At 54.8% G+C, this 115,343-nt stretch carries 93 protein-coding genes, 3 pseudogenes and 1 other annotated feature (1 of these 97 only partly in view); of the genes and pseudogenes, 69 read left to right on the top strand and 27 right to left on the bottom strand.

What is annotated here, in order from left to right; translation table 11 throughout:
* Positions 1 to 381, top strand: partial view of a DUF1961 family protein gene (locus EHV15_RS38005; protein WP_425464464.1) — the final stretch only. Its footprint begins 2,910 nt before the window's first position; 381 of the gene's 3,291 nt are visible here — the last part of the coding sequence; its start codon lies off the left edge, out of view; it ends in the stop codon at positions 379 to 381.
* A gap of 12 nt (positions 382 to 393) precedes the next feature.
* Here EHV15_RS38005 and EHV15_RS06150 read toward each other — a convergent pair whose 3' ends face one another.
* Positions 394 to 1,596 (bottom strand): MFS transporter, encoded by a 1,203-nt coding sequence (locus EHV15_RS06150; protein ID WP_128630465.1) that lies wholly within the window; start codon positions 1,594 to 1,596, stop codon positions 394 to 396.
* A 1,019-nt stretch (positions 1,597 to 2,615) separates the two neighbouring features.
* Here EHV15_RS06150 and EHV15_RS06145 point away from each other — a divergent pair.
* From EHV15_RS06145 to EHV15_RS06060, 17 genes are all read left to right on the top strand, one after another.
* The gene (locus tag EHV15_RS06145; RefSeq protein WP_128630464.1) at positions 2,616 to 3,773 is read left to right on the top strand and encodes an ROK family transcriptional regulator; all 1,158 of its coding nucleotides are present in this window, start codon (positions 2,616 to 2,618) and stop codon (positions 3,771 to 3,773) included.
* A gap of 33 nt (positions 3,774 to 3,806) precedes the next feature.
* Entirely contained in the window at positions 3,807 to 4,811 is a 1,005-nt protein-coding gene (locus EHV15_RS06140; protein ID WP_128630463.1) for an asparaginase, read from the top strand.
* Between the two features lie 56 nt (positions 4,812 to 4,867).
* Positions 4,868 to 6,496, top strand: coding sequence for a glutathione ABC transporter substrate-binding protein (locus tag EHV15_RS06135; RefSeq protein ID WP_128630462.1), 1,629 nt, complete (start codon positions 4,868 to 4,870; stop codon positions 6,494 to 6,496).
* 110 nt (positions 6,497 to 6,606) lie between these two features.
* Complete coding sequence (gene nikB, locus EHV15_RS06130) at positions 6,607 to 7,533, top strand: nickel ABC transporter permease (protein WP_128630461.1); 927 nt, start codon at positions 6,607 to 6,609, stop codon at positions 7,531 to 7,533.
* Between the two features lie 47 nt (positions 7,534 to 7,580).
* Positions 7,581 to 8,501, top strand: a complete 921-nt coding sequence (locus EHV15_RS06125) for an ABC transporter permease subunit (RefSeq protein ID WP_128630460.1) — start codon at positions 7,581 to 7,583, stop codon at positions 8,499 to 8,501.
* 15 nt (positions 8,502 to 8,516) lie between these two features.
* Positions 8,517 to 9,641: an ABC transporter ATP-binding protein gene (locus tag EHV15_RS06120; RefSeq protein WP_128630459.1), complete on the top strand. Its 1,125-nt coding sequence runs from the start codon at positions 8,517 to 8,519 to the stop codon at positions 9,639 to 9,641.
* A 170-nt stretch (positions 9,642 to 9,811) separates the two neighbouring features.
* Positions 9,812 to 10,798 (top strand): ABC transporter ATP-binding protein, encoded by a 987-nt coding sequence (locus EHV15_RS06115; RefSeq protein ID WP_128635208.1) that lies wholly within the window; start codon positions 9,812 to 9,814, stop codon positions 10,796 to 10,798.
* A gap of 748 nt (positions 10,799 to 11,546) precedes the next feature.
* The gene (locus EHV15_RS06105) at positions 11,547 to 13,355 is read left to right on the top strand and encodes a M17 family peptidase N-terminal domain-containing protein (protein WP_246061349.1); all 1,809 of its coding nucleotides are present in this window, start codon (positions 11,547 to 11,549) and stop codon (positions 13,353 to 13,355) included.
* 44 nt (positions 13,356 to 13,399) lie between these two features.
* Positions 13,400 to 14,086: a copper homeostasis protein CutC gene (locus EHV15_RS06100; protein ID WP_128630458.1), complete on the top strand. Its 687-nt coding sequence runs from the start codon at positions 13,400 to 13,402 to the stop codon at positions 14,084 to 14,086.
* Positions 14,087 to 14,111: 25 nt separating this feature from the next.
* Positions 14,112 to 15,089: an ROK family protein gene (locus EHV15_RS06095; protein ID WP_246061895.1), complete on the top strand. Its 978-nt coding sequence runs from the start codon at positions 14,112 to 14,114 to the stop codon at positions 15,087 to 15,089.
* Between the two features lie 600 nt (positions 15,090 to 15,689).
* On the top strand, positions 15,690 to 17,159 hold the full coding sequence (locus EHV15_RS06090; protein WP_246061348.1) for an FAD-dependent oxidoreductase: 1,470 nt from the start codon (positions 15,690 to 15,692) through the stop codon (positions 17,157 to 17,159).
* A 75-nt stretch (positions 17,160 to 17,234) separates the two neighbouring features.
* Positions 17,235 to 17,627, top strand: coding sequence for a heme-copper oxidase family protein (locus tag EHV15_RS06085; RefSeq protein ID WP_128630456.1), 393 nt, complete (start codon positions 17,235 to 17,237; stop codon positions 17,625 to 17,627).
* Positions 17,628 to 18,072: 445 nt separating this feature from the next.
* Positions 18,073 to 18,531 carry a MarR family winged helix-turn-helix transcriptional regulator gene (locus EHV15_RS06080; RefSeq protein ID WP_128630455.1) on the top strand — a complete coding sequence of 153 codons (459 nt, stop codon included), beginning with the start codon at positions 18,073 to 18,075 and terminating at the stop codon, positions 18,529 to 18,531.
* A gap of 161 nt (positions 18,532 to 18,692) precedes the next feature.
* A complete protein-coding gene (locus EHV15_RS06075; RefSeq protein ID WP_128630454.1) occupies positions 18,693 to 19,325 on the top strand; it encodes a nitroreductase family protein in 633 nt (210 codons plus the stop codon).
* 36 nt (positions 19,326 to 19,361) lie between these two features.
* Positions 19,362 to 20,309: a ring-cleaving dioxygenase gene (locus EHV15_RS06070; protein ID WP_128630453.1), complete on the top strand. Its 948-nt coding sequence runs from the start codon at positions 19,362 to 19,364 to the stop codon at positions 20,307 to 20,309.
* Positions 20,309 to 20,926 (top strand): alpha/beta hydrolase, encoded by a 618-nt coding sequence (locus tag EHV15_RS06065; protein ID WP_128630452.1) that lies wholly within the window; start codon positions 20,309 to 20,311, stop codon positions 20,924 to 20,926. The genes EHV15_RS06070 and EHV15_RS06065 overlap by 1 nt, the downstream gene beginning before the upstream one ends.
* A 353-nt stretch (positions 20,927 to 21,279) precedes the next feature.
* On the top strand, positions 21,280 to 21,654 hold the full coding sequence (locus EHV15_RS06060) for a hypothetical protein (protein ID WP_128630451.1): 375 nt from the start codon (positions 21,280 to 21,282) through the stop codon (positions 21,652 to 21,654).
* On the opposite strand, the gene EHV15_RS06055 is transcribed toward EHV15_RS06060, so the two are convergent.
* Together EHV15_RS06055 and EHV15_RS06050 are read right to left on the bottom strand one after the other, a co-directional pair.
* Positions 21,651 to 22,823 carry a DUF4179 domain-containing protein gene (locus EHV15_RS06055; protein ID WP_128630450.1) on the bottom strand — a complete coding sequence of 391 codons (1,173 nt, stop codon included), beginning with the start codon at positions 22,821 to 22,823 and terminating at the stop codon, positions 21,651 to 21,653. The genes EHV15_RS06060 and EHV15_RS06055 overlap by 4 nt on opposite strands.
* Positions 22,786 to 23,388, bottom strand: a complete 603-nt coding sequence (locus tag EHV15_RS06050; RefSeq protein WP_246061340.1) for an RNA polymerase sigma factor — start codon at positions 23,386 to 23,388, stop codon at positions 22,786 to 22,788. The genes EHV15_RS06055 and EHV15_RS06050 overlap by 38 nt, the downstream gene beginning before the upstream one ends.
* A gap of 190 nt (positions 23,389 to 23,578) precedes the next feature.
* Between EHV15_RS06050 and EHV15_RS06045 the strand changes: the two genes are divergently transcribed.
* The 7 genes and pseudogenes from EHV15_RS06045 to EHV15_RS37160 all read left to right on the top strand — a co-directional run bounded on the left by EHV15_RS06045 (position 23,579) and on the right by EHV15_RS37160 (position 33,790).
* Positions 23,579 to 25,120 carry a response regulator transcription factor gene (locus EHV15_RS06045; RefSeq protein WP_128630449.1) on the top strand — a complete coding sequence of 514 codons (1,542 nt, stop codon included), beginning with the start codon at positions 23,579 to 23,581 and terminating at the stop codon, positions 25,118 to 25,120.
* Positions 25,121 to 25,135: 15 nt separating this feature from the next.
* The gene (locus EHV15_RS06040; RefSeq protein WP_128630448.1) at positions 25,136 to 26,947 is read left to right on the top strand and encodes a sensor histidine kinase; all 1,812 of its coding nucleotides are present in this window, start codon (positions 25,136 to 25,138) and stop codon (positions 26,945 to 26,947) included.
* Between the two features lie 2 nt (positions 26,948 to 26,949).
* Positions 26,950 to 28,518 (top strand): response regulator transcription factor, encoded by a 1,569-nt coding sequence (locus tag EHV15_RS06035; RefSeq protein ID WP_128630447.1) that lies wholly within the window; start codon positions 26,950 to 26,952, stop codon positions 28,516 to 28,518.
* 127 nt (positions 28,519 to 28,645) lie between these two features.
* The gene (locus EHV15_RS06030; protein WP_128630446.1) at positions 28,646 to 30,334 is read left to right on the top strand and encodes an extracellular solute-binding protein; all 1,689 of its coding nucleotides are present in this window, start codon (positions 28,646 to 28,648) and stop codon (positions 30,332 to 30,334) included.
* 17 nt (positions 30,335 to 30,351) lie between these two features.
* The gene (locus EHV15_RS06025) at positions 30,352 to 31,314 is read left to right on the top strand and encodes an ABC transporter permease (protein WP_128630445.1); all 963 of its coding nucleotides are present in this window, start codon (positions 30,352 to 30,354) and stop codon (positions 31,312 to 31,314) included.
* A gap of 1 nt (position 31,315) precedes the next feature.
* Positions 31,316 to 32,275, top strand: coding sequence for a carbohydrate ABC transporter permease (locus EHV15_RS06020; protein WP_128630444.1), 960 nt, complete (start codon positions 31,316 to 31,318; stop codon positions 32,273 to 32,275).
* 387 nt (positions 32,276 to 32,662) lie between these two features.
* Positions 32,663 to 33,790: pseudogene (locus tag EHV15_RS37160) on the top strand (endo-1,4-beta-xylanase).
* 463 nt (positions 33,791 to 34,253) lie between these two features.
* Here the strand turns inward: EHV15_RS37160 and EHV15_RS06005 are convergent.
* The gene (locus EHV15_RS06005) at positions 34,254 to 35,471 is read right to left on the bottom strand and encodes an anthranilate phosphoribosyltransferase (RefSeq protein ID WP_246061338.1); all 1,218 of its coding nucleotides are present in this window, start codon (positions 35,469 to 35,471) and stop codon (positions 34,254 to 34,256) included.
* Between the two features lie 295 nt (positions 35,472 to 35,766).
* Positions 35,767 to 36,372 carry an ANTAR domain-containing response regulator gene (locus EHV15_RS06000; protein ID WP_128630443.1) on the bottom strand — a complete coding sequence of 202 codons (606 nt, stop codon included), beginning with the start codon at positions 36,370 to 36,372 and terminating at the stop codon, positions 35,767 to 35,769.
* 491 nt (positions 36,373 to 36,863) lie between these two features.
* Between EHV15_RS06000 and nirB the strand changes: the two genes are divergently transcribed.
* The 4 genes from nirB to EHV15_RS05980 are packed head-to-tail and all read left to right on the top strand — an operon-like array spanning position 36,864 to position 40,677.
* Positions 36,864 to 39,296 (top strand): nitrite reductase large subunit NirB, encoded by a 2,433-nt coding sequence (gene nirB / locus EHV15_RS05995; RefSeq protein WP_128630442.1) that lies wholly within the window; start codon positions 36,864 to 36,866, stop codon positions 39,294 to 39,296.
* Positions 39,297 to 39,310: 14 nt separating this feature from the next.
* A complete protein-coding gene (gene nirD, locus EHV15_RS05990; protein ID WP_128630441.1) occupies positions 39,311 to 39,625 on the top strand; it encodes a nitrite reductase small subunit NirD in 315 nt (104 codons plus the stop codon).
* 15 nt (positions 39,626 to 39,640) lie between these two features.
* Positions 39,641 to 40,543 carry a formate/nitrite transporter family protein gene (locus EHV15_RS05985; protein ID WP_128630440.1) on the top strand — a complete coding sequence of 301 codons (903 nt, stop codon included), beginning with the start codon at positions 39,641 to 39,643 and terminating at the stop codon, positions 40,541 to 40,543.
* The gene (locus tag EHV15_RS05980; protein ID WP_246061337.1) at positions 40,540 to 40,677 is read left to right on the top strand and encodes a hypothetical protein; all 138 of its coding nucleotides are present in this window, start codon (positions 40,540 to 40,542) and stop codon (positions 40,675 to 40,677) included. The genes EHV15_RS05985 and EHV15_RS05980 overlap by 4 nt, the downstream gene beginning before the upstream one ends.
* 355 nt (positions 40,678 to 41,032) lie before the next feature.
* On the opposite strand, the gene EHV15_RS05975 is transcribed toward EHV15_RS05980, so the two are convergent.
* The gene (locus EHV15_RS05975) at positions 41,033 to 42,406 is read right to left on the bottom strand and encodes a right-handed parallel beta-helix repeat-containing protein (RefSeq protein WP_246061336.1); all 1,374 of its coding nucleotides are present in this window, start codon (positions 42,404 to 42,406) and stop codon (positions 41,033 to 41,035) included.
* A 528-nt stretch (positions 42,407 to 42,934) separates the two neighbouring features.
* Between EHV15_RS05975 and EHV15_RS05970 the strand changes: the two are divergent.
* Both EHV15_RS05970 and EHV15_RS38000 read left to right on the top strand, forming a co-directional pair.
* Positions 42,935 to 43,861: pseudogene (locus tag EHV15_RS05970) on the top strand (endo-1,4-beta-xylanase); the annotation flags it as partial.
* Positions 43,838 to 44,350: a hypothetical protein gene (locus tag EHV15_RS38000; RefSeq protein WP_342774083.1), complete on the top strand. Its 513-nt coding sequence runs from the start codon at positions 43,838 to 43,840 to the stop codon at positions 44,348 to 44,350. The pseudogene EHV15_RS05970 and the gene EHV15_RS38000, both read left to right, overlap by 24 nt.
* A 300-nt stretch (positions 44,351 to 44,650) precedes the next feature.
* On the opposite strand, the gene EHV15_RS05965 is transcribed toward EHV15_RS38000, so the two are convergent.
* Positions 44,651 to 45,280, bottom strand: a complete 630-nt coding sequence (locus tag EHV15_RS05965) for a polysaccharide deacetylase family protein (protein WP_128630438.1) — start codon at positions 45,278 to 45,280, stop codon at positions 44,651 to 44,653.
* Positions 45,281 to 45,722: 442 nt separating this feature from the next.
* Here EHV15_RS05965 and EHV15_RS05960 point away from each other — a divergent pair, with 442 nt between their 5' ends.
* The gene (locus EHV15_RS05960; RefSeq protein WP_128630437.1) at positions 45,723 to 46,055 is read left to right on the top strand and encodes a DUF3139 domain-containing protein; all 333 of its coding nucleotides are present in this window, start codon (positions 45,723 to 45,725) and stop codon (positions 46,053 to 46,055) included.
* Positions 46,056 to 46,154: 99 nt separating this feature from the next.
* Here the strand turns inward: EHV15_RS05960 and EHV15_RS05955 are convergent, their stop codons facing one another.
* The 4 genes from EHV15_RS05955 to EHV15_RS05940 all read right to left on the bottom strand — a co-directional run bounded on the left by EHV15_RS05955 (position 46,155) and on the right by EHV15_RS05940 (position 49,818).
* Entirely contained in the window at positions 46,155 to 47,075 is a 921-nt protein-coding gene (locus tag EHV15_RS05955) for a copper amine oxidase N-terminal domain-containing protein (protein ID WP_218571214.1), read from the bottom strand.
* 103 nt (positions 47,076 to 47,178) lie between these two features.
* Positions 47,179 to 48,033: an SDR family oxidoreductase gene (locus EHV15_RS05950; RefSeq protein ID WP_128630435.1), complete on the bottom strand. Its 855-nt coding sequence runs from the start codon at positions 48,031 to 48,033 to the stop codon at positions 47,179 to 47,181.
* A gap of 13 nt (positions 48,034 to 48,046) precedes the next feature.
* Entirely contained in the window at positions 48,047 to 49,123 is a 1,077-nt protein-coding gene (gene uxuA, locus EHV15_RS05945; protein WP_128630434.1) for a mannonate dehydratase, read from the bottom strand.
* Positions 49,124 to 49,137: 14 nt separating this feature from the next.
* A complete protein-coding gene (locus tag EHV15_RS05940; RefSeq protein ID WP_128630433.1) occupies positions 49,138 to 49,818 on the bottom strand; it encodes a GntR family transcriptional regulator in 681 nt (226 codons plus the stop codon).
* 959 nt (positions 49,819 to 50,777) lie between these two features.
* Positions 50,778 to 51,041 (top strand) — a binding site (T-box leader).
* Positions 51,042 to 51,161: 120 nt separating this feature from the next.
* Between EHV15_RS05940 and asd the strand changes: the two genes are divergently transcribed.
* Complete coding sequence (gene asd / locus EHV15_RS05935; RefSeq protein WP_128630432.1) at positions 51,162 to 52,247, top strand: aspartate-semialdehyde dehydrogenase; 1,086 nt, start codon at positions 51,162 to 51,164, stop codon at positions 52,245 to 52,247.
* 130 nt (positions 52,248 to 52,377) lie between these two features.
* Here asd and EHV15_RS05930 read toward each other — a convergent pair whose 3' ends face one another.
* The 3 genes from EHV15_RS05930 to EHV15_RS05920 all read right to left on the bottom strand — a co-directional run bounded on the left by EHV15_RS05930 (position 52,378) and on the right by EHV15_RS05920 (position 55,487).
* Entirely contained in the window at positions 52,378 to 53,208 is an 831-nt protein-coding gene (locus EHV15_RS05930) for a carbohydrate ABC transporter permease (protein WP_128630431.1), read from the bottom strand.
* The gene (locus EHV15_RS05925) at positions 53,208 to 54,080 is read right to left on the bottom strand and encodes a carbohydrate ABC transporter permease (RefSeq protein ID WP_128630430.1); all 873 of its coding nucleotides are present in this window, start codon (positions 54,078 to 54,080) and stop codon (positions 53,208 to 53,210) included. Before EHV15_RS05925 ends, EHV15_RS05930 begins: the two co-directional genes overlap by 1 nt.
* Before the next feature lie 78 nt (positions 54,081 to 54,158).
* Entirely contained in the window at positions 54,159 to 55,487 is a 1,329-nt protein-coding gene (locus tag EHV15_RS05920) for an ABC transporter substrate-binding protein (protein WP_128630429.1), read from the bottom strand.
* 215 nt (positions 55,488 to 55,702) lie between these two features.
* On the opposite strand from EHV15_RS05920, the gene EHV15_RS05915 reads away from it, so the two are divergent.
* Positions 55,703 to 57,460, top strand: a complete 1,758-nt coding sequence (locus EHV15_RS05915; protein WP_128630428.1) for a sensor histidine kinase — start codon at positions 55,703 to 55,705, stop codon at positions 57,458 to 57,460.
* A gap of 21 nt (positions 57,461 to 57,481) precedes the next feature.
* On the top strand, positions 57,482 to 58,999 hold the full coding sequence (locus EHV15_RS05910; RefSeq protein WP_128630427.1) for a response regulator transcription factor: 1,518 nt from the start codon (positions 57,482 to 57,484) through the stop codon (positions 58,997 to 58,999).
* Here EHV15_RS05910 and EHV15_RS05905 read toward each other — a convergent pair.
* The 3 genes from EHV15_RS05905 to EHV15_RS05895 form a co-directional block, all read right to left on the bottom strand.
* Entirely contained in the window at positions 58,966 to 59,988 is a 1,023-nt protein-coding gene (locus tag EHV15_RS05905; protein WP_128630426.1) for an LLM class flavin-dependent oxidoreductase, read from the bottom strand. The genes EHV15_RS05910 and EHV15_RS05905 overlap by 34 nt on opposite strands.
* 928 nt (positions 59,989 to 60,916) lie before the next feature.
* The gene (locus tag EHV15_RS05900) at positions 60,917 to 61,747 is read right to left on the bottom strand and encodes a carbohydrate ABC transporter permease (RefSeq protein WP_128630425.1); all 831 of its coding nucleotides are present in this window, start codon (positions 61,745 to 61,747) and stop codon (positions 60,917 to 60,919) included.
* Positions 61,747 to 62,634, bottom strand: a complete 888-nt coding sequence (locus tag EHV15_RS05895; protein ID WP_128630424.1) for a carbohydrate ABC transporter permease — start codon at positions 62,632 to 62,634, stop codon at positions 61,747 to 61,749. Before EHV15_RS05895 ends, EHV15_RS05900 begins: the two co-directional genes overlap by 1 nt.
* 164 nt (positions 62,635 to 62,798) lie before the next feature.
* Here EHV15_RS05895 and EHV15_RS05890 point away from each other — a divergent pair, with 164 nt between their 5' ends.
* The 12 genes from EHV15_RS05890 (at position 62,799) to EHV15_RS05830 (ending at position 79,130) form a co-directional block, all read left to right on the top strand.
* The gene (locus tag EHV15_RS05890; RefSeq protein WP_128630423.1) at positions 62,799 to 64,628 is read left to right on the top strand and encodes a cache domain-containing sensor histidine kinase; all 1,830 of its coding nucleotides are present in this window, start codon (positions 62,799 to 62,801) and stop codon (positions 64,626 to 64,628) included.
* Positions 64,621 to 66,270, top strand: coding sequence for a response regulator transcription factor (locus EHV15_RS05885; RefSeq protein WP_128630422.1), 1,650 nt, complete (start codon positions 64,621 to 64,623; stop codon positions 66,268 to 66,270). The genes EHV15_RS05890 and EHV15_RS05885 overlap by 8 nt, the downstream gene beginning before the upstream one ends.
* Positions 66,271 to 66,418: 148 nt before the next feature.
* Positions 66,419 to 67,744 carry an ABC transporter substrate-binding protein gene (locus tag EHV15_RS05880; protein WP_128630421.1) on the top strand — a complete coding sequence of 442 codons (1,326 nt, stop codon included), beginning with the start codon at positions 66,419 to 66,421 and terminating at the stop codon, positions 67,742 to 67,744.
* 151 nt (positions 67,745 to 67,895) lie between these two features.
* On the top strand, positions 67,896 to 70,001 hold the full coding sequence (locus EHV15_RS05875; protein ID WP_128630420.1) for a glycoside hydrolase family 36 protein: 2,106 nt from the start codon (positions 67,896 to 67,898) through the stop codon (positions 69,999 to 70,001).
* Positions 70,002 to 71,126: 1,125 nt separating this feature from the next.
* Complete coding sequence (locus tag EHV15_RS05865) at positions 71,127 to 71,597, top strand: SRPBCC family protein (RefSeq protein ID WP_128630419.1); 471 nt, start codon at positions 71,127 to 71,129, stop codon at positions 71,595 to 71,597.
* Between the two features lie 2 nt (positions 71,598 to 71,599).
* Positions 71,600 to 72,040, top strand: a complete 441-nt coding sequence (locus EHV15_RS05860; protein ID WP_128630418.1) for an ArsR/SmtB family transcription factor — start codon at positions 71,600 to 71,602, stop codon at positions 72,038 to 72,040.
* Between the two features lie 393 nt (positions 72,041 to 72,433).
* On the top strand, positions 72,434 to 73,411 hold the full coding sequence (locus EHV15_RS05855; RefSeq protein ID WP_128630417.1) for an aldo/keto reductase: 978 nt from the start codon (positions 72,434 to 72,436) through the stop codon (positions 73,409 to 73,411).
* Between the two features lie 104 nt (positions 73,412 to 73,515).
* Positions 73,516 to 74,376 (top strand): GNAT family N-acetyltransferase, encoded by an 861-nt coding sequence (locus tag EHV15_RS05850; RefSeq protein ID WP_128630416.1) that lies wholly within the window; start codon positions 73,516 to 73,518, stop codon positions 74,374 to 74,376.
* A 72-nt stretch (positions 74,377 to 74,448) separates the two neighbouring features.
* Positions 74,449 to 75,018, top strand: coding sequence for a TetR/AcrR family transcriptional regulator (locus tag EHV15_RS05845; RefSeq protein ID WP_128630415.1), 570 nt, complete (start codon positions 74,449 to 74,451; stop codon positions 75,016 to 75,018).
* A 243-nt stretch (positions 75,019 to 75,261) separates the two neighbouring features.
* Positions 75,262 to 76,743 (top strand): MDR family MFS transporter, encoded by a 1,482-nt coding sequence (locus tag EHV15_RS05840; protein ID WP_128630414.1) that lies wholly within the window; start codon positions 75,262 to 75,264, stop codon positions 76,741 to 76,743.
* A gap of 244 nt (positions 76,744 to 76,987) precedes the next feature.
* A complete protein-coding gene (locus tag EHV15_RS05835) occupies positions 76,988 to 77,512 on the top strand; it encodes a hypothetical protein (protein WP_128630413.1) in 525 nt (174 codons plus the stop codon).
* Between the two features lie 208 nt (positions 77,513 to 77,720).
* Complete coding sequence (locus EHV15_RS05830) at positions 77,721 to 79,130, top strand: sensor domain-containing diguanylate cyclase (RefSeq protein ID WP_178075778.1); 1,410 nt, start codon at positions 77,721 to 77,723, stop codon at positions 79,128 to 79,130.
* 441 nt (positions 79,131 to 79,571) lie between these two features.
* Here EHV15_RS05830 and EHV15_RS05825 read toward each other — a convergent pair whose 3' ends face one another.
* Both EHV15_RS05825 and EHV15_RS05820 read right to left on the bottom strand, forming a co-directional pair.
* On the bottom strand, positions 79,572 to 80,747 hold the full coding sequence (locus tag EHV15_RS05825; protein WP_128630411.1) for an IS256 family transposase: 1,176 nt from the start codon (positions 80,745 to 80,747) through the stop codon (positions 79,572 to 79,574).
* A gap of 343 nt (positions 80,748 to 81,090) precedes the next feature.
* The gene (locus EHV15_RS05820; RefSeq protein ID WP_178075777.1) at positions 81,091 to 81,600 is read right to left on the bottom strand and encodes a hypothetical protein; all 510 of its coding nucleotides are present in this window, start codon (positions 81,598 to 81,600) and stop codon (positions 81,091 to 81,093) included.
* 183 nt (positions 81,601 to 81,783) lie between these two features.
* Between EHV15_RS05820 and EHV15_RS05815 the strand changes: the two genes are divergently transcribed.
* Positions 81,784 to 81,966, top strand: coding sequence for a hypothetical protein (locus EHV15_RS05815; protein WP_128630410.1), 183 nt, complete (start codon positions 81,784 to 81,786; stop codon positions 81,964 to 81,966).
* Positions 81,967 to 82,115: 149 nt separating this feature from the next.
* On the opposite strand, the gene EHV15_RS05810 is transcribed toward EHV15_RS05815, so the two are convergent.
* Entirely contained in the window at positions 82,116 to 82,244 is a 129-nt protein-coding gene (locus EHV15_RS05810; RefSeq protein WP_128630409.1) for a DUF4023 family protein, read from the bottom strand.
* A gap of 214 nt (positions 82,245 to 82,458) precedes the next feature.
* Between EHV15_RS05810 and EHV15_RS05805 the strand changes: the two genes are divergently transcribed.
* The 4 genes from EHV15_RS05805 to EHV15_RS05790 are packed head-to-tail and all read left to right on the top strand — an operon-like array spanning position 82,459 to position 86,181.
* Positions 82,459 to 83,418: an ABC transporter permease gene (locus tag EHV15_RS05805; protein ID WP_128630408.1), complete on the top strand. Its 960-nt coding sequence runs from the start codon at positions 82,459 to 82,461 to the stop codon at positions 83,416 to 83,418.
* Positions 83,402 to 84,355 (top strand): iron chelate uptake ABC transporter family permease subunit, encoded by a 954-nt coding sequence (locus EHV15_RS05800; RefSeq protein ID WP_128630407.1) that lies wholly within the window; start codon positions 83,402 to 83,404, stop codon positions 84,353 to 84,355. The genes EHV15_RS05805 and EHV15_RS05800 overlap by 17 nt, the downstream gene beginning before the upstream one ends.
* The gene (locus EHV15_RS05795; protein WP_128630406.1) at positions 84,352 to 85,113 is read left to right on the top strand and encodes an iron ABC transporter ATP-binding protein; all 762 of its coding nucleotides are present in this window, start codon (positions 84,352 to 84,354) and stop codon (positions 85,111 to 85,113) included. The genes EHV15_RS05800 and EHV15_RS05795 overlap by 4 nt, the downstream gene beginning before the upstream one ends.
* Positions 85,114 to 85,152: 39 nt before the next feature.
* Positions 85,153 to 86,181: a siderophore ABC transporter substrate-binding protein gene (locus EHV15_RS05790; RefSeq protein WP_128630405.1), complete on the top strand. Its 1,029-nt coding sequence runs from the start codon at positions 85,153 to 85,155 to the stop codon at positions 86,179 to 86,181.
* A gap of 45 nt (positions 86,182 to 86,226) precedes the next feature.
* Here the strand turns inward: EHV15_RS05790 and EHV15_RS05785 are convergent, their stop codons facing one another.
* Positions 86,227 to 87,330, bottom strand: a complete 1,104-nt coding sequence (locus EHV15_RS05785; RefSeq protein ID WP_128630404.1) for a serine hydrolase — start codon at positions 87,328 to 87,330, stop codon at positions 86,227 to 86,229.
* Between the two features lie 450 nt (positions 87,331 to 87,780).
* On the bottom strand, positions 87,781 to 88,605 hold the full coding sequence (locus tag EHV15_RS05780) for an aldo/keto reductase (RefSeq protein WP_128630403.1): 825 nt from the start codon (positions 88,603 to 88,605) through the stop codon (positions 87,781 to 87,783).
* Positions 88,606 to 88,869: 264 nt separating this feature from the next.
* Here EHV15_RS05780 and EHV15_RS05775 point away from each other — a divergent pair, with 264 nt between their 5' ends.
* From EHV15_RS05775 to EHV15_RS05765, 3 genes are read left to right on the top strand one after another with little or no spacing between them, the layout of a single operon-like run.
* Positions 88,870 to 89,658: an ABC transporter ATP-binding protein gene (locus EHV15_RS05775; RefSeq protein WP_128635201.1), complete on the top strand. Its 789-nt coding sequence runs from the start codon at positions 88,870 to 88,872 to the stop codon at positions 89,656 to 89,658.
* A 2-nt stretch (positions 89,659 to 89,660) separates the two neighbouring features.
* Entirely contained in the window at positions 89,661 to 91,337 is a 1,677-nt protein-coding gene (locus EHV15_RS05770) for a hypothetical protein (protein WP_128630402.1), read from the top strand.
* On the top strand, positions 91,334 to 91,708 hold the full coding sequence (locus tag EHV15_RS05765; protein WP_281281598.1) for a nitrous oxide-stimulated promoter family protein: 375 nt from the start codon (positions 91,334 to 91,336) through the stop codon (positions 91,706 to 91,708). Before EHV15_RS05770 ends, EHV15_RS05765 begins: the two co-directional genes overlap by 4 nt.
* Positions 91,709 to 91,711: 3 nt before the next feature.
* On the opposite strand, the gene EHV15_RS05760 is transcribed toward EHV15_RS05765, so the two are convergent.
* Positions 91,712 to 92,707 carry an ABC transporter substrate-binding protein gene (locus EHV15_RS05760; protein ID WP_128630401.1) on the bottom strand — a complete coding sequence of 332 codons (996 nt, stop codon included), beginning with the start codon at positions 92,705 to 92,707 and terminating at the stop codon, positions 91,712 to 91,714.
* A gap of 295 nt (positions 92,708 to 93,002) precedes the next feature.
* Between EHV15_RS05760 and EHV15_RS05755 the strand changes: the two genes are divergently transcribed.
* The 7 genes from EHV15_RS05755 (at position 93,003) to EHV15_RS05725 (ending at position 102,716) form a co-directional block, all read left to right on the top strand.
* Positions 93,003 to 94,409, top strand: coding sequence for a cytochrome ubiquinol oxidase subunit I (locus EHV15_RS05755; RefSeq protein WP_425464425.1), 1,407 nt, complete (start codon positions 93,003 to 93,005; stop codon positions 94,407 to 94,409).
* Entirely contained in the window at positions 94,396 to 95,412 is a 1,017-nt protein-coding gene (cydB, locus tag EHV15_RS05750; protein WP_128630400.1) for a cytochrome d ubiquinol oxidase subunit II, read from the top strand. The genes EHV15_RS05755 and cydB overlap by 14 nt, the downstream gene beginning before the upstream one ends.
* Positions 95,412 to 97,148 (top strand): thiol reductant ABC exporter subunit CydD, encoded by a 1,737-nt coding sequence (gene cydD / locus EHV15_RS05745; protein WP_128630399.1) that lies wholly within the window; start codon positions 95,412 to 95,414, stop codon positions 97,146 to 97,148. The genes cydB and cydD overlap by 1 nt, the downstream gene beginning before the upstream one ends.
* Positions 97,145 to 99,139: an amino acid ABC transporter ATP-binding/permease protein gene (locus tag EHV15_RS05740; protein WP_128630398.1), complete on the top strand. Its 1,995-nt coding sequence runs from the start codon at positions 97,145 to 97,147 to the stop codon at positions 99,137 to 99,139. The genes cydD and EHV15_RS05740 overlap by 4 nt, the downstream gene beginning before the upstream one ends.
* 818 nt (positions 99,140 to 99,957) lie before the next feature.
* Positions 99,958 to 100,866, top strand: a complete 909-nt coding sequence (gene gltC, locus EHV15_RS05735) for a glutamate biosynthesis transcriptional regulator GltC (protein WP_128630397.1) — start codon at positions 99,958 to 99,960, stop codon at positions 100,864 to 100,866.
* Positions 100,867 to 101,078: 212 nt separating this feature from the next.
* On the top strand, positions 101,079 to 101,522 hold the full coding sequence (locus tag EHV15_RS05730; protein ID WP_128630396.1) for a helical membrane plugin domain-containing protein: 444 nt from the start codon (positions 101,079 to 101,081) through the stop codon (positions 101,520 to 101,522).
* A 15-nt stretch (positions 101,523 to 101,537) separates the two neighbouring features.
* Positions 101,538 to 102,716, top strand: a complete 1,179-nt coding sequence (locus tag EHV15_RS05725; protein WP_128630395.1) for an NAD(P)/FAD-dependent oxidoreductase — start codon at positions 101,538 to 101,540, stop codon at positions 102,714 to 102,716.
* A 431-nt stretch (positions 102,717 to 103,147) separates the two neighbouring features.
* Here the strand turns inward: EHV15_RS05725 and gdhA are convergent, their stop codons facing one another.
* From gdhA to EHV15_RS05705, 4 genes are all read right to left on the bottom strand, one after another.
* Positions 103,148 to 104,521, bottom strand: a complete 1,374-nt coding sequence (gene gdhA, locus EHV15_RS05720) for an NADP-specific glutamate dehydrogenase (protein ID WP_128630394.1) — start codon at positions 104,519 to 104,521, stop codon at positions 103,148 to 103,150.
* A 297-nt stretch (positions 104,522 to 104,818) separates the two neighbouring features.
* On the bottom strand, positions 104,819 to 105,469 hold the full coding sequence (locus tag EHV15_RS05715) for a nitroreductase family protein (RefSeq protein WP_128630393.1): 651 nt from the start codon (positions 105,467 to 105,469) through the stop codon (positions 104,819 to 104,821).
* A gap of 199 nt (positions 105,470 to 105,668) precedes the next feature.
* Positions 105,669 to 106,349, bottom strand: a complete 681-nt coding sequence (locus tag EHV15_RS05710; protein ID WP_128630392.1) for a CidB/LrgB family autolysis modulator — start codon at positions 106,347 to 106,349, stop codon at positions 105,669 to 105,671.
* A complete protein-coding gene (locus EHV15_RS05705) occupies positions 106,346 to 106,717 on the bottom strand; it encodes a CidA/LrgA family protein (protein WP_128635198.1) in 372 nt (123 codons plus the stop codon). Before EHV15_RS05705 ends, EHV15_RS05710 begins: the two co-directional genes overlap by 4 nt.
* Positions 106,718 to 106,870: 153 nt before the next feature.
* Here EHV15_RS05705 and cidR point away from each other — a divergent pair, with 153 nt between their 5' ends.
* The 7 genes and pseudogenes from cidR to EHV15_RS37155 all read left to right on the top strand — a co-directional run.
* The gene (gene cidR / locus EHV15_RS05700; RefSeq protein WP_178075776.1) at positions 106,871 to 107,785 is read left to right on the top strand and encodes a cidABC operon transcriptional activator CidR; all 915 of its coding nucleotides are present in this window, start codon (positions 106,871 to 106,873) and stop codon (positions 107,783 to 107,785) included.
* 145 nt (positions 107,786 to 107,930) lie between these two features.
* The gene (gene bcaP / locus EHV15_RS05695; protein WP_128630391.1) at positions 107,931 to 109,343 is read left to right on the top strand and encodes a branched-chain amino acid transporter BcaP; all 1,413 of its coding nucleotides are present in this window, start codon (positions 107,931 to 107,933) and stop codon (positions 109,341 to 109,343) included.
* 107 nt (positions 109,344 to 109,450) lie between these two features.
* Positions 109,451 to 110,209 (top strand): delta-lactam-biosynthetic de-N-acetylase, encoded by a 759-nt coding sequence (pdaA, locus tag EHV15_RS05690; RefSeq protein ID WP_128635196.1) that lies wholly within the window; start codon positions 109,451 to 109,453, stop codon positions 110,207 to 110,209.
* A gap of 547 nt (positions 110,210 to 110,756) precedes the next feature.
* The gene (locus EHV15_RS05685; protein WP_128630390.1) at positions 110,757 to 111,221 is read left to right on the top strand and encodes a MarR family winged helix-turn-helix transcriptional regulator; all 465 of its coding nucleotides are present in this window, start codon (positions 110,757 to 110,759) and stop codon (positions 111,219 to 111,221) included.
* 24 nt (positions 111,222 to 111,245) lie between these two features.
* Positions 111,246 to 112,973 (top strand): ABC transporter ATP-binding protein, encoded by a 1,728-nt coding sequence (locus EHV15_RS05680; RefSeq protein ID WP_128630389.1) that lies wholly within the window; start codon positions 111,246 to 111,248, stop codon positions 112,971 to 112,973.
* On the top strand, positions 112,970 to 114,898 hold the full coding sequence (locus tag EHV15_RS05675; protein WP_128630388.1) for an ABC transporter ATP-binding protein: 1,929 nt from the start codon (positions 112,970 to 112,972) through the stop codon (positions 114,896 to 114,898). Before EHV15_RS05680 ends, EHV15_RS05675 begins: the two co-directional genes overlap by 4 nt.
* Positions 114,899 to 115,219: 321 nt before the next feature.
* Positions 115,220 to 115,343: pseudogene (locus EHV15_RS37155) on the top strand (IS256 family transposase); the annotation flags it as partial.

Below are 115,343 nucleotides of genomic sequence, written 5' to 3'. Positions count from 1 at the left end.
CCGGCGCTGCCGCTGCGCACAGGCGAATACGACCAGTACCACCATGGGGCGATGGATGCCTTCCATGTTTCCTATTTTCGCCGCATGTGGGCCGAGGAGCGCAGCTTCCATACCTGCAATTTGCGCAAAAGCTACGGCTTCCATTTGGTGGCGCAGGGCGCCGACCCGCTGCCTGGGGTTGCCGACAGCGCCGGCGCGTACCGGATGCTGATCGTCAAAAAAGGCCCGTCCATCACGTTTGCGATCAATGAAATGATCGTGTTTTCGTGGCTGGATGACGGGCTTTCTTACGGTCCGCTGTTGGCCGGCGGAAAAATCGGCTTTCGCCAGATGGCTCCGTTGATCGCGGAATATGCGGATATGGCGGTGTATGGGCCTTGACTTAGGCCGCGGTCATTCCGCTCCTTGCTTCCGCTCCTGCGCGTAGCTGACGGCGCCGATCACCAGTGCAAGGACAACGATCAGCGAGCCGACCCAAGGCAACGACGTCAGGCCGATATGGGTAATGACCAGGCCGCCGATGAAGGCGCCCATCGCATTGCCAAAGTTGCCGGCCGCGTGGCTGGAGGTGGAGGCCAGTGCCGGCGCCGCCTTGGCGAGGTTCATGATCCGTACCTGCATCCCCGGCATAACGCCAAACGAGGCCATGCCCCACAGGAAGATCGTAATGACGGACAAAGCTGGGCTGTGAACGGTGAAGGTGAAAATCCCCAAAATGACCGCCACAGCCAAAAACAGTCCGAGCAAGGACGGCATCAGCTTCCAGTCGGCGAGCTTGCCGCCGATCATGTTGCCAAGCGTGACGCCGCAGCCGAAAATGACGAGGATCCAGGTCACGTTATACTCGGCAAAGCCGGTGATGTCCTGCAGTAGGGGAGTGATATAGGTGAAAACGGCGAACAAGCTCGTATTTCCCAGCGCCGCGATCAGCAGAAACAGCAGCAGTTTGGGGCGAAGCAGCGCGCGGATCTGCCGGGCCACGCCGCTCGGCTTCTCCTGGCGAAGGCGCGGAACGAAGCGCAGGATGCCGCCGAGGGCGATCAGGCCCATTAGGGCGATGGCGCCGAAGGAAGCGCGCCAACCGAGCTGCTGGCCGACAAACGTGCCGAGCGGAACCCCGACGATGTTCGAGATGGTCAGCCCGGCCATCATGATCGATACCGCGCCGGCGCGTTTCTCGGGTCGGACGAGGCCTGCTGCGATGACGGCGCCTACGCCGAAGAAGGTGCCGTGCGTCAAAGCGGTCAGAATCCGCGCGGCCATCAGCACTTCATAGTTGGGCGCCACAACGGAGATGCCGTTGCCTAAAATGAAGAGAAGCATCAGCAGGCAGAGCAGTCCTTTTTGCGGAATCCGCTGGGTGAGCAGCGTCAAAATCGGTGCGCCGATCGCTACGCCCATGGCGTAAGCGGTAATCAACTGCCCGGCGGTTGAGATGCTGACATCGAGGTCATTCGCCACATTCGGCAGCAGCCCCATAATGACAAATTCGGTCATGCCGATGGCGAAAGAGCCGACCGTCAAGGAAAGGAGCGCGACGGGAAACGGTTCTTTCGCGGCGGCGGTTTGATTGTGTATAGCAGGTGATGTATTCATGTTTACAACCTTTCTGAAGTGCAAACCTTCGAATAGATTCGGGTTAAGTTCAGTTTCCTATTATTAGGGGTCGGCGAATGAAGATCAAGCACTTTTTTCTGTAACCGTTTCCGCGAAAAAAGCCTCCAAAACCGCTTAACGGCGGGATTTTGGAGGCTTCCTAATGCAACTTGATGCCGCTTTGCTGCTACATGTGTTGTTTGCTGCTACATCTGCTATTGAAGTTATTCGATGCTACATCTTCTATTGAAGCTATTTGAAGCTGTATGTGCTGTATGATGCTCCATATGCTGCATGATGCATAACGGCAAGTGACTCGCCTGTTCCTACTTCACAGCAACTGCAAAAGTACATTTGATTTCTCTTGAAATTCCGTTTTTGGGCGATTGAAATGCAAAAGTACATCTGAATATCAGCGATTTGATAATAAAGTGACTTTTAACCGGAAATGAACTGCACATTTGCATTTGAGCCGCCCGTTTCGGGGATTTTCGACGAAATTCGCATGCACTTTTGCATTTCGCGGGAGCCGTGGGAAGCTCTCGTATGTCCGTCCTTGACAAAACCGGGGATAAGCGCGCATATATCCCAGATGGCCCCCCCTTTTTTTTCCCTCACTCGCTGCCACCCTCGATTTGATAAGCCGCTAATAAGCCGCCATTCGCGGCCCCTTATGCAAAATCAGCCCCAAAGCTTAGACTCCTTTCTCTCTCCTGGATTTATCATTTTCACTCGCCACCTTATGTTATATATATGTGAGATATTTAAGAATTTTATTATATATTTTCAATATATAACCATATCAAGCGTTTGCATTAAAATGCGGCGGAAAAATAATGTCATTTATATTGACACATGGTAAAAAGGTCCATTATATTAATAACATCACTGGAGAATATAAGGCGAAAAAAGCAGGGAAGAAACGTCTTTAAAAGCGAAATTTTAACATCATTTTACTAATTTAAATATTTTTATATGCAAATTATTAACCCCGAGAAAATAACTCAAGGAGCTCGTTCATGAAAAAGCATGACCAGGATTTTATCAAACGGCAAAATCGGCTGACCGTATTCGAAATCATCAAAAATCAGCACCCGATCTCCCGGGCCTCGATCGCCAAGCGGACCGGGATGAGCGCAACCACGGTAAGCCGTATTGTCGGAGAACTCGCGGAGCAGGGGTATATTTCGGAATCGGAGCAGGTATCCTCCGGGCTTGGCCGGAAGTCGACGCTGCTGGACATCGCGGCTTCTTCGGTGCTGTCGATCGGAATTGAACTGGACACGCATCAAATCGGCATCGGCATTGTGGATATGAAGGGCGATGTCGTGTTCAGCGAAGCTTACCCGCGGACGGCCGACGAAAGTCCGGACCATACGATCGTACGCCTGGAAAGCATCATCGGCGATTGCTTGAAGCGGCATGAAATCGACCGTTCCAAAGTGGTCGGCATCGGGGTGGGATTGCCCGGCATCGTCAATCACAAACAGGGCATTGTCTTGTTTTCGGTCCAGCTTGGCTGGAAAAACATCCCTTTGGCGGAGCGGCTTAAAGTACTGACCGGCTTCAACGTAGCCGTGGATAACGAGCTTAAGGTCAAGGCGCTGGCCGAGCATTTGCGGGGAGCGGCGATCGGCTCCAGCCGGACGGCGCTGCTCGGTTTCGGCAACGGGGTCGGCTCATCGCTGATTTTGGAGGGCCAAATCTACCGTGGAGACTGGAACAGCGCGGGGGAAATCGGCCATACGACGATGGACCCGAACGGAGCGCTGTGCGAATGCGGAAAAGCCGGCTGCCTGCAAACCTACATCAATATCAGCTCTTTGCTTGGCGAGGCGGGCAAAATCCGACCGATCCGCACGATCGACGAGCTGTTTGAGGCCAGGCGCGCGGGCGAGGGCTGGGCGGTCCATTTGATCGGCCGGGCGCTGGAATACATGGCGATTACGGTGAACAACATCGTCTGCATGTATAACCCTGACAGCATCATTTTAAGCGGAGAGCTGATCGACAGGTTCCCCGGCATTTACGAGGAGGTCGAAGCGCTTTGTTTGACCCGGTTCGTGTGGGAGCCGGTGCGCGGTTCGTTCCATATTCTTAGATCCCGGCTGAACGAGCGGGGGGTCATCATCGGATCGGGGCTTTTGGCGCAGGATTGGTTTTTTGAACTGGATTGATTTTAACGTTTGGCAAAAAAAGGAGGGCTTTATGTGAGATTTACGCCACTGGTAGAAGAGTATCGCGGCGGGGTGCTGGAGAACGTGCATTACGGCGCGGTCAGCGTTGTGGACGAGCAAGGCCGCATCCTGTACCGGGCCGGCGATCCGGAGCATATGACATTTCTGCGTTCGGCGGCCAAACCGTTTCAGGCCATTCCGGGAATGAAGCGGCGGATCGACCGGGTGTACGGTTTATCGCCGGAGGAGGCTGCGTTATTCGCGGCATCCCACCGGGGGGAGGATTATCACATTGCGGCGCTGGAATCGATTTTGCAAAAAACGGGCGTCTGCGAGGATCAGCTTTATTGCTGTATGACGTATCCCCTGAACGAGGAGGCCAAAGCGCAGCGGCAGCGGGCGCATGAGCCGAAGCGCAGGATTTTCCACAACTGCTCGGGCAAACATGCCGGACTGTTGGCGCTGAGCAAGCATATGGGCTGGGACGAACAAACCTATTATTTGCCGGAGCATCCCGTGCAGCGGGAAATCATCGGTACGATGGCGGAGTTTGCCGAGGTTCCGGCTGCTTCGATTCCGCTGGGAGTGGACGGCTGCGGACTGCCGATTTTTGCCCTGCCTCTCCATAAAATCGGACTCTCTTACCTCAAGCTCGCTTGTCCCGATTTGATCCCGGACCCGGAAACCCGCAAGGCGGCCGCCGTGATTGCCTCGCTGATGAACGCCAACCCCGACATGATCGCCGACCGGAAATTCATTTGCTCTGCACTGCTCAAAGACCCCAACCTGGTCGCCAAAGGCGGCGCCAAGGGCGTTTACGGCATCGGGCTGCGCAAAGAACGGCTGGGCATTTCGCTGAAAGTTTCCGACGGCTCGGAACAGGTCTGGCCTTGCATCATCGCTTCGATTTTGGAGCGCATCGGCTATGGCAACCCAGCGACGATCGACCGTTTATACGCCCTGGAACCCAACATCATCGTCAATGACGGCGGTACGGAAGTGGGCTTGCGGCGCGCGGTTTTTACCCTTGAGTCTTAAGGCCGCGCGCGGCATTCTACCATAAATTTCAGATGATTCAAAAGGGAGGAAATGAAATGAAGTCCAAAGGGAAAGGGTCGATCCTCATCATGCTGCTGGCCCTCGCGATCATGATCGCGGGCTGCGGAGGCGGCGGAGGAAATCAGGCGGGAAGCGGAGGCGACACGGCCGGCAACGGCGGCGCGCAGACCGGAGAAGGAACAACCGGAACCACAACGCCGAAAAACGGCAACAATATCGTTATCGCCACCAACGCCAATTTCATTACACTGGATCCCCATAATACGAGCGATACGAATTCCATTACCGGAGAAAGAACGATGTACGAAGGCCTGATGGGCTTTAACGAGAATATGGAAGTCGTGCCGGTGCTCGCCGAAAGTTACAAGGAAAGCGAAGACGGCCTTGTTTATACGTTCATGTTGAAGGAAAACGTCAAGTTCCATGATGGCACCGATTTTAATGCCGAGGCGGTCAAAGCCAACTTCGACCGGATTCTTGACGAAAACAACAACCTGCGAATGCGCAGAAGCTTTACGAAAGTAGCCAAGGTGGAGACGCCGGACGCCAAAACAGTCGTGGTCACCCTGACAGAGCCGTACAGCGCACTTCTGAACAAAATGGCGATGCTGCTGATCGTCAGCCCGAAAGCGCTGGAACAGTACGGGGAAGGCATTTCTCAGAACCCAGTAGGCACGGGGCCGTTCAAATTCAAGGAATGGGTGCAGGGCGACCGTCTGGTCGTCGAGAAAAACGCCGATTATTGGCAGGCCGGCTTGCCGAAGGTCGACAGCGTCACCTTCAAACCCGTGCCGGAAAATGGTTCCCGCGTCGCGATGCTGAAAACGGGGGAAGCCGATTTTATCTACCCGATGCCCACCGAGCAGGTGGCCGAAATGGAAGGCTCCGCGGACAACGTCATCGAACGGATCGATTCGACGATCGTGCGTTACGTCACGCTGAACACGATGAAAAAACCGTTTGACGACATCCGGGTACGCCAGGCGGTCAACTATGCGCTGGATAAGGAGGCGTACATCAAGGTCGTCAAATCCGGGGAAGCCTCAAAGCTTGACTCGACGATGTCGTCCAAAACCCAGTATTACTCGCAGCAAACCGGTTACGATTACGACCTTGAACAAGCGAAGCAACTGCTGGCGGATGCCGGTTATCCGGACGGTTTTGCAGCTGAAATTTGGGGTGAAAACGACTCCGAAACGATCAAAGGCATGCAGTTTATCCAGCAGCAGCTGGCGCTCGCCGGCATCAAGCTTGATGTGAAATCGATGGAAGGCGGTACGCTTTCCGATCAAATCAACTCGGCGGCCACGCCGGAAGAGGCTAAAATTCAAATGTGGTACGTCAGCTGGTCGCCTTCTTCGGGCGATGCGGACGGGGCGACAAGAGGCCTGTTCAGCAGCGAAATGTTCCCGCCGGCCGGCTCCAACACGGCGTATTACAAAAACGACAATGTCGATCAGTGGATCAAAGATGCCAATAAAACAGTTGATGCCGAAAAGGCCAAAGCGATCTATGCCGACATTCAAAAGACGATCTGGGAGGACGCTCCTTGGGCCTTCCTTGGCGTGGACCAAATCGTCTCCGGCAAGAAATCTTATATCGATGGCGTGAAAATGTTCCCCGACGGTTCCATCAACGTGTTGAATGCCGAAGTGAAGCAATAATTCGATTTTGGTTCATCATCGGAGATTTGGGGATGACAAGACGAGGGCTGCTTCTCAAGGTTTATGGGAAGCAGCCTTCGCTTCATTCAAGCTAAAGGAGGGCTAGGCAGGTGGGAAGATATGCGCTGCAAAGGCTCATCGGGGTAATTCCGCTCATGTTCGTCGTTTCCGTGCTCGTCTTTTTGTTCATTCACTTGATTCCGGGCGACCCGGCCCGGCTTATTGCCGGCAAGGAAGCGACGCTTGAGGAAATTCAGGGCATCCGGGCCGAGCTCGGCCTCGACCAGCCAATCTGGAAGCAGTATATCGATTACTTAGGCGATTTGCTTCGCGGCGATCTGGGCAAATCGCTGAAAACCGGGCAGCCGGTTACGGACATGCTGAGCAGCCGGTTTATGCCGACGATTTGGCTGACGATCTTCAGCATGGTTTGGGCGCTGATCATCGGGATTTTGATCGGCATTATTTCCGCAGTGAAAAGAAATAAATGGCCCGATTACGCCGGAATGCTGACAGCCATATCGGGGATCTCCATTCCCGGCTTTTGGCTTGGCCTGGTGTTGATCCAGATCTTTTCGGTGGAGCTCGGCTGGCTTCCGACCGGAGGCGTCGATTCCTGGAAAGGTTACGTGCTGCCGTCGATCACCTTGGGCGCCGGGATCATGTCGATGCTGGCCCGCTTTTCCCGTTCGTCGATGCTGGAGACGATGCGGGAGGACTATATTCGCACCGGCCGGGCCAAAGGCCTGCGGGAATTCGTCGTCGTCGGGCGCCATGCGCTGCGCAATTCGCTGATTCAGGTCGTTACGGTGGCCGGGCTGCAGTTCGGCTTCCTGCTTGGCGGTTCGGTGATGGTGGAGACGGTGTTCAGCATCCCGGGGCTCGGGCGGCTGCTTGTCGACTCCATCCAGTTCCGCGATTACACCGTCATTCAAGCCGAACTGCTGCTGTTCGCCGCGGAGTTTATTTTGATCAATCTGATCGTGGATTTGCTGTACGGCGTGTTGAATCCGAAAATCCGCTACGCGGGGAACTAAGGCGGTTTCGTATACGGAAATGGGCAAAAGATTCAGGAGGGGATTCCATGAACGACCAATTGCAACCGGCGAACGGGGCGTCCGTTTTGGCGCCGGGGCCGGCTTCTCCGGCCGCAGAACGGCCGCCGGGAGGCCGCGCCGCCGAGTTTTGGCGCAAATTTTGCCAGCAGCGGATGGCGCTGGCGGCGGGTATTTTCATTATTTTGCTTTTTGTCGTGGCCCTTTTCGGCCCGTATTTGACACCGTACGATCCGGATGCGCCGAATTACGACGAGTTGACACTTGGTCCCTCGGCCCATCACTGGGCGGGAACGGACGAGTACGGCCGGGACATACTCAGCCGTTTGATCGCGGGAACCCGCTTGTCGCTGGCGGTCAGCTTAAGCTCGGTGTTTATCGCCGCGGTGATCGGCACGTTTCTTGGACTGCTTAGTGGCTATTACGGCGGCTGGCTGGACCGGCTCATCATGCGGGGGAGCGATGTACTGTTTTCGTTCCCGGATATTTTGCTTGCGATCGGAATCGTGGCGATTTTGGGACCCGGTCTGACGAATGTTGTCATCGCGGTCGCGGTCTTCGGTATCCCATCGTTTGCCCGGGTGATCCGCAGCGTGACGCTGTCGGCCAAAGAGTCGGTGTTCGTCGAGGCGGCCCGCTCGATGGGGGCGAAGCACCGCCGGATCATCTGGCGGCATATTTTTCCCGAAACTTTGCCCAGCGTGATCGTCAACTTGACGATGAAGATCGGGACGGCGATTTTGGCCGCGTCTTCGCTGAGCTTTCTGGGTATGGGCGCAAAGACGAGCGAGCCGGATTGGGGCGCCATGCTGAGCATGGGCCGGGATTATTTGAGCATCGCTCCGCATATCGTGTATTTTCCGGGTTTGGCTATTTTTTTGACGGTGCTTGCCTTTAATTTGGTCGGGGACGGGTTGCGCGACGCTCTGGATCCCAAAATGAAAAACTAATGGGGGTGAGAGGCTGTGACGCAGACATTGCTTGAAGTAAAGGGGCTGAAAACGGAGTTTCGGCGCGAAGGCGGGGCCGTGCTGGCGGTGGCCGGGGTTGATTTTCGCATCGGAAAAGGTGAGGTGCTGGGGCTGGTTGGCGAGTCCGGTTGCGGAAAAAGCGTAACCTCGCTGTCGGTCATGCGGCTGCTCAAGGATACGCCGGGCCGGATTGCCGCCGGGGAAGTGCGGTTTGAAGGTGCGGATCTGGTATCGCTCAAGGAGCAGGACATGCGGCGGATTCGGGGCAAGGAGCTGGCGATGATTTTTCAGGAGCCGATGACGTCGCTGAATCCGGTGCTGCGGATCGGAAAGCAGCTCGAAGAGCCGATCCGGCTGCACCTCGGGTACGACCGGAAGCGGGCGCGCGAGCACGCGGTCCATATGCTGAACCTGGTCGGGATTCCGCGTGCGGAGGAAGTGATGAGCGACTACCCCCACCAGTTGTCAGGGGGCATGCGGCAGCGGGTGATGATCGCGATGGCGATGTCGTGCCACCCGAAGCTGCTGATCGCGGACGAGCCGACAACGGCGCTCGACGTGACCATCCAGGCGCAAATTCTCGATTTGATGCGGCGGCTGAAGGAGGAGCGGGAGATGGGCATGCTGCTCATCACGCACGATCTGGGCGTCGTGGCGGAAATGTGCGACCGGGTCGTCGTCATGTATGCCGGGCGGGTGGTTGAGCAAGCCCCCGTGGAGGAGCTGTTTGAAAATCCGCAGCATCCTTACACCCAGGGACTGATCCGGTCCGTACCGAAGCTGCGGCAAAAGAAACGCCGGCTCGACTCGATTCCGGGCAACGTCCCGGACCTAGCCCATATGCCGGCCGGCTGCAAGTTTGCGCCCCGCTGTCCGCATGCGGCCGAGCGCTGCCTGGCCCAGGAGCCGGAGCTGCTTCCGGTGGGCAAGGTGTGCGAGGGCGAGGCCGGTATGGGCCGCTTAAGCCGGTGTTGGCTGACGGAAGAGGGGGGCTCATGGGATGGCGATGGCGCCGGGGCAGGTAGTGTCTCGGAAACGGCAAGGGCTGATGGTCCGTTTGGCGGTGCCGCGGATACGGCAAGGGCCATACGGCTTGAAGAGGAAGGGGCGGATCGGTGATGATGGGATCGACGGAGATGCGGAAGGAGCGGGAAGCGGCGGCGCGGCCTGTGGCCGGGAGTACGTTCGGGAGCATGTCCAGGAGCATGTCCGGGGCGCAGTCAACGTCCGGGAGCACGTTCGGGGGCATGTCCGGGGTGCGGTCCACGTCCGGGAGCAGGTTCGGGGGCATGTCCGGGGTGCAGTCAACGTCCGGGACGCCGCTCGTTGAAGTGAAGGCGTTGCGGAAATCTTTTGCCGTTCGCAAGGGCTGGCTTGGGACTAGCCGTGAATTATGGGCGGTCGACGGCATCTCGTTTGCCATCCGCAAAGGGGAGACGTTCAGCCTGGTCGGGGAAAGCGGCTGTGGCAAGTCGACGACGGGCCGGCTGGTGAACCGTTTGCTCCGGCCGAGCGCCGGCGAGGTGTGGTTTAATGGCCAAAACATCGGCGGACTTAGCGAAGACAAGATGCGCCCGCTCCGCAAGGAGATGCAGATGGTGTTCCAGGACCCTTACGCCTCGCTGAATCCGCGCATGAAGGTGAAGGATCTCGTCGCCGAACCGCTGCTGATTCACACCAAGCTGAGCGGTGCAGAGCGCGACAAGCTGGCCTGCAAGCTGCTGGAAACCGTCGGGCTGAACAGCTATCATGCCGAGCGGTTCGCCCATGAATTCAGCGGCGGGCAGCGGCAGCGGATCGGCATCGCCCGCGCGCTGTCGGTGCGGCCAAGCCTGATCATCGCCGATGAGCCGGTGTCGGCGCTCGACGTTTCCATCCAGTCGCAGGTGCTGAACCTGATGCAGGATCTGCAGGAGGAGTACGGGCTCACGTACCTATTCATTTCCCACGATCTTAGCGTCGTCGAGCATATCAGCGACCGGATCGGCGTAATGTATCTCGGGACGCTCGTGGAAACGGCGGTCAAGGACGATCTATACGACCATCCGCTGCACCCGTATACGCAGGCCCTGCTGTCCTCCGTGCCGGTGCCCGACCCGAAGCTGAAAAAGGAGCGGATTATTTTGAAAGGCGATTTGCCGAGCCCGGTCAATCCCCCGTCAGGCTGCCGCTTCCATACGCGCTGCTCGGCCTGCATGGAAATCTGCAAGCAGGCGGCGCCCGAGTTCAAGGAAGTAAAGCCGGGTCATCAGGTGGCCTGCCATTTGTACAACTAGTGGAACGACCGGGAAAGCTGGAAATGACGTATTTAGGCGGATATAGGCGGAATCGCAACATCAACAGTACAATCAACAGTAACATCAACAGCTAATAGCAACCGTAACCGCGACTGTAACCGCAACTGTAACTGTAACTGTAACTGATACCGAGACTGAACTGAGACCGCAAACGAAACTGAAACCATCAAATAAAACGGAAACCATCAAATAAAACGGAAACCATCAAACAAAACCGCACTGTGACTGCAACTGCAACTTAACTGTAACCGTAAAGCGAAAGTGGCCGACCGGACGGGTAAAGCGAAAGTGATCGACTGAACGTGCAAAGCCAATGTGATCGAATGAACACGTAAAGCCGATGTCGCCGACTGGCCGCGCAAACCGAATGTGGTCGGCCGACTGCCGACATGCAGCCCTAACGGACACCAGCGCCCTTATTGGGGTAAAATCCACGGTTTTTAAAATGTAACGGACACCACAGACCTTATTTGGCATTGATGTGCACGTATTCGGCTTTTTTCGAGCAAATAGAGACTCTCCTGTCCGTTAGAAGTTAAAACGGCGGCTTTTTAGGCAAATAAGGTCGTTTGTGTCCGTTAGGCGCCGACGCGGTGGGTTTGCCCCACGTTCGCGTTATTTTCAGGAGCTAGCTACTAATTTGTGCGGTGTAAGAGGTGTTCTTCGAGCATTATTCAGACATCTGTAAGCGTTATTCAGATTCATAGATGATGAAGGAGGGATAGCGTTGCAAATTACGATAGACGCAGGAAACCGGCGGGCGGGAGAAGCGCTCGTGTGCCCGGCTTATGAGGGCGAGCCGTTTGCTTTGCCGCTGCGGGACAAGTACAAGCACCGTGGCACCGCTACATGGCTGTATGCCCGGCAGGACGGAGATGCCGACGTACTTGCCGTCGGCCTGGGCCAGCGGGGCAGCGAAACGCTGGAGGCGGTGCGGCGAGCCGGGGGAACCGCGGCCCGGGCGCTGCTGCGCGAAGGGCGCACTGCCGCCGTGCTGGTGCGCCGGGGCGTAGGCGCGTCGGCAAGCGCGTCGGACGGCTCGACAGGTAACCCGGCGGCTGGCGAGGGCGTGGGCAGTGCGCTGGCCGGCTTGGCGGCAGGCGCATGGGCCAGTCCGGCGGCGGTGTCAGCGCAGACTGGAGCAGCCGGAAGCGATGCGGGGAGCGGGACCACGGCTAGTGCTGCGGTAAACGCGGCAGAAGGCGGCGAGATACACACAGCGATGCCGGACAGCCACGCTTCAAATACCGCGTCAATCCCGGTGGAAAGCACCGCGACAGGCGCAGCGGCCAGCCCTGCGTCAAGCACCGCGCCCCATGCTGCAGGGAGCGACATCGCTCCCGTTTCCGAGCGCGCTGCCACCACCGCCTCAGCCGCTACCTCAGCGGCCGCCTGGCTGCAGGCCTGGCTCGAAGGCTGGCTGCTCGGGCTGTACCGCTTCGACAAATACCGCGGGCACACCCGGTCCAGCGCCAGCGTGGAGATGATTGTCCGCCCCGCGGACTGGCCCGAACTGTCTTTGCGGCAGCTGGAAGAGACGCGCGAAACGGCGCGGATTCGGGCGGAAGGCGCGATGCTGGCCCGCGACCTGGTGAATGAGCCGCCCGATGCCTTGAACCCGGAGCGTTTCGCGGCCCGGGTGCAAAGCCATTTTGCGGGGACGCCGGTGCGCATCCGCGTGTACAAAGGGCAGGAGCTCGCCGAACGCGAAATGAACGGGCTGCTGGCCGTGGGCGCGGGAAGCAAGCATGCCCCCGCGCTGATCGAGCTGCTCTATGACGGCGGCTCTCCCGATTTGCCGCTGCTCGCCCTGGTTGGCAAAGGCGTCACCTTCGATATGGGCGGTATGAACGTGAAGACCGGCCGCGACATTAGCGACGCCCGCATGGACATGGGCGGAGCGGCGGCCGTCATCGGCGCGCTCGACATCCTCGTGCGACAGCGCGCCGCCGTCCGCGTCGCCGCGCTGATCGCGGTCGCGGACAACTTGCCGGATGCCCGCGCGCTGCTGCCCTCGTCGGTCATCCGTTATCCGAACGGCCTGGCCGTGCAGGTGGCCAACACCGACGGCGAGGGCCGGCTGATCCTCGCCGACGCGCTGCTCCACGCCGCCAAGCTGGGCGCGGCGGAGGCGATCGACATCGCCACGCTTACCGGCAATGTCGGGCAGGCACTGGGCCTGGGCATCGCGGCAATCCTGGGCGATGACGGCATGAGCCGGGAGCTCGTGGACATCGGCGAGCGGAACGGAGAGCGGCTGTGGCCGATGCCGCTGATGGACGAGTACGAAGCGGAACTGCGCAGCGATTACGCCGATTTGCGCAACGTCGGCACCTCTGGCATGGCGGGAGCGATCATTGCTGCGTTGTTCATCCGCAAATTCGTCGACCCGTCGATGAAATGGGTTCATATCGATATGGCCGGAACGGTCCAGTATAAGCGGGAGGTTAGCTACTCCGCGGCGGGAGCGACCGGTTACGGGGCGCGGCTGCTGGCGGATTACGCGATCTGTCGCTCCAGCCCAGGGGGGCAGTGAGCCGCAAACGGATTCCAAAGGGTGAAAGGAGGCTGCAGATTTAGATGATTTTAGAGGTAATTGCGACATGCGTGGAGGACGCCGTTGTGGCTGAGGCAAACGGGGCGGACCGGATCGAACTGATCACCGCGATGACGGAGGGCGGTCTTACGCCCGGCATCGGCATGATCCGGGAAGCGGTCCGCGCGGTTCGGATTCCCGTCCACGTCATGGTCCGGCCGCACAGCCGTACCTTCGTGTACGGCGAGGCGGATCTTAGGACGATGGAGGCGGAAATTCGGGCGATCGCCGAAACGGGAGCCGCCGGCATCGTCATCGGCGCCTTAACAGCGGACCGCACCATCGACGAAGCGGCGCTGGAACGCTTGCTGCTCCCGGCGGCGGGGCTTCAGGTGACCTTTCATCGCGCGTTCGACGAGCTTACGGACCAACAGGCCGGCCTGCGCACCCTGATGCGCTGCCCGCAGGTCACCCGCGTGCTGACTTCGGGAGGCCCGAAGCCCGCAACGGAAGCGATGCCCGCTATCCGGGAACTGGTGCGGGAAGTGCGCAGCAGCTCGTTAACCATCCTCGCGGGGCATGGGCTGAACCTGGAAACGATCGAAACGTTTGTAACGGAGACAGGCGTCACTGAGGTGCATTTCGGCTCCGCCGTCCGCAAGAACGGGAATGGATTGGCCCCGCTCGATCCGGTCAAGCTGCGAGCGCTGGCCAATCATCTGCATCATTAATAAACATATCGATATAGCGAAAAAGGTGAACTTATTGCATACATCACATCAATATGTTGTTGGCATCGATTTGGGCGGGACGAAGATCGCAGCCGCGTTGTTCGATCCTGCGGGAGCAATCATTTCACGAGAGCAGATGGAAACGTCCGGCGCCCGTACGGCCAAGGAAGTCGTACAGCGCATGGTCTCAATGATCCGGACCGTCTCAGCGGGTTACCCGTTGGCCGGGGTCGGGCTGGCTTCTCCCGGGGCGGTCGATAGCCGGGAAGGCATTGCCTTAAACGGAACCAACCTTCCGGAATGGAACCATGTTCCCCTCAAAAAGTGGATGGAAAAAGACCTTGGCGTGGAGGTCAAGGTGGTTAATGACGCGAATGCCGCCGCCTGGGGCGAATATGTCCACGGGGCCGGAAAGGGCGCGGAGAATATGGTTTACATCACCTTCAGCACCGGCGTGGGCGCCGGCATCGTGCTGGACGGAAAGCTGCTGCTTGGTTCCCGCTCGTTTGCCGGGGAACTGGGCCACACCGTGATCGACCCCGGCGGAGCGCTTTGCAGCTGCGGCAACCGCGGCTGCTGGGAGACGTTTGCTTCCGGGACGGCGATTCGCGATTCCGCCCTCTCCTTAATGAAGGAGCGTGAATCCCTGATCCGGACCCTGGCCGAGGAGCAGGGCGAAGCTGTTTCGGCCAAGCATGTTTTTGAAGCGCAAAAACAGGGCGATGCCGTAGCGATCGACGTTATCCGGCGGGCCGTTCATTACATGGGCTTGGGGCTAGCCAACGTCATCCACACCTTTAACCCGGACCGGATCGTGATCGGCGGAGGAGTGAGCCGTGCGGGCGATCAGCTTTTTCCGGCGCTAAGGGCGGAGACGGAGCGCTTTGTGATGGCGCCGTACCGCCAGAGCTACACCCTCGTTCCGGCGGGCTTAAACGATGATGTGGGATTGATCGGCGCCGCCGCGTTGTTCCATACGAATCCGCCGTCATCGGCCGATTGAAAAGAATCCCTGTTATATTTCCCCTGTGGCGAATGCTTGCTTAGGAAACGACAAGCTCTTAAGGAGCTTTTTTCGGGCAAACGCTGCGGGGAATTTTTTATTAGGTCAAAATATTGCATGGTTGATGATACAATCTGGATATCTATTTTTTTAAGAGACAAAATAGCAGTATAGGACTAAGATTGCTCCTGAAATAACGGGTGCATTGGCCGGCAGATCCGCCCGCATGAAAGCTAACGGACCTGAGTGACCTTATTTGCCTGAAAAAGCGCCGTTTTCATTTCTAAAGGACAGGGGAGCCGCTATTTGCTCGAAAAAGGCCGGATACCTGCATGGAAATGCCGAATAAGGTCTGTGGTGTCCGTTACATGTTGAAAACTGCGAATTTCACCTAAATAACGGCGCTGGTGTCCGTTAGGATTGCAAGTCGGCGGTCGGTCGATCAAATTGGCTTTACGCGGTAGGTCGGCCACACCGGCTTTAACCGTTCATTCGGCCGCATTGGCTTAACGCGTTCGGTTGACCGCATTTGCTTTGCGGCTGGGCCTATACACGTTATCTTTGAATCGTTCTACTAGGTGAGGGGAGAATTGTCGTTTGATGAAATTTAGGTTGCCAAAGTACGTACGAATCGTGATGGCCGTGTTGATCGGCGCCGTTGTCCTTCAAGGGACAGGCCCCTGGACGGGGGCTTCCATCGCCCACGCACAAACCGGGACTCCGAAATGCGGACCGGGCTGCAGCCGTTATGACGTCGTTCTGATCGGCAGTGAAATCGAAGGGGTTTTGCTGGCCAAGTCGGCCCATGATTTGGGATTAAACGTGCTCGTTCTTGATCCGCGCGGCAAACCGGGCGGCGAATTGATCCAGGGGCAGATGCTGGTGTTGGACGAGCCGAACGACAATCGGAAGCGCAGTTTGGTGCAGGGCGAGCTGAAGCCGCTGTACGATGGGTACAAAACCGGAAAAATCCGCAAGCTTCCGGCCTTTGCACGGTTTTACGATCGTTTGATCCAGGGCATCCCGCTTCGCAGCGGTATCGTTATTGAAGGGGTGGACATCGTTCCCCAAGGGATGGGGAAATCGCTCAAATCGCTGACGTACCGGGCGAGGGATGGAAAGAGGTATACGGTTCAAGCCGGTTATTTTGTGGAAAATACCGATTTCGCCGCCCTGGCCAGCAAGCTTGGAGGCAAGCGGATTCCAGGCATGGAGAGCATCTATGGCGGCAAGAAGCCGGATTACATGGCGGCTACTTACATGCTTCCCGTCAAAAAAGTCAATTGGAACAAGCTGCATCAAGCCGTGCTAGAGGATTATCCGCTTACGAACGTACAGAAGAAATACGGTCCCAACACTTATGTGGATTGGCATTTTGCCACGGGGTTCAGCAATCTGACTTTTAATTATAAACCGCGCGACTCGCATCTCGTGCTCCGGGGGCTTAATGCCACGTATCAAAAAGACAGCGAGGTGATCATCAACAGCCTGCTGATTTACGACGTGAACCCGGCGGATCCCCAATCGGTAACGTCGGCCGTCAGCCGGGCCAAAGCGGAAGCGCCTGATATCGTCAAATATTTGCGCAAGCATATTCCCGGTTTCGAGAAAGCCGAGTTAAACGGGTATCCGGAATATTTGTACATCCGCGACTTCGACCGCTATGAAACGGAATACGTGCTGGATTATCCGGATTTGCAGTCGAGCCGGATGTTTTGGGATAACGTCAGCGTAGGCGGATACCCGATTGATTTGCAGGCCACCCGCGCCATTGCGAAGGGGATCGGTTACGGCAAACCGGACCGGTACGGCATTCCGCTGCGGTCTTTTGAATTGAAGTCTTACGACAATGTGCTGGTGGCCGGCAAAAACATCGGGGCCACGATTAAAGCCTACGGCAGCGCCAGGGTCATTCCGACCACCGGTTTGGCCGGGGAAACGATCGGCATCATTCTCGGGCGTGAATGGAAACAGAAGCATAGACGATTGAATCAGCTGACACCGGCCGATTTTGAACGGATTCACGAATATTTAGCCAAAGATTACGGCATCGCCCTCACCGGAAAGTAACGGGCATCTTCACGAATATTCCTGCCGATTGGGACATATTTTTGAACATGTCAAAAAATTGACCAAGCAGGGGGCATGGCCGTGGGAATCGCGTATATTAGAGTTTCCGTCATTTATTTTGTCATTGGCGTACTGTTGGGCATGTATATGTCGATGCGGCATGAACACGAACTGGAGAGCGTGCACGCGCATGTCAATTTGCTGGGATGGGCTTCGTTTGCGCTGGCCGGGCTGATTTATGTGCTGTTTCCGGAGGCTGGTGAAAGCTTGCTCAGCAAAATCCAATTCTGGACCTATTCGGTCGGCCTGCCGATCATGATGATCAGCCTCGCTTTTTTGGAGCTGGGTTCGGAGCAATTCGAGCCGTTGGTGGCGATCGGCGGAATTCTGGTTGTGTTCAGCGTCGTTTTGTTTGCCGCCAATGTATTGCTGCATGTGCATCCCAAGGCGTCCGGCGGCAAGCGGTGATGCTGCTGCCTGCTGGACTCCTGTGGGGCAGCGGGGGCCGGCACAATTGGGCCAAATGCAAAAGTGCATGCGAATTTTGTCAAAACCTCCTGAAACTGGGCAGCGAACTGCAAAAGTGCAGGCCATTTTCGCCATATTGATCAAATTTGTCTGTAAGTCCCATTTTCAACTGCACTTTTGCATCTCATCGCTCTAATAGCCGGAATTCTGCTCATTTCAACTGCGCTTTTGCATCTCATCGCTCTAATAGCCGGAATTCTGCTCATTTCAACTGCGCTTTTGCATTTCGCGGCAGTGTCTCTGCTTCTTTTAAACAAAAGGCTTGACATCGCCAGGATAATATCTTAATATTAAGACAAATAGATTTAAGATTCTTAAAGACTCAAGGAAATTGCGTATCATCTAAGAAAAATGTATTTACATGAACAAGTGGAGGTGAACCGGCATGGATAGAGTGCAGACCGAAGCTTTGCACCTGTTGGTCGTACTATCCCGGGCAAGCCAGTGGGTGCATGCGCACAGCGACAAATCGATCCGCGAGTACGGTTTGACCCGCACCGAATTCGGCGTGTTGGAGCTGCTGTACCACAAGGGGCGCCAGCCGACCCAGCAGATCGGCAACAAAGTGCTGATGAGCAGCGGTAATATTACGTATACGGTCGACAAGCTGGAGAAGAAGGGATTTGTGGCCCGTAGGACCTGCAAGGAAGACCGGCGTCTGGTGTATGCGGAAATTACCGAGCAGGGCAAGCAATTTATAGAAGAAGTGTTCCCCCGGCATTCGAAACTGATCGGAGAGGTGATGGGCGGACTATCGCTGGAGGAAATGCAAACGGCCTCTAAACTGTTAAAAAAACTGGGCAAGCATGCCGAGGACAGCTATAAGGAAGAAAGCTTCAAGTAGGCAAGATTCGATCGTTGACGGTGAGTTGAAACGATAGGTTCGCTGCATGGATCGCTGGGGCGTCTTTTGGATGACCCCGACCTACTGCCGCTCTAATATCTTAATATAGAGATTCTTCAAATGTATACATTCCACATTTTCAAGGTGAAGGAGGAGCAAGTATGACTGATCATGATTTTACATCATTACTTAAATCCCGCCGTTCGGCGAATAAATTTATCCCGGGGGTGGAAATGGATAACAAGGAATTGGACGAGATGTTCAACCTTGTTAAATACGCCCCGTCGGCGTTTAATCTGCAGCATGCGCATTATGTGGTCGTGAAAGACCCCGATCTGAAGGAGAAAGTGTACGAAGCGGCGGAAAAACAATACAAAGTCCGGACCGCGTCGGCGGTGATCCTGGTGCTGGGCAAGCTCGACGCCCACAAGGACGCCGCGGCGATGAACGAAGGGCTGCTTAACCTGGGCGTGCTCAGCAAGCAGGAATACGATCAGCTCGTCTCGTCCACGATCGGTTTTTATGAGAGCCGGGGCGAGGAATTTATGCGGGACGAAGCGATTCGCAGCGCCAGCCTGTCGGCCATGCAGTTTATGCTGATCGCCAAAGACAAAGGCTGGGACACATGCCCGATGATCGGCTTTGACCCGGACGAAATGCGCAAGCTGCTGCAGGTCCCGGACAATTACATCCCGGCCATGCTTATCGCGATCGGCAAGGAGGATACTTCCAGCTTCCGCCCGCGCGGTTACCGCAAACCGGTTCGGGAGTTTGTCAGCTACAACAAGTTTTGAAACGAAAATTACCCACAAAACAAGGAGTGATCAGTCATGATTCAACCGACGACAGGGATTCACCATATTACGGCTTTTGCCTCCGATCCGCAGAAAAATGTCGATTTTTATTCGGGCGTGCTCGGATTGCGTTTGGTCAAAAAAACGATCAATTTCGACGCGCCGGAAGTGTACCATCTGTATTTTGGCGATGAAGCGGGCAGTCCGGGATCGATTATGACGTTTTTCCCGACGGCGGGAGCCCGGCGCGGACGGGTCGGAGCCGGCCAGGTGGGGGTTACCGTGTACGCCATTCCGGAGGGCGCGATGCCGTTCTGGCGGGAACGGCTGCGGAAATTCGGCATTTCCACGACCGACACGCACCGCTTCGGCGAAACGTATTTGCATTTCCGCGATGGGGACGGACTGCAGATCGAGTTGGTCGAACGGGCGGCCGGACCGCTCAGCACCTGGTCGTTCGGCGGCGTTCCGGCGGACAAAGCGATCAAAGGCTTTGGCGGCGCAGTGCTGTACAGCGCGGCTCCCGGCAAAACGGCCGGTCTGCTGGAGCATGTAATGGGCCTGAAAAAGCTCGGCGAAGACGATTTTTATGCCCGCTTTAAAGCGGAGGGAGACCTGGGCGACGTCATCGACGTCAACGTGAAGCCGATGGAATACGGCGCGGGCGGTGCCGGTACGGTACACCATATCGCTTGGCGGGCCCGCGATTTCGCCGAGCATGAAGAATGGAGAGAGCGGGTCGCCGAGCAAGGGTACCGGCCGACGCCGATCGTCGACCGGCAGTATTTTCACGCGCTATACTTCCGGGAGGAAGGGGGCATCTTGTTCGAAGTCGCCACGAACCCGCCGGGCTTTGCGAATGACGAAGATTCGGAGCATTTGGGCGAAAAGCTGATGCTGCCGGCATGGTACGAACCGCAACGCGAGGCGATCGAGCAAAACTTAACCCCGATCGAAGTACGGGTACTTGAGGAGGACCTGTGATGAAGCATATTTTCAAGCCGGGTATGGGGAGCGGCGAGCGGGCGGCTCCTCCGCTGCTCCTGCTTCACGGCACCGGCGGGACGGAAACCGATCTGCTGCCGCTGGCCGAGATCATTTCGCCTGCGTCGCCGGTGCTGGGCGTGAGAGGCAACGTGCTCGAGAACGGGATGCCGCGGTTTTTCCGGCGGCTGGCGGCTGGTGTCTTTGACGAGGAGGATCTCGTGCTCCGCACGCGGGAGCTCAATGACTTCCTGGACGAAGCGGCGGAGCAATATGGGTTTGACCGCCGCGCTTTGGTCGCGGTCGGTTACTCGAACGGAGCAAACATTGCGGCCAGCCTGTTGTTCCATTATCCGCAGGCGCTTCGGGGCGCGATTTTGCACCATCCGATGGTGCCGCGCCGCAGCCTGGAGCTGCCGGACATGAGCGGGCTGCCGGTCTTTATCGGGGCGGGGCGTCACGACGCCATGTCCCCGGTGCGGGAAACCGAGGAGCTGGAGCGGCTATTAAGCGGGGCTGGGGCCGACGTGCACGTTCATTGGGAACCCTACGGCCATCAGTTGACGCCAACTGAAGTGGATGCTGCCGCCGCTTGGTTCCGGCAAAACTTTTCGTAATTGATGTCAATTTAATCCTCTTCCTGTTTGGGAGAGGATTTTTTTAACCTTACTGGGGGCTAAGGGACACCAGAGCCGTTATTTGAGGAAAAACGGAGGTTTGCAAAGCGTAACGGACACAGATGCTCTTATTTATCTCAAATCGGCCTGGATGAACGGGTTTAGAGCGAAATAAGGTCATTGGTGTCCGTTAGCCTGGGAAATACCCGGGAAATGGGCGGATAAGGCCGCTGGTGTCCGTTAGAGCAGCGTCCAAAGTTTAGGAAGAGCCTCCAATCGCTCCAAAGTAGAAGTTAGAGCCATTAAAGGACGCCGTCAGGCGTTTTTCTTATTTTCGGGCAAGGAGGGGGCGCGTGGTTATGATTGCGGATGCTACCCGGAACCGCAGCAGCAATAGCGGTAAAAAAGGGCGTTATTTTCGGCGAAAAAAGGGTTCAGGGAAAATAGAGGAATTTTTTATCGCTATCTTGGGTGATGAGCTGACAAAGACGCCCTTTCCCATGCTTGGCAGAAGAATAGGGACAAAAAGTTCCGCTATTTCGCGAGTGAAGGGCGAATCTCAAGAAATAGGCACACAAATTACCGTTATTTCCGTGCGCCGGATACCCTTGCATCACCTCTATGGATTGGTTTTATTTTTGCCGAACAAGGATTCCCGCCCAAAATATGCAAAGGCCCGGCGCCGCTGTAAGGGCCGAGCATTCGCTAATATATGGATTTGCCGCTAATTTACATCCACGTGGAATTCCAACTCGCTGAGGTATTTCTTTTCTTTGTATTTGCCGGAAGATTTGTCTTGGCTCAGCACATAAGGCTTGATCGTAATCGATTTCGGCGTCTCTTTAAACGGCGTGAAACTGTAGTCGAACACATATTGCCCGCCAATAAAGTTCATAAGGTTACCCGGAAGTTCCTCCAGCAGGTTGTTGCTCTCATCGCAGATGTCGAATCCAAACCGATGTTTGCCGGCATACAGCTCTTCATCCGGAAGTTTGTATTCATCCCCGAGGCTGGCAAGCTCTCCTTGGCCGGTTATGGTCAAACGTGTCGTGATCGGCGTCAATTCCAGCTTGTCCAGAGCAAAGCGGAATCCGTCATGGGATTTAACCGCTTCCGGCTTCAAGACGAGGTTTTCGGTGTTTTTCTTCACCGGGAACGTCAAGACATAAGGTTGCTCAGCACCGGTTAAGGTCGCTTCAAGCTTTAACTCGAAGGAATCGCCCAGCGGTTCTGGCCGTCTCACATCATCTGGATCAGCATTAGGCAGGGTGATAGGGAGGGAGTCGTTGAATTCCAGAATGGCCGTATCCCGGGTATCTCCGTCCGACATGGTATAACTTCCTGTAAAATACTCCTTGCCGTTAATGTACATACGTATATCTTTAAGGACCCCTTTGCCGCTGATGTCCGTGTCACCGTTGTCCATGCGCTCGCCAAGCAGTTTGGCATCCGCTTGACCGTCTCTTTTTAGGGCAATGGAGATACGGGTTCCATCATAGATATAACCGGTGCTTTCAAAGGTCATATCATTGTGGCTGTCTTTGGCTTGGACGGGCTGATACAATCCGTTGGCTACACTTGCTTGCAGCCCCGGATCACCATACTGCTGAAAGATGTTGCCGATGAGCGGAACCTGGCTCAGCGCGTTGGCCATGACCGGGGATACGAACCCGCTGCCGATGATCCCAAAACCTAAAGCCGCGGCTACGCCCGAGGCAGCCACCACTCTTTTTATCCGGTTATTTTTGCTGCGATTACGCCGGTTCAACTCTGTATTTGCATGGTTCATTTGTTCAACAATCCTTTCTCCCAAGTTTAGTTCCGGAACTTCCGTATTTTGAATCATATATTCCAGGTTGTCAGTAACCTGCTTTGCTGGATCGGATATTTGCTTCAATTTTCGGTCCCTCCTTCTTCCGTTTGTATTGGACTAGTTTGTTGCGGATGCGCTCATATTGTTTCCGTAATGTGGCCGGCTTGCAGTCCATAATCTGCCCGATCTCCTCGAAAGTGTACTGCTCCACCGCTTTTAACAGCACAAGATTTCGTTCGCTGGGGGTCAGCGGATCCAGCAATTCCATGACGGCGGATTCCTGTTCGGAGTAGGTGAATAATTTGGCTTCGTTCTGGTATCTGTCGGCAATTCGTTGATACCGTTTTTTCTTTTTCAGCATATCCATGCTGTGATTGTAGGCGATTTTGTACAGCCATGCCGAAAATGGGGAGTCCCCGCGGTAATTGCCTATATTTCGATAGGCCCGGATAAAAATGTCCTGAAGCGCATCCTTGGTTTCCTCGCGATCTCTAATCAGGTAATAACAATAGATATACAGCTCTCTTTCGAAGTGGCGGGTGATCTCGATAAACGCTTCCTGTGAGCCCGCTTGCGCCTGGCGGGCCCATTCATCAACCATAGCTCTTCGCTCAGCCCGGTTTATCGAAGTCGCTGTTTTGCTATCCAATTCATCACCTCCCTAATGTTTTAACTTCGCTTATATGACTGCCGTTTCTTCTCGATTTGTGACATGAAAGGGGATTTTTTAGTTTCCACATTCCGGGGGATGTGCTAAATTATTTCATGAACACGCTTACAAGCTTGGCTGATCAGCATTGACATATGAAACGTCCGAAAAGAAGAAGGAGCGATGCGAGATGCTGCAGGTACTTCTTGTGGATGATGAGCCGTGGGTGCTGGAGGGGTTGCGCACGATGGTGAACTGGGAAAAACACGGTTTCCGGGTTTGCGGGGAAGCCCTGGACGGCCCCCGGGCGCTGGCGATGATCGAGGAACTCCGGCCGGAGCTGGTTTTCACGGACATCCACATGCCGGCGATCACCGGGCTCGAATTGATTGAACGGAGCCAGCAGGCGCTGAACAGGCCGCCCCAATTTGTCATTTTAAGCGGCTACGACGATTTTAATTACGCGCTTACGGCGATGCGCCAACGCGCTGTGGACTATTTGCTTAAACCGATCGACGAGGAAGAAATCGAAGCCCTTCTGGCCAAGCTCGGACAGAAAATTACGGATGAGCTGGCCGCGGAGCGCAGCATGCCCCGGAAACGATCGCTGTTCGTGAACAACTTGCTCAACCGTGTGATTCAGGGGGAAGACGATCCGGAAATGCAAACCGAGGCCGCCAAGTCGCTTGACCTACCGGGCGAGCCGGAGCTGCGCTGCGTGCTGATTGATACCGGGACCGATGCGCATAGCTTAAGCCAGCGGGTTGGCGCCTTTTTCGTGCAGGCCGCCGGCCGGTTTTTTCAGGACCGGGCTGGGCGGACGGGCGCAATCCTGCTCGCGGAGGACCTGCCGGAATCCCGCTTGGAAGAGATCGGGCTGGCCGTCAACCGCGAGCTTGAGGAGCGGAAGCAGCCGGCTCTCGTGACGGTGAGCGGCATCGCCAAAGGGATCGGTTCGCTTCGAGAGCTGTATTTGCAGGCGCTCGATCTGAACAGAGTGAAACGCAGCCAGGGGAAAACGGGGCTGTTTTTTCATGGCGGCCCAGCTTCCGCGATTCGGCAGGCTGCCGCCTACAAGGGCCAGCTGCGTCGTCTGCCCGAGCTGGTGGAAGCCGGGGTGCCGGAGATGATCGGTTCCGCCATCGAGGAAGCGTTCGCGGCGCTAACCTGCAGCCAGGCGGAAATCGCAGCGGCGTTAGCGGAAGCCGCGAATTTGGAGTTGACCCTTTGCCGGCAAATGGCCGGATTCCACGGCGATCCCGACGTTTTTATGAAGCGTATGCAGGCGGAGTGCGGGAGCCTTGGCGGCATGGCCGATTACGCAACATTGAAACGGTACGTGCATCGGCTGTGCCTGGAAGCGGCGGTTCAGATCGGCGAGCTCAAGCGCCGCAGCGAGAGCAATACGATTTTTCAGGTGATCCGGTATGTGGATGGGGCGTACAGCAGCAAGCTGAAGCTGCAGACTTTGGCGCAAAAGTTCCACATGAACCCTGCCTATTTGGGGCAATTGTTCAAAAAGGAGACGGGCAAACCGTTCAACGAATATTTGAATATGAAGCGGATTGAAGAGGCCAAACGGCTGCTGAAGCGCACCCCGATGAAAATTTCCGAGATCGCCCTGCGGGTCGGATATCCGAATACGGATTATTTTCTCAGCAAATTCAAGCAGGCGACTGGGGTGCTGCCTTCGGTTTACAAGCAGGAGCTCGAACACAAGCGGGCGGATTAATAGGGGACGGTGGGCATGGCAAGATTGAAATTTCGGGGAAAAGTAAACGATATTCCGCTCAACTACAAGTTTTTGCTGATATATCTGGTCGGCGTGCTGCTGCCGATTTTGGTAATCATTTTGCTGTTTATGACCCGGATGTCCGATTTCATCATGGAGCGGGAGGAGCAGAACCTGCAGATCTCCATGGAGCGGGCCCGAAAGGACATTCACGATTTTATCGACGGAGGCGTGGCCGTCAGCCATGCGCTGAATACGGATAAAGCGCTGTATGAAATGCTCGACCGGGAATACTCCGGCCAGCTCGATTTCTACGCGACGTTCGACGAACAGCTGCGCAACCGGGTGACCAGCTACATTCCGGTCAACAACCAGATTTTACGGATCGGGATTTATACGGCCAATCCGACCATCGTTCCCGGCGGCAATTACCATATCATCGATGAGCAGGTGAAAAACAGCGGCTGGTACCGCCTTTGGCAGGCCTCCGGCGATAAGGTCTCCGTCGCGGCGTACCGCGCGGCCCAGGCCAGCAACTGGTCGAACACCGAGCCGTATTTGAGCGTTATCGAACGTATGGATTCCTACGATTCCTATGACCGGTACGATAAGCTGCTGCGGATCGACATCGATCTCAGCAAAATTTATGACGTTATCAAGCGGGAGCAGGATTATCTGGACTTGTATCTGGTCAACGGGGAGGACGAAATCATCATGTCCGCGGCCAGCGGCTACCAAAGCGGGGGCGCGAACGGTTACACCAAGTTCGCATGGACGGAGGAGATGCAGGAAAAAGGCGTCAAAACCGTGGCCATCGGCAGCGCGCGGTATGTCAAAGGCTGGCGGCTGGTCGGCATTCCACAGGGAGTCCGGGTCACAAACGCGATGCTCGACATGCGGATTTTTGTCGGGATACTGGCCGCTGCGGCTGCCTTTTTTACGGCGGTTTTTATTTACGTTATGCTGCGGTCCTATCATTACCGGGTTAAGCGGCTGGCGCGGCATATGCAGAAGGTGAGCAACGAGAAGTTCGACCTCATCCGGATCGATGAGGGGCGGGACGAAATCGGCGGTTTGATCCGCCATTTCAACCGCATGACGGCGCGAATTAACACGCTGATCAACGACGTATACAAGCTGGAAATCCAGAAGAAAAGCCTGGAGATGGAACGGGTGCGCGCGGAGCTGAATTTTTTGCAAAGCCAAATGAACCCGCATTTTCTGTTCAACACGCTTAATGCGATCCTGGTCGTCTGTACAAAAAACAATTATTCCGATGTGACCGACATCATCAAAAGCTTGTCCAAGCTGTTGCGGCGGCTGCTTAGCTGGAAGGAAGACCTGGTGACGCTTCAGGAAGAAATGATGTTTATCGACATGTATCTGAAAATCGAGAAATTCCGCTTCCGGGACAAATTTGAATACCGGTTTGACATTGCGGAGGAGGCGCTGCACTACAAGATTCCGAAAATGAGCATTCAGCCGCTTGTCGAGAACGCCTGCAAGCATGGGATTCAAGCTGTGCAAGGGCTCGGGCTGATCCGGATCAAAGCGTACGTGGCCGATGGCAGGCTGCGCATGGTCATTTCCGACAACGGTAAGGGAATCGAGCCGGAGCAGCTGCGGGAAATGCTGGTGGCCGTACGCAGCGAAAGCGCCTCCGGGAGCAGCATCGGCATCCGCAACGTTTATCGCAGATTCGAGCTTTATTACCGCGATCAGGTTCGCTTTGACATTATCAGCAAGCCCCATCAGGGAACGAAGGTATCCTGCGAAATTCCGATCAAACTTCTGGAGTGTCAAGACGGCTTGGACAGGGAGGCGTGAACATGGCTTTTAAAGTGCTGTTGATCGACGACGAGCCGGGCGCGATCGAAGGGATGCAGCTGTGGATCGACTGGCGCGGGCTTGGCTTTGAAGTGTGTGGAACGTGCGGTAATGGCGCGGAGGGGCTCGAAATGATCGAAAAGCTGGAGCCGGACCTCGTCGTGACGGACGTGCGGATGCCGGTGCTCGACGGGCTCGGAATGATCGAGATGTGGCAGCGGAGCGGCTCCCGCCCGGTGCGGTTTGCCATCGTCAGCGGATACAGCGATTTTCAATATGCGCAAAAGGCGCTGCGGTTTGGGGTCACCCATTATTTTCTGAAACCGATTGATGAAGAAGCGGCCGCCAAGGAATTGGCGGTCATTTACGAGGAGCTTCTGCAGGAACGCGAGCTGCAGCGCATCAGCCGGATCGCGTCCTTGGAGGAGACGGTATTCCGGATCAAGAAGCTGCTGACCGAGCCGCCCGGGCTTCCGCCCGAGCTTGAGCGCGATGCCGAAGCGGTTGAAGAGCGTTCCGCCTCCGTGGGGCTTGAAGGTCTCTCCTCCCTTCGGGAGGCCTGGAATTTCTGTCTGATCCGAACCGTGCCGGGCAGGCGCGCGGAGCTGCGGGAAATCGCGGCATCGCTGGCCGCCGGGGAGGAAGCGATGGTTTTGGTGGATCTGGAGACGGGCGAGTTCGGCCTCGTATTCGGGTATGCTCCCGGCGCGGACGGGGAAGACGGGATCGCCCGGATTCGGGAGCTGGCGCGGCGGTACGCCGGGCGGCCCGCGCTTCTGGCGCTGGGAGCCGGCGAGCCGTCCCTTGGCGGGCTCCATGCCTGTTTCCGCGGTGCCCATAAGGCGATGCCGCATAACTTTTACGCCGAGGGTTACCCCGCGATCGCCCGGGATCGGCAGGTACGTCTCCGTTCGTTCGACTGCCGCTATGATCAGGCGGATTGGATCGACCGCGTGCTGGAGGCTGTCCAACTGCTCGATCAAGCCGGTTTGCGGAAAGCCGCGCAAGAGGCGGCCGTCCGTTTTCGCGAGCGGTACATCGACCCGGACATCGTGATGAAGCTGGTGGTTCACCTTTTTTACAACATTGCCGAACAACTGCGGGAAGCCTTGGGCGACAAGGCCAATCCCCTCATTGACCGCAACGCTGCACCCTGGGCTCCAGAGGCGCTGACGGTGGAGGAGTTACTCGGGGAGCTGGTATCCTTTGGCGCGGACGGCATCCATTTGCTGCTTGAGGAAACTTTCCGGAGCTCCCGGGGCATCGTTCAGGAAATCAACCGCTACATCGGCGAGCATTACCGGGAAGGGCTGACGATCAAAAAGCTGGCCGAAGTTTTTTACCTTCATCCGGTGTACCTGGGCCAGCTGCTGATGAAGAAAAACGGGATTCATTTCAACGGGATGATTCACGATCTCCGCATCGAAGAGGCGGCGCGGCTGCTCCGGGAGAACAAGCTGAAAAACAGCGAGGTGGCGGAACGGGTCGGGTATGCCAACTATGGGCAGTTTCTCAAGCAGTTTGAGAAGCGGTTGGGCATGTCCCCCAATGAATACAGAAGCAGGAACTAAAATTTTGAAGGGTAATCCTTTAATTGTGATATAGTTCGGCCGTGGCAGCGCTTTTACAATAAAGATGAGTTCTTGTAAGGGCTTCCAAACCTTGGCAAGCAACTAAAACTTTACGGAGGTGCTTTACATGGGGGGCAAGTCAAAGTCGATTCTCCGGCTCGGCATTTTGCTGCTGCTGTCGCTTAGCGTTATCCTGTCCGGGTGCGGCGGGGGCAACCGGACCGCAGGTTCCGGAAACAGCGACGCCGATAATGGGTCCGGAAATGCCGGGGACAAGGCGGGAGCGTTTGAGATCACCGCTTTTATTGGCGAAGCTGGGCAACAACCGACGCCGGACAACAAGATCTACAAGAAAATCAAAGACGAGCTGGGAGCGACGTTTAAATTCGAGTTCCTGGCGGGCGATATCAATCAGAAGCTGGGCGTGATGATCGCCGGCTCCGATTACCCGGACCTCATGACCGGGAACACCAAGCTGACCGCGGCGGGCGCCTATATTCCGCTGGAAGATCTGATCGAAGAGCATGCGCCCAATTTGAAGAAGCATTACGAGAAATACTGGAACATGATGAAGGATCCGAACGACGGCCATATTTACATTTTGCCGAACTATGGAGCTTACAACGGGGAAGTCAGCAGCACCTATTATTCGGGGCCGGCCTTCTGGATCCAAAAATCGGTGCTCAAGGAATTCGGCTACCCGCAGGTGAAAACGTTGGATGAATACTTCGATTTGATCGCCAAATACAAGGAGAAATATCCAACGATTGAGGGCAGCCCGACGATCGGCTTTGAAATATTGAACTACGACTGGAAAAACTGGGGACTGTTTAACGCGCCGCAGCATCTGATCGGGCATCCGAACGACGGCGGCGTCGTCGTGAACGACGGCAAAGCCGAGATTTTCGCCGACAAGGATTATGCGAAACGGTATTATCAAAAGCTGAACGAAGTCAACCAGCTTGGGCTGATCGACAAAGAGACGTTTACGCAAAACTTTGACCAGTATTTGGCCAAAATATCCAGCGGCACCGTGCTTGGGATGTTCGACCAACACTGGAACTTCCAGACCGCGGAGAACGCCCTGGTTACGCAAAAGAAGCATGAAAGAACCTATGTCGGGCTCCCGCTCGTTTACGATACAAGCATCAAGGACTATTACCGGGACCGTCCGGTGCTGAACCTGAACAACGGCTTCGGCATCAGCGTCAACGCCAAGGATCCGGTCAGGATCATCAAGCTGCTCGACCGGTTGATTCAGGAAGATTGGCAAAAGATTCTCTCCTGGGGCATCGAAGGCGAGGATTATATCGTCACTGAGGAAGGCCGTTTTATGAGAACGCAGGAGCAGCGCGATAAAGTGACCGACGCGACCTGGAAGCTGGGCAACAAAGCGGACACGTTGTTTAGCTTCATGCCGAAAATGGAAGGTTACTACAGCGACGGCAATGCCACCGACGCCGCCGCCCAGCCGGAAGAATACCAGGCCGGACTCGAGGATTACGATAAGGAATTCCTTGCGGCTTACGGTTACGAGAGCTACGTCGACTTCTTCAGCGATCCGCCGGAAAATCCGATTTATTACCCGGCCTGGTCGGTGGATCTGGTGGAAGGCTCGGAAGCGAAAATCGTCAACACGAAGCTGAGCGACCTGTCGACCAAGCATTTACCGCAGGCGATCCTGGCGAAACCGGGAGAGTTCGACAAGGCCTGGCAGGAATATACGTCCGAAATCCATAAGCTGAACGTGAAAGCTTACGAGGGCCGGATCAATGAAGTACTGCAGTGGAGAATCGACACCTGGACCGTGAAATAAGCAGGGAGAACAACTTTATGAATGAGACCTTAATGGAACAAAGCGCCGTCCGGAAAACGAAAAAGGGCAAGCAGCGCATCACGTGGAACCTCATCAAAAGCCAGCGGCAGTTGATTTACATGTCGGTGCCGCTGCTCGCTTACATTGTTTTGTTCGCCTACGTGCCGGTGTGGGGCTGGACGATGGCGTTTCAGGATTACAAGCCGGCGCTGGATTTCAGCGAACAGAAATGGGTTGGCTTCAAGCATTTCAAATTCCTGTTCCAGGACGACAATTTTTTGCGCGTGCTGCGCAACACGCTGGGCATGAGCATCATCAACCTGATCCTCGGATTTGTTACCGCGATCATTTTGGCGTTGCTGTTAAATGAAATTAAGAAGGTGTTCTGGAAAAGAACCGTACAAACCATTTCCTACCTTCCGCACTTTTTGTCCTGGATTATCGTTACGGGGATCGTGGCCACTTCTTTGGCTTCCGACGGGATCGTCAACGATGTGCTGATGAAGCTGCAACTGATCGATGAACCGATTCTGTGGCTCAGCGAAGGGAAGTACTTCTGGGGCATTGTCGGCGCCTCCCACGTCTGGAAGGAGGTTGGCTGGAACACGATCATTTACCTGGCGGCCATGGCCTCGATCGATCCGGCGCTGTACGAAGCTGCAGACATGGACGGGGCCAGCCGTTACCGGAAAATGCTGCACGTGACGCTGCCGGGAATCAAACCGACGATCGTTATCCTGCTGATTATGTCGATCGGGCATATTTTGGAGGCGGGATTTGAAGTCCAGTATCTGCTCGGCAACGGACTGGTCGTCGACTGGGCGGAAACGATCGACATCTTTGTGCTGAAATACGGGATTGCCCAAGGCAACTATTCGCTAGCTACAGCCGGCGGCATCTTTAAAACGGTCGTGAGCGTCATCATGCTGCTCATCGCGAATTGGACCGCGAAGCGGCTCGGGGAAGAGAGGCTGTTATAGCATGGCAAATCAAACGGTAAATCCGCAGCGGGTTCCCGCTGCGGCCGTCAACCGGCGGCTGGGGAAAGGCCGCATTGAGCCCGTTCTTTTTCATACCATCAATACGATCTTTATGATATTTCTCGTTGTCGTTACCCTGTATCCGTTCCTCAACACGATCGCCGTGTCGCTGAACGCGGGCAACGATACGATCCGGGGCGGGATCTACCTATGGCCGAGGCAATTTACGCTGCAAAACTATAAGGCCGTCTTTGTGTCGGGGACGATTTACGACGCTTTTTGGATTTCGGTGGCGCGTACGGTGCTGTCCACGCTGTTGAACATTTTCCTGACGACGATGCTGGCTTATACGTTAAGCCGCCGGGAATACGTGTTCCGCAAGCCGATTACGTTTATTTTCGTACTGACGATGTACTTTAACGCCGGTTTGATTCCGGGGTATTTCCTGATGAAGGATCTGCACTTGATCAACACGTTTTGGGTGTACGTCGTTCCTTCGATGATCAGCGCGTTTAACCTGATCGTTATCCGCACCTATATCGGGACGATCCCGGAAAGTCTAATCGAGTCGGCCAGAATCGACGGGGCCGGGGAGTTTAAGATCTTCTGGCGGATCATTTTCCCGCTGTGCAAACCCGTGCTGGCCACGATTGCCCTGTTCGTCGCCGTCGGCGCCTGGAACTCGTGGTTTGACGCGTTTCTGTACACCTCCTCGCGTCAGGAACTGAGCACCCTGCAATACGAACTGATGAAGCTGCTGTCTTCGAGCATGAACGCGAACAGCAATCCGGCCGTGGCCGCGGGGGCCGGGATGACCCAGGAGGCAGCGGCCGCGATGGTAACGCCGTTGTCGATCCGGGCCGCGGTGACGATCGTAGCCTCCGTGCCGATCCTGCTGGTATACCCGTTTATGCAAAAATATTTCGTCGTCGGGCTGAACGTGGGGAGCGTGAAAGAGTAAGGGGGCAGCATGCGTGTTTGCATGGGCTTTTACGTGTGCAGCTGTTGCGTGTGCAGGCTGTTGCATGTGCAGGCTGTTGCATGTGCAGGCTGTTGCGCGTGCAGGTCGCCGCGCCTGTTGGAAATCTAACGGTTGCAGCAGCCGCTATTTTGCGAAAAAAGCCCTTTTCTGAATTCTAACGGTTGTGAGCATCGTTATTTGCCGTAATCTGGCCCCCAATGACCGGATTTTAGCGAAATAAGCGCCATGGCATCCGTTAGAAACTGAAATCGGCGTTGCTGAAGCAAATAGCGGCTGTGGCAACCGTTAGAATGGTTTTGCGAAAAAAATGATGTACCACTACAGTCAGTCGCAAAAAAGACGTAAATAATGAGGGGGAAGGAAACGATGCGGAAACATGTGGAGCCGGCGCTTAAGGAACTGTTTGCGGACGATTTCAAGATCGGGGCTGCCGTAAATCCGCTTACGATTCGCACCCAGGAGCCGCTTTTGGCCCGACACTTTAACAGCATTACCGCAGAAAACGAGATGAAGTTTGTCAGCCTTCATCCGGAAGAAGGGACCTATACGTTTGCGGATGCCGACCGGTTGGTAGACTTCGCCCGTGAGCACGGGATGGCGATGCGCGGGCACACGCTCGTTTGGCATAACCAAACGGGCGACTGGCTGTTCCAAGACCGCGGGGGAGCCCCGGCAAGCAAAGCGGTGCTGCTGGAGCGGATGCGCGAGCATATTCATACGGTCGTGGGCCGGTACAAACACGACATTTACGCCTGGGACGTGGTCAATGAGGCGGTTGCCGACGAGGGCGGGGACTTGCTGCGCGCCTCGAAGTGGACGGAAATCGCCGGCCCGGACTTGGATTTCATCGTCAAAGCGTTTGCGTTTGCCCATGAAGCGGATCCGGACGAGTGCTGTTTTAAGATTATAGAATTTATAAGTTCTCAGCGGAGCTGAGCAATTCTATAATCGCAAGAAAAACTACCGCTAAACGCGGTCTGGCTTCCTTGAGAGTACAACGATAGACGTTTTTCTTATAACGACTACAACGAATCCCATCCGCAAAAGCGCGATAAAATTTATGCGCTGGCGAAATCGCTGCTGGAACGGGGCGCGCCGATCCACGGGATCGGGCTGCAGGCGCACTGGAACCTGTTCGATCCGTCCCTGGACGAGATCCGGGCAGCGATCGAGAAGTACGCGTCGCTCGGGCTGCAGCTCCAGCTCACGGAGCTGGACATGTCCGTCTTCCGTTTCGACGACAGACGGACGGATTTGGCCGCGCCCGAACCGGGGATGCTGGAACGCCAGGCCGAATGGTACGAAGCCGTTTTCCGGCTGCTGAAGGAATACCGCGGCGTCATCAGCGGAGTCACCTTCTGGGGCGCGGCGGACGATTATACGTGGCTGGACGATTTTCCGGTCCTGGGGCGGAAAAATTGGCCGTTCCTGTTCGATGAGCGGCACCGCCCGAAACCGGCGTTCGACCGCGTGGCCGGGGTTGCGTTAGAGTAAGCCGTATAGTTTGCACAACCGAACGTATCCGCGGGGCGTATTGAAATCGCGGCGGCTTTAGAAAGACGCTTCACGCGCAAGCAATTCATTCACAAGCATTTCATTCCCCTGGGCGGGATGGAGTGCTTTTTTGCGCTAACGGACCTGAGAAACCCTATTTGTCCCAAAATGGAGGAGTAGAAATTGTAACGGACTCAGTTGACCTTATTTCCTTCAAATCAGGTCAAATTGCCTCATCTGGGGTTAAATAGCGCCTGCTGAGTCCGTTACAGCGGGAAATACCCGGGAAATGAGCGAATAACGTCATTACGGTCCGTTACGGTTCCGCAACCGTCCCGAATCAGGCGGGTAGAGCGAAGTTTGCGGATGTCATAAGAGCATTTCCCGGGGGAAGGAGTCGCCAGCGCCTGCGCCGGGAGGCTCGATCCCGAGGGAATGGAAGAAAAGCCTTAAGCCGGGGGATTCAGGCCTTGCGGGAGATTTGCGTGCGTTCGGCGGCGGCCGTTTGCGTCAGCCGCATCGCCTCTTGCCAGCGGCGGTAAACGTCCCAGGCGGCACCGCTGTCGAGCAGCGCTTTGCAGGTGTAGACGCCTTCCTCGACGGAACCGGCCCGCCCGGTCAGCTCCAGGCGCACGGCTCCGTTCAGCAGCACTTGGTTGACGAAAGCGGGATGGGCTTCGCCGCGCAGCACAGCTTCCGTGACGCGCAGTTGCTGCTGCGCCGACCATGGCGTGTTCGTCTCCGGGAGCGGCGTATCCAGCCCATACGTTTCCGGGTCGATCACGTGCAGCTTGGCTGTGCCCTGGTCCACAACGTATGTCCGGGTCGGCCGGTCGATAAACAGGTCCTCCGATCCCTGCGTCCCCTGGACGATAAGCGCCCGGCGGTAGTCGAGCTCCTGAATGAGCTGGGCCATCCGGTCAAAAACAGTGTTGTGGTATACACCATAAACCAGATAAGGAGATTGGCTGAAATCCAGCAGCTTTTCGATCGTATTGAGGATCGACCGCAGCCCAAGCTCTTCGCGGATCGGCCGCAAGCGGGCCAGCGGCGGGCACCAGATCTCCGCCGGAACAAACCGGACCCTGGCCGCCGCGACTGCTCCACCTGGGCGGACTTCGGCCACCTCAGCCGCACTGGCTGGGCGAACTCTGGCCGCCTCGACCGCACCGCCTAGGCGGACTTCGGCCGCCTCGACCGCACCGCCTGGGCGGACTCCGGCCGCCTCAGCCGTGCCGCCTGGGCGGGCCGCGCCGGCGGGCTCCATCTTTTCGGCATGAATGCCCATTTCACCCAGCAGGTCCGGGAGCGTAACGCCCCATTTGGGGGGCAGCGGTTTTGTGCCGTGCAACGTCACCGGCAGTTCGCATGCGGCCAGCAGGAAAGACGTAGCGAAAGTGGCCATAAAGGAGTTGGTTCTCCCGTCGTAAGGGCCGGCGCAGTCAAGGCCGCCCGGAACCTCCGACCTGTGTGCGTGGCGGCGAAACACGGTCACGAACGCTTTCAGCTCATCCACGCTTTCCAGCTTGATGCGCTGCGCCATAAAAAACGCGCCGATTTGCGCCGAAGTCGCTTCACCGTTCACGATCAGCTCCGCGGCAGCCACCGCCTCCTCATAGGTTAAATCTCTGGCGCCTCTTTTTCCCCGGCCCACTTCCTTCAGAATATCCGTCATCAACATCAGCAGCCCCTCCTTTTCTAGAAAATTCAGTTCAAAGACCAGCTTTCAGCACCGAAGTGGGTGTTTCTTTAAAAATAACGGAATTTTATGGTCTTATTATCAGGAACTAAGCCTGTTCATCATCATTAGCGGAATTTTATGGTCTTATTTCACGATCAATGGTACCCAAAGCGGTCACTTTCCCACACTCCAAGAAAATAACGACATAAAATTCCTCTATTTCTCTCAAAATGGGTAATCTCGCTGAATTAGCGCCACTTTTTTCCCTTATATGACTGGCCCCAATAAGACTGGCTCAAAATTTTAATTGCTGGTGCGCTTTGACGACCGATGTCGCCACATCCACCATCCGTTTTCGTTCATTCATCGCCCGTTTGCGCAGCATATCGTAGGCTTCCGCTTCGGACACCTTGTTCACGTCGCATAAAATGCCTTTGGCCATGTCGATCCATTTGCGTTCTTCCAGGCGTGAGACCAGTTGCTCACGTTCATCCATCCATGCCTGGCGCTCAAAGAAATGCTTGGCGCCGATTTGCAGCGCCCAGTGCAGCTCCTTCGCGGACATCGAGGGAGCCAGGACGCCGTCGATCGGGACGTCGGTTTCGCAAGCCTCCAGGGAAGCGGAGGCGGCTTCCGCGCTGCACCACCACAAGAGCGGCAGGGGCTTCCACTTCAGCAATAGCTCGCCCCAGCGCCGGACCGTATCGATTGGCATATCGAGAACGGCGGCATCGACCTCTTTGATCCGCTTGCGGATTTGCGGCTCCTGGCAGGAGGCGAGGACGAGATAACCGCTCGTTTTCAGCTTTGACTCGGGATCGGGCAGAGGCGGCGTCAGGTGCGGAGCCCCCGGCCCGGCTTCGGTATAAGAAGTATCGCGTATGACCAATAAAAAGCGCATCGAGAGGCACTCCCTCCTATCCATGACGAACTTTTCAAACTTATAGAGGTATTGAACACGCACCTATTAAGAAGACACAAGAACGCCCGCGGCAAGCAGCAAGCAGCAAGCAAAGAGCTTGACGAATGGAGCCCATCAGCAACGGGAAGAAAACTGACATGGAAACGAGGTCTGAAAATGATACATGTATTTTCTCGTCTTTTCTCCAAAAAATCAATACAAATGTTAAGAAAACTGACATTAAAAAATTATTTATTAAAATTTATGTAATAATTATTGACATTGCCATAAAGCTTTTATATAGTAAATGTCAATCAATTTCATTTTTCAAGTTTGTATAATTCAATATTGAAACGTCGGGTACAATGGGGTACCCGGAAAGAAGCGGCAATGGAGCCTGTCTTCGCAATCCGTACGAAAAGTGTGTTTTTCTGCGGGCGAAGCGGGCTTTTTCTGTTTTTAGGGCGATTTCGCGAAAGGGGAGAATGGAGATGAACCACAAGAAAAAAATGGTGCTCGTCGGCAACGGGATGGCGGGGATGCGCACGATCGAGCATGTGCTGAAGCTGGCCCCGGAGGCTTATGAAATTACGGTGTTCGGCGCGGAGCCGTACCCGAACTACAATCGGATCATGCTGTCCTCGGTGCTCGCCGGTGGAGCCGATCTGAAGGAAATTATCATTAACGACCTTGAATGGTACGCGGAAAACAACATCAAGCTGCATCTCGGCGACGCGGTGACGAAGCTTGATATGGCGAACAAACGGGTCATCTCGGCGTCCGGTGTCCAGGCGGAATATGATGCGCTGATTTTGGCGACAGGCTCCGATCCGTTTATGCTTCCGCTCCCGGGCGCGCAAAAAGAAGGCGTAATCGGCTTCCGCGATATCAAGGATTGCGAGCTGATGATGGAAGCTTCCCAAAAATATAAGAAAGCGGCGGTGATCGGCGGCGGGCTGCTCGGCCTGGAAGCGGCGCGGGGGCTGCTGCATCTGGGGATGGACGTCTCCGTCGTGCACATCAATCCCTACTTGATGGAGCGGCAGCTTGACGAGCCGGCCGCGCGGATGCTGCAGCGCGAGCTGGAGGCGCAGGGGATGAAATTCCTGCTGCAGAAGCAGACGGCGAGCATTTACGGCCATCGCCGGGCCGAAGGGCTGGAATTTGCCGACGGCAGCCGGCTGGAAGCCGATCTGGTCGTGATGGCCGTCGGCATCAAGCCGAACGTGGAGCTGGCCAAATCGGCCGGGCTGGAGGTGAATCGGGGCATCATCGTGAACGATGATTTGAAAACGAGCGCCCCCGGCGTGTACGCGGTCGGCGAATGCGCCGAGCACCGCGGCATCGCCTACGGCCTGGTGGCCCCGCTGTACGAGCAGGGCAGCGTCCTGGCCAAGCGGCTGGCCGGCGTGGAGACGGCCGGCTACGAAGGGTCCGTCACCTCGACCAAGCTGAAGGTGTCGGGGGTGGACGTTTTTTCCGCCGGTTATTTTAACGATGCTCCGGGAACGCGTTCGCTGCGCATCCAGGACGAACTGGAAGGCACCTACCGCAAAATCGTCCTGCAGGACGACCGGCTCGTCGGCGCGGTGCTGTTCGGGGACACGACGGACGGCGCATCGTTGTTCGCCAAAATCAAAAGCGGGGAGTCGGTGGCCGGAAAAGAGAAGGAGCTGCTGCTCGGCTACACGCCGGGGCAATCCTCCGCGGCCTCCCCGAACGCCAGGCTGGCCGCGATGGCGGATGACGAGATCATTTGCGGCTGCAACGGCGTTTCCAAAGGAACGATCGTCGACGCGGTGAAAAGCGGCTGCACCAGCGTCGGCGAGATCAAAGCCTGCACGAAGGCGTCGGGCTCCTGCGGCGGCTGCAAGCCGCTTGTCGAAGGGCTGCTGCATTTATACGCCGAAGGCGATATCGGCGAGCCGGCCAAGGAAGGCATCTGCGGCTGCACTTCGCTTAGCCGTGACGAAATCGTCGAAAGCATCAAAACGATGGGCCTGAAAAGCGTCAAAGAGGTCATGAACGTGCTGGAATGGAAGGAGCCGGAAGGCTGCTCCAAATGCCGCCCGGCGCTGAACTACTACTTGGGCATGCTCTGGCCGGCCGAATACGCCGATGAAAAAGAATCGCGGTTCGTCAACGAACGCTACCACGCGAATATTCAAAAGGACGGAACGTTTTCCGTCGTGCCCCGGATTTACGGCGGTGTGACTTCCCCGGCCGATCTCAAGCGGATCGCGGCCGTGGCGGAGAAATACAACGTACCGATGGTGAAATTTACCGGCGGACAGCGGCTTGACCTCCTCGGCGTCAAAAAAGAAGACCTGCCGAAGATCTGGGAGGAGCTGGATATGGCGTCCGGCCATGCCTACGGAAAGGCGTTGCGCACGGTGAAAACCTGCGTTGGCTCGACCTTCTGCCGCTTCGGCACGCAGGACTCGATCGCGATGGGGATCCGCATGGAAAAAGCGTTCGAACGCCTCAATACGCCGGGCAAGGTGAAGCTGGCCGTATCCGGGTGCCCCCGCAACTGCGCGGAAGCGACGATCAAGGACCTTGGCGTTGTCGCCATCGACGGCGGCTGGGAGCTTTATATCGGCGGCAACGGCGGCGTGAAGGTGCGGGCGGCGGAACTGCTCTGCACGGTAAAAACGGAGGATGAAGTGATGGAGTGGACGGCGGCCTTCCTGCAATACTACCGCGAGCAGGCGAGCTGGAACGAACGCACCGCGCAGTGGGTGGAGCGGGTCGGGCTGGACGCGATCAAAGCGGTGCTGGAGAATGCCGAGGAACGTCAGGCGCTCGCCGCGCGCATCGAGGAGACGCTCAGCCGTACGACCGATCCGTGGAAGGAGATCATTCACAACGAAGAGCTGCGTAAAAACTTCGAACCGCTGCAAAGCGCGCAGTTGCAGAACTGATAGGGGGAACGACCATGCTGACAAAAATACAGGTTGCCCGGCTGGACGAGATCGACCGGCTGGGGGCGCGGACGGTAACGATCGGGGATAAGGAGGTGGCGATTTTCCGGCTCAGCGACGGCACGGTGCGGGCGATCGAAAATCGCTGCCCGCACAAGGCGGGACGGCTGTCGGAAGGGATGGTGTGCGGCGCGGCCGTGCATTGTCCCCTGCATGACTGGAAAATCGATTTAACCAGCGGGCAAGTGCGTGAGCCGGATCACGGCCAAGTGACCGTATACGAAACCGAAATCGATGAAAAAGACGGAGCTATCTATATTTCGCTGTAGAAGGGGAGACGCACCATGGACTACGTAAAACCCGGTGAAGTGCTGAATGCGATGATTGAAACGGGAGAGAACAAGGCCCGCCTTAGCATCCTGCAGATGCTGGCGAAAGGGTTTTTGGGCGGGGCGATTCTCGCTTTTGCCACAACGCTGGCTTTCACGGCCACGCAGCAAACGTCGCTGGGCATCGTCGGGGCGCTTATTTTTCCCGTTGGCTTCGTCATCATCGTGCTGCTTGGACTTGAGCTGGTGACCAGCAGCTTTGCTTTGATCCCTTTGGCCGTGCTGGAGCGGCGGGTCCCGCTTTCCCGGATGCTGGCCAATTTCGGCTGGGTGATCCTCGGACATCTGATCGGCTGCGCGGTGTACGCGATCCTATATGGGCTGACAATTACGAAAATGGGTACGGATTTCAGCCACCCGCTGATCCAGACGATCATTCAGACCAGCGAAGCCAAAACGGTCGCCTACAAGCATATGGGCGGCAGCGGGCTCGCCCTCGTCACCATCAAAGCAGTGCTGTGCAACTGGATGGTCACCCTGGGGGTGGTGATGGGGATGACTTCGCGTTCGACGGCGGGAAAAATCGCGGCGATGTGGCTGCCGATTTTGATCTTTTTCGCGCAGGGGTTTGAGCATGCCGTCGTGAACATGTTTGTCATTCCGGCGGGGATGATGCTGGGCGCGAACGTCAGCTTTGCCGACTGGTGGGTATGGAACCAGATTCCCGTGCTGATCGGCAACTTCCTTGGCGGCGTCGTGTTTACGGGACTGCTGCTTTACGTGTCACAGAAAGGAACAAGTTTGGCGTCGCAAGTGGAAAGGGATGCGTCCTCGGCGTCTTCTTCGTTAAATGCGTCGGACGAGCCCGGCCGCCGGGCGGTGCCGGCGGCGACGGCCGGAGCGGGAAAAAGCCTATGACCGGCCCCGTCGGGAAGGTAAGCATCGTCGGCGCCGGCCCGGGTGACCCGGAGCTGATCACGATCAAAGCCGTGAAAAGACCAAGCCAACATTGCCTGCCAGGGCAGGTGACAGGTTCCCGCGCCCCGACATAACGTTCTGATTGGAGATATCCAATAGAATTGGAAATTCAGTGGCAAATACAGCAGCCTGATTGGATATTTTCCAATAGATTGAGCTCGGTAGCGGGCAATAGGGCGATTTGAGCGAATTCTATTGGATATTTTCCAATGAGAGTTCAAAATGGCGTCTGATTTCCGTGAATCTATTGGATATTTCCAATGAGCTTCGCGAATCCGTAGCGGCCGATGTAAAAAACAGCCGGATGCAGACGCTTCTCCGCATCCGGCAAATTTTGCGTGCATAAACCAAGCCGCATTTACTTAAAGGACGCCGTGAGACGTCTTCCTTTCTTTAAAATTGAATTTTGGCGCGGCGCCTGCCCTGCCATTACGGCATTGTCGCGCCGATATTCGTACCGCTGGGCGTTCCTGATCCGATCAGGTCGCTGCCGGCGGCAAGCTTCAAAAAGTTCCCGAGACTGAAGGAACCGTCAGCGTTTCTGGTGACGGATGGGGTCAGGGAGACGAAATCCGCATCACTGGCCACCAGTCCTTTGGCGTTGGTGCTTTTTTTGTTTTTCCACCAGACGTTGCTGCTGTCGACATCGGTTCCGCTCGTTTTGTCGCTGGATCCCCCGGAGTACGACAGATTGTTCGTGAACACATGCGTGCCTTTGTCAAAGGCGAAATTGCTTTGTCCGTTGCTCCAGGAGGTATTATTGGTCATGGTGATGGAGCCCGGGTTGCTGTTGTAGGTGAAGCCGTGTTTTTTGTTCTGGAAGGCGACGCTGTTTTGCACGATGTGATTGACGGCGATTTTATCCCCGCCCAGCTTGAAGCCATTGCCATCGCTGTCCGACGTCGAATTGCCGTCCGAGGTTTGGCCGTTTTTGTAAGCGATGCTGTTCTTGATCGTAACCGTTCCGATCGCTCCCGTTTCGGACTTGGTGTACAGATCCCAACCGTCGTCGGTATTCCAAGCGGCGATGCAGCTATCGAATACATTGCCCGGGCCGATCGTCAGCTTGGCGGCAAAGCCGTCCGCGTCTTCACCGTTGTCGGGGTCGAAATTGTCATGGGAGTATACCCGGATAATTTGGTTATAGCTTGGCCAATCGGCGATATCCGACAGGGAGGAGGAATAACGGCTGATCTGCAGCCCGGAGTCGCGGTTATGGTGGGTTTCTACATTTTCGATGATGTTGTAATTTCCGCCGATGAAGATCCCGTTATCTCCCGCTCCCCGTACTTCCAGCCCCTTGACATGCCAGTAGTGCCCGAAAATTTGCAGTCCGCGTTGGTCGGAAGCGAAGGCTTGGGCATAGAAATCCAGCACCGGTTTTTCGCTCCCGTACGCGGCGATCGTTTTATATTGGCCTGCGCTGCCGCTGTTGTTCCGTTCGATGGTTACCGGAGCGGAAAAGTTGTAGGTGCCTCCGCGCAAGTATATGGTGCCGCCGGGCGAAACTTTGGTAATAGCCGCGCCCAACGTGGTCGGACTATCGATCGTCCCCGAATTGCTGCTCGAGCCGTTAGGGGAGACATATATGACTTCCGCCGCCGCTGTCACGGACTCTTCGCTCTCGCCGACAGTAGTGAATTCACTGCTTGCCGGTGCAGCGGACTCTTCGATCCCGGCAGCGCCGGATTCGTCGTTCACCGCCAGCGAGGACGGTAAACCCCAAGTCAGCGATCCGCCCAATGCAAGAGTGAATGTAAGCGCGACCATTATTCCGCGTGAAGCTAATTTTGATTTTTTCATACAAACAGCTCCTTCATGGAAATTTTGCAAATTATAAACAAACAGGTTAAAACTTACGCAAAAACCAGGATTGGAAAAATAACGGCACAAAAAGCGGCTTATTTCGGAAGTAAAATCCGTTCATGGCACACCCCCCGTCAAAAAAAATTCAGGGCGTCATACCTCAAACCTGGGAGAAAGAGAGTGGAATTGTTTCAAAGTGGCGTCCTCAAATTAACTATATAGTAAATAAATGTAATGCATCAATGAGTCTTTTCGACTATTTTCCACAAATTTCTTATTTTGTTGTGTGACAGGGAGTGGAGATCCGTAATCAAACATCTAAATTTTTCAAGGTAAAAGCTTTAATTTGGAGGATTCCAGATATTGTTAAACAATTATAATATGGAAATGTAAGCGATTGCACAAATGGGTTTGAAGGAGGTGACCGGTCCCGATCGTCAGATCAAATACCGCGCGTCGTCCAGGTGAAGATTTCTAGTAAAAATAATCAAGGAGGAAATCACGATGCTTAAATCAAGGTTCATGATGGGGCTTGCCGCTTTTGTGCTGCTGGGCTCCGTGCTATCGGCCGCGTTCAGCGGGGAAGCCCGGGCCTCATTGGCGAGCGGGAGCAAGTTTTTGGGCAATATTGTGGCCAATAGTGTCCCCTCCAACTTTTCAACCTACTGGAATCAGATTACACCGGAAAACTCGACAAAATGGGGGGCAGTTGAGGGAACAAGGAACAGCATGAACTGGGGCGCCGCCGATACGGCTTACAACTATGCCAGAAGCAACAACATGCCGTTCAAATTCCATACGTTGGTTTGGGGCAGTCAAGAGCCCGGCTGGATCGGCGGCCTGTCGGCCGCGGAACAGAGGGCGGAAGTCACGCAGTGGATTCAGGCGGCGGGGCAGCGGTATGGAGGCGCACAATTCGTCGATGTCGTTAATGAACCGCTGCACGCCAAACCTTCTTATCGGAACGCGATCGGGGGAGACGGAGCTACGGGCTGGGATTGGGTCATTTGGTCTTTTGAACAAGCCAGACAAGCTTTTCCCAACTCCAAGCTGTTGATCAACGATTATGGGATTATCAGCGATCCGAATGCGGCGGCCAATTATGTAAAGATCATCAATTTGCTGAAAGCGAGAGGCCTGGTCGACGGGATCGGCATCCAAGGCCATTATTTTAATATGGACACGGTGTCGGTCGGCACGATGAATTCGGTGTTGAACACGCTGGCCGCTACCGGATTGCCGATTTATGTATCGGAACTGGACATGACCGGCGACGACAGTACACAGTTGGCCCGATATCAACAAAAATTCCCTGTGCTTTGGGAGCATTCCGCGGTACAAGGGATCACGCTGTGGGGCTATATTGAGGGCCAAACCTGGCAAGCGGGCACGCAATTGATCACCAGTTCGGGCACCGAACGGCCGGCGCTGCAATGGCTCCGGCAGTATCTTGGCGGAGGCGGGGGCAACCCCGGCGGCGGTTCCGACGGGGCTTATGCCGACTTTGAAACGGGCACCGACGGGTGGAGCGGAGGCAATATTGTCGGCGGGCCTTGGTCTACCACGGCCTGGAGCGCCAAAGGTTCGAGATCTTTGCAGGTCGACATGGCGATGTCGAACGGAAGCCAGCACTATATGTACAAGAGCGGCAATCTCGATTTCTCGGACCATTCGCAGCTAAGGGCTACGGTAAAGGGGGCGAGCTGGGGGAACTATGGCTCCGGACTCGGGGTCAAGCTGTACGTGAAGTACGGTGACAACTATACGTGGAAAGACAGCGGCTGGCGGACGATCAGCGCCGGCGGAACTTTGGATTTGAGCCTGGATCTGTCGGGGGTCGATAAGTCCAACATTAAAGAATACGGCGTTCAATTTATCGACGCCAGCAACTCCTCGGGCCAAACCTCGGTATATGTAGATAACGTGTATTTGCAGAATTAAGCATAAAAGGCAAGAGAGCCGCAGGTATGGTGCGGTTCTCTTGCCTTTGCAACTTTTGCGCCTTTCAGCTATATGCCGATATAGTCGGGGTGGCAGGTTACTGCGGCCGTGGGGCAACCTAACGTTCTGATTGGAATTATCCAATAGAATGGAGAGTAAGCGGCAAGCGCAGCAGTATGATTGGATATTTCCAATAGATTCGGCTCGGCAGGGCGCATAACGGGAGGTCAGCGAATTCTGTTGGATATTTCCAATGAGTGCTCCAATAGCGTTCGGTTTCCGTCAATCTATTGGATTTTTCTAATCATCTTCGCCCATTTCAAGCAGCTCGCTCACCGTCACGAGCCGATATCCTTCACGCGTCAGTTCAGAGACGAGAATCCCTACAGCCTCTACCGTTTGCGAGCGGTCATCGAAGCCATCATGGAACAGCAGCACGCTGCCCGGCGCCAGCGCTTCCCGCGTTTTATCGACGATATGCCGCACTCCGGGCATCTCCCAATCGGTGGCCGCGCCGTTTACCGCTCCGATGGAGTGGTAGCCGAATTCGCCGGCCGCCATCGCGGCCACCTCGGCGTTGATGGCAGCATAAGGCGGCCGAAACACGCGTGGTTTCGAACCGGTCACCCGCACGATCAGTTCCTCCGTTTGTGCCAGTTCCCGGCGGCATTCATCGGGACCGACTTCAGGCAAAGCAGGGTGCGTGTAAGTATGGTTTCCGATCTCATGGCCCTGCTCATGCACGGCCTGCGCGGTGCCAAGGCTTTTTTCCATCTGCGTGCCGATCATAAAAAAGGTGGCCTTGCCCCCCGCTTCCCGAAAAATGTCGAGAATCTGCGGCGTGAATTCCGGGTTGGGGCCATCGTCAAACGTAAAGGCGACGGCCTTCTCACGGACGGTAATCTGAGAAATTACTTCGTGACTTGGCATGTTAGGATCTCTCCTCCAGGTTAAATTCGTTAACTATGTCAATATTTTATTCGTGGTTTGAGGGGAGAGTCCTTTTTTAAGATTAATTTAAAAGCTTTCGGCAGGGTAGAGGGCGAGGTCTGGGGGCTAAGGGACACCAGAGCCGTTATTTTCGGAAAAACGGAGGTTTACAAAATGTAACGGACACAGATGACCTTATTTACCTCAAATCGGCCTGGATGAACGGGTTTAGAGCGAAATAGGGTCGCCTGTGTCCGTTAGGCCGGGAAATACCCGGGAAATGGGCGGATAACGTCGCTGGTGTCCGTTAGAGCAGCATACCCCTCCCTCCCCTTTCACTGAGCGTATGGGTTTGCACCACACAGGACTTCGCCAGCTGCGAGATTTTTCTTAATTGTTAGTCTGCCAATATGGTAATTTTTATATTAAAAGGAGGTGTGTTATGAAAGTCAAAAAAATTGCACTATTGGTTGTTTGTCTGTTAGTTATCGGCATGTTTTCTGTACTTTCGGTCTTTAAACTTATACAGACTTCCCAAGTCAGACAATACTTATATTCACAGGGGTATAATAATGAAGATATTAAGTTCATCAGAACAAAAGTTGGGAAGGCCCCTTTATTTAAAACAATGGTTATATTCAAAGACGAACCAGAGGCGTCGTATTTTTATAGAGTTAGGGACGGGGAAGTTTTACAATTTACTCATTCGGTCGTTGAAGGGGTATCTAATAAAAGAAAACCCGAAGGGGAGTACAAACATATCGACAAGAGGTAGAACAGTTATAGATCAAGGTATTTGACTTGAAGAAAAGAACGGGCTGGTTACAAGAAAAAGTCCCTTGGAACCAACCCTCTATTCATGCCGGATGCCCCGTCATTTTACCCCGCTAGTCCCCTCTAAGCGCAGAGGTGAAACTCCCGCGTTCTCTTCTTCAATAGGAAACAGTTCATCCAAATTGTTCATCTCTTTTGTACCCAGCTGTTCCACCGTTCCATCCGTATGGATGCGGCCGTATTGCGCTTGCCCGGCGTGCGTGGAGATATCATAAAAGACTAAATTTGTTTTTATTTCCGGGCGAGTTCCTTGTTCTTTAAAAATCCCTTTAGCGTAAAAAGTCGATTCCTTGCTTTGCTTGGCGTCCAGGGCCAGGGCCGCCTCCCAGATTAACTGAGCCGCGTTATCGGTAATCCGATAATAACTGATCACTTGGTTTGAGATGCTGAAGAAGCTTTTATATTCTCCCTCAGGAAAATAAATGCTCCAGGTTCCCAGGCTATCGCCGGAAAAATCGAGGTCAGGCAAAGAAGATATTCTCGGCAAGTTCAAAGCCGCGAGCCGTGCAGCCGTCAAATCCCCGCTATGCAGGCTTTTTTTCTGCTGCTCCGTCGTTTTGGCCACGTAAACCGTCTTGCTGTCCGGATTCCAGGCAACGTCGGCATCAAATGCTTCCGCTACAAACCGCAAAGGCACCATGACTCTGTTATTTATGACCTGCGCAGGTTGAGACATGCCGATCGTTTGCGATCCCTTTTGGGCGGTTTTTTCGCCGACTTTCAGGGTAAGCGCCGCATCCGTTCCGCTCTGGGCGATCGTCAAGCTTTTGGTCGCATTATCCCAACTGCTGATCGTTAAGCCTTCGATTTCCTCAACAACACGAATGGGCACGTATACCGAACCGTCTTTGTTCACGGGTTTGGCGGACGTCTCGGCAAGCTTGCCATTGAAGTCGAGTTGGATGTTTTCCGCGGCAAGCGCAGCCGGCACCATACTTACAAACAAAAGCAAACCCAACAAAGAAACTTTGAACCTCATGAGACCATCCTTTCGTCGCCATAAATCATTACAGTTCTATACTAACCGGCCAGGGCAATCTTGGCAAAAATACCGCGTTTCCCCGCTACACCCCCGAATAAGCCATAAATCCGCCGTCAACGGGGATCACAGTTCCGGTCACGAAACTGGAGGTGTCGGCATCCGCCAGCCACAACAGTGTACCGAGCAAATCCTCGGGAACGCCAAACCGGCGCATCGGCGTGTGCGTGATGATTTTGTGCGAACGTTCGGTCAGCGATCCGTCAGGGTTCGTCAGCAAATTCTTGTTTTGTTCGGTCAGGAAAAAACCCGGGGCGATCGCGTTCACGCGGATCCCCGATTCGGCCAAATGCACGGCCAGCCATTGCGTCAGATTGTTGATCGCCGCTTTGGCCGCGCTGTAGGCCGGCACTTTGGTCATCGGGCTCACCGAGCTCATCGAGGAGATATTGATCACGACGGCGCCAGGCCGGCCGATCATCGCTTTGGCAAAAACCTGCGTCGGGATCAGCGCGCCGGTGAAGTTGAGGTCGAGAACCCCGCGGACCCCGGTCAAGCTAAGATCAAAAAAGGTCGTCACATCCGGGTTCTCCAGATCTTCGGGGCGAAAAATCTCGTTTGTCGTGTTGGCGCTGGCCTGGTTGCCGCCCGCCCCGTTGATGAGAATGTCGCAGGGGCCGTATTTTTCACGGACGGCGGCTTCGGCGGCCTTGACGCTCTCCACGTCGGTAACATCGCAGGCGATGGCTGCGGCTTCTCCGCCGTCACGGCGGATTTGTTCGGCGACGGCCTCGCCTTTAGCCGCAGTCCGGTTCAAAATGGCGACGCGGACCCCTTGGCGGGCCAACTCATGAGCCATCGCTTGGCACAGCACCCCGGCTCCGCCGGTAATGACCGCGGTTTTGCCCGCCAGCGACGGGTGTGACGGTAGTGGATTCATTGGATTCTCCCCCTTAATGATTGGACTCTGCTGCTTGCTTTGCATAGGCATCCCACAAACCCCACAAATACATAATGCCGAGCGCCCGGTCGTAAAGCCCGTACCCGGGGCGGCACTGCTCGCCCCAAATGTGGCGTCCGTGATCCGGCCGGGCATAGCCGTTAAAGCCGTTATCGAAATAAGCTTTAACGATCCCGGCAATGTCTACCGTGCCATCCGCGGTGCGATGCGATGTTTCGATGAAATCGCCGTTGTCAAATACGCGCACGTTGCGGATATGGGCAAACGGAATCCGCTCATGGAACTCGTGGATCATGGCGATAATATCGTTTTCCGGATTGGCCCCAAGCGAGCCGCTGCACAGCGTAATTCCGTTAGCCGGACTGTCCACGAGCGACAGAAAGCGGCGCAAATTTTGCCCATTCGTAATGATGCGCGGCAATCCGAAAATCGGCCACGGCGGATCGTCCGGGTGAATTGCCATTTTGATGCCGTTTTGTTCCGCAACCGGAATGATCGCTTCCAGAAAATATTGCAGATGCTTCCATAGATCCTCTTCGGTCACGTTCCGGTACGCTTCAAACAGCTTGGTCAAATGCGCCAGCCGCTCCGGTTCCCAGCCCGGCATGGTCAAAGCGCTATTCTGGTTGATCGTCCGCACCAGCTCAAACGGGTCGATGTTGTGAATTTTCGCTTTTTCATAAAACAGCGCTGTCGATCCGTCTCCGGTAGGTTTATGCAGATCGGTGCGCAGCCAGTCGAAAACTGGCATAAAGTTGTAGCAGATGACCTTGACGCCAACCTTGGCTAGTTTTTCGATGGTGCGCTTGTAATTTTCGATGTACTCGTCCCGGCTCGGCAAGCCGAGTTTAATATCTTCGTGAACGTTAACGCTTTCAACAACATCGAGATGGAGCCCGTAGCGCTCGGCCTGCCTGCGGACTTCCGCGATTTTCTCCATCGGCCATTCGTCTCCGGCCGGCACGTCGTGGAGCGCCCAAACGATCCCTTCCACGCCGGGAATCTGCTTGATCTGTTCCAGCGATACCGTGTCATTGTCTTCGCCGAACCAGCGAAATACCATACGCATGTAATCACCGCCATTTATTTTTTAAAATAATCCGGATACCTCTCCTGCAGCACAGGCAAATTGGCTATGCTCAAATTCAGATGTTCCTTCATCAATTGGTCGGCGCGTCCGGCATCTTGGACCAGAATCGCCTCGTACATCGCTTTGTGCTGTTCGTATAAATGTTCCCAATGCGGATCGGTGGTCAGCCAAAGGACGCGGGTACGGTTGAGGTGGGCGTTCATCTGCTGAATGACGTTCCAGGTGCCCAGCTTCCGGCAACCTCCGAACAGGATATGGTGGAACTCTTCGTCCAGCGCAAACATCGCGTGATTATCGTGCCGCCGGATGCTGTCCTGCTGGCGGGCCAAATTGTCCGCGAGCGCGGTTAGGCCTTCCTCCGGAAACTGCTCGCAGGCCAGCCGGATCACGGCGCGCTCCAACTGTTCCCGCATAAACCGCGCTTCAAGCACAAGCTCCGGGTCGATCAGCGACACGCGCGTTCCGCGCTGCGGCAAAACGACCACCAGCTCCTCCTGGGCCAGCCGGACGAAGCTTTCCCGGACAGGGGTGCGGCTGACGTTGAAAGACGCGGCCATCTCTTTTTCGGAAAGCGCCGTCCCCGGCGGCAGTTCAAATGTGACGATTTGCTCCTTCAATTTGGCGTACACCGCGTTCCCGGCCGACCCCGGCTGCGAAAGCCACATGTCGTTCATTTCATCACCTCCTGAAAGTTTTTCGAAGAAAAACTGCTTCGAAAGCATGGGCTTAGTTTTGCAACAATAACTGCCATACTTGTATGGTAGTATGGCAAGCGCTGGTTTGCAAGAACATTTTTTCAATTGGAAAAATGGCTCAAAACCGAGATCAGTGCTTGACAATATAAATTATGACTTTGGCTCTAAGGTGGCTGTCTATAGCGTTCGTGTCTTGGTATCCCTGCATGCTGCTTTGCACGATTATCCCTTTAGTTCAGGGGTAGAGGGTGGGGGCTAATCAAGGTCCTTTCATTTTTTCCGGTGTCTTGCCCCGTTCCTCCCGTCAGGTCTGCTTCATTTCTCCTAAACCTCCTTCTCACAAACCTGTCTAACGATCCGAGCATGTCTGCTTCTCCCAAACACATTTTCTTCCCCTGAATTTATCTTCTCTCTGCTTCCGGATCAAACGGGATAATCATGCAAAGCGTCCGGCCAGCGGATGTTGAACTGCCGACCAACCCACCGGCCTTCCCTGTCCTCAAGCTTTCAACGCCCTTCCGATATTTCTTGCCACGATCGTTTACCGGCTTGACTGTCAAGCGCTGATTATTAGGTTGAGCCGGAAAAATCCAATAGATTTCGCTCAAACCACCTGTTTGGGGCCCCGTCGAACCGCGTCTATTGAAAATATCCAATCAAGCTGCTGCACTTACCACCCGATTTTCAGTCTAATTGGATATTTCCAATCAGAACTTCGTGTAAGAATCAAATACCAGCTACCACCGGCCAACTACTGGAACGACGAGGTCCGGGATAACCCCCTGTGTGCGTCTGCTTGTTCGGATTTTAAGAATGAGGTCACGGCCTCTCTGGGAATTTGTTCAATTCTGTTTACGTTCCGGCTAATATTTGATAATATAATTTCAACATTGAAATGTGGCATATGATTTTGAATGCGTAATTGAATACGTAAATAGTGAAACGCGATGAAGAGAAGAGTAGATAAACGAGTTCTTTTCCAGAGAGCCCCGCTTGCTGAAAAGGGGTAAAGAGTTGTTTATTGAAGAAAGTCTCAGAGCATCACATTGGAACCCGAACAGTGGGGGATGGTGTGGCAGGAGCTCCTGTTACAGAGCTAGAGTATAAGCGCCGCCGGGGGCGATGCCGTACTCGAAGAGGCTGAAATGGCGACATTTCGGCGAATTTGGGGTGGTACCGCGAGCGTAAATCTCGTCCCTAAGACCGGATCGTCTTGGGGGTGGGATTTTTTTTATTGCGCATATGGCCATACACCAACGCAGCCGGGTTGAATAGTTATTTATCAATATGTGAAAAAGACATGGGGAAAGGGTTGATACCGGATGACGCAAAAGTTGAAAGTGGGTATTGTCGGAGGAACGGGCATGGTCGGCCAGCGCTTTGTGCTGCTGCTGGACCAGCATCCTTGGTTTGAGGTGACCGCCATCGCGGCCAGTGCGAGTTCGGCGGGGAAAACGTACGAAGAATCCGTGCAAGGCCGGTGGAAAATGGCAACGCCTATTCCGGATGCCGTCAAAAACATCGTCGTGCAGGACGCTTCGAAAGTGAATGAAGTGGCCGATCAGGTTGATTTCATTTTTTGTGCGGTCGATATGAAAAAGAATGAAATTCAAGCGCTCGAAGAAGTGTACGCAAAAACCGGCACGCCCGTCATTTCCAACAATTCGGCCCACCGCTGGACCCCGGACGTTCCGATGGTCATCCCGGAAATCAACCCGGGGCATATCGAGGTGATCGAAGCGCAGCGCAAGCGGCTCGGCACCAAAACCGGATTTATCGCCGTTAAGCCGAACTGCTCCATCCAGAGCTACGTTCCGGCTATCCATCCGCTGCTGGACTTCAAGCCGACCCAAGTGGTTGTCTCCACGTACCAGGCGATTTCCGGCGCCGGCAAAAACTTTACCGACTGGCCGGACATGCTGGACAACGTCATTCCTTACATCGGCGGCGAGGAGGAAAAAAGCGAGCAAGAACCGCTGCGCATCTGGGGCAGTATCGCAAACGGCAAAATCGTCAAGGCCAGCGCGCCTTTGATCACGTCGCAATGCATCCGCGTTCCGGTAACGGACGGCCATCTGGCTACGGTGTTCATCTCCTTCGAAAACAAACCGTCGAAAGAAGAAATCCTCGCCCGCTGGCAGCAATTCAAAGGCCGGCCGCAGGAGCTCGAATTGCCGAGCGCGCCGAAGCAGTTTATTACGTATTTTGAAGAAGAAAACCGGCCGCAAACGAAGCTGGACCGCAACATCGAACGCGGCATGGGCATTTCGGCGGGCCGCCTGCGCGAAGACTCCTTGTACGATTATAAATTCGTGGGGCTATCGCACAACACGCTGCGCGGCGCGGCGGGCGGCGCCGTGCTGATCGCCGAACTGCTGAAAGCGGAAGGGTACATTCAAGCGAAATAAAAGAGGCAGTTTAGCGTCTTAACAAGAACAAACAAACGGCAGGCCGGACTTCTACAGAAGTTGCTGGCCTGCCGCTTTTATATTAGAGGGGATGTTAGCACTTTACCCGGCAAAGGCAGGCAGCTTATCCTTAGCCCTTCACCGCGCCGGCCGTGAGGCCGCTGACGATGTATTTTTGGCCGAATAAATACAGGATGAACACCGGCAGCGAAGTCAGCACGAGGTTGGCGAAAATCAGGTTCCAGTCCCGGCTGTATTTGCCGTAGAAATTGTAAATCGATAAAGGCATCGTCCAGGTGGAACTGTCGGTCAGGAAATACACCGGAATCGTGATATCGTTCCACACGGACATAAACACCATGATGGCTACCGTTGCGTTCACGGGCAGGATCAAAGGCGTGACAATCCGGAAAAAGACGCCGAATACGCTTGCGCCCTCCAGAAAAGCGACTTCGTCCAGCGCTTTCGGAATCGTTTTGATGAACCCGCTGTACAGGAAGACGCTGAACGCCGTGTTGAGCGCGGCATAGATAAGAATAACGCTCGTAATGCTGCCGTAGAAGCCCATCCACTGCACCACTCGAATCGTCGTAATGACGGACATCGGCGCGATCAGCCCCATAAAGAAGTACATGTAAATCGTACCCGCGACTTTCGTTTCCCGGCGCGCGAGAATAAAGGAGGCCGCCGAGGAAGCGACGATGTTGATGATGGACGAAATCCCCGTAATCCAGACGCTGTTCAGGAACGCCCTGGACAGTCCGCCTTCCTCAAAGACCCGGACATAGTTCGCGAACTGCCATTTCTCCGGCAGCTTCAAGGAAAAGCTAAGCACTTCGGCGCTCGTCTTAAACGAGCCGAAGATCAGAATGAGCAGCGGCAAAATGATCAGCAGTGAGGCCAGGATCAGGATGCCTTCCACGATATAGTTGCGTATGGCGAGTTTGCGCGTGTATCCCATTATTCTGCGACCTCCTTACGCCGCATGAAGATCAGCAGCGGAATGGCGATAATCGTCACGACCACGAACAGCAGCGTGTTGACCGCGGTGCCAAGCCCCCAGTTGCCTTCGCCGAAAGCCCGCATAATGATCGTGCCGACGACCTGCGAGGCGTTGCCCGGGCCCCCGCCCGTCATGACGTACACTTCCGAAAACACTTTAAGTCCGCCGATCAGCGTCAGCATCAGGTTGATATTGATCGCCGGCAGCAGGAGCGGCAGCGTGATTTTAAAGAAGCTTTTCCAGGAGCTGGCCCCATCGATTCTGGCCGCCTCGTAATATTCCTGGGAAATGGACTGCAGGCCGGCCAAATAAATGGCCATCTGAAACCCGGCACTTTGCCAAATCGACACGGCGGCGATCGTCCAGATGACGAGCTGAGGATTGGTCAGCCAAGCCTGACTGAGCGAATGCAGCCCTATCGCTTCAAACATCTGATTAATCGTGCCTTCGGTGCGCAGCATCGGCGTAAACAGGATGCTGATGACAAGAATGCTGAGAATGGAAGGCGAATAAAAAAGCGCGCGCAGCAGGTTTTTCGTTTTCAAGCGCATGTTTAAAGCGACCGCCAGCAAAATGCCGATCACGTTTTTGCCGACGACGGTGACGACGGCGAAGATGACCGTATTTTTAAGCGCCAGGGTAAGCGTTTTGTCGGAGAAAATTTTGCTGAAATTTTCCCAGCCGATAAAGTGAATATCCAGCCGGTCCAGACGCCAGTCGGTAAAAGAATAGTAGAACCCTATAACCGCGGGGACTACGAAAAAGATTGAGTAAATCAGAATGGCAGGCAAAATCAGATAATACGAGTATAGGTTTTTCATTGTTTTCATGTTCTCACACCCCCATCCATAGCCTGGGGCAGCATAAAATCCCCCGGATTTTATGCTGCCTGTTTATATCGTCGTCCCTTAGAAGCCGGGAAGCTCTTTATCTTTCATCAGTTGGCTGAATTTTTCGTCCCAGGCTGTAAGCACTTCTTCCGGCGTCAAGCCGCCCGCGAATTGGTCCTGCAGCAATCTGTACAGCTCGCTGCGGTCGACCAGCATGTAAGCATCCGACGTCAGTACGGTTTTCTTCGGTGTAATGTAATTGTCGACGATCTCTTGCTTGTATTCCGGCAACTCCGGCGTCGTTACGTCGCTGAGGTTGGACACGTAACCTTTGGAATCGACGATTTTTTGCGCGACTTCCTTCGAGGCCATAAAGTCTAGGAATTTCTTCGCTTCCGCCATATGCGGAGCTTTCTTCGGAATGAACAGCTGGCCGCCGAGCGGGCTTGCGCCAAGGCTGGCGTCCTGCGAAGACGGGATCGGGAACACGCCCAGCCGCATGGAAGGATCCTGCTGGGCCACCCCTTCGATCAGCCAATCGCCCATAAACATCATCGCGACTTCCTTGTTCAGGAATTTGCCGACCGCCATGTCGTAGCTGTCGCTGAGCACGTCGGCGTTGGTGTAGCCTTTTTTGTACACTTCGTACTGCTGCTGCAGGAACGTTTGGAATTCCGGAATATCCGACCATTTCCGCTTGTTGCTGTTCAGATCTTCAAAGAAGGTCGGATCGTTTTTGGCTACGAAGTCGGCAAACGCGGCAGCCGGCCAGATGTTGGCGGCCCAATTGTCTTTGTATGGCATAAATACCGGCGTAACTCCGCTTGCCTTGATCTTTTCGCACACGGCCAGGAATTCGTCGAAGTTTTTCGGAATCGACAGGCCCAGGTCTTCAAAAATCTGCTTGTTGTAAACGACCCCCTGCATGCCCGTGTCCTGGCTGACATGGAAGCTGTAAAGATGGCCGTTGGCCGAAAGCACGTCCTTGTTGACGATCCGGCTGGCCCAAGGCTCGTTGTCGAGAATTTCGAAGTTCCGCTCCAGATTCAGGTCGGTCGTGGCGCTCGCCAGGTTGTACTGGATAATGTCCGGCGTCTCCTCAACGGCCAGTTTGGTCTGCAGCACCGTCGTCGTCTGCTCGGCAGGGATGAGCTGCAGGTTGACGTGAATGTTCGTTTTTTGCTCAAATTCGTCCAGCAAATCCTGTTGGATAAACGCCGAATCCTGCGAGCTTTTGGAAATAGCCAGTTCGATCGTTACTTTTTTGCCGCTGGCCCCGTTTCCGCCGTCCTCCCCGCCCGCCGCGCTGCCGGAGCCGTTGCCGCCCGATCCGCAAGCCGCCAGTGAGATGGACAGCAAGCTTGCCATGGCAAGTAGAGTGATTTTTTTCTTGCGTTTGCTGTTCATTTGAATCCCCCCGTAAAATCGTTGGTTATGAATCCGTTTACAACTTGATTATAAATTTTGGCCGAGGTAAGGTACATGTCTGTAGATGACAGTTGATGTGTAAAATTCTGAACTTGAAACCGTTGTCATTTTGCAAACGAACATGGTACAGTTAGGACGAGTCTAGGAACATCACGAGCTGCATCCTGGCGGATGGAGGAGGCGAACCGGCAGCCATGATTGGAAAAATCGTACCGCGCAAATATCAGTTCAGCCTGCAAACGAAGGTGTTTCTCACGTTTGTCGCCCTGCTTCTGTTTGTGCTTGGCTGCTTTACCGTTTACGTCAATCTGATCGTGGTCAAGCCGCTGAAAGCGAAAACGGTCGGCGAAACGCAGATGACCGCGGCCAAAGTCAGCGAGCAGGTGGATGCTTACATCGACGGTCAGAACCAGCTGTCGCAGCGTATTTTGTCCAGCAAGGATATTTTTACCCTTTTGGATAAAGACCCGGCGAACGGTGTCGAAATGTTAAACCGCACGCGAAAGCTTAGGGATACGATGTTTCAGGCGATCGGGCCGAGCATGGCGATCAAAGACATGATCATTTACGACAGACAAGGCAACCTGCTCGTCTCTTATATCGGCACTCAGCGCAGTCCGCTTTCTCTGGAATCCTATCTGGGAAAAAGCGGTCCGGGCGGGTGGTGGAGCGGCAGCGGATTTATGTTGACCCGCGAGGGGGACACGGTATCGTTTATCCGCGCGATCAACAACCAAAACGGCAAAGTGTTCGGTTATCTTTCCATTCAAATGGATCAGCCCTATATCGAAAAAATGACCAAAGGGATCGCCGGCGGAGCGGTGTATATCCTTGACGGGCAAGGCGTGGAAATTACCCGCACCAGCCGTGATACGGATCATGCCGTACTGACTGGAGGGTTGACCGGCGATGGTGTTTACGTTGACAAATTCAACAACTACGTGGCTTATTCCCAATCGGCAAAAACCGGCTGGACCACTTATATCGTGACGCCCAAGAAAGCGGTGCTCGGCCCCGTCAATTCGGTGCAATACATTTCGATGCTGCTGATAACCTCGCTTATTGTGGTTTCTTTCGTCTATATTTTTCTGTCGACGCGCAATCTGCTGCTGCCGATCCGCAAGCTCCGCAGCCAGATTTGGCGCATTAACTACAGCAATATGAAGGTCAAGGTTGACAGCCGGCCGCAAAACAACGAGCTGATCCTGTTGAACGAAGCTTTCCAGGATCTCATGGAGCGGCTGCAGGAATCGATCGAACGGGAGAAGCTGGCCTTGCACGAAGAGGTCAAAGCGCGCAATTCTGCGCTCCAGGCCCAGATCGCCCCGCATTTCATCCATAATGTCCTTTATTTGATCAGCATCGCCGCCCAGGAGGGTAAAACGGAGGTCGTGTCCGACATGTGCAAACACCTTTCGGACAGCCTGCGTTATATCGTGTCGTCGCCTTACGCCCATGTGACGCTGGCCGATGAACTGGAGCATACGAGACACTACTTGTCCCTCGTTCAGCAAAAATATGAGGACGATTTGGAATGGGAAATTGAAGCGGACGAACTGTCCCATGAAATCCAGCTGCCGCGGCTGGTTATCCAGCCTTTTGTGGAGAACTGCATCGAGCATGCGTTCACGAACACCGATCCTCCCTGGCGGATCAAAATTACGGTGAAACAATTTAACGGGCTGTGGGCCGTCGAAATCAAAGACAACGGGGACGGCTTTCCGCCGGACAAAATCCGCGAAATTTTGGATAACATTGAGCAGTCCGCTGGGGGTGTGAGCGAGATTCAAAATCATCGGTCGGCCATCGGAAACATGGGGATCGTCAACAGTGTGGGGCGGCTGAGGCTGATGTATCAGAATCGGCTGTTTTTCAATATTTTCAATCATTCGGACGGAGGAACGGGCGCTACGGTGCAAATCATCGGATCGCTGACGAAGGATTTTTACTGAGCATGAGAGGAGGGGTGGGCGATGTATAACGTGATGATCGTGGAGGACAGCAAGCCGATATTGCGGAACATAAAAACGCTGCTGGAATCTATGGATTTGCCGATCCGCATCGCGGCGACGGCGACCAACGGGGAAGAGGCGCTGAAGACGCTGCGGCGGGAACCGATCCATCTGCTGCTGACCGATATCCGGATGCCGAAAATGGACGGACTCGCGCTGATTGAGCAGGCCAAGCTGATCAGTCCGCAGCTGAAATACGTGCTGATCAGCGGGTACAGCGATTTTGAATATACCCGCAAAGCGTTGAACCTTCAGGTGTTTGACTATTTGCTGAAGCCGGTGGAGCGCGTGCAGCTGGCAGAAGTGATGGACCGGGCGATCGGGGAGTTGAACAAGCGGATGCCCGGCGATGCGGCGATGTTGAAAGATATCGTGGCCCCAGGTTATTACGCGGATTTGCGCCTGGATGACGATTTTCATCATTATGCGAAGATGATGCTGATCCTGCGCAGGCAGCCGTTTACGGCGGGGGAAGCGTGTTGGACGCGGGAGGAGGCTCAGCAGGGTTTAACGGAAGTTTTCGCCCCGCATCGCTGCTGGGTTTTCCCGGCGCAAACGCCGAAGCAGTTTCTTGTTCTGACGAACAGGTCGGTGCTTGACATGTACTCCTCGGTTTATGAGTGCCTGGAATCGGCCCGCCGCCATTTGCACGCCCGCGGCATGGACGTGATGCTTGGAGGGCAGGTGCTGTCCCCCGAGCCGGAGAAGCTGCCGGAGCTGTACCATCGGGTGTCGGCCATCTTGAATGAGCGGCAGCGGATCATGAAAGGGGGAGTGTTGGATACAGGACTTCCTGTTTCTGATCTGGAGCCAGGGGAAGGCGGCATGGAACCGCAGGTGGCGTCCGGTTTCGCGGACATGATCAGGGGGCGCCGCAAGGAGCAGTTTGCGCTTAAACTGATGGAACAACTGGCCAAATGGGGAGAGGAGAACGTCCGGCTTGCGGATCTGGAGCGATTTGTCGGGCTGCTGGTCGATACGTTCGCTCATTTGTATGAGGAGCGGGGCACGGCCCTCCGGCTCGGCCTGGAGGTGAAAGCGAAGCAGCTGTTCGAGGCGGAGAGCTACGGCGATTTTGGCCGTGAGCTGCTGGAGTGGACCAGGCAGTGCTTCGATATGCTGCAAGCGCATAGCCGAAAAAGCGGCGAGGAACTGTTTGCGCAGATGGACGAATACGTGAAAATGAATATGTATTCCCAGCTGTCGGTGGTCGATATCGCGGCGAAATTTCATGTAAGCCCTTCCTATGTCAGCCGAGTGATCAAAAAATTTACCGGTGCCACATTCGTGCAGTACTATACTGGCCTGAAAATCAAAGAGGCCTGCAGGCTGATGGCCTGCAAGCCGGAAATGAAATTCAAGGAGCTGTCGGATCTGCTGTCGTTTACCGATCAACACTATTTCTCCAAAGTGTTTAAGGAGTACACGGGATACAGCCCGACGGATTATAAAGAGCAAATTTCCGCCAGCAGCTCATAGGAGCGCAAACGAGCCTTATGATCGTAGACTTGCGCGGCTACGATGATTTCGTCGGCATTCGTTTGCTCGAGGATCAGCTGCAGCTGATCGCGCACCGTGGACGGCGAGCCGATCGCGGAGCAGCTGAGCTGCCGCTCGATCAGCGCTTGCTCCTGCAGCGACCAGTCGAGGTGGTCGACCGGCGGGTTCAGCTTTCCGGTGCGGCGGCGGATCAGGTTGAGGAACTGCTGCTGCTGCGATGTCGCCAGCCGCCGCGCTTCTTCGTCGGTATCGGCCACGATCACGTTGACGCCGATCATCGCGTATGGCTCCGCCAGCACTTCCGAGGCGCGGAAGTGGCCGCGGTACAAATCGAGCGCCGGGAGCATATAATCCGGCGCGAAATGGCTGGCGAAGGCAAACGGCAGACCGAGCTGGGCTGCCAGCTGCGCGCTGAAGCCGCTGGAGCCGAGCAGCCAGATCGGGATGTCCAGGCCTTCGCCGGGGATGGCCCGCACCGCCAGCGAGGAGCCGGGTGCGGGCCGGAAGTAATTCCGGAGCTCGGCGAGCCGCTCCGGGAAGTCCTGGCCGTCGCTGCCCGGACCGCGGCGCAGCGCCTGCGAGGTCGCCGGGTCGGAGCCTGGCGCCCGCCCCAGGCCTAGATCGATCCGCCCGGGATATAGCGACTCCAGCGTGCCGAACTGCTCCGCTACGACGAGCGGCGAATGGTTCGGCAGCATAACGCCGCCGGAGCCGACGCGGATCTTGGCCGTGCCGCCGGCGATGTGGCCGATCACGACCGCCGTCGCCGAGCTGGCGATGCCGGGCATGCTGTGGTGCTCCGCCAGCCAGTAGCGGTGATACCCCCACGCTTCGGCGCGTTGGGCCAGGTCAAGCGAGTTCCGCAGCGACTCGGCGGCCGTGCTGCCGACGGTGATCGGGGCGAGGTCCAAGATGGATACAGGAATATCGGATAAACGACCTTTCCGGTCATGAGATGAATTGGACATGAAGCAAGTCTCCCTTCATATTCGGATAACAAGCTTCGTACAAAAGTTTTTGAACGAAGTCTAATTTTTATTATAACGAATTTGAAGGAAAAGGGCACAAAAGCCCATGCGGGAAACGCATGAGCGGTATCAGACTAGTTTTAAAAAAAACGCAGTATTAGCGGCGAACCTATAACAGAACGGCTGTAAATTGGCAGGTTACTAAGTTACTAGGTTACTTGGTACTCTCCTCCTGCACTGACATTGCATTAACGCTTACACAAAATCTCCGGTACACTTTGCAGGCGGGGATTGCGTCACGCCGGAATTCTAACGGATGTATCAGCCGCTATTTTGCGAAAAAAGCCCCTTTCTAAATTTTAACGGTTGTGAGCGTCGTTATTTGCTCGATCTGAGCCCAAATAGCCGAGTTTTAGCGAAATAAGCGCCATGGCAACCGTTAGAGTTTGGAAATCGGCTTTATTGGTGCAAATAGCGGCTGTGGCAACCGTTAGAATAGAAACGCTACCCTTAGAAATGCTCCCTCTAATGCTCCCCTTCATAAATAGCGGAAAATAATTCCGCTATTTTCTCTATCGCGCGAGGAAATCGAAAAATAGAGGAAAAAAATGTCGCTATATTCGGGCAGAGTGGCGGTATTTGGTAGCAAATCCAAGCATATGGGGAAATAGCGACATAAAACTCCCCTATTTCAGAACAGGAACTAGAGATTCTCAACATAACGCCCCAAATTACCGCTATTTTTCGCCAAGCCCTCCGAAGGGAGTCCGCGGAACCAGCAAAGGGTCACGTGGAGCGGCAAGTTACCGCAATGATCATGATGACGGAGCGATGACAGCCGCCGTCCTGCCCCCATCATGTCGCCATCCTCCCCCCAACCCAACAAACCCCCGGAGCCATCCGCTCCGGGGGTTCTTATCAACAACATTCAGCCCTTCACCGCGCCGGCGACCACGCCTTTGACGATGTATTTTTGCAGGAAGATAAACACGATGATCGAAGGCAGCACGGCCATCACCATGGCGGTCATCGCGTACTGCCAGTCGGAGGTGTATTGTCCGACGAAGGTGTACGCGGCCAGCGTCAGCGTCTTGGTCGTCGGCGAGCCGTTGACCATAAGCAGCGGGAGCAGGAAGTCGTTCCAGATCCACATCACGTCGATGATGATGATCGTGGTCGTGACCGACTTCAACAGCGGGAAAATCACGCTGAAGAACAGCCGGAAGCCAGAGGCGCCATCGATCGTGGCGCTTTCGTCGATTTCCTTCGGAATCCCCTTCACGAAGCCGTGGTAGATGAACAGGGCGAGCGGAGCGCCAAAACCCCAGTACAGAATGCCCAGCCCCCAGGTGCTGTCGGATAGGTGGAAGCTTTTGGCCATTTGCAGCACCGTCAGCATGATTGACTGGAACGGAATCAGCATCGGCATAATGCAGAGCATATAAATGATCGAGCTGGCTTTCGATTTCGTGCGGGCCAGCTTGTAAGCGGCGATGGAGGAGATCAGGATGATCCCGGCCAGGCCAAGAATCGTGATGACCGCATTGTTCAGGAACAGCCGCGGATAGTTGATGAATTCCCATACATAGCTGTAGTTCTCGAAAGCGAGCCGCTTCGGCAGGGCGATGACATCGGTCATGACCTCCTGGAAGCTTTTCAGCGAATTGATGATGGTCAGGAACAATGGGTACAGGAACAAAATGGACAGGAGAACCATAACGATTTCCAGGACGAGACGCCCCGCTCTGTTTTTGGTCATTATGCCTCAACCTCCCTGCGTTTGAAGAGTGTCAATTGAATAATGGTGATGATCAGCACCGCCACGAACAAAATCAGCGCTTTGGCCGTACCGTAGCCGTACAGGTTGTTCTGGAACGTATCGCGGTAGATGTCGTAAGCGACGCTGTACGTGGTGCCGCCGGGACCGCCGCCCGTCAGGGACAGAATGACATCGAATACCTTGATCGAGTTGGTCAGCGCCATGAACACGGAAATGGTGATCGACGGCGCGAGCAGCGGCAGCGTGACGTTGAAGAACCGGCGGACCGGTCCGGCCCCGTCGACGGTGGCTGCCTCCTTCAAATCGTCTGGAACCGATTGCAAACCGGCGATGTAGATAACCATGTAGAAGCCGATCGATTGCCAGATTGAGACGAACAACACAGAGATAAAGGCCAGTCCGGGTTCACCAAGCCAGCTTAGCGCGAAGACCCCCCAGCCGGTGCTTTGTCCCAGCGATTCGAAACCTTGCATGAAAATGAACTTCCAGATAAAACCGACGATCACCAAGCTGAGGATGTAAGGAATAAAAAACGCGGCTCTCAGCCAGTTGGTCGTCTTCAGCTTCATGTCCAGCACAAGCGCCAGCAAAATCGCCAGCACATTGATCAGGACGATGTAAAGAATCATGTATTTGACCGTAAACCAGGCGGCGTGCGTAAAGTTGGCGTCACCCATGAAAATCTGTTTGAAGTTATCAAGGCCGATAAATTTCGGATGTTTCGAGATCCCGTTCCATTTGGTCAGGGAGTAGCGAATGGTCATAATGAACGGATAGTAGAATACAGCGATCACCGAAATAAGGATCGGCAGCGTAAAAATCCCGAACTCCAGCTTCTCGGCCCGTTTTCTCCCTAGTCTCAACATAAAGCACCTCTTTTTCGCAACAATAGTTTATATAAGGTGATTCGGCTATAATGATTATAAATCAACCGTTTTCACGCCAAAATGGATTTAAGAAAACAGTTAAGGGTAAAAACGTGAACTAGCGTTAAGCACGGGTCATGACTAGTCATAGAAAAGAGGCCACCATGTTCAGCCGACTGAAACGTTTGGCATTATCGCTTAAAGACCGGGTTTCGCGCCGATTGGTCAATAAGCTTATTTTGCTGTTTACGACGATTATTATTCTTGTGGTAGGCTCGCTGACCGTTATCTCCTATCAAATGATCGAACAAGAATCGGTAGACCACAGCATCGCCAGCACGACCAACAATTTGAAGCTGGTGAACCAGAACCTCGAGGATTATTTGTCCGGCATCGAGCAGTTGTCCCTGCCGCAAATCCGCTATGACGAGATCATCCGGGCGATTATGCTGGAGGAAAACGATTATTCGTCCAAAATGTATCTGGAAAATTATTTGCGGAGCCTATTCTACTCGCGGGACGATCTGGAAAGCATTTATTTCTACCTCATCGATCAGAAAAAATATTATTCGATCACCCGCGAAGCCTATAACATTACGGTCCGCGTCAGCTACCAGGAGGGCATTCCCGATCAGCCGTGGTACAAGCAGGCCATGGAGAGCCCGCACAACCGGTCGTTCCAATCGTTTATCGTTCCCGGGGCCAAATCGGGATACGCCATGAACGCGGAGCCCGGCTTTATGGGGTATCACCGCGTGCTGCGCTCGCTCGTCTCCCGCGATCCGAAAGCGGTCATTTCCTTCTATATAAAACCGACCGGCAAGAACGAAATTTTGCAGGATATCCCGTTTGAAGAAGGGGAGCATCTGCTGTACCTCGATGCCGACAACGTGCCGTTTCATGTCGATGATCCGGAATTTCTGAAACAGGTGGAGCACGCTCCCTGGCTCAGCCAAATTGGCAAGGACGGCAGCACCCAGCCGCTGACCTGGACCAGCGAGGACGACACGAAGTATCTTATTGTATACAACGTGCTCCCGGACGAAGGCTGGAAACTGGTCAAGCCGATTCCTTACCGCAACATTTACGCCGCGGCGACGACGACGAGGGATTTGAGTTATCTTATCGGGGGCATTTTTTTGCTGATTTCGGTCGTCCTGGTCACGCTCCTTTCGAGTGCGATCACCAGACCGCTGAAAGACTTGTCCTATGGGATGAGACGCTTCAGCGAAGGCACGTTCGACGCGGAAATCCCGGTCAAGGGCAGGGATGAGATCGCCTATTTGTCCAGGCATTTCAACCGCATGGTGCGGCGGACCAACGATTTGATCAATGAGCGTTATAAGATGAAGCTGGTGGAGAAAAACGCGATTTTGAAAGCGCTCGAGGCGGAGATCAATCCGCATTTTCTATACAACGCGCTCCAGGCGATCTCGACCAAAGCGCTGAAAAGCGGGGACGACGAGGTTGCCGATATGGTGGATGCCTTGGCCTTGACGCTAAGATACTGCATAAGCGGGAAAGATATCGTAAACGCTAGGGAAGAACTCAAACATATCGATCGTTATCTGGCATTGCAAAAAGCTAGATTCGGCAGCCGCCTTCAGGTAACGATAGAGTGGGACGAATCGTTGATGGAGCTGCAAATTCCCAAGCTGTCCATCCAATCCCTGGTGGAGAATTCAATCAAGCATGCATTGGAAAAGGTGTCGAGCGCCATCACCATCGTAATTCGCGCGGAACTGGCCGATACGCATGCGATTATTTCCGTGCAGGATAACGGGCCGGGGATTTCCCAGGAAAGGCTGGAGGAGATCCTGAAATCGTTTCACGCCGAATGGGAGGACCACGAGGGCGAAAACATCGGGCTCAAAAACCTGTACACGCGCCTCAGGCTGCTTTATGGCGAAGACGCCGATTTGGTGGTCCGCAGCGGAGACAGCGGCGCGGAAATGCGAATGATGATACCGCGGGGAGGCAGCAGCCATGTATAAAGTATTGATAATCGACGATGAAGAACCGCTCCGTGAGGCGATCCGGATTCTAGGGGATTGGGAAGGCCTTGAAGTTGACGAAGTGCTGGAGGCGACGGACGGCAAAAGCGGGCTGGCCATGCTGGAGCGGCACAAGCCCGACCTGGTGATGGTCGATATGAAAATGCCCGAGCTGAACGGCGTCGAGTTCTTAAAAATCGTGGAGCACGATTACCCGGAGCTGCTGACGATCGTGATCAGCGGCTATAACGATTTTGAGTTCACCCGTCAGGCGATTCACTCCAAGGTGTTGGACTATTTGCTCAAGCCGATTAACCGGCATGACCTTAACCAGGCGCTCCGCAAAGGCATCGATTTGCTAAACGCCAAGCGGCAGCTGCAAACCGAATCGATTACCCGCAACATTGCGTTTAATATGTCACTGCCGAAGCTAAAGGAGAAAATTTATTTATCGGTCATCGAACGAAGCTTCAAACAACATAGCAACCGGGCGTTCCTGCCGCTGATCGGGGCGGATGATCCCCTGAACCGTTTCGGCGCGCTGGTGCTAAGGATCATGAATATGGAAGCCGTCCGGGACAGCCGCTTTAACAGCGATACCGAGCTGCTTTATTTTGCCGTAGCCAATGTGGTGAGCGATGTTGCCGGAGGCGACATGCTCTGCTTCAGCTTTGCCAATCCGAAGCAGGAACGCGAGATTATTGCGGTGTATACCGCTGGCGGCGGATATCCGGAAGAAGTCGCCTTCCGCGCGGAAAAGATGATGCGCAAGATCATCAATACCCTAAGCGAACTGTTTGGCGTACAGTCTGCGGGAGGGATCGGTCCTTCAAGCCAAAACATCATGGAGCTTGCCGATTCTTATGAGGCGGCGGTTGCTTCGATTTTGGCCATCGACTTGTTAAAGCTGAAGGGGATGGCCGTAATCGGCGATAAGGGTAAAACTGCCGCGAAGGATATCTACTCCTTCACCAGCCGGATGCCGCTCCTTCGCGGGGCGCTGGAAGCCGGCAATCTCCATCATGCCAAATCGGTCATGGGCGATTTTGCCAAGAAGATCAAAGCCGCGGACGCGTTCAGCATCGGAGCGGCCGACCGGACGCTGCGCGAGATCGTCGTTCTTTTAAGCGACATGGCCTCGGGTCTTGGCGTGCCGGGGGACGCGCTGCCGCGTTCCGGCGATGAAAGGGCGCTGCGCGCGCTGGGGCTGCGGACCGATTTTGCCGGCTTCGACGAATACGAAGAAGTGCTCCTGCGGCTGACGGAGTACTATCATGAGCAAATCCGCCGCTCGCTGGCGGCCAACCGTCCGTTTCAAGTCGACGACATTAAGGAGTATATCGACAATCATTATTTTGAAGACATTAAAATTTCCATGTTTACCGAAAAATATTTCTTAAGCCGCGAGTATTTAATGAAGCTGTTCAAACAGCAGTACGGGTACGGCATCCACGAATACGTGCAGAAGGTCCGCATGGACAAGGCTAAGGAGCTGCTGGACGATCCTTCCCTAAAAATCCAGGAGATTTCCGAAATGCTCGGCTATAAGGACAAAAATTATTTCAGCAAAGCGTTCCGCAATTACTACGGATTATCGCCATCGGAATACCGGTCGAAGGAGGAGGAAGGGGTCAAAAAGTGAACTGGACGATCACTCCACTTTTTTACCCTTAAATCACCACTTATCTACATTTTTATCGCTGCACCTTTTCTTTAGAATTAGGAACATAGAACATTGCGAGTGCTTTCAAAAAGCAAGTTACAACGATAAGAAAGTGGGGGCGTTACGAATGAAGAAGAAAATCTTGGCCCTGTCGTTCAGCCTTGTGCTGCTCATGGGTCTGCTGTCCGCTTGCGGCGGGGGCGGCGGCAATGCTGCGGGGGGCGGAGCGAATGGCGCGGGTGCAGGAAACGGCGGCGCAACGGATGATTCCAAACCGGTCACGATCAACATGTTTACGGCTTCTCCGGAATATACCGACGCTTTTAACGCCTACATCGCTGAATACAAAAAAGTAAAGCCAAACGTCACGATCAACCTGGAAATCATGCAGTCCGACTATAATACGGTGTTGAAATCGAGAATCGCCGCGGGCAGCACGCCGGACGTATTCCAAACGACGGCCGGTGGAGACATCGACACGTTTGCCGAATACAGCGCGGATTTGACGGATCAGCCGCTGGCGGCAGCGATGACGGACGCCGTTCGCACCAACATGAGCTCTTCCGACGGGAAAGTGCTTGGTCTTCCGGTTAAAGGCAACCTGTTCTCGCTGATCTACAACAAAGATCTGTTTGAACAAGCCGGCATCACGACCTTCCCGAAAACGACGGCCGAGTTGGACGACGCCATCGCGAAGCTGGAAGCGAAAGGCATCAAGCCATTTGCCAACGCCTATAAAGAATGGTGGGTATGGAAACACGTATTCCAGCATTTCGTGAACGCGGGGGCTCAAGACAAGGGCGTAACGTCGAAGGACCTGGTGAACAGCTTTATCGCCGGCGACGCCAAAATCAAGGATTATCCGGTGCTTTACAACAACTTCTTTGACTTCATCGACAAAACGGTTAAACATGGCACCGACAAACCGCTGGAACGCGACAGCAACGCGCAAATCAGCGACTTCGCCACCGGTAAAGCGGCGATCATGATAGGTAAAGGCGCATGGGACGAAGAGGCGATCAAGAAAATCAGCCCGGACATTAAGATCGGCATCGCCGGATATCCGGTCAGCGACAAGCCGGAGCAAGCCACGATCATCACCGGTGCCGACCAGGCGCTGCGGATCAACAAAGACTCCGCCGTCGTCAACGAAACGATCGAGTTCTTCAACTGGCTGTACACTTCGGATTACGGCAAAAACTGGTTCTCCACGGTAGCGAAGGTCATTCCGCCGATCAAGGACGCTCCGCTTCCGGATCTGGATATGCCGAAGCAAATGAACGAAATTTTGCAATCCGAGCCTTCGGGCGATCTGGCGATCAACTACTCGCTGGATACGTTCCACCAAAAATTCGGTGAAATCATGCAAGCATACATCGGCGGCAGCAAAACGAAAGACCAAGCTGTGACCGAAATCGAACAAGCGTGGGTGCAACTGGGCTCCGCTCAATAAACCGGCAAAATCGGTGATTCCATCCTTCTTAACTCAGCACCGGGTGGTGCTGAGTTAAGTTTTTTTGGGGGAGAACGCCCCGCGCCGGAGAATCAATAAGAAACGGTAATTCGCAATCATCGATTTTTAATATAAGGAGGTACTTATTCTCATGTCCCAACTTATTCATATTCAGGAAAACGGCCTTCACCTGGTGCTGGAGGTCACGCCGGAGCAAGATGTGCGGCTGCTGCATTTCGGAGCGGGGGAACTTCGGGAAGGAGTGATTTCCAGCGGGCAAAAACCGGGCTTTCGGCTGATGGAGCTGCAACTCACGGGTGAGGACCGCGCGGAGTATCACGGGCGGACGCACCGGGCGACGTTCCCAGGGCTGCGTATGCGGTACGAGGCGCATGACGATACGCGTAATGAGGCCGGCCGCAAGCTGGAGATCGCGCTGCGCGATCCGGAAACATCGCTGCGGGCGGTGCAGCATGTTCAATTTTACGATGGCGTCCAGACGGTCCGGGCCTGGGTGACGCTGAGCAATGAGGGATCTGAGGAGTTGGGCGTAGAATATGTTTCCTCGTTCGCCTTAACCGGCCTCGATAAGGAAGGCACGCTTGACCGCGACGAAAAAATAGCGCTGTCCATCCCGCACACCGGCTGGCAAAGCGAGCTGCAGTGGCGCACGTACAGCCTGCCGGAGCTGGGCATGTCGCATTTGACCGACCGCAGCTCCAAGCGGATTTCCTGCAGCAATACCGGCTCGTGGTCGGCCGCGGAGCATATTCCGATGGCCGTGCTGGAGAACCGGGAGGCCGGAAGCAGCTTGTTTTGGCAGATCGAGCACAACGGCTCCTGGCATTGGGAGATCATCGATCAGAGCGATTTCCTGACGCTGCTCATTAGCGGGCCGACAGAGCACGATAATCATTGGTGGGTTTCGCTCGCGCCGGGCGGGGAGTTCGTCAGCGTGCCCGTCGCGGTGGGCGCCGTGATCGGCGGGTTTGAGGAGGCGATCGGGCAGTTGACCGCGTACCGCCGCCGGATTCGCCGCCCGAACGCGGACAATCGCGATTTGCGGATTATTTTTAACGATTACATGAACTGTCTCTGGGGTTCGCCGGCGACCGCCAAGCTGCTGCCGCTGATCGACGCCGCGGCCGAGGCCGGCTGCGAGTATTTCTGCATCGATGCCGGCTGGTACGCGGCAGGCGAATGGTGGGACGGCGTGGGCGAATGGATGCCGTCGCCGGAACGCTTCCCGGAGGGCATCAAATACGTGCTTGATTATATTCGCGGCAAAGGGATGGTTCCGGGGCTATGGCTTGAGTTGGAGGTGATGGGCATCAACAGCCCGAAGCTGGCCGATACAGATGACAGCTGGTTTTTCATGCGCCACGGGCGGAGAGTCAAGGACCGCAGCCGCTATCAGCTCGATTACCGGAACCCGAAGGTGGCCGCCCACGCGAACGAAGTGATCCGCCGCCTGGTGGAGGATTACGGCGTCGGTTATATCAAAATGGACTACAACATCAACGCCGGGATCGGTACGGAGACGGATGCGGACAGCTTCGGCGATGGCCTGCTCCAGCACAACCGCGCTTATCTGGCTTGGCTCGACGGTATTTTTGCCCGCTACCCGGACCTTGTGATCGAGAACTGCTCGAGCGGCGGGATGCGCATGGATTACGCGATGCTCAGCCGCCAAAGCATTCAGTCGACGAGCGACCAGGAAAACTACGTGAATTACGCGGCCATTGCTGCCGCTTCGCCTTCGGCGTTAACACCGGAGCAGTCGGCGATCTGGTCTTACCCGCTGCGGGAAGGCGACGACGAAGAGATCGTGTTCAACATGGTGAACGCGCTGCTGCTGCGGGTGCACCAAAGCGGACATCTGGCCGAGCTCAGCCCGCGCCGGCGGGAGCTCGTGAAGGAAGCGCTGGATTACTACAAGACGATCCGCAAGGATATTCCGCAGGCGCTGCCGTTCTGGCCGCTCGGGCTGCCGAAGCAGCAGGACGATTGGATCAGCCTGGGGCTGCGCCGCGGGGACTCGGTTTATTTGGCCGTGTGGCGGATTGCCGGCGAGTCGCCTGATCGGACGCTGCCGCTCCCGGCGCTGCGGGGAGAGCAGCTCGACATCCGCTGCGCCTACCCGCAAGGGTTCGACTGCTCGTGGAGCTGGGACGCCGAGAAGGGCGAACTGCAGGTGACTTTGCCGAATGTGAAATCCGCGCGTCTGTTTGAAATTCATCCGAAACAGCAGATTTAAAGATTATGCGTAATAGAAGCGAAGACGTGTTCAGGCAGGCCTTTTGAGGCTAGCTGAATACTAGCAGCACAGGGCCGGCTAAAACCGGCGCTGTGTTGTTTTTTTGACATTATTGAATTTATAAAATATCGGGCATGGTAGAGGGCGATGCGCAGGTAAAGAGGGGAGGAGAAGAGGGACATGGGGCTAAGGGACACCAGAGCCGTTATTTTCGGAAAAACGGGAGTTTGCAAAATGTAACGGACACAGATGACCTTATTTACTTCAATTCGTCCTGGATGAACGGGTTTAGAGCGAAATAGGGTCGCCTGTGTCCGTTAGGCTGGGAAATACCCGGGAAATGGGCGGATAAGGTCGCTGGTGTCCGTTAGAGCAGCGTCCAAAGTTTAGGAAGAGCCTCCAATCGTTCCAAAGCAGAAGTCAGAGCCACTAAAGGACGCCGTCAGGCGTTTTTGTTATTTGCTTTATCCTGAACGCGGCCCTGGCGGCATCTCCCGTACGCGGCAATTATGGAAGGTGGCAATAAGCCATTTATCCCCCTGTCTAAAGATAACATTCGTATTGATGGACCCTCTATCGTTAGGATCCTGTGCGGGATCAGCCAACTTTACTTCCCCGCTCCCGTGGACAACGGCAAGTAACATAATCAGCGTCTTCCGTAAAGCATTCCCCGTAAGCGGCCCCGTTGCCGTTGTTCCACGCCGCGTTAAGCGCTGTAAAAAGTTCTCTGATAGCACCCGGGTCTTTTTCCCGATTTTCCATACTTGATCCTGTCCTTTCCATTAGGGATTGATGATTTGCGACCAGAGACAAAGACCCGAACGACCGGAGAAAGGTACTGGTCAAAGCCGTTTCCGAAAAAGCGGAGCTGATCCCGTCTTTATTCGATTCCGTGTTAAAGGCCACCCAGGGAATTGCAGCTCGTTATAATGAACAGGAGAGCCGGATCATTCTTGATTTCCTCAAACAATGCAACGCCATGACATTAGAAGAAATGGACAAATTAAAAATAGAATAGCTTTTAACGATTTTGAAATATTGACATGAAACCAAAAGGTTTCTTAAAATAGATATTAAGAAACCTTTTGGTTTCATTAAAAATTAAAAAGCGAAAGGACGAACATCATGGATCAAACCAACAACCCGAATCATCAGGCCAATCATCCGAATCATCAAGCCGGAGGAAGCGGAGCGCTCCCGGATATCCGCCATACGATTATGCTGAACGCACCGATTTCCCGGGTGTGGGAAGCTGTTGCCACTTCTGAGGGGATTGCGGCCTGGTTTATGCCCAACGATTTTCAGCCGGTCGAAGGCTGCGAATTTCATCTGAACGCCGGCCCGTTCGGCAACTCGCCGTGCAAAGTAACGCTGCTGGACCCGCCGCATCGCCTGTCGTTTAACTGGGGCAAGGACTGGACGCTGACGTTCGAACTGAAGGAACAGGGCGGTCAGACGGAATTCACCCTGATCCACGGCGGCTGGAGCGCGGATCAAGTGACCGAATTTGGCGAAGCCCACGGGCTGGTGCGCGGCCGGATGGACCAAGGCTGGGCCGGACTGGTTCAGAAGCTGGCCGCTTACGTCGGAGCGTAACGATGGAGAGCGCTGCCGCGAAGCATGACGTCTTTCAGGCGATCGCCGACCCGACGCGCCGGGAATTGCTGCGCCTGCTCGGCGACCGGGAGCTGCCGCTCAAAGACATCAGCGGCCGCTTCCCGATGAGCCGCACGGCGGTCTCCAAGCATCTGCGCGTGTTGGCGGAGGCGGGCCTGGTCCAAGAGCGCAAGGTAGGGCGCGAAACCCGCTACCGGCTGGACGCCGACCCGCTGCTGGAGTTGAAGCGCTGGCTCGATTACTACGAACGATTCTGGGAGAACAAGCTTTCCATGCTCAAGCATTACGTGGAATCCGAGCCGGGGCAATCGGCGGAAGGACCTAAGCTGGTGGAAACGAGCGAGCTTAAGGCAGGACAAACAGCAGGGGAAAAGCCGGGGCAGGCGGACGGGCTTATGCCGGGGCGTAGGGAAAGCGAATAAACGGGTTCGTGCGCTGAAATAGCGGTAAAAAAGGGCGTTATTTTGACCGGACATGCGAAAATGGCACGAATAGCGGAATTTTATGTCGCTATCTTTGCAACTGCCTGACGAGAGCGGCAAAAAGGAAGGTCACTCTAGAAATAGAGACAAAAAATTCCGCTAAGCCTCGAAAATGAGGCGAAAAGGTGCGGATAGCGACATAAATTACCGCTATTTTTGGGGAAGGGTTGCCGATAGCGGGAGCCGAAGGGCATCCCCAAAAAGAAAACTGCAGCTTTTTCCCGGTTCGGCTTATGGTATATAATGGGTATGGACTTCATACACCTAGAACAGTTTTGTGCAAACATGTCCGCTAGAGCCATGCTACCAAAACGCCTTAGGAGGTTGTAGTCAATGAAGTATACCAGTTTGGGAAGAACCGGGTTGAAGGTGAGCCGTCTTTGCCTGGGCACGATGAATTTCGGGCCGGCGACGGAGGAGCAAGAGGCGTTCAAAATTATGGACGCGGCGCTTGATGCCGGGGTCAATTTTTTTGACACGGCCAATGTGTACGGCGGGGCTGAGCACCGGGGGCGGACCGAGGAGATCATCGGCCGCTGGTTCGCGCAAGGCGGGGGCCGCCGCGAGAAAGTGGTGCTCGCCACCAAGGTGTACGGCCCGATGGACGATCCGCTGGATGGACCGAACGGCGAGGCCGGCTTGTCGGCTTATAAAATCCGCCGCCATCTCGAAGCTTCTTTGCGGCGGCTCGGTACGGATCATATCGAACTGTACCAGATGCATCATATCGACCGCAATGTCACGTGGGATGAGCTTTGGAACGCTTTTGACGTCGCGCAACAACAGGGGAAAATCGGCTATGTCGGTTCAAGCAATTTTGCCGCCCGGGATTTGGTCAAAGCCCAGTATGAGGCCAAAGCGCACGGGGCGCTGGGTCTTGTCTCCGAGCAGCACAAATACAGCCTGTTATGCCGCCTGCCGGAGCTGGAGGTGCTGCCCGCGGCCGCAGAGCTGGGCATCGGCGTGATCCCTTGGAGCCCGCTGGACGGGGGCGTTCTCGGCGGCAACCTGAACCCGCAGCCGGGCTCCCGCACCGAGAAGCAGGCGGAACGGATCGAAAAGCTGCGCCCGCAGCTGGAGCGGTTCAACAGCCTGTGCAAAGAGCTGGGCGAATCCGCAGCAACGGTGGCCTTGGCCTGGACATTGGCCAACCCGGCCGTCACGGCGCCGATCATCGGGCCGCGCACGCTGCAGCAGTTCGAAGAGACGCTGCGGGTTGTCGATGTGGAACTGAGCGAAGATACGCTCAAGGCCATCGACGAAATTTTTCCGGGCCCCGGCGGGGACGCTCCGAAAGCGTACGCTTGGTAATCTGCGGTCTTTCATAACATGCAAAGAGGCAGTCGAACGATCGGCTGCCTTTCGTTTAATTTTGCGGGCTCGCGGGAGTGGATTTTCGGGAGGTGAGGTGTGAAATGCTTCGTTATGCCAGAGGCTCCGAAGTGGGGATGGACGTATTGTTCGTCGCTTTTCGGCGCGGTTTTTCGGATTATATCATTCAATTCAAGTTGGACGAAGCCAATTTTGCGGCCAAATTTTTTGGCCCGGAGGGGAACCAGAGGGAGCATTCCTTCGTCGCTTTGGACGGGGAAGAGGCTGTCGGGATCGTCCTAGGCGGCGTCAAAATGTACGAATCGGTCAAAACAATGCGCTGCGGGGCGCTGGCCGTTAGCCCGGAATACCGGGGCAAGGGCGTCAGCGGCAAATTGATGGATCTGCACCGCGGAGAGGCGGAGAAGATGGGGTGCCGGCAGCTTTTTCTCGAGGTCATCGTCGGGAACGACAGAGCGATTTCTTTTTATCAAAAACGGGGGTACCGCAAAGTTTACGACCAGCATTATTATACGCTGACCGATGCGGCCAGGCTTGGCTCCCCGCCGGTCCCGGAGGGCTGCCGCATGCGGCGGCTGGCGTTTGAGGAGTTTGCCGAGGCGGTTAACGCCCGCAAATATTTTCACGTGAACTGGCAAAATGATCTGGAATATCAGCAGCTAAGCGAAGGGAACGTGTACTTCGGCATCTTCCGAAACGATGAGCTGGCCGGCTGTCTGAGCGTGAACGGCTCCGGCAAAATCAACATGCTGCTGGTGGATCGCCGTTATCGCGGCAAAGGGATCGCCTCCCATTTGCTGGCGGCCGCCCGCGATGAGCTGGGGATTGCCAAATTTACCGCGTCCACCCCAAGCAATGCGCTGCTGGAAGGTTTTTTGGAGCGGTCCGGGTTTATCCGGGAAAGTTTGCGTCAATATGAAATGTACCTGCCATTGGGGAGTTGACACTCCCCTCGTTTATCGTTTATGATGTAGACCGATCGGTCTAATCCCAGAAAGAAAGGTACATGATGTTGGATGTCAACCCGCAATCACACCCGCCAAATGCTGATCGAAACGACGGCAAAACTGCTGCAGAACCAGGGGTATAACGCCACCGGGCTAAACCAGATCACGCAGCTGAGCGGCGCACCCAAAGGATCGCTGTATTACCACTTCCCGGAGGGCAAGGAACAGCTTGCCTGCGAAGCCGTAAGCCATACAAAAAACGTTACGCTGGCCAACCTGCGTTCCGTTCTGGATTCGAAGGCGGATGCCACCCAAGCAGTTCAGGAGCTGCTCATGGTGCTTGCCGAACAGGTCGATCGCGAGAACGCGGAGCTCGGCATCCCGATCGGCGTCATCGCCCATGAAACGGCGGGAAGCAATGAGAACATCCGTAAAGCCTGCTGCGGCGTATACAACGCCTGGATTGGCGAATTCGAAAATAAATTCGTCGCCTGCGGATACGCTCCCGAAGAAGCGAAGGAGATCGCCGTGTCGATCAATGCGCTGATCGAAGGCTCCATGATCATGTGCTTGACCCAGCGGGACAGCGCCCCGATACGCACGGCTGCCAAGCTGGTGCCGCGGCTGCTCCAGCCGTGATGGACGAAAGGTGTAATGGACTGCCTAAAAAAGGACAGTGACAGAAGTAATGGTAATGTTTTAAATTTTATATATAGAACGGTCTAGAAAAACGCTTTCGACAAAAGACGAAAGACAAAAGACGCTCACGCCCCAAGGAAGGCTTTAGAAACCATACAGATGATCTTGGGCCATCCTTGTTTATATATAAAAAATACAAAGAGAAAAATCCAATTCCGGATAGTATGGAGGTAACCGAAAAAAATGAATACAACGACGCTTAGCGCTGTCAAGGAGGCCGGCGTGGAAGGGATCAGGCGGCTGCCGATAACGATCGCCTTGATCATCGGGGCATTTGTGTCCATTTTGAATGAAACCCTTCTGAACGTGGCTTATACCGATTTAATGCATGAGCTTCAAGTCGGAGCTTCCACGATACAATGGCTGTCGACCTCATATATGCTGGTGATCGGGATCCTCGTGCCGATTACGGCGCTCTTGATTCAATGGTTTACGACGAGGCAAATGTTTTTGTCCGCAATGATTTTGTTTCTAATCGGTACCGTCGTTTGCGGGATTTCCCCGAATTTTGGGATGCTGCTGTTCGGGCGGGTGATTCAGGCGATTGGTACGGGCCTGCTGCTGCCGGTGATGATGAACACGATCCTGACGATTTACCCTCCCGAAAAAAGAGGAGCGGCCATGGGCACCATCGGTCTCGTCATCATGTTTGGCCCGGCGATCGGCCCGACGTTGTCCGGCCTGATTCTGGACGCCCTGAACTGGCGCTGGCTGTTCTTTTTGGTCGTGCCGCTGGCCCTGTTTTCGATCTTGTTTGGAGCCGTTTATCTGCGGAACGTTTCCGAGCCCACGAAACCGCGGGTGGATCTGATTTCCATCCTGCTGTCTACGGTCGGCTTTGGCGGCATCGTTTACGGCTTCAGCCACGCCGGGGAAGGCGAAGGCTGGTCGAGTCCAATCGTCTACATCTGCCTGATTGCCGGGTTTGTGGCGCTCGCCTTATTTGTATGGCGCCAGCTGGTCGTCGCCGAGCCGACGCTCGATGTCCGCGTCTTTAAATATCCGATGTTCGCGTTGTCCGCCGCGCTGCTGATGGTGATGATGATGACGCTGTTCTCCACGCTGATCCTGCTGCCGATGTATTTGCAGGGGGCGCTGCTGCTCGCGCCGTTTATCGCCGGGCTCGTGCTGCTTCCGGGCGGGGTGATCAACGGTCTGATGTCTCCGGTGGCGGGCAGGCTGTTCGATAAATTCGGGCCGCGCGCGCTGATCACGCCGGGGCTGCTCATTGTCATCATCACGCTTTGGTTTATGCGCGGATTGGAAACGACTACTCCTACCGGGGTTGTCATCGGTCTGCACATCGCGCTGCTCGTCGGCATCTCACTGGTGATGATGCCGGGCCAAACGACCGGGCTAAACCAGCTGCCGCGCCAGTTGTATCCGCACGGAACCGCGATCATGAACACGCTCCAGCAGGTTTCCGGGGCGATTGGCACGGCGCTGTTCATCAGCATCTATTCCTCCGGCCAAGCCCGTTATCTGGCTTCTTCCGCCAATCCGAAGGACCCGGGAGAGCTTGCCCAGGCCTTGGTCAGCGGTCTGCACAGCGCTTTTACGATCTCGATGTTTGTCGGCGTCATCGCCCTCATTCTCGGTTTGTTTCTGCGCCGCACGCAAGCGCCGGCCGAAGCACATGGCTCCGGGGCGAAGCAGGGCTCTTAATCCTTGCCTCACGCCGGTTTAACCCAGGTCTGCCCGCGGGATCATCTTAGGATGGTCCTGCGGGCAGCTTTTTGCGCTTAAAGAGGTTGCAACGAACATGCAACGCACACTTTAAACATTTTGTAACCCGTTTTAACTTCGCTGTGACCCTTTTTCGCAGCGGCCGTCATATAATGAACGTGCAAGGCATATTAGTAAGCTCGAATGCTGAATTTGTGCTGACAGGGAAAGGCGGACCCGAAACATGAGAAATTGGTTTGTAGCAGTGCTTCCTTTGTTGTTGATCGTTACCATGCCTTCGTTCATCGTGCCGGGTGCGGCAAAGCCCGGAACGGCCGCGGTCTCGGAACCCGAGCAGGGGCCGCATGCAGTGACCGTCTATGTGAACCGTCTCGAACTTGGAGCCCAAGGCGGCAGGCTCGCGGCGGATCCGATCCTCTGGTACGAGGGGGAGGCGGCGGCGGCCGCATTCGCGGAGCATGAGCCGGACGCGGGGATCGATGGGCCGCTCGACGGCTACTACATTGTGAATGACGTCAAAGAGACGGTGGAGTATCCGGTAGCAAAAGATGCCGAAGTGCTGATGCAGATTTATGATCGCTCCGGACGGATCGAGGATATTCAAGTCAAGTGGAACGAGCCGGTAAGCCTGAAGAAGTTCAGCCGGTTGCTTGGCGACAACGACTTGATCGATCTGAGCCGGTTCCCGTACCATCTCACCATCGAAGGCGGGCAAGTGGTGCGAATCGTTCAGCAGTTTATCCCCTAGGAACAAAACTCATGACGCGGGTTGCGGGGAGCTTAGCCCCTTTCAAACCTGCGTTTTTTTAGTTTTTCGGGCGAATGCTACTGCATAAAATTAACGTATTCCACATTTTATACTTTGTAGTATAATAATTCCTTAGGCATAGTTCTTTATACCCATGCGAAATTCCCAGCGAAGTCTGCTGCTGACTGCAAGCAAAAAGGTGGTAGAAATGAGTAAAGATGCTAAGCTGATTCATCAAAAAAACGTATGGATGCTGGTGCTGTTGGGGTGTTTTTTTGCGGCAGGCCTGTTTATGAACATATTGATCAACCGGAACGCTATGGCGGTGCAGCCGCTGCTCGGCATCGTCCTGCTGCTCATTTTGGCCGGATTCGTTTGGAACGGGCGTTGGCCGGCGGCCACGATGCTGCTCGCGATCTTTCTGCTGTTCATCTATCTTTTCTTTATCATATGGAATGAGCGTTCATTTACAAGTTATATTTTTCTGGGGCTGCTGCCTCTGCTTAGCCTGTTTTATCAAAATTACGTGGCTGTGGCGCTGGGGGGCGTGCTTTATGTGTCCTCGGGAGTATACTTCTTCTACAAACTGCACGACACGATGTTCGCCGAAAGGACCAACCTGTCCGATACGGCCTACATTGCCGTGTACGGATTGCTCATTCTGGCATTCTCCCTCATTACTACCATGATTACCAGGAAAATGTCATATCGGGCAGAGCATAGCGAAGGGCGGCTGAAAGCGATCCTTGAAAGCGTCTCCGTTGGAATTTGGACTTATGATTTTGGCGAGATGAAGCTGACGGTGTCCGACGGATTTGAGCAGCTTACCGGGTATCCCGCCAGCTTATTCGAGCAGTCTCCGGAACGGATCACGGATATGATTCATCCGGAGGATCAGCATATGTTTTTCGAGTCCCAGCAGGAGATGATCCTCGGCCGGACAAGCTCGGTGAAGGAATGCCGGATTTTGCGGCCGGATGGCGAGGTGAGGTGGGTTCAAAGCCGGGGCACCCCTCACTTTAATGCGTTGGGACATCTCGTTCGTCTGGAGGGCATCATTATCGAAGTTACGGACCGGAAGCAACTGGAGGAGACGATTCATTATCTGGCGTATCATGATGAACTGACCGGCTTGCCTAACCGGACAAAGTTCGGGGAGAGATTTGCGGAATGCGTGAACAAGGGGGACTACCCCCTCGCGCTGCTGTTTCTCGATCTGAACAATTTCAAGGACGTCAATGATACGTACGGCCATGAGGCCGGAGATCATTTGCTGAAAGTTATTGCCGTCAAATTGTCCTCCCTGATCCGCGAAGACGACATGGTATGCCGTATGGGCGGCGATGAATTTGTCATCCTCCTGACCCATCTGGACACCGATGGCGTGCTGAAAGTTGTGGAGCGGATTCTGGCCAACCTGTCCGAAGGCTGCGAGTACCGGGGTGTCCGCATCGGAATCTCGGCCAGCGTGGGTGTCAGTTTCTCCCCGGACGGCGCCAGCAGTTTGGAGGAGATGCTGCGGCAAGCGGACGCCACGATGTATGACGCCAAGCGGGGGACTTCGGGCGATTACCGGTTTTACGGCGACAGGCGGAACGAAACCGAACGCGTCCGGTAGGTAATACCTGCAGCATTGTTGCGTAAGCTTTGTGCGACTGGCAAACGGCCCCAGTAGAATGATCCGGAAATAATCTGGCTTATCTGCGGACAGGGGCCATGATCACTTTGTTTTATATTAGTCTTGTGCTGAGTATCGTCTGTCCCCATAAAATAGGGGAACTTTAGGGTCTTATTTTCCGAATTTGAGCCTATTCATCACGATAAGGGAATTTTTGGGTCTTATTTTTCGGTGAACAGGTCGAAAGGGGTAGCGTCAAGAGTTTTGTGTAATTATCTTTTAGGGTTCGAAGTAGGGTATCCATTGGGACAATGGATATCATTGGTTTTCAAGCTTCAGGGGGGATCCCCCCTGAAAAATTTCCTTTTCATTTCCAGTTGTCAAAGTGTCCTTGTTATCTATGCTTTGTGTGCCACACCTGGCTAACGCGACTGCATCGGCTCAGGCCTGGGGATATTTTTCGTCAAACATTTTTTTGAGCGCTTGCTGGGTTTTTGCATCCGCGAATCCACGCAACACCCGGCTGCTCCAGCGTTCGTTATAGGAGAGGGCCTCTAGATAAATAATTTTCTCCGCTGCATCCATGTTCGTCAAACTGTTCATGGGCCGCAGCCGCTTGCGGATTTCCTTGTTTGTTCGCTCGATGGGGTTCGAGGTGTAAATGGCATAGTGGATCATCGTTGGGAAATCGTAAAAGCGAAGGAGGACCGGTAACTCGTTCTCCCACGACGCGAGCTCCTTCGGATAGATCTTGCCCCACTTGGCTTGCACGAGGTCGAAATTGGCCATGGCGACATCGCGATCCATGGCACTGTAAATCGTCTTCATGTCCGTCACGAAATCCGCTTTGTCCTTATCGCGGATTTTCGGTAGCGTATTGCGCATTTTATGAGTGACGCAACGCTGGACGCCGGCCTGCGGATACGTTTCCCGGAAGGCCTCCTCCAGTCCCGCTAAGCCATCGAATACGCCCAGCAGCACCTCGTGCACGCCACGTTTGTAGAGGTCTCGCAGGACATCCCTCCACCCGTTGGCGCTTTCTTTGCCGCCAAGGCTGAAGCTAAGGATCTCACGGTGTCCGGCCTCATCGACACCCATGGCAATATAAATGACTTCGCTGGCGACGGACTGACGCTTGAGCTTCACGTACATCCCGTCCAGATAGATGACCGCATAACGCTTGGCCAGCGGTCGAGCCTGCCAGGCCGCAACGTCTTCCAGCACCGTGCTCGTGATGTTGCTCACGGTCGTCGGCGAGTACTGGGCGCCAAACATTTTTTCAATGAAGGCGGCGATGTCTCTTGTGCTCATCCCGCCCTTGTACATGTGAATGACCGTGTCCTCTAGCCAAGCTTCCCGCCGCTGGTAGGGCGCGAACAGTTCCGTCTGAAAGTCGCCTTGGCGATCCCGCGGCACTTGCAGATCCGGAATCACCCCGTGTCGGGTTTCCCAGTTCCTGCTGTAATATCCGTTGCGGCTGTTTGCCACTTCCGGGTGCTCTACTTGTAAGTAATTTTTAATTTCCTCCTTTAAAAGAGTTTCAATTTTTTCTTTTAGAAAACTTTGCATTGTATTTTCGAGTTGTTCTGTGAACGAGTTTTGTTGTATAGTTGTCATTGAGTAGGGTTCCTCCTTGGTGACTTCGCAATCCCAAGCATACCCTACTTTTTTGTCGTTTGATAGACTAACCTGTCCTTACACAACTTATTTTACGCCATCTCGAAAGGCGGCCTTTCGCCACTAAATCGTGAAAATAGCGCCATAAAATTCCTCTATTTCACGCAACATGGGGGCTATCGTTGAAATAGCGCCCTTTTTTTCCTCTATACTGTCACCCGGGATCTTCAATAGACTAAACGTTATTTCCAGAATCGTCTACTAGTACCGCGGAAAGCGAACAAACGCTTCCCCCGAGTGATTCGGGAGAAGCGTCCTGTGCGGAAGCGGGATCAGTTTTTGCCTACAGCCGCCTTTTCGGGGCGAGCATCACGCCGGCGCCGATGGCGATGAGCGCGATCGCCAGCACCGGTTGGCCGAAGATCAGGCGGTTATACAGGTTGCCGAGCGAAAAGACGGCAAAAAACAGCAGCGACAGCACGGTCAAAATGTTGATCGGAATGAGCAGATATTTGTTGCGGTCGCCGAACCAGTAGAACTCAAACAGGCCGACGGCCGGAGCCAAAATGAAGCCGGGCCACAGGTATTGCCAACTGTCGAAGAGGGTGGCGAGCTGACAGACGAGGCCTGCCGTGAACAAAATGCCGCCGGGAATGAGCAGTCCCGTAGCTCTCCGGTCCGTCATCGAGAAGTACATCCAGTGGAAAAACAGTCCAACCGGAATGACGAACAAGGTCGGCCAAAATTGGCCGAAAATCGTGCCTGCGCTGACCGCTTCCCTGCGGAAAAAGAGCAGACAAATGCCGACCAGCACAAGCGCCGGCCCGATTAATGATTTTTTATTCAAATTCATACCAAGGTCTCCTTTGCCTATGTATTGATTATCTACAGCATACAATAAAATCGCCGCCCGATTCTTCGGACTCTGGGGAAGTTGTGAACTGGACTTAGGTCCAGTCAGAAGTATAAAAACAGCCGGCAAATGACACGCTAACGCTAGAAACGGACTAATTCGGGTGAATAGGAGGCTACTCACATGGCAAACGAGAAGAACCGCGGGCGGCAAGCCGGCAACGGCAGCAGCAACGGGCAAAATGATACGGCCGGAGACGGCGGAGAACGCCGCAACGGGCGCCTTGCCCAAATCAAAAACCACAGCACAACGGGCGTGGGGCCGCTGGATGAGTATATTAGCGGAAAAGACAAGAACGAAGGATAAAGCAAGGGAGGCGCGTCCTCCAATACCCAGCAAAAAAGCCGCTGCACAGCGTACTGTGGGCGGCTTTTTAAATAGCCCTCCGAGCATGGGGCTGCCGAAATAGCGGTAAAAATTACCGCTATGATCCGGTTGACACCATAGACTCTCTCTTACTTCTGCGTGCCGTGCTGTTTCGTCGGCAGTTGGCCGGCGGGGTTGCCTTTGCCGCGCTTTTTGTTTTTCTCCTGCTTTTCCTGCTGATCATGCACCTTTTCCACAAACTCGTGCAGGTTTTCCATAGCTTGCGTCGTCTCCTTTATTAAAGATATATGTTTCCCGCGTTACTATGCCCCGTTTGGGCGCCTTTCATCACCTTAGGGTTGACAGTCCGGAAATGGAGACGATATAATTCAAGTTAATTGATAATGAATATCATTATCAAAAAACCGTCCTGCCGGCAGCGAGCAAACTTGAACTTTCCTCCCGGCCAGAGGAAGGGAAGCAAGGACAAATATGAAAACAAGATATTTAGCAGCTATGTTGATTGTCTTATCCTTGGTCTCCTTGTTTATCGGAGTCAAGGGCGTCTCCTTGCCGGGCCTGCTTCGGCTGGACGCCGACCAGTGGGAGATCTTCCGCATCAGCCGGATTCCCCGGCTGATCAGCATCATCATCGCCGGGGTCAGCATGAGCATCGTCGGGCTGATCATGCAGCAGCTGACCCGCAACAAATTCGTGTCCCCAACGACGGCGGGCACGATGGATTCCGCCAGCTTCGGGATCATGATCTCGCTGCTGCTGTTTTCGGCGGCGGGGCCGCTGGCGAAAATCGCGGTGGCCTTTGTGTGCGCCTTGGCCGGCACTTATATTTTCATGCAAATACTGGATCGCGTGAAATATAAGGATACGATTTTTATTCCGCTGGTCGGCTTGATGTTTGGCGGAATCGTCAGCTCGGCAACGACGTTTTTTGCCTATAAATACAATTTGATTCAAAGCATGTCCGCCTGGCTGCATGGCGATTTCTCAATGATCATGCAGGGGCGTTACGAGCTGCTGTACATCAGCGTTCCGCTGGTCGTTGCGGCTTATGCCTACGCAAACAAATTTACGGTCGCAGGGATGGGCGAGGAGTTTTCCGTGAATCTGGGGCTGAATTACAAGCGGGTCGTCAATCTCGGCCTGATGCTGGTGGCGCTGGTCACTTCGGTCGTCGTGCTGACGGTAGGGTCGATCCCTTTTCTCGGGCTCATCATTCCGAACCTCGTCACGATGTACCGGGGCGACAACCTGAGGAACAACCTGTCCCACACGGCGCTGCTGGGGGCGGTCTTTGTACTGGCCTGCGACATTTTGGGAAGGGTCATCATTTATCCGTACGAGGTTTCGATCGGTCTGACCGTCGGGGTGATCGGGAGCGGCATCTTCCTGTATCTGCTGATGAGGAGAAACGCCTATGCGCCTAAGTCATAAAACGAAACTTGCGATTCTCGTCGGAATCGGCATCCTGCTCGTGGTCGTGTTTATGACGATCGACGCGGGCGGGCACTGGGACTACATACTTCCGAGGCGCGGCAAAAAGCTGCTCGCGATCCTCCTTACCGGAACGGCGGTCGCTTTTTCCACCGTGGTGTTTCAAACGATTACGAACAACCGGATCCTGACGCCGAGCATTATCGGGCTGGATTCGCTTTATATGCTGCTGCAGACGTTTATCGTCTTTCTGTTTGGCGGAACGGCTTTGACGCTGATGAGCAAAAACCTTCGCTTTCTGCTGGCGGTCGGGTTCATGGTGCTGTTCGCGGGCCTGCTGTATCGCCTGCTGTTCCGCAAGGAAGGGCGCAACATCTACCATCTGCTCCTGATCGGGCTGGTGTTCGGAACGTTTTTCTCCAGCCTGTCGTCATTTTTGCAAAAACTGATCGATCCGAACGAATTTCTCGTCATCCAGGATAAAATGTTCGCCAGCTTCAACAACGTGGATACGGATCTGCTCTTGATCTCGCTGGCTGGCGTGCTGCTGATGGGGTGGTATTTCGCCCGTTTTGCCAAGTATCTCGATGTGCTTGCTTTGGGCCGCGATCACGCGGTGAATTTGGGAATCAGCTACGAATTCGTCGTAAAAAGAATGCTGATCGTCGTGGCGGTCCTGATTTCGATCTCCACAGCTTTGGTCGGACCGATCACGTTCCTGGGCCTGCTGGTCGCCAACGTCGCCTACCAGTTTCTGAACACCTACCGCCATCACACGTTGATCCTCGGCGCTTCCCTGATCAGCTTCATCGCCCTGATCGGCGGGCAGCTGCTCGTTGAACGAGTGTTTACGTTCTCCACTTCGCTAAGCGTCATCATCAACTTCATCGGCGGCGTCTACTTCATCTATCTGATGCTAAAGGAGAATAAGTCGTGATTAAGGTCAGGGGAGTATCCAAACTATACGGCGGCAAAAAAGTGGTGGATAGCGTTTCGCTCGACATCGCGGAGGGGAAAATCACGTCTTTCATCGGCCCGAACGGCGCCGGCAAAAGCACGCTGATGTCGATGGTCAGCCGCTTAATTGCCAAAGATGAAGGCGAAATCATGATTGGCGGCAAGGAAATCGGCGGCTGGAACAGCAGGGAGCTGGCGAAAAAAATCTCCATTTTAAAGCAGTCCAATCATATCAACCTCCGGCTTACGGTCCGCGACCTGGTGGCATTCGGGCGTTTTCCTTATTCGCAAGGGAAGCTGACGGAGGAGGACCAACGGTATGTGGACGAAGCGATTCAGTATATGGACCTGGCAGCGATGCAGCACAAATATTTGGATGAGCTCAGCGGCGGACAAAAGCAGCGGGCTTTTATCGCCATGGTTATCGCCCAGGACACGGAATACGTGCTGCTCGACGAGCCTTTGAACAACCTGGACATGAAGCATTCGGTGCAGATCATGAAAGTGCTGCGCCGGCTTACGGATGAACTCGGCAAAACGGTCGTTCTGGTCATCCACGACATCAACTTCGCCTCCTGCTACTCCGATTACATCGTGGCTTTGAAGAACGGGGGCGTGGTCAGGGAAGGGACGAAGGATGAGATCATCGATCCGGCGGTTTTGCGGGAAGTGTACGACATGGAGATTCCGATCGAGAACATCGGCGGAAACCGGATTTGCGTATATTTTGCAGGATAGCGGCTTTTGTTTTTGACAATTAAAAAGGGGGATTTAACGATGAATCGAAAAATATCAATGTTGCTGATGACGGTATTTTTAGTGGTATTATTGGCCGCATGCGGCTCGAATCAAGGCGGAAGCGCGGCGGGGACCGGAAGCGGCGGCGCTGCCGGGACGGCCGGTGAAACTAGCACGAATACCGCCGAACCGGCGAGCGCCGATGCGGCTGCGTCGGAGGAGCTGACGATCAAACACCAGCTGGGGGAAGCCAAAGTCAAGAAAAACCCGGGCAATGTCGTCGTATTTGACTACGGTGTGCTGGAAACGCTGGATAAACTGGGCGTAGAGGTAGCGGCGGTGCCGCAGGGGAACTTGCCTACGCATTTGAAAAAATACGAAGACGCCAAATACACGAACGCCGGCACGCTGTTCGAGCCGGATTTTGAGAAACTGAACGCGCTTGAGCCTGGGGTGATCTTCATTTCCGGCCGGTCTTCCGAAGCGTACGAGGAGCTGAACAAAATCGCGCCGACGATCTTTATGGGCGTTGATACGAAAAATTACCTCGAATCGTTTACGGAAAACGTGAAGACGCTGGGGCAAATTTTCGGCAAAGAAGCCGAAGCCGAGCGGGAGCTGGCGGCGATCAGCGAATCGATTGATGCGGTGAAGGAAACCGCCGCGGCGGCCAGCGGCAAGAAGGGATTGGTCATCCTGACGACCGGCGGCAAAGTGAGCGCCTATGGCCCAGGCTCGCGGTTTGGCCTGATTCATGACGTGTTCGGCGTGCCTGCGGTGGATGACACGATCGATGCTTCGACGCACGGTCAAAGCATCTCCTTCGAATATGTCGCCGAGAAAAAACCGGATTACCTGTTCGTCGTAGACCGCGACGCCGTTGTTACCGAGGAGGGTAAGCAGGCCGAACCGGCCGCCAAGCTGGTCGAAAACGATCTGGTGAAGAAAACGAACGCCTACAAAAACGGTAAAATCATTTATCTGGACGCGAACTATTGGTACCTCTCCGGCGGCGGCCTGCTGTCCGTGCCGGAAATGCTGAAAGAGGTCCATGAAGGGATAAAATAAAGCGAACAAAGCAGGATTCCGTGGGGAGTTCTGCTTTGTTTTTGCTTAACCGGCGCCGCTGCCAAGCGTTTGGACGACCTGCCGTTTAAAATGATCGTCGGTTAAATATTTTTGCAAGAACTGGTCCAGCTTCTTCTCCAGCCACATAATTTCCAAGCCTTGGGGTTCGTGGATGAAGAGGGCCAACTGGATCCGGTTGCCTTGATTGTCCTCGCAGTACAAGGTTTGATTCAAAATGCTTAAGCTTGAGCCGCCCTTGGCTCCGAGGGTTATGTACTTGGATTCCGGCCTTGGTTTACGCTCCATGATCTCCTTGACGATGCGGGTTGCTTCCGGCGAAAGCGATTCGCCTTTTTGGATGTTTTGCAGCAGGACGGCATATTCCTTGACCGTGTCGCCCGGCAGCCTGGCGGACCAGATCCGCTGAACCGGTATAGGGTTGCTGCGGTCGTGCAGCGACGGGATCGCCTGCGGATTTTGCCGGATCCAATCGAAAATCAGCTGCGCTTTGGCGGCGTATTCCCGGTCCGTCATTCCTTTCATCGCTTGCTCCGTCTGCCTGCGCGACATATGCTCGTATTTGGTCATGTACCCGTACATCAGCATGGCCGAAGAGACCGGAAATATCGGATCGTGCCGGGACAGGCCTAGTTTTTGAATGCGGACGTTGATGTTGTCCAGGCCAAGCCTCTCCATAAAATATTCCGTATTGGCATTGGAACTGTAATGGATCATGCCTTTGGCGGCTTCCAGCAAGGTAACGCTGCCGTCAGCGGTTACGGCTTGGTCCAGCGCGTTCAGCCAGCTTGGGTGCGCGCCTCCGTCCGTTCCCGGAATATAGAAACGGCGGAGTGAGTCGAGAGGCACGGCTTCGTTCATATCGATGCGCCCTTCCGCCGCTTGTTCGGCCAGTTCCAGAGCAATCGCAATTTTGAGTACGCTGGCCAGTGGCCGCTTGACATCGGACTGGTAATCGATCACCACTCGATCGTTTTCCATGACATACATTGAGGCGTGATCCGGATGAGCCGCCAGAAACTGCAGAACATCCGCTTCCGTTTTGCGCTCATCCTTCCGCTTGGCGTAGAATACCATCAGCCCAAAGGACACGGCCATCAAAACAAGCACCGCGACTACGATAATGAGCATTATCAATGGGAACCTCCTTATCGGCGGTAAAAAATTTCTTATTCTTTCTACGTATGCGTGATCGCACAGGTTCCATAAACAATGCTCGGCAATGCCCGGCACCGGCAATGGACCGGGGCAGACTGTAACGGACCGTAATGACCTTATTTGCTCATTTCCCGGGTATTTCCTGCGCTAACGGACTCAGCAGACGTTATTTGGCTACATTTGAGGCCATTTATGCTGATTTGATCGAAATAAGGTCACCTCAGTCCGTTACAATTTCTCCGCTTCTATTTTGGAGCAAATAGCGCCTCTGGTGTCCGTTAGCACCAGCGACATCACCCTTATAACACCGCTGCTTGCGCTATTGCAGTCTGTCTTTAATCCACGCTTCCGGCGTCCCGAAGCGGCCTCCCCGCGGCAAAATAAAAAGGCCGCCCTTGCAGGCAGCCTTGACCTTAACGCGAATTAACGCACGTGCATTTCGTTTGGGTTCGAGCCTTTGCGGCGGTTGATGTTGAGCTTGCTGATCTGCTCCATTTCGCTGTCCGCCAGCTTGAAATCGAACACATTGAAATTCTCTTCGATCCGCGCAGGGGTGACCGATTTCGGGATGACGATGGTGTTGTTTTGCAGATGCCAGCGCAGCACAACTTGAGCCGGGGACTTCCCGTGCGCTTCGCCGATGCTTTTGACAACCGGGTCTTTCAGCACGTCGCCGCCTTGCTCCAGCGGGCTCCACGCTTCCACGAAAATATCATGTTTCGCGCAAAACGCCTTCAGCTCGTTTTGGGTCAAATGCGGGTGGCACTCCACCTGGTTGAGCACGGGCTTGATTTCCGTTTCGTTCAGCAGGCGCTCCAAATGCTCGATTTCGAAGTTGCAGACGCCGATCGCTTTGGTGCGTCCGTCGCGGTACAGTTTCTCCAGAGCTTTGTAGGTGTCCACGTACTGATCGAATTTAGGCGTCGGCCAGTGGATCAGATAGAGGTCGATGTAATCGAGGCCAAGCCGCTCCAGGCTTTCGTCGAAAGCGCGCAGCGTGTTGTCGTAGCCCTGGTCGGCGTTCCACACCTTGGTCGTAATAAACAGATTTTCGCGGGGAACGGACGACTGTTTGATCGCTTTGCCGACCCCAACCTCGTTGCGGTAAATCATCGCCGTATCGATCGAAGTGTATCCGACTTCAAGCGCTTTGGCTACCGCCGCGGTAGCTTCCTCGTCTTTGACCTGCCATACGCCAAACCCGAGCTGCGGCATCTTTACGCCATTGTTCAAAGTGACAAAATCCATATGTAATCCTTCCTTTCTTGATGGATATCGGACAAATTAATTTCCAGTAAAAGTATATCACGATTAAAATTTGATCTGCAAATAAGGCTAATTAATTCTTATGTTTTATCCATTATGGATAATTCAATGTGAGGCTTAGGGATCCATACCGGCATTTGTGTGCGATATAACCGATTCGCCTAGAAAGAGTATGGTAGAATATTGGAAAATAGGTTTGAATAAGGGAAGACATACGTAATTTTGGACTCGGAGAGGGTGGAGAAAATGGTCGGCAGCCATGAACCTGTCATCACGTTAAGAGATTTGCGCATGCGGTTTGGAGATAAGTTTGTATTAAACGGGATTGATCTGGACGTGTATCCGGGGCAAATTATCGGTTACATCGGTCCAAACGGGGCGGGCAAAAGCACGACGGTTAAAATCATGCTGGGACTGATCGAAGGGTATTCCGGCGAGGTCCGTATTTTGGGCGCCAGCCCGCAGGATGAAAGCGTGGAGTACAAAAAGCGCATCGGTTATGTGCCGGAAGTGGCGGAAATTTACGATACGCTGACGGCGCGGGAATATTTGACGTTTATCGGCGAGCTTTACGGTTTGCCTGCGGATGATGCGGAAAGCAAAGCGCGCCGGCTTATAGAGCGTTTTGAACTTACGGACGTTTTCGACGTTCGCATCGCCACGTTTTCCAAAGGGATGAAGCAGAAGGTGCTGCTTATTTCCAGCCTGCTGCATAACCCGGACATTTTGTTCCTCGACGAGCCGCTCAGCGGGCTTGATGCCAACAGCGTCATGGTGGTGAAGGAAATTCTCGCTTTGTTGGCGGCGCAGGGGAAGACGATTTTTTATTCCTCGCACATTATGGATGTCGTAGAAAAAATCAGCGACCGGATCATTTTGCTGGACGGGGGAATCGTTGTGGCTGACGGCAGCTTCGAGCAGCTTAAAGGCCAATCTAAAGAGGGTTCCCTCGAGCAGGTGTTTAACCAGTTGACCGGATTTAACGAGCATCGAAGCATCGCCGAACAGTTTGTGGCGATCGTGCAAGAGGTGTAGCTATGAACGAGATGAAGTCGCTGAAGGTGTTGGACCGGTTCCGCAGGCTGTTCGAACAAATGGGAGTGGACTATCCCGTCATGCGCCGCATCCTGCAGGTGAAGCTGGCGATGGATGCCCGGCGGGTGCCCACCATTGTCGGAAAATCTCGAAAGGGCGCGGATCGGGCGAAAGACCGTTTCGGGCGGGAGAAGGAGAAAAACCAGTTTTTTGCCTCGCTATGGCTTTACCTCATTTTTGGGGCGCTGGGTTCCGTGATCGTGGCGGCGGGGGACAACTTTCTGTTTCAGGCAAGCATACTGTTTGGCATTATGATGTTTATGATCATGACTTCGATGATTTCCGATTTTTCCGCGGTGCTGCTGGATATCCGGGACCGGAGCATTTTGGCGGTCAGGCCGGTGAACCGCCGGACGATCGCCATGGCCAAAGCGCTGCACATTTTCTTCTACCTTTTCTTTTTGACCGGCGCGATTGCGGTGGTGCCGCTGGCCGTCGGGCTGTTAAAGCACGGGATCGGGTTTGCGCTGTTGCTGCTGCTGGAACTGGTGCTGATGGATCTGCTTATTGTGGTCATCACCGCGCTGCTGTATTTGGGGGTGCTGCGATTTTTCGACGGCGAAAAGCTGAAGGACATCATCAACTATGTACAGATCGGGTTGACGATCGGCATCACGGTCGGGTATCAGCTGGTGATCCGGCTTTTTGATTTTACCGGCTTGAACATGGTGTTCCAGCCAAGATGGTGGCAGTATTTCATCCCGCCGATCTGGTTCGGAGCAGCGTTCGAGACAGTGCTGCATCCGGGGAACGGATGGCCGTACATGGCCTTAGCCCTGTTGTCTCTCCTCGTGCCGCTGGCCGCCTTTGCCTTATATCTGAAATTGGCGCCCGCCCTGGAAAGGAATTTGCAAAAGCTTGCTGAGCCGGGACGGCGGCGCGGACAGCGGACGGGAACCGCATTGAAGCGGCTGGCCGATTGGCTGTGCCGGGACCCGCAGGAGCGGGTATTTTTCCGGTTTGCCTGGTCGATGCTGGGGAATGAGCGGGAGTTTAAGCTTAAAGTGTACCCGACGCTGGGGTTTTCGATTATTTTCCCGTTTATTTTTCTGTTTACCGACGGCTTCGAAAACGGTCTTCAAGGGCTTGCCGGAACCCGCAAGTATTTGTTTATTTATTTCTGCGGGTTGATGCTGCCTACCGTCATCATGATGCTGCGATATTCCGGCAGCCACAAGGCCGCCTGGATTTACCGGGTGCTGCCGATCCGGGAGGAGGGGCCGATATACAAGGGTGCGCTGCTCGCTTGCCTGGTTCGTCTGCTGCTGCCTTTGTTCGTGCTGGAAAGCCTGATTTTCGCGCTGTTGTTCGGGGCGCATATCGTTCCCGATCTGGTTGTCGCCGGCCTGGCGATGCAATTGTTCGCCATCCTGTGCTTTGCCTATTTGCGCAAAGGGCTTCCTTTCTCGGAGCCGTTTGAGGCCACGCAGCAAAGCGAAGGATTGAAGCTACTGCCGCTTATGTTCCTGCTTGGCGGCATGGGACTTCTGCATTGGACGGCAACCACCGTTCCGTTTGGCGTTATCGTCTATGCATTATTGCTGATTATCGCGATTTGGCTGGGGTGGAGAAGGGTGTTTGCTCCAGGGGCGCTCGCAAAAGGGAGGGCGGAGTATTGAGGGGTGGAAGGCTGCAATCGGAAAAAGAAGGGCCGCGGATTCGCCGCGAGCAGATGACGGTGGCGCTCATGATTTCCCTTTATTGCCGGCAGCGGCATGGGAAACGGGAACGGACCAGCCGGGACGAAATCGCGGCCGAATCCGTTCCCGGCTTGTGCCCGGAGTGCGCGGAGCTGCTTAGGTACGCCCGGGAGCGGCTCGCCCGCTGCCGGTTCGGGGAAGACAAAACGACCTGCCGGGCGTGTGCGGTCCACTGCTATGCGCCTAAACAACGGGACACAATCCGCAAAATCATGGCTTATGCCGGACCGAAAATGCTATTGCGGCATCCGATATTGACGGTCCGGCACCTGTTTGACGATAGGAAGTGAGTATTATTGCGGTAAAATGCTGCTTAGCACATCGTCGATCATGTTTCCGTTGGCGATCACGCCGGTGTACAGCCAACTGGAGTCGGCGCCGAATTCGTACACATGCCCGCTCTTTACCGCCGGAATTCCCGACCATATCGGATCGGTCTTCATTTCTTCCATGGTGATGCCGGCGCTTTTAATGATAAACAAATAATCCGCACTGAGTTCCGCCAGCTTCTCTTTGGAAATCGGATTCCAATTGGCGGTGGCGGACGCGGAGATCTCCTTCACGGCCGCCGGCACTTGCAGGCCAAGGTCGCGGTAAAGCACATCACCGCTTGATAGCTGTTCATGAACAACATAGGTGTTTTTGGCGCTGACCCAAAGCACGGCCGCCGAGGCCTCCCCGACCTCCTGATGGAGCTTTGCTTTGGCCTCGCTTGCTTTCCGTTCATATTCATCCAGCACCTTGCGGCCTTCTTCCGATTTATTCAGAATATCGGCTACGGCAAGCAATTCCTGACGCCAATCGTTGTTTTTTCCCGTACCGATAACATAGGTGGGCGCGATTTTGGCGTACTGCCCATATTTGTCGCCGCTGGCCATCTCCGCGCTGTCCATAATGATCAGATCGGGCTCAAAGCTAATTACGGCTTCATAAGGAAGCTCGGAAGGAATCGTAGGAACATCCTGCAAAGCGTATTGCAGATACCTTTGTACGGATTTGCCGTCGCCCACGGACCATTGCGCTATCGGTTTGACGCCCAGCGCGACCAGATGATCCTCCAGGTACGAAGCGAGGATGCGCTGCGGATTTGCCGGGACCGATACCTCATGGCCCAAGGCGTCCTTGACCAGGCGTTCGCCGGATTGATTTTGCTGTTCGGACGTGCTGTTAACCCCAGTTTGCTGACCTTCATTCGTCGTTGCCGGGGCGGATTTTCCCGCGCACGCGCCTAACAGCAAGACCAGGCTAAGCAGGACCGGCACTAAAGCGTATTTCGTTTTTTTATTCATCTCCTAAAGCCCCCCACTACTCCCAACGTGATAATGATTATTATTATCATTTAAAATCATCTATGGCGCAACCTTTTTCCAAAAATAAAAGTGCGACAAGTATGTCACAGGAATGTCAAAAATAAATCCGTGGCAAAAAAACGAGCAATGACGCGGGTTTGCGGCTCTTTTTTTGCCTTTGTGACATACATCATGTGATTTCCGTCACAAAATTATTACATTTAGCGGCGTTCGTTTTCATCAATGAGTGCTAGAATTCACATTAGATAATAATTATTCGAAAGTAGGGGATGAAATGTTGGATCCGATTCTGCTTGCACGCCTTCAGTTTGCGGTGACGACGATTTTCCATTTCTTCTTTGTGCCTCTGTCCATCGGTCTGGTGCTGCTCATCGCGATCATGGAAACGATGTATGTCGTGAAGGGCAAAGAAGAATACAAACGGATGGCCAAGTTCTGGGGAAAACTGTTCCTGATCAACTTTGCGGTTGGGGTTGTGACGGGGATTCTTCAGGAATTCCAGTTCGGCATGAATTGGTCGGATTATTCGCGGTTCGTAGGGGATGTGTTCGGCGCGCCGCTCGCGGTTGAAGCGTTGTTCGCCTTCTTTATGGAATCGACTTTTATCGGACTGTGGATCTTCGGATGGGATCGCCTGTCCAAGAAAGTGCATCTGCTGTGCATTTGGCTGGTGGCTTTGGGGACGACGGTATCGGCGTTCTGGATTTTGGCGGCCAACTCGTTTATGCAACGGCCGGTCGGTTTTGAAATTAACAACGGCCGGGCGGAAATGAACGACTTCTTCGCGTTGATCGGCAACGGGCAGCTGTGGGTGGAATTCCCGCATACCGTGCTTGGCGCGTTTGCCACTGGCGCGTTTATGATCGCCGGGATCAGCGCGTATAAGCTGCTGAAACGCCAGGATACGTCCTTTTTCAAAAAATCGTTTGCGATCGGCATCATCGTTGCTTTAATCGCTTCGTTCGGCACGGCGTTGTTCGGTCACCAGCAAGCGCAGTATCTGGTCAAAACGCAGCCGATGAAAATGGCCGCATCCGAAGGCCTTTGGGGCAAATCCGGCGACCCTGCGCCTTGGACGCTGTACGCGCACATTGATTCGGGTGGCGGGAAAAACGATTTTGAAATCAAAATCCCTTATCTGCTCAGCTTCTTGTCTTACAGTAAATTTTCCGGCGAAGTAAAAGGAATGCACGAGCTTCAGGCCGAATATGAACAATCATACGGGCCTGGGGATTACATTCCGCCGGTGCGGACGACCTTCTGGAGCTTCCGGATCATGATCGCCGCCGGCTGTCTGATGATTCTGCTTGGACTTTACGGCACGTATCTGGCTTGGCGCAAAAAGCTGGATCGTCCGAACAAATGGTTTTACCGCGCGATGTTGTGGTCGATCTCGCTGCCGTTTATCGCCAATACGTCCGGTTGGATCATGACGGAATTCGGCCGTCAGCCGTGGACGGTATTCGGCCTGATGCAGACGAAGGACAGCGTATCGCCGAGCGTCACCGGCGGGCAAATTTTGTTCTCCCTGATCGCGTTTACGCTGATTTACGCGGTGCTTGGAGCGGTGATGGCCTACCTGTTCGTCAAGGTTATCAAGAAAGGGCCGAATGAGGACGGCGCCGGTGCCGACCATTCGACGGATCCATTCGGTAAGGAGGGTTATCATGCTGTCTCTTAATGAGCTGTGGTTTATCCTTGTCGCGGTGTTGTTCATCGGTTTCTTCTTTTTGGAAGGTTTTGATTTCGGCATCGGAATGAGCACCCGGTTTTTGGCAAAAAATGATATGGAGCGCCGGGTTCTGATCAACTCGATCGGACCGTTCTGGGATGCCAACGAGGTGTGGCTGCTGACGGCGGGCGGCGCCATGTTCGCCGCTTTCCCGAACTGGTACGCCACGATGTTCAGCGGATATTACACCCCGCTTGTCGTGCTGCTGCTGGCGCTGATCGCCCGCGGGGTTGCGTTTGAATTCCGCGGCAAGGTCGGCAGTGAGAAATGGAAGTCGACCTGGGACGGCGCGATCTTCCTCGGCAGCCTGCTGCCGCCGTTCCTCCTCGGCGTAGTGTTCGCGGGCCTGATGAAAGGCCTGCCGATCGACGGGGACATGGAAATGAAGGCCGGCCTGTTCGATATGGTGAACATCTACACGCTGGTCGGCGGTATTACGGTTGTCATGCTGTGCCTTGTGCACGGCCTGCTGTTCGCCTCGCTGCGCACGACGGGAAGTTTGCAGGAGCGGGCTCGCAAGCTGGCGCATAAAATGCTGATTCCGCTGGCGGTATTGTTCGTTCTGTTCGGCGTGTTGACCTACTTCCAGACGGATGTGTTCCAAGTCCGCGGCTTGGTGCTCGGGCTGGTAGGGGGGCTCGGCGTTATCGCCTTTGTGCTGGGAGGATGGTTTATCTCCAAGCAAAAAGACGGCTGGGCGTTTGGCATGACCGGAACGATGATCGCCCTTTCGATCGCGGCGGTGTTTATCGGGTTGTTCCCGCGTGTTATGGTCAGCTCGATCAGCGAGACGTTTTCGCTCACGATTCAGAATGCGGCCTCAGGGGCTTACTCGCTGAAGGTCATGACGATTGTGGCTTTAACCCTGCTGCCGTTTGTGCTGGGGTATCAGATTTGGAGTTATTTCGTTTTCCATAAACGCGTACACGAAAAGGAGCATTTGGAATATTAATGGGACGCGGTTTGATGAAATTTCCAGGGGTGCGGCCGGTCATGGCGATCATGGCCCTGCTGACCCTGCTTCAGAGCATTGCTATCATCGGGCAGGCTAAATGGCTGGCGGAGATCGTCTCCGCCCTGTTTGCCGGCGCCAAGCTGCAGGAACAAGCCGGCGGGGCCGGTTTGTTCCTGCTTGCTTTTATGGTGCGGCAAATTTGCGCGTTGACGATGCAGAAGATGGCCTACCGCTTCGCGGAGGAGACAGGGCGGGACCTGCGGGGGCAGGTGCTGGAGAAGCTGTTCCAGCTGGGTCCGCGGTTCACCGGGACCGAAGGCACCGGGAATCTGGTAACCCTGGTGCTGGAGGGCGTCGCCAAATTCCGCAATTACCTGGAGCTGTTTCTGCCGCGGATGCTGGCGACCGGGCTGACGCCGGTGCTGATTTTGGCTTACGTATATAAGCTGGATATCGCTTCCGGGGTCATCCTGACGATCACGATGCCGATTTTGATCGCGTTTATGATTTTGCTCGGGCTGGCGGCGCGGAAGCAAACGGAGCGGCAGCTCAAATCGTACCGCGTGCTGGCGAACCATTTCGTCGATTCGCTGCGCGGCTTGGAGACGCTGAAATTCCTCGGGCGCAGCAAATCGCATCAGCAATCGATCGCCCGGGTGAGCGATTCCTACCGCTCGGCGACGATGCGCACACTGCGGGTGGCCTTTTTGTCCTCGTTTGCGCTCGACTTCTTTACGATGCTGTCGGTCGCTTCGGTGGCGGTCAGCCTCGGGCTGCGGCTGGTGAATGGGGAAATGGTGCTGCTGCCCGCGTTGACCGTGCTGATTTTGGCGCCGGAGTATTTTTTGCCGGTGCGGATGGTCGGGGCGGACTTCCACGCCACCCTGGACGGGAAGGAAGCGGGCGAGGCGATGCAGGCGATCATCGCGGCGGCGGAGAAGGAGGCGGCCAAGGCGGCGCCGGTGCCGGAAGGCGTGGCCTGGGCGTGGACGCCGGACAGTACGCTGGCCTTGCATGGCGTGGGCGTGATCCATGAGCGGGAGGCCAAGGCCTCGCTGGAGGATGTCCGGCTGTCGCTCCGCGGCATGGGCAAAATCGGCATCATCGGCGAAAGCGGGGCCGGAAAGTCGACGCTGATCGACGTGTTCGGCGGGTTTTTGCGGCCGACGTCCGGCAGTTTTGAGCTGAACGGCAGCGCGTTGGGCGATTTGGCGGCCGCGGGCTGGCGGGAGCAAATCACTTATATTCCGCAGCATCCGTATATTTTCAGCGGCAGCTTGGCCGATAATATAAGTTTTCATGCGCCCGGGGCGGCGCGCGGGGATGTGGAGCGGGCGGCGGTGGCAGCCGGACTCGGGGAATTGGTGCGCAGCTTGCCCGGCGGGCTGGACGAGCCGATCGGCGGCGGCGGGCGGACGCTGAGCGGCGGCCAGGAGCAGCGTGTGGCGCTGGCCCGGGCTTTAGTCAGCAAGCGGCCGATTATTTTGCTCGACGAGCCGACGGCCCATTTGGACATCGAGACGGAATACGAGTTGAAGGAAACGATGCTGCCTTTGTTTGAAGGGAAGCTTGTGTTGCTGGCGACGCACCGGTTGCATTGGATGCGGCAGATGGACCGCATTATCGTCATGGAGCAGGGCCGGGTGGCGGAGACGGGAACGCATGACGAGCTGATGAAGAAACGGGGCGCTTATTACCGGATGGTTGCGGCGCAGCGGGAGGAGATCGGATGAAGCGGGAGTCTTGGATTAGCCCTTATTTTCGCATATACAGCGGACGGTTTGCCCTTTATTTGCTCCTCGGCGTGCTTACGCTGCTTTCCGCCGGCATGCTTATGTTCACCTCCGGTTTTCTGATCTCGAAGTCGGCGCTGCAGCCTTACAATATTTTGCTGGTGTACGTGCCGATCGTCGGCGTGCGCACGTTTGGGATCGGCCGGGCGGTCATCCACTATGTCGAGCGGCTGGTCGGGCATGATACAGTGCTGCGGATTTTGGCCCGGATGCGGGTGCGCCTGTACCGGATATTGGAGCCCCAGGCCTTGTTCATCCGTTCCCGCTACCGGACGGGGGACATTCTCGGAGCGCTGGCCGACGATATCGAGCAGCTGCAAAACGTGTACATCCGCACCGTGTTCCCGAGCCTGGTCGCTTTGATTTTGTATGCTGCGGCTGTGATCGCAATGGGATTTTTTGATGTGACGTTCGCTTTGCTGCTGGCGGGGTACATTTTTGTTCTGGTGGCGGTGTTGCCCTATGTGACGCTACGGCTGACCCGGCGGACCAACGAGGAGGTCAAACGCGAGCGTGGCGGGCTGTACCGGACCTTGACCGACGCCGTTATGGGCATCGGCGATTGGGTAATCAGCGGCCGGGCGGACGAATTCCTGGCCTCCTACGAGCGGGATGAGGCGGCCGTGGCCCGCAAAGACCGCAAGCTGCGGGCGTGGGCGCGCTGGCGGAGCCTGATCGGCCAGTCGGTCGTCGGCCTCGCCGTCGTCTCGATGGTGTACTGGGCCGGCGGGCAGGCTGCGTCCGGGCAGATCGCCGCCACGCTGATCGCCGCGTTCGTGCTGATCGTGTTTCCGCTGGCGGACGCGTTTTTGCCCGTCTCGGACGCGGTGGAGCGCATCCCGCAGTACGGCGTGTCGCTGGAGCGGCTGGCGCGGATCGAGGACGGCTCGGGCGCGGCTTCGGCAGCGGCTGTTGAGGCTGAAGCCGGGGGCGGGGGCGGTGCCTCCGTGGCTGGAGCCGGGGCCGCTGGCGGTGCTGTGGCGGCAAACGCCGGGGCCGCTGGTGATGCTGCCGTGGCAAACGCCGGAGCTGTAGGCGCTGCTCCTGCAGCAGGCGTATCCACCGCCGCTGGCGCAACCATCGCGGCTGGCGCGACCACCGCCACAAGCGCCGCTGAAGCTGCTAGCGGGGCCTCCGCCGGCGGTTCAGCCTCCGCCGCAACCGCGGCCGGCCGCGACACGGCTCGGGATGCCGCTCATGCCGTCCATATTCGGCTGCAGGGCGTGCGCTTCGCGTATGCGGCGAACGACGCCAATTCCGTGGACGGCGTGTCGCTGGACATCCCGCAGGGCAAGCGGGTTGCCGTGATCGGCCGCAGCGGCGCGGGCAAGTCGACGCTGCTGAAGCTGATCCAGGGGGCGCTTGCCCTGGGCGAAGGGACGGTGACGTTTAACGGCATCCCCGCCGCGGCCTTAGGCGAACGGATGCCGGAGTACGTGTCCGTCCTCAATCAAAGCCCCCACCTGTTCGATACGACGGTGGCGAACAACATCCGGCTCGCCCGGCCGGAGGCCGCGGACGAGGAGATCCGCCGGGCCGCGCAAGCTGCGCAGCTGGGCCCGCTGATCGCGGCGCTGCCGGAGGGCCTGAACACGCCGATGCGCGAAACGGGCCAGCGTTTCTCCGGCGGCGAACGGCAGCGCGTAGCACTGGCGCGGATCTTGCTGCAGGACACGCCCGTGCTCATCCTCGATGAGCCGACCGTAGGGCTCGATCCGCGCACGGAGCGCGAGCTGCTGGCGACGATCTTCCGCACGACGCAGGGCAAAACGCTGATCTGGGTGACCCATCATCTGGTCGGTGCGGAGAAGATGGACGAGATTATTTTTATGGAGCATGGCCGCATCCTGATGCGGGGCACCCACGCCGAGCTGCTCAAGTCCGAACCGCGCTACCGCAATCTGTACCGGTTGGACCGGCCGGAGGATTAACGGTTCGGCACTCCAGGGCATTCCAGTCTTCCGCTAACGGTTGTAATCGCCGTTATTTAGCCGAAAAGACGGGGATCCCATTTCTAACGGTTGCGAGAGCGCTTATTTGGGTGAAAAAGGCCCGAATCTGGTCAAAAAGGCAAAATAAGCGCTGAGGCAACCGTTAGAATGACGGCCGCTCGGAGGGGCTGCGTCTTTCTAGTCGTCAAGCGCCGTTTTTGGTTTTGAGCCAAAACAGCTCAGCCAGGAAATCGGAGTTTGACAGCCGAATACCGGAGCGGCCAACTGTGGTATAAACCCAGCCTTCAAAATAGCGGAACTTTATGTCCTTATTACCCTGAGCCTAGCGTGTTCACCCCCGTTAGCGGAACTTTATGTCCTTATTTCCCTATGAATGTCCCAGAACACAGGCATCCCCTTACTTTTCGAGAAAATAGCGACATAAATTTCCTTTATTTCTCCCCAGTTGACTGATATCGCCGGAATAACGCCATTTTTTGTGCTTATGTTTTTCGCTGAAATTTCTCAAACAGCCTGGTTCTAGTGGCTGCCTAGTGCGTAGCTAGTACCTGTCTATTACCTCCCTAATGCCTGCCCAATATGCAGGTTTTTCTTTATATTTCCGGCTCCATTTCCTGAAGTCTATGCTTCCGTTTCAGACACTTCCCTTATATAATGGAGATTAATATATTTACACGGAATGTAAGGGATAGCTGTGGGCAACAACGCCAAGACTGCTGACGGCCAAAGAGAAGGCTCTATCACGAAACATGCGGATTCGGCTTTTCTTGAGGCGTCTGGAATAGGGAGGGGATGGCATGGAACTAAGGCAAATCCAATACTTCATCGAAGTGGCCAAACTTGAGCATGTGACGGAGGCTTCGTACGCTTTGCATGTTTCGCAATCGGCGGTCAGCCGGCAAATTTTCAAGCTGGAAGCGGAGCTGGGGGTGGACCTGTTTATCCATGAAGGACGCAAGGTCAAGCTGACGCCGATCGGAAGGCTGTTTTTAGGCCATATGGAACAGTTGATGAAAGTCATCGACCACGCCCGTCAGGAGATCGAAGAATATTTGGACCCCGAGCGGGGGACTGTGCGCATCGGCTTCCCCAGCAGCTTGGCGGCACGGATGGTTCCGGCGGTCGTTTCGGCTTTCCGCAAAAAGTACCCGTACGTGCATTTTCAGCTGCAGCACGGCTCGTACAAAGAACTGATGGATTGGGTCATCGAAGGCGAGATCAACCTGGCGGTGATGGGGCCGGTGCCGCAGCAGGAGCCGCAAATCAACGGCGAAATTTTGTTCCGGGAAAAATTCGTGGCGCTCCTCCCGGCCGGACACCCCTTGGCCGACCAGCCCTCTTTACAACTAAGCGATTTGAAAAAAGACGTGTTCGTCTTATTCCCCAAAGGTTTTATCCTGCGCGATATCGTGGTGAAGGCTTGCGCCAATTTGGGGTTTCAGCCCAAAGTCGCTTTTGAAGGGGACGATCTGGATGCCATCAAGGGGCTGGTCTCCGCCGGCCTTGGTTTGACGCTGCTGCCGGAAATCGCGTTAAGCGAGCAGATTCCGCCGACGATTGTAACGGTGCCGATCAATGAACCGCAGGTCACCCGGGATGTTGGGGTGATCGTTCCGGCGGGGCGCGAAATGGCGCCAACGGAAAAGCTGTTTTACGAATTTCTTAAGGAGCTTTCGCCCCAGGCGCTAGGTTATATTTTTCCCTGATTTTCCCAAAATATAAAATTTTCAATAATTGAGGGCCGTGAAAATTATCACTTTCATGGTCCTTTTTTATAAAAAATATGGTACAATTTATTGGGACTGTTGAAGGTTGAGATGTGCCTTTTTTCACTAACAAAAATGGTTGGGGAAAGAAAAGGTTGGAACACTAAGCAACAAGTAAGTCATTCAAGACCTATTGCAAAGGAGAATCGGAAATGTCAGAAACAATTGCAGAAACGAAGACGGAACAAGGCGGCGCCTTGTCTGCCGGTCAGCAGGAGCGTGAACTTCTGGAGCAGCTGTTGAAGCCGGAAGTTCAAGAGTCCTTGAACGTGCTGGTTGAGCAGCTTCCTAAATTAACGGAAATGGTCGGCACGCTGACCCAATCGTATGATTTTTTCAAATCGCTATGCACGGACGAAGTGCTGAAAAATGATATGATCGGCGGTTTCGCGGAGGTAGCCGGACCGGTGGTAGGCACGGTGAAAAACGTAGCCGCCAACGTCATCGAAGCCAAAGAACGGGCTGATGAAAGCCAGGAGGTTATCGGCTTGTTCGGTCTGCTTAGAATGCTCAAGGATCCGCAGGCGCAGAAGCTGTTTCGCTTTGTAAACGCCTATCTTCAAGTCTCTGGTGCACGGGACAGTCAACAAAAATAACGGAGGACAACAACCATGGCTAAAGAAATTGTAATTTTAGGTGCCGGTTACGGCGGTGTGCTTACTGCCTTGACCGTTCGCAAATATATGGACAGATCGGAAGCACAGGTGACGGTGGTTAACCAATACCCGACACATCAGATTATTACGGAGCTGCATCGCCTGGCTGCCGGCAGCATTTCCGAGCGGGCGGTGGCGCTGCCGCTGGATAAGCTGTTTAAAGGAAAAGACATCGATCTGCGCATCGCCACGGTCAAGAGCTTTTCGGTAGATAATAAAGAAATTAAGCTCTCCGACGGTTCGACCCTAACTTATGACGCGCTGGTGGTCGGGCTTGGCAGCAAAACGGCTTACTTCGGTATCCCGGGGCTGGAGGAGCACAGCATGGTGCTGAAATCGGCCGACGATGCCAACGCGATTTACAAGCATATCGAGGAGCGGATCAGCGAATACGCCAAGTCCGGCAATGAAGCGGACGCCACGATCCTGATCGGCGGCGGCGGTTTGACCGGCGTCGAGCTGGTTGGGGAAATCGCCGATCAACTGCCGAAGCTGACGAAGAAATACGGCGTGGACCGCGAAGCGATCAAGCTGCTGCTTGTTGAAGCGGGTCCGAAAATTTTGCCGGTGCTGCCGGATGACTTGATCGAACGCGCGACGGCGAGTCTGGAAAAACGCGGCGTGAAATTTTTGACCGGATTGCCGGTGACGAACGTGGCAGGCAATGCGATCGATTTGAAGGATGGCCAAAAAATCGTAGCCAACACTTTCGTATGGACAGGCGGCGTGCAAGGCAATCCGCTCGTGGGCGAGTCCGGCCTGGAAGTAAACCGCGGACGCGCTTCCGTCAACGAATTCCTGCAATCCGTTTCCCATCCGGACGTGTTTGTGGTTGGCGACAGCGCGGTGTTTATGGGACCTGACGGCCGCCCGTATCCGCCGACGGCGCAAATCGCCTGGCAAATGGGCGAACTGACCGGCTACAACCTGTTTGCATTCCTGCGCAGCAAGAAGATGGAAGGGTTCGAACCGGTCAACTCCGGTACGCTGGCCAGCCTTGGCCGCAAGGACGCCGTAGCGACGATCGGCGCGAACAACACCAAGCTGCGCGGCATGACGGCTACAATGATGAAAGAAGCGAGCAACATTCGTTATTTGTCGCACATTAAAGCTTTGGACGCCTTGGCTTATTAATTTAGCCGGGCTTGACGAAACAAAACGCCCGGGACTTAAGAGTCCGGGCGCTTTTTTGAGATGAAGCGGGGGGGAAGTATGCTTGTCGGTGCTACTGGCGCTATTGGCGGAAGTCACACTCTACTCCAGGTTCAAGGGTTCAGGATTTTAACGGACATGAGCGACCTTATTTCGGCAAAATCAACAGTTTTCAAAATGTAACGGACACCACGGACCTTATTCAACATGAATTGGACCTGATGGGTGCGTTTGGAGCTGAATAACGTCCGTCGTGTCCGTTAGCTTGGGAAATAGCCGGGAAATAAGCAGATAGCGTCATCTCAGTCCGTTACGGGGTTAGAACGGGTGTCGAGTCCGGTCGCTAGGGGGGCGGCGAACGGCCAAAACCAAAAAACCGTCCGAATCCCGGACGGTTTTTTGGTTTATCTTAATTAAACAATCCCGTGCGCAAGCATCGCATCGGCGACTTTCAGGAAGCCGGCGATATTGGAGCCGACCACCAGGTTTCCGGGATGACCGAACTCTTCGGCAGCTTTTACGCTACTCAGATAAATATTTTTCATGATGCCTTTGAGTTTGGCGTCCACTTCCTCGAAGGTCCAGGACAATCTTGTGCTGTTTTGGGCCATTTCCAGGGCGGAGACGGCGACGCCGCCGGCATTGGCCGCTTTGGCCGGACCGAAGTAAACTCCGCTGTTCAAATATACCTCGATCGCTTCCAGCGTCGAAGGCATGTTGGCGCCTTCGGCGACGAATTTCACGCCCCCGGCGACAAGCTGCTTCGCCGAAGATTCATTGATTTCGTTTTGCGTCGCGCACGGCAGGGCGATGTCGCAAGGGATGCTCCAGATGTTTTGATAGCCCTCATGATATTCGGCGCCCGGATGTTCGTTCACATATTCCTTGATCCGTTTTCTTTCGACTTCCTTCAACCGTTTAACCGTTTTCAGGTCGATGCCGTTCGGATCATATACATAACCGTTCGAATCGCTGCACGCGACCACCTTGGCTCCGAGCTGCTGCGCTTTTTCGATGGCATAAATCGAAACGTTGCCGGAACCGGAAACGACGACTGTTTTGCCTTCAAAGGTTTCGCCTTTGCTTGCGAGCATTTCCGCCGTGAAGTACACCAGACCGTACCCGGTCGCTTCGGTGCGCGTCAGGCTGCCGCCGTACGTCAGGCCTTTCCCCGTCAACACGCCGGTTTCGCTGCCGTAAAGGCGTTTGTATTGGCCGAACATGTAGCCGATTTCCCGTCCTCCTACGCCGATATCTCCGGCAGGCACATCCATGTTGGGGCCGATGTATTTGGCCAGCTCGGTCATAAAGCTTTGGGTGAATCTCATGACCTCCAGCTCCGATTTGCCCTTGGGATCGAAGTCCGAGCCGCCTTTTCCGCCGCCGATCGGCAAGCCGGTCAGGGAATTTTTGAAAATTTGCTCGAATCCGAGGAATTTAATGATGCTGGCATTTACCGACGGATGAAAACGAAGCCCGCCTTTATAAGGCCCGATCGCACTGTTGAATTGAACGCGGAAACCGCGGTTTACCCGGACTTTGCCTTGATCGTCCACCCACGGCACGCGGAAGCTGATCAAACGCTCCGGCTCCACGATTCTTTCGAGGATGCCGCTTTTCTGATATTTCGGATGTTTGGCAAACACCGGAGTCAGCGAATCCAAAATCTCCTTCACCGCTTGATGGAATTCGTGTTCTCCCGGATTGCGTTTTTGCACGGTTTCATAAACTTCAGCCACGTAACGGCGCGCTTGTTCCAATACCTCGTTTTGCTGTGTAATCGCCACTTGGATCCACCCTTTCTCCCTAAAAACATGTTCTACTTTTCACGATATTTATGACCTTAATTGTAATATCTATGTCAGCTTTAAACAAAGCTAAATATAGATCAACTTTATGATTAATTGAGATCAACTCCGCCGTGCGGCCGCTTAAGCAGTGGATTTTTGCAGACAAAACAAGTGACATTACATAGTATGCACCAAATAACGGCCAAATCGATTAGGAATTTTGAAAAAGGAGGGGACGGCGATCCGGAGCATAAAAAAAGCGGAAGAACCTTTCGGTTTCTCCGCTTTTTTGGATTAGGATTGAAACGAGTTCCAGGACGTCACTTGATCTATGCCCAGGCGTGGAGTGGCGTGAGCCGGTTTGGCCGCTTTGCCGATGGCGATGAGGACAATCGGTTTGAGCGTTTCCGGAACCTCGAAGGCTTCGATGAATTTTTCCGGGTTATAGCCGCCCATCGGCACGGTGTCGTAGCCTTTCGCTTTGGCGATCAGCATCAGCTGCATGGAGATCAGGCCGGCGTCGAGCAAGTTGACCTGATGGAGCCGCTCGTCTCCCAAACCGCCATACATTTGCTGCAAACGTTCCACGAAATTATTTTTTATCTCTTCCGTCATCGCGCCCATCGCTACGGACTGGCTGTAGATCGCATCAGCCTGCTCGTAGGACTTCAGATCGCCAAGCACCGCGATAATAGCGGAAGCTTCAACGACCTGCTGCTGGTTGTTGGCGATCGGCAGCAGCTTTTGCTTCAGTTCGTCTTCGTCGATCACCAAAAACCGCCAAGGCTGCAAATTCGAAGAGGAAGGGGCGGAAAGAGAAAGCTCCAGCATTTCCTTCAATTCTTCCCGGGGGATTTTCACCGCCGGGTCATAAGCGCGAACCGAATGTCTTTCTCGAAGTACCGTATAAAAATCATTCAGATTTACTGTCTCTGCCGTACTCATATCCAATATCATCCTTTCTTTATAAAATGATCTCGATCACAGTATAAAGCCTAACTGTTAGTATTACAAGTACAGTTTCAAATGATACCGGTCAAATGCTGGATTCGGGGTGAACCTAAAAAAATATCCCCGCCAAGGCAAAGGGCCAAGGCGAAGGTTCAAGAGAAATCTATATGTTGAATTCGGAGGAACCGTAAGGTTATTGCAGCAGCGTAATCAGCATCGGGGCCACGCCCAACGTGAACAAGGCGGCCAAAATCATGGAGATGCTGGAGATCGTGCCGGTCAGCGAGCTCAGCTCAAACGCTTTGGACGTTCCGGTGCCGTGGGCGCTCGTGCCGAACAATACGCCGCGCGCCACTTCGTTTTCGATGCGGAACAGCTTCACGACCAGCGGCCCGAGCATCGTTCCGAGCAGTCCGGTAATAATGACGAAGACGGCTGTGATATTCGGCACGCCGCCAATGACTTGGGAGACGTTCATGGCGATCGGCGTCGTGATCGAACGGGGGATGAGACTCGTGATCAGATCGTTGTCCAGATGCAGCCACTCGGCCAGGAAGGCCGAAGAGAACATCGCCACCACCGAACCGGTCAGCACGCTGATGAGAATTTCCACCGCATGTTTTTTCAGGACATTGTAATATTTATAGAGCGGCACGGCAAAAGCGACTGTGGCCGGCTGCAGCATCGTGCTGAGCCATTTTCCCCCGGCCTGGTAAGTTTCGTAAGGAATCTGCGCCCACATCAGGCCGATGACCAGAAACAGCGGCGTAATCAGCAGCGGGGACAAATAAACTTTAGGCCGGATTTTATACAGCCGTTTGGCCAGGTAATAAATCACCAAGGTAAAAACAAGACTAAGCAAACCGGCGATCATGAGCTGTGACGCTCCTTTCGTTTGGAAATGCGGGAGGCGACAAGCCCCGAGCTGATCATGACGATCAAGGTGCTGAAAATGACGACGATCAAAATCCGCACGCCTTCGCTTTCCAGCAGCGGCATATATTTCATGATGCCAACGGCGGATGGAATAAAGAACAGCAGCAGCTCGGCAAGCAGCCAGTTTGCGCCTTGTTCGATCCACGCCAGTTTGACGATGTTGGTTTTTAATAAGGTAAACAATACGAAGATGCCCAAAATCGAACCGGGAATCGGCAGATGGAGCAGTTTCGCGATCTCGTTCATGGCAAAGGTAAATAAAAATAATATCACTACTTGGAACACGCCCTTGCCCATCGTTTTCATCGTATTCATAGTAAATCGCAGCTCCTTTCTGTCGTTTTCTGCATCGTTGGTAATGAAAATATTACACCGATTGTTTTCATGAGTAAAATGAATATACTGAATGAATAACATTCCAACTGGTTATCGATAGTTTGTGAAAGGAGAGGCTGAAATTTGGACATTCGGCAAATGCAATATTTGATCGAGGTTGCCCGTTTCAAAAGCTTTACGAAAGCGGCCGAGGCGCTGTATATTACCCAACCGACCATCAGCAAAACGATCAAAAGCATGGAAGACGAGCTAGGCGTTGTTTTGTTCGACCGGGTCGGCAAAAAAATCGAGCTCACCGATGCCGGTCAAATTATCGTAGGGCAAGCCCAGCAAATCGTCACTTCATTCCAAAACCTGATAGCGGAGCTAGACGACCTGCGGAATTTGAAAAAAGGGCATATCCGGATCGGGCTTCCGCCGATGGTGGGGGCCAGCTTTTTTCCGAAAGTGATCGGGCAATTTCACCAAAAATATCCGGACATTACGATCCAGCTGTTTGAGGACGGGGCCAAAAAGGTGGAGTCGGATGTGGTCGGCGGGGCGCTTGATGTCGGCGTCATTGTGCTGCCGGCGGCGGCGGAGGAGTTAAGCAGCTTTCCGTTCGTGGAGGAGAAGCTCAACCTGGTCGTGCACCCGTCCCACCCGCTTGCGGAGCGGAAGGCGGCGGAATTGTCCGAGCTGTCCCAGGACGGGTTCGTCCTGTTCCGGGAGGATTTTACGCTGCATGACCGGATCATCAACGAATGCGCCAGAGCCGGGTTCCAGCCTCATGTCATTTATGAGAGCTCGCAGTGGGACCTCATCAGTGAAATGGTGGCGGTCGGCTTCGGCATTACACTGCTGCCGGAAACGATCTGCCGCGAGGTGGATGACGAGCGCGTAAGGATCATTCCGCTGGTAAAGCCGGTCATTCCTTGGAAGCTGGGGCTCGTCTGGCGGGACGACCGCTATTTATCCTTTGCGACGAGGGAGTGGATCCGGTTTGCGCAGCGGGAGTTAACGTCACCCGGGGAAACCCTGGAGGAAGATCATGCATGATGGCACGGGCGGCAAACGATAATAATCCCTAAAATTTTCGTAATTAAATGGCATAATCTGTGATATTTGAACTTGTCCGTACCGAACCTGGAACGTTATAATTGCCTGATGTGTTTCGCAAATTTGAATTAGGGGACAGAACCTAATGCATTTATTCAGAAAAAAATCGATAACCTCCATGCTTGCGGAGAAAAAAGCGGCCGGCTCCACGCTCAAAAAGGAGCTTGGCGTGTTTGATTTAACCATGCTTGGCATCGGATGTGTTGTGGGGACAGGCATCTTCGTCCTCACCGGCGTTGCGGCGGCGCAGCATGCCGGACCGGGACTCATCCTTTCCTTTATTCTGGCCGGGATCATCTGCGCCTTTTGCGCGCTGTGTTATGCCGAATTCGCTTCGATGGTCCCTGTGTCGGGGAGCGCCTACACTTACAGCTACGCCACCTTCGGGGAACTCGTCGCCTGGATCCTCGGCTGGGATATGATGTTGGAATACGGCTTTGCCGCTTCCATGGTGGCCAGCGGCTGGTCGGGGTATTTTCAGGGCCTGGCCGCCGGGTTTGGCATTAACCTGCCGCACGCGCTCAGCAGCGCCTTCGATCCTAAAGCCGGCACCTATGTCGATGTTCCCGCCATTTTGATCGTACTGCTGCTCACGTTTATCGTTTCCCGCGGATCGAAGGAGTCGTCGCGGCTGAACTCGATCATGGTCATCGTCAAAATCGCCGTGATCGTGCTGTTTGTCGTTGTCGGCGCCTTTTACGTGAAGCCGGGCAACTGGACGCCGTTCATGCCGTTCGGATTCAGCGGCATCGTTACCGGCGCGGCGACGGCCTTCCTTTCTTATCTCGGCTTTGATGCCGTCGCCACGGCCGCCGAGGAGGTGCGGAATCCGCAGAAGGATCTGCCGCGCGGCATCCTTTGGTCGCTGGCGGTCTGCTCGCTGCTGTACGTCCTCGTCACGGCGGTGCTTACCGGGATCGTTCCGTATTCGCAGCTAAACGTCAAAAATCCGGTCGCCTTCGCCCTGCAGTACATCGACCAGAACTGGGCGGCCGGGTTTATTTCGCTGGGGGCCATCGTCGGTATAACGACCGTGCTGTTTGTGCTGCTGTTCGGCCAAAGCCGGCTGCTGTACGCGATCGGCCGCGACGGCTTGCTTCCCGGAAGGCTGGCCCGGCTTAACCCCCGGACCGGGGTCCCCTCCGTCAGCATCTGGACGACCGGCATCGTGGTCGCGGTGTTAGCCGGTCTGGTTCCGCTCGGCAGGCTCGCCGACTTGGTCAGCATCGGCACGCTGTTTGCTTTTATTACGGTATCGCTTGGGGTTGTCATTTTGCGCCGGACCCGTCCGGATTTGCCCCGTTCGTTCAAGGTACCGCTGGTGCCCCTGATCCCGCTGCTGGCGGTGTTGACTTGCGGCTATTTACTGGTCAGCTTGCCCCGGATCACTTGGATCGCTTTCGTCGTTTGGATGATTTTCGGATTAGGCGTGTATGTGCTGTACGGTTATAAGCACAGCAGGCTGTCCGGTTCGGAGGGCCGGCAGACGGACAACTAATTGCATATTTCCCGCAGTACAGGCAATAGTAAACGAGAGCGCTGCAGCTAGGATTTTGGAGAATAAGGAGAGAATGCTCTGTGAGATTGGCCTTGATCTGCACGGTAATGATCAGCATGCTGCTTGGCCCTGCGGCATCGCAAATCGTTTACGCCGATTCGCCTCACCATTTCGGGTTCAAAAAAAGCGTAGACGGAAGTCTCCCTTCCATTAATGAGGAGGGATTCAAAGAGATCGTCGATAAACACGGGGCTATTTTTCTCGGGGACACCTCCCGGAAGGAACTGTTTCTCACGTTCGACAACGGTTACGAAAACGGGTATACCGCCCCGATTCTCGACACGCTGAAAGTGAAGAAAGTGCCGGCGATCTTTTTCGTGACAGGACATTATGTGAAAGATCAGCCCGAGCTGCTAAAGCGGATGGTTGCCGAAGGGCACCTCATCGGGAACCACTCCTGGAGCCATCCGGATATGACCGCGATATCCGACGAGCGAATTCGCGACGAATTGGAGCGCGTCAAGCAGGAATCGGCGAAGGTGACCGGACGTCAGGAGATGAAATACCTGAGGCCGCCCCGCGGTATTTTCAGCGACAGAACGCTGCGGGTGACGAAAGAAGCGGGTTACATCAACGTATTTTGGTCGGTGGCCTACAAAGATTGGGACGTAAATGCCCAAAGGGGCGCCGACTACGCGTATCGGCAAGTGGTTTCCCAGCTTCACCCCGGTGCGGTGATCCTGCTGCACTCCGTGTCCAAGGACAACGCCGCGGCTTTGGGCTCCATCATTGATGAAGCCCGGCGCCAGGGCTACGAATTCAAAAGCTTGGAAGAACTCCGCCAGGACGGCGAGACCGGGCAATAATGGAAAAAGATCGTATCGGCAATGGGGACAAGTCTAGCTCTACAAGCCCGCCGGTACGATCTTTTTTTGCCCTTTTGGTTCGGGCATGGCAGAGGGCGAAGCGCAGGCAAAGAGGGGAGGAGAAGAGGGAACTGGGGGCTAAGGGACACCAGAGCCGTTATTTGAGGAAAAACGGGAGTTTGCAAATTGTAACGGACACAGAAGACCTTATTTACCTCAAATCGTCCTGAATGAACGGGTTTAGAGTGAAATAGGGTCGCCTGTGTCCGTTAGGCTGGGAAATACCCGGGAAATGGGCGGATAAGGTCACTGGTGTCCGTTAGAGCAGCGTCCAACGTCCAAAGTAGAAGTTAGAGCCATTAAGAGTGTAACAAAGACGCCAGCACCCGGTAGGTTTACCCCGGCAGGCGTCTTTTTCTTTCTAATATATGGAACCTCGGGCTCGCTTGACTTTCATCATGAGCAAAATTATAATTAGCTTTACTAATAAATAGGTATCCTAATTATTAAACCATGAAAACAAATGGAAGGCAGGAGGTGATCACCGGTGCATTCCAGCGATAATTCGCAGGCGCATAAGCTTATGCTAGCGCTGCACCGTCTGCGGAGACTGGATATGAATAAGATGGCGCCGTTAACGTTCAAACCAAGCGAATTCAGACTGATGTATTCTATTCTTCAAGGGCTTGAACAGGAGCCGCGGGGCATCACCGTCTCCGAGCTCAGCACGAGGATGGGAGTGGCTTCGCCCACCGTCACGCCGCAGATTCGCAGCCTGGAAGAACAAGGGTTTGTGCATCGCTATAACGATCAGGAGGATCGCCGGGTCGTGCGCGTCAAGCTGACGGAGCAAGGCCATCAGGCATTTCGCACGGCGGCGGAGCATCGGTCCCAACAAATTCAAAATTTATGCGATTTTTTGGGCGAAGAGAAGAGCAACCAATTGATCGAACTGCTGCACGAGGTACACCGGTATTTCGAATCGCAGATCAATCAAAATAAAACCGAGTGACTCGGATATGTGGAGATGATGGATTTGATCAAACTTTTCCGCTATTTGAAACCATACCGCTGGCTGGTCGCCGGAGTGCTCGCCCTCGTCTTTCTTCAGACGTTGTCCGAGCTGTACTTGCCGACGCTGATGGCCGATATCGTGGATATCGGGGTCGTCAAAGGAGACACGCCGTATATCTGGCGGGTGGGCGGATTTATGCTGCTTGTGGCGCTGGGCGGGATGGCCTGTTCGATCGGAGCGAGTTACTTCTCGTCCAGGGCGGCGTCGGGATTCGGCAAGCTGCTGCGTGCCAAGATGTTTAACCATGTGTCCAACTTTTCGCTGGAAGAGTTCGACAAAGTGGGCACCGCTTCGCTGATCACCCGGACGACAAACGATATTACCCAAGTTCAGCAGGTGCTGATCATGATGATGCGGATGATGGTGATGGCGCCGCTCATGTGTTTGGGCGGGATCATCATGGCTGTATCGAAGAACGCCGAATTGTCCCTGGTGCTGGTGGTCGTGCTTCCGGTGCTGGCCGGGGCGATCTGGCTGATCGCCGGCAAAGGGATTCCGCTGTTTAAGGCGATTCAGAAAAAAATCGACAAGCTGAACCTCGTCATGCGCGAGAGCTTGACCGGCATCCGGGTTATCCGCTCGTTCAACCGGACCGATTACGAGAGCAAACGGTTTGACGCGGCCAACCTCGATTTGACGCAAACCTCGATTCGGGTCAATAAAATTATGGCCTTTATGATGCCGATTATGATGCTGGTGATGAACCTGTCTTCGGTGGCGATCATTTGGTACGGCGGGCTGCGGATCGATGCCGGGGAAATGCTGGTAGGGGACCTGATGGCTTTTCTGCAGTACGCGATGCAAATCATGTTTTCGCTCGTCATGGTCTCGATGATGTTCGTCATGGTTCCGCGCGCGTCCGCTTCCGCCGTCCGGATCAACGAGGTGCTGGACATGGTTCCGGAGATCAAGGATGCCGACGTGGCGGCGGCGATGTCCGAGCAAAAAGGTTATGTGGAATTTCAAAACGTCTCCTTCAGCTATCCCGGGGCCGAACAACCGGCGGTGCAGGACATTACGTTCAGCGCCAAGCCGGGCGAGGTGACCGCGATCATCGGCGGAACGGGCTCCGGGAAATCGACGCTGATCAGCTTGATTCCGCGGTTTTACGACGTGGATGAAGGACGCGTGCTGGTGGACGGCGTCGATGTGCGGGAGATGAAGCAGGAGGAACTGCGGCGTAAAATCGGCTTCGTTCCGCAAAAAGCGGTGTTGTTTTCCGGCACCATCAATGACAACATCCGCTACGGCAAGGAGGACGCGACCGACGAGGAGATCCGGTACGCGGCCGGGATCGCCCAGGCGGGCGATTTTATCGCCGAGATGGAGCATGGCTACGAATCGGTGATCGCCCAAGGGGGCACCAACGTGTCAGGCGGGCAAAAGCAGCGGCTTTCCATCGCCCGGGCGCTCGTTCGGAAGCCGGAAATTTACATTTTCGACGACAGCTTCTCCGCCCTCGACTTTAAAACGGACGCGAAGCTGCGCGCCGCCTTGAAGCAAGAGACCGGGGAAGCGACGGTCATTATCGTGGCCCAGCGGGTGAGCACCGTGCTTGACGCCGACCGCATCATCGTCATGAACGAAAGCCGGATCGCCGGCATCGGCAATCACCGCGAACTGATGGAAACTTGCGACGTGTATAAAGAGATCGTTTATTCACAGCTTTCGGAGGAGGAGATTGCATGAGTCAGGAGCAACAAGGCGCGGGCGCCTCTGGGCAGCCTGCCGGCAGACCTCCGGGGCTGAGAGGACACGGTCCGAGACACCCCGGGCCGGGCGGACCCGGCGGACCGGGCATGAGCATGCCCGCCGAGAAAGCGAAGGACTTCAAAGGGACTTTAAAGCGGCTCATCCGTTATTTGCGGCCGCATAAATATCAATTGGCAGCCGTGCTTATCATGGCGGTTGCAAGCACCGTGTTCAGCATTCTCGCCCCGGATGTGATGGGGCAAGCAACGACCAAACTGTTTGAGGGCCTCATGGGAAAAATGAAGGGGATTCCCGGAGCTGCGGTCGATTTCCACGGCATTTGGCTGATTGTGATGAACCTGCTGGCACTTTATGTTCTAAGCGCGCTGTTCGGCTATGTTCAACAATACCTGATGGCCGGCGTCGCGCAGAAAACGGTGTACGATTTGCGCCGCGATGTGAACGCCAAGCTGAACCGATTGCCGCTGAAATATTTCGATGCCCGGACACACGGTGAAATTCTGAGCCGGGTTACGAACGACGTCGATAATATCAGCAACACCTTGCAGCAAAGCTTGACCCAATTGATTACCTCGGTGCTGACGATTATCGGCGTCATTGTGATGATGTTAAAGATCAGCCCGCTGATGACGCTGATTGCCGTGCTGACGCTGCCGCTCAGCGTGGTGGCGATCACCCAGGTCGCCAAACGGTCGCAGAAGCAGTTCGTTCGTCAGCAGGCGGAACTGGGCCAACTTAACGGACATGTGGAAGAAATGTATACCGGCCACAAAATCATCAAAGCGTTCGGCCGCGAGAAAACGTCGCTGAGGCAGTTCGATGACATTAATGAGCGGCTGTACACGGCAGGCTGGAAGGCGCAGTTCATTTCCGGCGTCATTATGCCGATCATGAGCTTTATCGGGAACATCGGTTATGTACTGGTCGCGGTGGTCGGCGGTATCCTCGTCACTCGGGGGTCCATTAAAATCGGTGATGTGCAGGCCTTCATCCAATACGCCCGCCAGTTTACGATGCCGATTACGCAAACGGCAAACATTGCCAATATCATTCAATCAACGGTCGCTTCGGCGGAACGCGTATTCGAAATTTTGGACGAAGAAGAGGAAGTGCCGGAATCGGCCCAGCCGAAGGTGCTCAAGGAGCCGCGGGGCGATGTGGCCTTCAATCACGTGAAGTTCGGATACGATCCTCAGCATCCGCTGATCGAAGACATGAACATAGGCGTATCGCAGGGGCAAACGATCGCGATCGTCGGACCTACCGGGGCCGGCAAAACGACGCTGATCAACCTGCTGATGCGGTTCTATGAAGTGGGCGATGGGGCGATTACCGTGGACGGCGTCAACATCGCGGAGATGAAGCGCGGCGACCTGCGCAGCATGTTCGGCATGGTGCTGCAGGACACGTGGCTGTTCAACGGCACGATCCGCGACAATATCGCCTACGGGCGCGAAGGCGCAACCGAAGCGGAAGTGGTGCGGGCGGCTAAAATGGCGTACGCCGATCACTTTATCCGCACGCTGCCGGACGGGTACGACACCATCCTGAACGAGGAAGCTTCCAATATCTCGCAGGGTCAGAAACAGCTGCTGACGATCGCACGGGCGATTTTGGCCGATCCGGCCATCCTGATTTTGGACGAAGCGACGAGCAGCGTCGACACCCGGACCGAGGTGCAGATCCAGAAAGCGATGAACGAGCTGATGAAGGGCAGAACGAGCTTTGTCATCGCGCACCGTCTCTCGACGATCAGAGACGCCGATCTGATCCTCGTCATGAACCACGGTTCGGTCATCGAAAAAGGCACGCATGAACAATTGTTGGCCCAAAAAGGCTTCTACGCCGATTTGTACAACAGCCAGTTTACGAAAGGCAGCTTTGAGCCGGAGGCGGTGTAAAAAGGCTATAATTTAAATATCCTATAAACTAGTAGACGATTCTGGAGATAACGTTAGCATGATGGCAAGTGGAGACATGAGAAAACGGCAAAACTAGTCTGTTGAAGATCTCGGGTGACAGCATAAAGGAAAAAAAGGGCGCTATTTCAGCCGATACCCCCATGTTGCGTGCAATAAAGGAATTTTATGGCGCTATTTTCACGATTTAGTGGCGAAAGGGATGGCGTAAAATAAGTTGTGTAAGGACAGGTTAGTCTATCAAACGACAAAAAAGTAGGGTATGCTTGGGATTGCGAAGTCACCAAGGAGGAACCCTACTCAATGACAACTATACAACAAAACTCGTTCACAGAACAACTCGAAAATACAATGCAAAGTTTTCTAAAAGAAAAAATTGAAACTCTTTTAAAGGAGGAAATTAAAAATTACTTACAAGTAGAGCACC

Origin of the sequence: Paenibacillus oralis, from assembly GCF_003863965.1 — a bacterium.
Lineage (GTDB): Bacteria > Bacillota > Bacilli > Paenibacillales > Paenibacillaceae > Fontibacillus > Fontibacillus oralis.
Note: the sequence above shows the minus strand (reverse complement) of the source record. Positions and strands in the feature narration are given on the sequence as shown.

Bases quoted from the DNA above. Each gene is read 5' to 3' on its own strand.
- EHV15_RS06125 (WP_128630460.1), top strand. From the start codon at position 7,581: ATGAACGACCAATTGCAACCGGCGAACGGGGCGTCCGTTTTGGCGCCG.
- EHV15_RS06045 (WP_128630449.1), top strand. From the start codon at position 23,579: ATGCTGCAGGTACTTCTTGTGGATGATGAGCCGTGGGTGCTGGAGGGG.
- nirB (WP_128630442.1), top strand. From the start codon at position 36,864: ATGAACCACAAGAAAAAAATGGTGCTCGTCGGCAACGGGATGGCGGGG.
- EHV15_RS05815 (WP_128630410.1), top strand. From the start codon at position 81,784: ATGGCAAACGAGAAGAACCGCGGGCGGCAAGCCGGCAACGGCAGCAGC.
- EHV15_RS05785 (WP_128630404.1), bottom strand. From the start codon at position 87,330: ATGCTCATTATCGTAGTCGCGGTGCTTGTTTTGATGGCCGTGTCCTTT.
- EHV15_RS05840 (WP_128630414.1), top strand. From the start codon at position 75,262: ATGAATACAACGACGCTTAGCGCTGTCAAGGAGGCCGGCGTGGAAGGG.
- EHV15_RS05780 (WP_128630403.1), bottom strand. From the start codon at position 88,605: ATGGATTTTGTCACTTTGAACAATGGCGTAAAGATGCCGCAGCTCGGG.
- EHV15_RS05865 (WP_128630419.1), top strand. From the start codon at position 71,127: ATGGATCAAACCAACAACCCGAATCATCAGGCCAATCATCCGAATCAT.
- bcaP (WP_128630391.1), top strand. From the start codon at position 107,931: ATGCATTTATTCAGAAAAAAATCGATAACCTCCATGCTTGCGGAGAAA.
- EHV15_RS06115 (WP_128635208.1), top strand. From the start codon at position 9,812: ATGTCCGGGGTGCAGTCAACGTCCGGGACGCCGCTCGTTGAAGTGAAG.
- EHV15_RS05885 (WP_128630422.1), top strand. From the start codon at position 64,621: ATGTATAAAGTATTGATAATCGACGATGAAGAACCGCTCCGTGAGGCG.
- EHV15_RS06070 (WP_128630453.1), top strand. From the start codon at position 19,362: ATGATTCAACCGACGACAGGGATTCACCATATTACGGCTTTTGCCTCC.
- EHV15_RS06135 (WP_128630462.1), top strand. From the start codon at position 4,868: ATGAAGTCCAAAGGGAAAGGGTCGATCCTCATCATGCTGCTGGCCCTC.
- EHV15_RS06025 (WP_128630445.1), top strand. From the start codon at position 30,352: ATGAATGAGACCTTAATGGAACAAAGCGCCGTCCGGAAAACGAAAAAG.
- EHV15_RS05975 (WP_246061336.1), bottom strand. From the start codon at position 42,406: ATGAAAAAATCAAAATTAGCTTCACGCGGAATAATGGTCGCGCTTACA.
- EHV15_RS05725 (WP_128630395.1), top strand. From the start codon at position 101,538: ATGGCTAAAGAAATTGTAATTTTAGGTGCCGGTTACGGCGGTGTGCTT.
- EHV15_RS05810 (WP_128630409.1), bottom strand. From the start codon at position 82,244: ATGGAAAACCTGCACGAGTTTGTGGAAAAGGTGCATGATCAGCAGGAA.
- EHV15_RS06030 (WP_128630446.1), top strand. From the start codon at position 28,646: ATGGGGGGCAAGTCAAAGTCGATTCTCCGGCTCGGCATTTTGCTGCTG.
- EHV15_RS06000 (WP_128630443.1), bottom strand. From the start codon at position 36,372: ATGCGCTTTTTATTGGTCATACGCGATACTTCTTATACCGAAGCCGGG.
- EHV15_RS05730 (WP_128630396.1), top strand. From the start codon at position 101,079: ATGTCAGAAACAATTGCAGAAACGAAGACGGAACAAGGCGGCGCCTTG.
- EHV15_RS05950 (WP_128630435.1), bottom strand. From the start codon at position 48,033: ATGAATCCACTACCGTCACACCCGTCGCTGGCGGGCAAAACCGCGGTC.
- EHV15_RS05860 (WP_128630418.1), top strand. From the start codon at position 71,600: ATGGAGAGCGCTGCCGCGAAGCATGACGTCTTTCAGGCGATCGCCGAC.
- EHV15_RS06100 (WP_128630458.1), top strand. From the start codon at position 13,400: ATGATTTTAGAGGTAATTGCGACATGCGTGGAGGACGCCGTTGTGGCT.
- EHV15_RS06075 (WP_128630454.1), top strand. From the start codon at position 18,693: ATGACTGATCATGATTTTACATCATTACTTAAATCCCGCCGTTCGGCG.
- nirD (WP_128630441.1), top strand. From the start codon at position 39,311: ATGCTGACAAAAATACAGGTTGCCCGGCTGGACGAGATCGACCGGCTG.
- EHV15_RS05775 (WP_128635201.1), top strand. From the start codon at position 88,870: ATGGTCGGCAGCCATGAACCTGTCATCACGTTAAGAGATTTGCGCATG.
- EHV15_RS05895 (WP_128630424.1), bottom strand. From the start codon at position 62,634: ATGTTGAGACTAGGGAGAAAACGGGCCGAGAAGCTGGAGTTCGGGATT.
- EHV15_RS06065 (WP_128630452.1), top strand. From the start codon at position 20,309: ATGAAGCATATTTTCAAGCCGGGTATGGGGAGCGGCGAGCGGGCGGCT.
- EHV15_RS05820 (WP_178075777.1), bottom strand. From the start codon at position 81,600: ATGAATTTGAATAAAAAATCATTAATCGGGCCGGCGCTTGTGCTGGTC.
- EHV15_RS05755 (WP_425464425.1), top strand. From the start codon at position 93,003: ATGTTGGATCCGATTCTGCTTGCACGCCTTCAGTTTGCGGTGACGACG.
- EHV15_RS05710 (WP_128630392.1), bottom strand. From the start codon at position 106,349: ATGATCGCCGGTTTGCTTAGTCTTGTTTTTACCTTGGTGATTTATTAC.
- EHV15_RS05845 (WP_128630415.1), top strand. From the start codon at position 74,449: ATGTCAACCCGCAATCACACCCGCCAAATGCTGATCGAAACGACGGCA.
- EHV15_RS05675 (WP_128630388.1), top strand. From the start codon at position 112,970: ATGAGTCAGGAGCAACAAGGCGCGGGCGCCTCTGGGCAGCCTGCCGGC.
- EHV15_RS05920 (WP_128630429.1), bottom strand. From the start codon at position 55,487: ATGAACAGCAAACGCAAGAAAAAAATCACTCTACTTGCCATGGCAAGC.
- EHV15_RS05825 (WP_128630411.1), bottom strand. From the start codon at position 80,747: ATGACAACTATACAACAAAACTCGTTCACAGAACAACTCGAAAATACA.
- EHV15_RS05800 (WP_128630407.1), top strand. From the start codon at position 83,402: ATGCGCCTAAGTCATAAAACGAAACTTGCGATTCTCGTCGGAATCGGC.
- uxuA (WP_128630434.1), bottom strand. From the start codon at position 49,123: ATGCGTATGGTATTTCGCTGGTTCGGCGAAGACAATGACACGGTATCG.
- EHV15_RS05760 (WP_128630401.1), bottom strand. From the start codon at position 92,707: ATGAATAAAAAAACGAAATACGCTTTAGTGCCGGTCCTGCTTAGCCTG.
- EHV15_RS05915 (WP_128630428.1), top strand. From the start codon at position 55,703: ATGATTGGAAAAATCGTACCGCGCAAATATCAGTTCAGCCTGCAAACG.
- asd (WP_128630432.1), top strand. From the start codon at position 51,162: ATGACGCAAAAGTTGAAAGTGGGTATTGTCGGAGGAACGGGCATGGTC.
- EHV15_RS06150 (WP_128630465.1), bottom strand. From the start codon at position 1,596: ATGAATACATCACCTGCTATACACAATCAAACCGCCGCCGCGAAAGAA.
- EHV15_RS05875 (WP_128630420.1), top strand. From the start codon at position 67,896: ATGTCCCAACTTATTCATATTCAGGAAAACGGCCTTCACCTGGTGCTG.
- cydD (WP_128630399.1), top strand. From the start codon at position 95,412: ATGGGACGCGGTTTGATGAAATTTCCAGGGGTGCGGCCGGTCATGGCG.
- EHV15_RS05940 (WP_128630433.1), bottom strand. From the start codon at position 49,818: ATGAACGACATGTGGCTTTCGCAGCCGGGGTCGGCCGGGAACGCGGTG.
- EHV15_RS05905 (WP_128630426.1), bottom strand. From the start codon at position 59,988: ATGTCCAATTCATCTCATGACCGGAAAGGTCGTTTATCCGATATTCCT.
- pdaA (WP_128635196.1), top strand. From the start codon at position 109,451: ATGATCAGCATGCTGCTTGGCCCTGCGGCATCGCAAATCGTTTACGCC.
- EHV15_RS06090 (WP_246061348.1), top strand. From the start codon at position 15,690: ATGAAATTTAGGTTGCCAAAGTACGTACGAATCGTGATGGCCGTGTTG.
- EHV15_RS05830 (WP_178075778.1), top strand. From the start codon at position 77,721: ATGAGTAAAGATGCTAAGCTGATTCATCAAAAAAACGTATGGATGCTG.
- EHV15_RS05930 (WP_128630431.1), bottom strand. From the start codon at position 53,208: ATGGGATACACGCGCAAACTCGCCATACGCAACTATATCGTGGAAGGC.
- EHV15_RS05880 (WP_128630421.1), top strand. From the start codon at position 66,419: ATGAAGAAGAAAATCTTGGCCCTGTCGTTCAGCCTTGTGCTGCTCATG.
- EHV15_RS06020 (WP_128630444.1), top strand. From the start codon at position 31,316: ATGGCAAATCAAACGGTAAATCCGCAGCGGGTTCCCGCTGCGGCCGTC.
- EHV15_RS05790 (WP_128630405.1), top strand. From the start codon at position 85,153: ATGAATCGAAAAATATCAATGTTGCTGATGACGGTATTTTTAGTGGTA.
- EHV15_RS06080 (WP_128630455.1), top strand. From the start codon at position 18,073: ATGGATAGAGTGCAGACCGAAGCTTTGCACCTGTTGGTCGTACTATCC.
- cydB (WP_128630400.1), top strand. From the start codon at position 94,396: ATGCTGTCTCTTAATGAGCTGTGGTTTATCCTTGTCGCGGTGTTGTTC.
- EHV15_RS05705 (WP_128635198.1), bottom strand. From the start codon at position 106,717: ATGAAAACGATGGGCAAGGGCGTGTTCCAAGTAGTGATATTATTTTTA.
- EHV15_RS05850 (WP_128630416.1), top strand. From the start codon at position 73,516: ATGCTTCGTTATGCCAGAGGCTCCGAAGTGGGGATGGACGTATTGTTC.
- EHV15_RS06040 (WP_128630448.1), top strand. From the start codon at position 25,136: ATGGCAAGATTGAAATTTCGGGGAAAAGTAAACGATATTCCGCTCAAC.
- EHV15_RS05740 (WP_128630398.1), top strand. From the start codon at position 97,145: ATGAAGCGGGAGTCTTGGATTAGCCCTTATTTTCGCATATACAGCGGA.
- EHV15_RS05835 (WP_128630413.1), top strand. From the start codon at position 76,988: ATGAGAAATTGGTTTGTAGCAGTGCTTCCTTTGTTGTTGATCGTTACC.
- EHV15_RS05910 (WP_128630427.1), top strand. From the start codon at position 57,482: ATGTATAACGTGATGATCGTGGAGGACAGCAAGCCGATATTGCGGAAC.
- EHV15_RS06005 (WP_246061338.1), bottom strand. From the start codon at position 35,471: ATGTTGATGACGGATATTCTGAAGGAAGTGGGCCGGGGAAAAAGAGGC.
- EHV15_RS05980 (WP_246061337.1), top strand. From the start codon at position 40,540: ATGACCGGCCCCGTCGGGAAGGTAAGCATCGTCGGCGCCGGCCCGGGT.
- EHV15_RS06085 (WP_128630456.1), top strand. From the start codon at position 17,235: ATGGCCGTGGGAATCGCGTATATTAGAGTTTCCGTCATTTATTTTGTC.
- EHV15_RS05925 (WP_128630430.1), bottom strand. From the start codon at position 54,080: ATGAAAACAATGAAAAACCTATACTCGTATTATCTGATTTTGCCTGCC.
- EHV15_RS05890 (WP_128630423.1), top strand. From the start codon at position 62,799: ATGTTCAGCCGACTGAAACGTTTGGCATTATCGCTTAAAGACCGGGTT.
- EHV15_RS05965 (WP_128630438.1), bottom strand. From the start codon at position 45,280: ATGCCAAGTCACGAAGTAATTTCTCAGATTACCGTCCGTGAGAAGGCC.
- EHV15_RS05805 (WP_128630408.1), top strand. From the start codon at position 82,459: ATGAAAACAAGATATTTAGCAGCTATGTTGATTGTCTTATCCTTGGTC.
- EHV15_RS05900 (WP_128630425.1), bottom strand. From the start codon at position 61,747: ATGACCAAAAACAGAGCGGGGCGTCTCGTCCTGGAAATCGTTATGGTT.
- gltC (WP_128630397.1), top strand. From the start codon at position 99,958: ATGGAACTAAGGCAAATCCAATACTTCATCGAAGTGGCCAAACTTGAG.
- EHV15_RS05985 (WP_128630440.1), top strand. From the start codon at position 39,641: ATGGACTACGTAAAACCCGGTGAAGTGCTGAATGCGATGATTGAAACG.
- EHV15_RS06145 (WP_128630464.1), top strand. From the start codon at position 2,616: ATGAAAAAGCATGACCAGGATTTTATCAAACGGCAAAATCGGCTGACC.
- EHV15_RS05855 (WP_128630417.1), top strand. From the start codon at position 72,434: ATGAAGTATACCAGTTTGGGAAGAACCGGGTTGAAGGTGAGCCGTCTT.
- EHV15_RS06035 (WP_128630447.1), top strand. From the start codon at position 26,950: ATGGCTTTTAAAGTGCTGTTGATCGACGACGAGCCGGGCGCGATCGAA.
- EHV15_RS05960 (WP_128630437.1), top strand. From the start codon at position 45,723: ATGAAAGTCAAAAAAATTGCACTATTGGTTGTTTGTCTGTTAGTTATC.
- EHV15_RS05715 (WP_128630393.1), bottom strand. From the start codon at position 105,469: ATGAGTACGGCAGAGACAGTAAATCTGAATGATTTTTATACGGTACTT.
- EHV15_RS05770 (WP_128630402.1), top strand. From the start codon at position 89,661: ATGAACGAGATGAAGTCGCTGAAGGTGTTGGACCGGTTCCGCAGGCTG.